We start from the raw sequence: 113,640 nt of genomic DNA on the forward strand, positions 1-113,640 counted from the left end.
CGAAACCCGCGCCGACTACAACCGCTTCAACGACAGCGTCTACGTCCCGAGCGGCTACACCGGCAAGATGCCCAACGGCGACGCCATCGACTCCACCTCCACCTTCGCCTCCCTGCGCTCCTTCTACAAGAACGACCCGGCCTGGTCGAAGATCCAGGCCTACCTCGCAGGCGGCGCCGCCCCCGTGTTCACCTACCACCGCTTCTGGGCCCAGGCGGACATCGCCCTGGCCATGGGCTCGTACGCGGAACTCCTCGAATAAACCCCCGCTGAGGCTCCGTGTGCGCGACCCCGTCGCAGGGAGACGGGGTCACCCCACCGGGCGGCTCCCCCCGCGGGAGTCGCCCGGTGAACACCCTTCTTCCCGTCGCTCGAGACACCGACGTCCATCATCTTGTCAGGGGCATGATCCTCTCCTGCAGTCCCAGCGGAGAACGGAATGGGAGCGCTCCCAAGGCTTGCCGGCGCGCCCCCGCCCCCCACACCCACCGCGGAGGATGCGCATGCAACCGTCACCTCTCCAAGCCCGCAGGGTGCGTGCCCTGATCGGTGCGCTGCTCACCTCACTCGTCGCGCTGGCCGCGCTCCTCACCGGCGCTGCGGCGTCCCATGCCGACACGACGATCTGCGAGGAGTTCGGCTCCACCACGATCCAGGGCCGATACGTCGTCCAGAACAACCGCTGGGGCACGAGCGCGCCCCAGTGCATCACCGTCACGAATTCGGGCTTCAGGATCGCCCAGGCCGACGGCTCCGTCCCCACGAACGGCGCCCCGAAGTCCTACCCCTCCGTGTTCAACGGCTGCCACTACACCAACTGTTCGCCCGGCACGAACCTTCCGGCCCGCCTCAACACCATCTCCACCGCCCCCACGAGCATCTCCTACAGCTACGTGGGCGGTGCGGTCTATGACGCCGCCTACGACATCTGGCTGGATCCGACGCCCCGCACCGACGGCGTGAACCGCACCGAGATCATGATCTGGTTCAACCGCGTGGGGTCGGTGCAGCCGGTGGGCTCGCCGGTCGGTTCCGCCACCGTCGCCGGACGCCAGTGGCAGGTGTGGTCCGGCAACAACGGCACCAACGACGTCCTGTCCTTCGTCGCGCCGTCGACGATCGACAGCTGGAGCTTCGACGTGATGGACTTCGCCCGGAACGCCGTCTCCCGCGGACTCGCCCAGAACGACTGGTACCTGACGAGCATTCAGGCAGGCTTCGAGCCGTGGCAGAACGGCGCGGGGCTGGCGGTGAACTCGTTCTCCTCGACCGTGAACCTCGGCGGCAGCACCCCCGGCGGCCCTGGCGGTCCCGCGGCGTGCAGGGTGTCCTACGGCACGAGTGTGTGGCAGGGCGGCTTCACCGCCGACGTCACCGTGGCCAATACGGGTTCCTCGCCGATCAACGGCTGGAACCTCGCTTTCACGCTGCCCGGCGGGCAACGGGTCACCAACGCGTGGAACGCCGGCATCTCGCCGTCGTCGGGCGCGGTGACGGCCGCCAACGCGCCGCACAACGCGTACATCGCGCCCGGCGCGCAGGCCTCCTTTGGGTTCCAGGCCTCCTATGACGGCAGTTTCGCGAAGCCGAGCGCCTTCAGTCTGAACGGCACTCCCTGCACCACCGGCTGACGGTCCGGAACGGCCCGCCCGAGTCCGGTCACCGGCCGGGCGGCCGCTGAACCGCCGGACACGGGCCGGACTCCGGTCGCGTCATGTCCGCCCACCCGGGACCCGCCCCGACGGCCTCCGCGCCGACAGGGCGGGTCCCGCCCTCTTCCCTCCTGGACGACGGACGCCGACCGTTGGACGGTGGCGGTGGAGGGTGGACGTGGACGAGTCGGCGCGGAGGTCGCGGTGGACCTGGGCGCCGCAAGGCCCGAACCGGGCGATGAACGTGCAACGCAATCACTCATGAACCACGCGAACCAGACGCCCCCCTTGGCCGACGATGCTCGGGGCACATGCGGAAGCCGTGTGCCCCGTTCCGTCGGCCCGTAAGATCGGTGATCTCTTGGGGGAGGTGGTCATGGGCAGGCGACGCCCCGGCACTCCGACGCTGGAAGAGGTGGCCGCGCACGCCGGGGTGGGGCGGGGCACGGTCTCCCGCGTCATCAACAACGCGGCCGGTGTGAAGGACTCGACGCGCCGATCCGTGCAGCGGGCCATCGAGGAACTCGGCTACGTCCCCAACCTCGCGGCCCGCTCCCTGGCCGGGCGGCGCACCGACGCCGTCGCTCTCGTGCTGACGGAGCCCGACTGGCGGCTCTTCGCGGAGCCGTTCTTCTCGGAGATCGTCGGATCGCTGGGCGACGCGCTGGCGGACACCGGGATGCAGTTGATGCTGACCCTGGTCCGCTCGGACGACGAGCGCCAGCGCTTCCTGGAGTACGCGCGCGGCGGCCGGGTCGACGGAGTGCTGCTGATGTCCGTGCACGCGGGGGACCTGCTGCCGGACATGCTCGCCGAGGCGCGGGTGCCGACCGTGATGCTGGGGCGCCGATCGGGCGACGAGTACGTCAGTTACGTGGACGCGGACAACGTGGGCGGTGCGCGCAGTGCCGTCTCCCACCTGCTGTCACGAGGTCGCACGGTGATCGCCACCGTCACGGGGCCGCTGGACATGTACGCCGCCCGGTGCCGGCTGCGCGGCTATCAGGACGCGCTGGCGACGGCCGGTCTGAACGGCGAGCCGTCCCTGGTCGCCGAAAGCGACTTCACGCAGGACGGCGGGCGTCGTGCCATGGCCCGACTGCTGGAACGGCACCCGGAGATCGACGGTGTCCTCGCCGCGTCGGACACCACGGCGGCCGGGGCACTGGAAGCCCTGCGGGCCGCGGGCCGACGGGTGCCGGAGGACGTGGCCGTGATCGGTTTCGACGACTTTCCGCTGGCTCAGCGGACCGAGCCGCGCCTGACGACGGTGCGTCAGCCGCTGGAGGAGATGGGCCGGGCCATGATCCGACTCCTGCTGGAGGACATGGAGGAGCCGTCGGTGGCCTACCGCCACGTCATCCTGCGGACGGAGCTGGCGGTTCGTGAATCAGCCTGACGCCGGAGGAGCAGGAGCGTGTCGGGAGCGCTCCCAGTCACTGGTGACCGAGCGGCCGCGGACGGCGGTGGGTCGACGCAGGATGCGCCGCCCCACCGCCGTCCGCTCGCGGCTCCTCCCGGTCTCGTCGGGTTCCGCGCCGGCCGTGAACCGCCTGCCGGACCGGTCGTCGCCGCCGGGCTACCGGGGCGCGGTCACGGCGGCGCCGCGCGCGAACTGCCACCAGTTGACGTTGAACAGGTAGCCGCTGCCGCCGGTGAACCGCAGATAGAGATCCTGGGTTCCGGTCGCGCCGCTGACCGGGCAGGTCACCGTCGTCCAGGCCTGCCAGCCGCCGGTGTTCGGCACCCCGCACCGGCCCACGACCGTCCCGCTCGGTGAGCCCAGGCGCAGTTCGACGGTGCCGCCGCTGTTGGCCGAGGACACCCGCACGGCGAACGAGGCCGCGCCCGTCCCGAAGGCGACGCCCTTGACCTTGACGTAGTCACCGTTGTCGATCCAGCCGACGTCCATGCCGCCTTCGCCGGACGGTTCCGTCTCGATCCCGGACTCCCAGGCGACCGTCTCGGCCTCCTGGCGTACGTACGGGTCGAGAGGGCCGGCCTGGGGCGCGCCCGTGCTCGTCATGTTGATCGTCGGGATCGTGCCGTCGGCGTTGTAGGAGAACTTCTCCACCGCGACCGAGCGGGTGTAGCCGCCGCCGCCCGGCAGTGCGCCGTTGTGGTAGAAGAAGTACGAGTTTCCCTTGAAGTCCACGATCCCCGGGTGGTTGGTGAAGCTGCCGCCCTGGGTGGGCATGACCGTCCCCCGGTAGGTCCAGGGCCCGGTGGGGCCGGGCGCCGTGGAGTAGGCGATGAACTCCGAGCAGCACTTGGCCGCGAACACCATGTAGTACAGGCCGTTGCGCTTGTAGAACCAGGGGCCTTCCTCGAACAGCGTGGGACGGTTGGCGTCGCCGGTGCGGGCGCCGAACCCGGCGGTGGTGAGCGGGATCTTGGTGGGGCTGCCCGAGTAGGACGTCATGTCGGCGTTCAGCCGGACGTACCAGAGGTTCGGGTTTCCCCAGTACAGGTAGGCCTGGCCGTCGTCGTCGACGAAGACCGTCGGGTCGAACTCGCCGTTCTCCACCAGCGGGTGGCCGAGGGCGTCGCGGAACGGCCCGGTGGGACTGTCCGCCACCGCGACGCCGATGGCCATGCGGCCGGTCGCCCGGTCCGTCACCGGCACGTACCAGTAGAAGTGGCCGTTGCGCTGCACGGCCTGTCCCGCCCAGGCGTCCTTGGACGCCCAGCTGAAGGTGGTCAGGCTGAGGGGTGAGCCGTGGTCGGTCCAGTTGACCATGTCGGACGAGGACCAGACCCGCCAGTCCTTCATGGTGAAGTAGGTGGAGCCGTCTTCGTCGTGTCCGGTGTAGAGGTAGACCCGGCCGTTGTAGACCAGCGGGGCCGGGTCGGCGGTGTAGACGTGCTGCACGATCGGGTTGTCGGCCCTGGCCGCGGTGGGGTGCAGCGCGGCGGGGACCACGGCGAACGCCAGCAGGAGGCCCATGACCCAGGCGGCTGCCCGGGTGAGCCTCGTGCCGGTGGTGGCCGACGGCCTGGGGGGCGTCATCGTGACCTCCGGGGACGGTGGGCGGCGGGCGGGCTGACGGCCTGGGCTACGTCGCTCATGTGCGGCTCCACTTCTGGCCGGCCCGGCCGTCGCAGCCCCACAGAACGAGCGGGGTGCCGTTGGCGGTGCCGGCCCGGTCGACGTCGAGGCACAGGCCCGCGTGGACGTTGCGGATCGAGCCGTCGGAGCCGACGGTCCACTTCTGGTTGTCCTGGCCGTTGCAGGGCCACGTGATGACCCGGGTGCCGTTGACGGTTCCCCGGTCGTAGGCGTCGAGGCACTTGTCGCCGAAGACGCGGATCTCGCCGCCCGCCCATGTGGTCCACAGCTGGTTGGCAGCCGTGTGGCAGTCCCAGAGCAGTGCCGTGGCTCCGGCGGCGGTGGAGGCGTTGTCCACGTCCACGCAGCGGCCGGAGCCGTTGCCGCGCAGCCGCGAGGTGGTGGCGGCCAGCGGGCTGCCGCCGCTCACCCTGAACACGGCCACGCCGTGCGCGGGAACGCCGGCCGAGATCTGCCCGGACGTGCTCGACGTGCCGCCGGTCCACAGGTCGGTGAGCGTGAACTGTCCGCCGGACAAGCCGACTTGAGCCGCCGTGGCGGTGATCGTCGCGGTGCCCGTTCCCCGGTTGAACAGGCCCACCGCGACCGAGCCGTCGGACAGCGGCTTGGCGAACACCTCGGCGCTTCCGTCGTCACGCACTCTGCGTCCGCCCGCGCCCAGCGGATCCTGGTCCACCGCCAGCAGCCGCGGGTTGCGCAGGATCGCGCTCACGTCGGCGGACATGGTGCGGATGTCGTTGCCGGCCATGAGCGGTGCGCCCATGAGGGCCCAGAGGGCGAAGTGGGAGCGGGACTCGGCCAGGGACAGGCCTGGGCGCCCGACGACCAGCATGTCGGGGTCGTTCCAGTGGCCCGGGCCCGACTGCGCCGCCAGCGGAGCGGTGACGTCGAGGACGTTGCCGACGCCCATCGGGTAGCTGTTGGTGTTGCCGTTCTGCCAGATGTCGAGCAGGTCCTCGGTGGTCCGCCACAGGTCGGCGACCTCGCCCCAGTTGTACGTGGCGCCGGTGATGGCGTGGAAGCTGTTGGGGTTGATGCTGTAGACGATCGGTCGGCCCGTGGCGCGCAGGGCGTCACGCATGAGCGTGAACCGGGTGACCTGCTCGTCACGGGTACCGCTGGAGGAGCACCAGTCGTACTTGAGGTAGTCGACGCCCCACGAGGCGAACGTGGTGGCGTCCTGGGCCTCGTGGCCCCTGCTGCCCGTCGAGCCGGGGTAGGCGCCGCTGGTCTGTGCGCAGGTGCGTTCGCCAGGCACCTGGTAGATGCCGAACTTCAGGCCCTTGCCGTGGATGTAGTCCCCGAGGGCCTTCATCCCGCTCGGGAACTTGGCCGAATTCGCCCGCAGGTTGCCCGCCGCGTCTCGCTGCGGGTCGAACCAGCAGTCGTCGACCACGACGTACCGGTAGCCGGAGTCCCGCATGCCCGAGGACGCCATCGCGTCGGCGGCCTGGCGGACCTGCGCCTCGGTGACTCCGCACCCGAAGCTGTTCCAGCTGTTCCAGCCGAGCGGCGGGGTGAGCGCCGGGCTGCCGGGCGCAGCGGCGGCGGTGGCCGTGGAGTGGGCGACGGCCGTGAGGGACGCGGTGAGCGTCAGCGCGGCGGCCGCCAGGAGCTGGAGCAGTCGTCTGCCTGATCTGGGCACTCGGCTTCCCTTCCGGGGATGAGGGCGCCGAGGGTGGTCACCGACGACGCCGGGAGGAACAGTGAGAGACGGTGGAAGTCAGGGAGAGACAGGGGATGACTGGCGCGCCTGGACTGCCCTGTCATGCATATGACATCCGATGGATCGTTCGAAATTTCGATTGGATTTCGGAATGCTGACATCACGGATGGTAGAGAGACTGCCGAGCGTGTCAACACGGTCGCCGCGCCAATCGCCCCGACGGCCCCCAGCTGGCCACCGCCGGACGCGCGAGACAACGAAACATTTCGATGTCGTATACGAATCATGCGCAACGCATTGACGGGATCTGTCGACGCCCACTCGGGATCAAGCCGACCGGAGCTGACGCCTCCGCGCCGCCGCCCCGCATACCCGACCACTGCCCGAGCGGGGGGTCGGAACCCGCGCAGTCACACCCCGCGAGCACGCGTTCCCGGCGTTTGCGTGCGGAACGACGGCGACACCCGTGGGCGCCGTGGACGGGGCGGCCCGCCGTCGGTGGACATGTCCTGGACCGGATGCGGTACCGGATGCGTGTCGGCTGCTTGCTCGTTCGCTCTTCGGGTAGTGCGTTTGAATGAGCATTGCATGTGAATTGCCTCGGGCTTACTGAAAGAGACTCGTTCGTGACGCACCTCGACGGCGCCGACAACGATCAGGCGGAGGGGCCGGGCCATGGTCCTCGGACCGTCGCCCGGGAGATCGCCGACGCCGTGGAGAGCCTGACGGACCTGTGGACGGTGGCCGCCCAGGAGGCGACGCTGCGGTTGTCCCTGCACCAGCTCAAGGCGTTGCGGGCGGTCGCGGAGGCGCCGGGGCTGAATCTCACGGCGTTGGCGGAGCGGCTGGACATCGGGATGCCGACGGCCAGCCGGCTCTGTGACCGCCTCGAAGCGGCCGGCCTGCTGGAACGCGGGACCCATCCGTTCAGCCGCCGCGAGGTGCAGCTGCGTCTGACGCTGTCCGGCCGGCAGGTGCTCAACGATGTGGCCGGACGTCGCACGCAGGCGCTGTCCGCCGTGATGGCGGCGATGGAACCGGCCGACCGGGTCGCGTTGCGTCGCGGTTTGCAGGCCCTGCACACGGCGCGCGCGGCGACGCAGTCGCGCCCCTCGGATCCCGGCGGGCGGTGACGGAAGCCGCCGGGGCATGTCTCCTCGGCGGCTACGCCCCGGCGTTCCGGCCGTTCCAGTCCAGGCAGACGACCGCGGCGTCGGCGGCGAGCTCTTTGCTGCCGAAGTGTTCGATCAGACCGGCCACGATGGCGCGAGCGGCTTCGTGCGGGGACTCCCCGCGGGTGGCGCTCAGCGTCTGACGCAGGGCTCGTTCCCCGAAGGATCCACCGTCGGGTGCACGTGCGCTGTGCACGCCGCTGCTGACCACGATCAGCCGGTCGCCCGGTTCCACGTGGAAGGTCTGCTCTTCGTAGAGGGTCTCCTCGAACATGCCCAGCGGGAGCTGTGCTTCGAGTTCGATCTGCTCGACGGTGTCGTCGCGCTGGCGGTAGAGCTGCGGCGAGCCGGCGTCGACGGCGCGGACGACGCCGGTGTCCAGGTCGAACCGCAACAGCAGGGTGGAGGCGTACGACTTGCCGCCGTACTGGGCGAAGAGGGCCTGGTCCGCGAGGCAGGCCTGGTCCGCGAGCCCTATGCCGGCGCGGCGGGCGTTGCGCAGGGCGCCGACGGCGAGGCTGGTGAGCAGGGAGGCGTCGATGCCCTGGCCCAGGCCGTCGGTGACGGTGAGGGTGAGGTGGTCGGCGCTGGTCGACCAGTCGAAGTTGTCACCGCCGACGGTGTAGGCGGGCTCCAGGTGGGCGCCGATCACGTACTCCTGGCGGGCGCTGCCCCGGCCGGGCAGAAGCTGCCACTGCATCTCGGCGGCCAGGGTCAGGCGTCGGGTGCGGCGGGCCTGCAGGTACAGGTCGGTGTCGCGGCCGGCGGCGGCGACCTCATGGGCGAGGGCGTTGGCGAAGTCGGTGAGCCGGAGCACGGCGGCCGGGTCGGTGGCGCTGCTGGGCAGGCGGACGGACAGGACGCCGAGCCGGTCGCCGCGGACGGTGAGCGGCAGATGGACGACGTGCGTCGGCGTCGGGCCGTCGGGGACGGCGACGACCGGCGTCTGGCTGATGAATGCGCGCCCGGCGGGCCCGTCGTGGGCGGCGACCGGCTCCTCGGTGTGCGGCAGGTGGGTGACCGCTTGCAGGACGCTCAGCCCGTAGTCGGCCATGAGCAGGGTCACCTCCTCGGCCCCGACACGGTCGGTCAGGAGGCGGCGGGCGGTGGCGACCAGTTCATGGGGCGCGGCGGCGCGAAGTCGGCTTTCCGCGGACGGCACCGGTTCAGGCATGTTCACGGCATCCACTTTCTCCCCCTGCTGTTCCCACACTATCGCTCTGCCCTTTCTCCCCGGCTGCGTGGAACGCACGACGGCCGGGCCCGCCGGACGGGTGGTCCCGCCCTCCCGCACGGGTCGGCCCGAGCCGGCCGGCCCGCGCGGTGCGGCCTGCCCGGCGGGGGCGGCCCGGCGCGGCATGCACGGAGCAACCTGGCCTGGTCGGTGTGCCTCCGGCGTCGTGCGGGGAGCCCGCCGCCCCTCGTGCCGTACGACGGGGGATCACCGGCGTCCGGGCGGAGGCTCGCGTGCGAGCCGTCACTGCCGTCCACGCCAGTCGAGGCAGACCACCAGGGCGTCGTCGTTCGGCGCGGTCCGGCCTCGGTGGCCCGTCAGCTCACGCAGGACGGCCCGCGGGACCTCGGCGGCCGAGAGCAGTCGCGTCGACAGGATCGCGCGGGCCAGCGCGGCGTCCCCGTACGTCTCCCCTCCGGGGGAAGCGACCTCGTAGACGCCGTCGCTGACGAAGATGAGGCGGTCGCCCGGCTCCACCCGGAAGTCCTGCGCCAGGTAGTCGGTCTCCTCGAACATGCCCAGCGGCAGCTGCGCCTCGAAGGCGACGCGTTCGACGGCGCCGTTGCGCAGCCGCAGGAGCTGCGGCGAGCCGGCGTCCACCACCCGCGCGTGTCCGCTGGCGAGGTCGAAGTCGAACATCAGGACCGACAGATAGCAGCGGCCCCGGTAGTGGGCGTAGATCGCCTGATCGGCGAGGGCCGCCTGGTCGGGGAGGGAGATGCCGGCCCGCCGGGCGTTGCGCAGGGCGTTGACCGCCAGGTTCGTCAGCAGGGAGGCCTCGATCCCCTCGCCCATGCCGTTGGACACGTACAGCGTCAGCCGGTCGGCGGTGGCCGACCAGTCGAAGTTGTCGCCGAAGATGGCGTACGCGGGCTCCAGCTGGGCTCCCAGCTCGTACTCCGGCCGCGCGCAGGAACGGCCGGGAAGCAGCTGCCACTGCATCTCGGCGGCCAGGGTCAGCCGGTCCTTGCGCCGTGCCTGCAGGTAGAGGTCGGTGTCCCGTTCCGCGACGACGACCTCGTGCGCCAGCACATCGGCGATCTCCGTCAGCTCGGACAGGCCCTCTTGGGCGTGCTCCTCGCCCGGCACGGTCACCGACAGGACGCCCAGCCGGTCCCCTCGCACGGTCACGGGCAGGTGCACGCGCACCCGGCCCTGCGCAAGGCCTTCGAGATACGGCTCCTGGGCGCCGAAGGCGCGGCCTGCCGGGCTGTTGTGCACCGGCACCGGCTCGAGGGTGTGCGGCAGCACGGACACCGGCTGCAACACGGTCAGACCGTAGTCGGCCATGAAGAGCTCGACCGAGGCCGCCGCGTACTCCTCGCAGAGCACGCGGCGGACCGCGTCGAGCAACTCGTGGGGCGCCGCCGTACGCAGAGCACGCTCGGCGGTCACGAATCTGTTCACGGTTGTCAATACACCCATCTTTCGTCGGACGTTCGCAGGTCCTGTGCACGGGGCGAGGCCGTTCCGTACGGCAGCGCCCCGATCCGGTCGCCGGGATCCGGTCACCCGGATCAGGTCCGTCTTCGGCCGGTCACCGGCCGCCCGGTACGCCGGCGGTCATCCCGGGGCCTGCGAGAATGAGACTGTGACTTCCTTCCGCCCCCGCCCTGAGCCAGACGAGGTCGCCCGCGTCGCCTCCACGGCAGCGGAGTTGCTGGAGGTGTTGTGGGGCCGGGCCTCGACGGCTCCGGTGTCGGCCTCGCAGCTGCGCGTGCTGCTCGTCCTCGAACATCGCGAAGGCGTCAGTCTGCGCACCCTCACCGAAGCGCTCGCTTCCACGCCGCCGTCGGTCAGTCGGCTGTGCGACCGTCTGCAGGCGGCCGGTTTCGTCGAGCGTGTGGTCAGCCCGGCGGACCGACGCGAAGTGCGCCTCCACCTCAGCGGCCAGGGCCATGCGTTCCTGGCCGATCTGCGCACGCGCCGCGAGAGCGCGCTGCAGGAGGTGCTGGACCAGATGCCCGCCGTCCAGCGGACCGCGCTCCTGCAGGGACTCGAAGCGTTCTGCGGCGCCGCGGCGGCGCAGATGCACGACGACGCCCAGGGTTCCGGAACGCGCACGGCCTGAGCGGCCAGCCGCCGACTTCTCACCTGCCGCCCGCCGTTCGACGCCGGTGTTCAGCGAACGGAGCGGACTCCGCCCACTGGAACATCCACATCCTTCCCCCTGCACGTCCGGCCTCCACTTTCTTGCCTCACGGCTATAGTTGTCAAACGGCAACTGTCCCACCGTGAGCTGTTCTGCCTCCGGAAACCGGTTACCCCCTGATGCGGCGACTTTTGCGCCGGTGGGCAAAATCTCGGCGGATGAGCTCAGGTGGCCGTGCGGGTCCGTCCGGGGGCGGGGAGGCCGTCGGGGCTGATCGCCTCCGCGACTTCGCTCAGATCGTCGTTCAGCTGATGGTCGCGTCCGGGCAGCCGGTGCACCTGTGCCTGCGGAATCGCTCGGGCGTAGAGGTCGGCGTGCGACGGCGGGGCCGTCTCGTCCGCGAGTCCGTGGAACACGTGCACCCGCGCGCCCTGGGGCAGCCGTGCGCCGAGGTCGCCGGGGAGCGCGAACTCGTCGCCCGGCCAGCCGCCCCGGCCGACGAACGGAGCGGCGATCAACACGATCGCGGCGAGCCGGGCTCCGGGCGGTCGCTCCGCGAGCGCGTGGACGAGGATCGTCGCGCCCACCGAATGCCCGACCACGATCGCGCCGTCCGCCAGGTCCGCCAGCTCGCGGTGGACGGCCGGGGCCCAGCGCGCGGGGCTCGGGTCGTCCTCGTCGGGCATGCGCGGGTAGCGGACCTCGTACCCGTCCCCGAGTTCTCGCCTCAGACTGTCGACGAGTTTGTCGTCCCATGCGTCGTGCGCGCCCTCGCCGCCGCCCTGAACGAACAAGATCTGCCGAGTCCCTGTCATGTGGTCGACCCTCGCATCCTGGGAGTGATCCCGCGGGTCGAGATCGCCCGGCCGGCGACGTCGTCGGCGCCCTCCCTGACGGTCCGGGCCCGCCGCGCCGCGCCGACCGTACCGTCACGCGTGCCGCCAAAGCCCTTGTGACAGCGTGCAGTTGACTGCAAGTCAGCGCGAGGGGCTCGGCTATGCTCGGGCCCGTTCGAACGCATGACGACCTGCCGAACGCACGGCGGACGAGCGACGCCGACGGGCAGCGCCGAGCCCTCCGAAAGGGAAACGTGAGAGAGCACGTCATATCCGGACATGGCGACGATCAGTCGGCGACACGTGCGGGGAGCGGCCCGGAGCGACTGATCGCCGGCCGGTATCTGCTCCACGACGTTCTCGGCCGGGGCGGGATGGGCACCGTATGGCGCGCCCACGACCGGTTGCTGGATCGCCCGGTCGCCGCCAAGGAACTGCACATCCTCACCCATGGCGACGAGGAGCACCGCATACGGATGCGACGCGCCGTACGTGAGGCGCGCGCGGTGGCCCGGGTGCCGCATCCGCACGTGGTCGGCGTCCACGACCTCGTCGAGTCCGAGGACCGGCTGTGGATCGTCATGGAACTCGTCGAGGGGCCCTCACTGGCCGACCAGGTGGCCCGTTCCGGCCCGCTCACCCCGCAGCGCGCGGCCGTTCTCGGCCTCCAGCTGCTGGACGCGCTCGAGGCCGTGCACGCGGTCGGCACCCTGCACCGCGACGTCAAACCCGCCAACGTTCTGCTGCGCCGCGACGGCAACGCCGTCCTCACCGACTTCGGCATCGCGGCCCTGGACGACGGGGAGTTCCTGACCAGCACCGGCCAGTTGGTGGGCTCCCTGGAGTTCATGGCGCCCGAGCGGGTGACGGGCTCGCAGACCGGCCCGCCCTCCGACCTGTGGTCCCTCGGCGCGACGCTCGCCACCGTGTGCGGCGGCGAGTCCCCGTTCCGCAGGCCGGGCGGTCCCGCGACGCTGCACGCGGTGGCCTACGACGAACCCGCCCTGCCGGAACGGCTCGGCGCACTGCTGCCGGTCGTCGAGGCGCTGCTGCGCAAGTCCCCGCACGAGCGTCCCTCGGCCGCCGGCGCGCGTGCCGCGCTGCGGCGCGTCGCGGCCGGAGAGGCCGACGCCGGGCCGTTGCCGTCGGCGACCGCGCGCGTGCCGCGGCCTTCCTCGGCGTCGGCCGACGCGGACACCGTGACCGGCGGTCACGGGCGGCTCGTCCCCGCCGGGGATGCCGTGCCGGCGGCGCCGCACACCACATCGCTCGGGACCCCGCCCGCCCGGTCGTCCGGCCCGGCGGGGCGCAAGCGGCTGTGGTGGGTGCTCGCCGGTACGACGGTGCTGGTCACGGGCGTCGGAGGAGGCCTGTTCCTCACCGGGGCGCTGCCGCTCAAGAAGGGGCCGAGGACGACGACCGTCAGTCAGGTCGTGCAGTCGGCGACCGGCTGGCAGCCGGTCGCCGGAGCGGTCGTGCGCCGGGGAGACCAGGTCACCGTGCGGTTCGTCTCGGGACAGTGGACGGCCGACCACCGGAACATGCCCATGACCGGGCCGGCCGGCTACGACGCGGACACCGACAGGCTGCTGGACGGCGCGAAGGACTGCAAGGTCAAGCCCACGGCGCCGTTCGGCGCTCTGCTCGCCGTCCTCGCCGGGGACAGGGACTTCCCCGTGCACGCCGTCGGCAGGGAGCTCACCTTCAAGGCCACCGGGAACGGCACCCTGCAACTGGGCATGAACGACACCGCCGGGTCCTGCTCCGACGACAACCGGGGCACGCTGAACGTGGAGGTGAGCATCACGCACCGGGGCTGACGCCCTGGCCCGGGGCTATCCCGGGATAGTAGCCAAGTAATGTGTTTCGTATGAGCGAGAGCAGGGATTCCGAACGGGCCACGCCCGGGTTTCTGGTGTGGCGCCTCTCCACGAAGTGGCGTGTGGCCGTCGACCGGGCGGTGGCGCCCCTGGGGCTCACCCACGCCCAGTACTCGCTGGTCGCGTCGCTGTACGGCATGCAGCGCGACGGCGAACGCCCGAGCCAGCGCCGGCTCGCCGACCACACCGGTCTGGAGCCGCTCTACGTCTCCAAGCTCGCACGCGCCCTGGAGGCCGCGGAGCTGATCGAGCGCACCCGGGATCCCCGCGATCCCCGGGCGGTCCAACTCGCCCTCACCGAGCGGGGACAGGACGTCACCCGGCGGGCCGTGAAGGTCGTCCAGGGGCTGCTGCAGCAGTTGCTGGAGCCTTTGGGAGGACTGGACAGCGCCCGCACCCGGACGCTCACCGGCGAGCTGACGGCACTGCTCGACGTACCGCTCGACCTTACCCACGCTGTTTCGCCCGCGCTCTCGGCCGGGACGACGGAGAAGACCGGCTGATCCGGCCCCCCGCCGTGGCGCTCCACCGCCCCTTCGGCGCTTCTCCGCACAGGAGACCGGCGCCCACCAGGTGCTGGAATATTCAACCAACCGATCCGGTTGTCGGCGGCGAAGGAGGTCACCAGTGGACACGACCTACGAGACGACGACCGACTCCACCGCTTACTACGCCCACGGAACACCGGCCGAGCGGTGGGAGCGGGCTCAGCTGTTCTTCGGCGCGAAGGAGTACACCGCCGCCGCGCGGGTGCTCGCCGGGCTGGTCGAGGAGGAGCCGGAGCAGACCGGGCCGCGGCTGCTGCTGGCTCGCGCCTACTACCACTCCGCCCAACTGCGCCGCGCCGAGACCGAGTTGCGGGTGATCGTCGAACGTGACCCGGTGGAGCACTACGCGCGGCTGATGCTGGGGCGCACCCTTGAGCGACAGGGGCGGCACGAGGAGGCGGGCCCGCAACTGCGGCTGGCCGCCGCCATGTCCGGGGAGTTCCCGCAGGACTGACCCCCTGCGGCCCCGGTCTCCCGACCGCCCGGACCGGCATGCTGCGCACGGGTCCCGACGGACCGGACGCCGCGGTCCCGCTGCACCGTCGCCCACGGCATGCCGGTGGTCGCCGCCTTCATGGCCCCCGGCCGGTACCACTGCGTCCACGGCCGCCGTCGCGCCCCGACGGGTGGGCAGCGCGGTGCACACGGCTCGGGCGGCGCGCCCGGCCCAGGCGGGCCGGGCGCGCGGGCGACACGGGCGGTGGCGGTCCAGGGGAGCCGGTGAGGCGGCCCCCCTGGACCGCGGGAGTTCAGACCGCCCGCCGGCGGCGGTGCGCGATCTCTCCGAGGACGACGTCCACGGCGACGAAGCCCGCGAGCGGGATGCCCAGCAGCGGGACGAAGTAGCCGACCACGGCGACCGCCGCCATCAGCGGGACGAGGACGTACGGCGGCACCTGGGCCCAGGCGCCGCGCGGAACGGGCCGACCGAAGGAGGAACCGCGACCGCGCCGCCACCACATGAGGTAGCCCAGCACGATCAGCACGATCAGACCGAGCGCGAGGATCATCAGCGCTATCTGGTTGACCAGCCCGAACAGGATGCCGGTGTGCAGGTCGATGCCCCACCGGGTCAGCTTGGCGAGGAGCGGGTGGTCGGCGAAGCGCGAGACGTCGGTGACCTCGCCGGTGGCGGGATCGATCGCCACGGCGTCCTGCTTCTCGGGCCAGCTGCGCTGCACCTGCTTGACCACGTACGCGGAGGACGCGTCCGCGGGCGGGACGATCTCGACCGGGTCGCCCAGACCCTCGGCCCGCGCGGCCGCCAGGATCCTGTCGAGCCCGACGCCGTGCCCGGCGTCGCCGCCGCTGCCCGACGCACTGGCGTGACCGGCGTGGTCGCCACCGCTCGCGGCCGCCGAGACCGACGGGGTGGACTGGCCGAGAGCGGTGCGCAGTTCGTCGATGTTGGCGCCCGCGTAGGTCGACCAGGTCAGGCCGGTCGCGGACAGGAAGAGGAAGCCGACCGCCGCCCACGCGCCGATCGTGCCGTGCAGGCCGAGCGTGCGGCGCCGTCCGCTCGTGCCGCGCACCTTGCGCAGGGCGCGACGGCGGGAGAACCACAGCACGAGGCCCCCGGCCGCGATCACCCACAGCCAGCTCGCGGCGAACTCGCTGTACAGGCGGCCGTTCTCGCCCAGGTGCAGATCGCGGTGGAACTCGTCGATCCAGGTGCGCAGGGGCAGTGCGCCGGTCGAGCCGTACTGCTCCAGCGCGCCGCGCACCTGGCCCGTGTACGGGTCCACGAACACGGCGAGGGTGTGGGTCGCGCCGACTCCCGTGACGCCCGAGAGCATCACCCGGGTCGTGGCGTCGCTCTCCGGCGACGGGCGGACGGCCGAGACCGTGCCCTCGGGGTGGGCCTTGCGGGCCGCGTCCACCTGCGCGGAGATCGGCAGCCTGGTGTCGCCGACCGGCACGGTCATCTCATGGGCGTAGACGAGCTTCTCGGCCTGGAACGCCCCGGCGTACAGGAACCCGGTGACCGCGGCGACCAGCAGGAAGGGGGCGACGAACACGCCGGCGTAGAAGTGCAGGCGCAGCACCAGCGGACGCAACGGGGTCCACGGGCCGCGGGACCTGGGCGCGGGGGCCGTCGGCTGCGGGGCCTCGTCCTCGTCCGATGCGGGTCCATCGGCTCGGGGAGAGCCGAGAGTGGAGGAGGTCGGGGAAGGGGTGGACATCGGCGGGCTTCTCCGGGGTCGAGGGGAGCGTGGGGAACGAAGAGCGCAGGGGGCCGTCGGGCACGGGTCCCGGGGGCGCGCTTCGGCCGTGACGTCCCAGTAGTCGGGGCGGGTCCGACCCGGGTTCCCGCCGCTCCACGTGACCCGCGTCACATGGCGTCGCTCATGGGATGCTGACGGAATGGCAACTCCCCGTCCCCGCGCTCCCCTCGCCGAACGGATCGAGGAACTCCTCGCCCCCGGCGGCCCCTTGCCCATCGTCGCGGCCGGCGACCCGGTCCTGCGGGCCGGCGTCGCACGCTACGACGGCGAGCTCGAACCGGCCCTTCTGGCCCGGTTCGTCGAGGCCCTGCGCATCACCATGCTGGCGGCGCCGGGCGTCGGCCTCGCCGCGCCGCAGGTCGGAGTGGAGCTGCGGATCGCGGTGATCGAGGACCCCGCGCCGGTGCCGGACGAGGTGCGGCTGGCCCGCGGCCGGGTGCCCCAGCCGTTCCGAGTTCTGGTCAACCCGTCGTACACACAGGTCGGTTCGGACCGTGCGGCCTTCTTCGAAGGCTGCCTGAGCGTGCCGGGCTACCAGGCGGTGGTGGCCCGGCACGCGGAGGTCCGGCTGACCGGCGAGGACGAGCGGGGACGGCCGCTGGACGAGGTGTTCACGGGCTGGCCGGCCCGCATCATCCAGCACGAGACGGACCACCTCGACGGCCTGCTCTACCTCGACCGGGCCGAACTCCGCTCACTGTCGTCCAACCAGACGGCGCTGGAACGCTGGGCGCAGCCGACCCCCACCGAGGCGGCGAGCGCCCTGGACTTCCCCCTGCCGTAGGCGGCTTCGGCGTGCGCGGCCGACGCGGGCCGGCCCACCGCGAGCTGTCGCCGCGGAAGGACGGCCCGCCGTGCGTCAGCTGTCCCGGAACGCCTCCAGCAGGCGGAGCCAGACCTCGCTGATCGTCGGGTAGGACGGGACCGCGTGCCAGAGGCGGGCGATCGGGACCTGGCCGACGACGGCGACGGTCGCGGAGTGGACGAGCTCGCCGACGCCGGGACCGACGAAGGTGACGCCGCGCAGGATCTCTCGCTCCAGGTCGACGACCATCCGGGCACGGCCCTTGTAGCCCTCGGCGTACAGGCCCGCGCCGGCCACCGACGACATGTCCACGTCGACGGCGCGCACCCGGTGTCCGGCCGCTTCCGCCTCGGCCAGCGAGAGACCGACGGAGGCCGCCTCCGGGTCGGTGAAGACGACCTGCGGGACGGACTCGTGGTCGGCCGTGGCGGCGTGGGCGCTCCACGGGTCGGCCTGGGCCAGGGAGGTTCCGGCGGCGCGGGCGGCGATGGCGGCGCCCGCGATCCGCGCCTGGTACTTGCCCTGGTGGGTGAGGAGGGCGCGGTGGTTGACGTCGCCGACCGCGTAGAGCCAGTCGGTGCCGTCGACGCGCAGGCTGTCGTCGACGGCGAGCCAGGAGCCGGGCTCCAGGCCGACCGTCTCCAGGCCGATGTCGTCGGTGCGCGGGGCGCGGCCGACGGCGAAGAGGATCTCGTCGGCCTCGATGCGCTCGCCGGAGTCGGTGACCACCACGACGACGCCGTCCGTGCGCGTCACGGACGCCACCGAGGTTCCGGTGCGCACGTCAGCGCCGGCCTCGGTGAGCGCCTCGGCGACCAGTTCGCCCGCGAACGGCTCCATCCGGTCGAGCAGGCCCTTGCCGCGCACGAGGAGGGTGACCTGCGAGCCGAGGGCCTGCCAGGCCGTGGCCATCTCGGTGGCGACGACTCCCCCGCCCACCACGACGAGCCGGCCGGGCGCGGACTGGGCGCTGGTGGCCTCGCGGCTCGTCCAGGGCCGGACCTCGGCGAGGCCGGGCAGGGCGGGCAGGGCGGCGCGGGTGCCGGTGGCGACGACGACCGCGTGCCGGGCCGTGAGCACCCGGTCTCCGACGCTGACCGTGCGCGGACCGGTCAGTCTGCCCTGGCCGCGGTAGAGGTCGGCGCCGATGCTCTTGAGCCAGTCGACCTGACCGTCGTCGGTCCAGTCGCCGGTGTACCAGTTGCGGCGGGCGAGGACCGCCGCGGTGTCCAGGGGGCCCTGCACGGCCTGGCGCAGGCCGGGCAGGCGGCGGGCGTCGGCGCGGGCGATGACCGGGCGCAGCAGGGCCTTGCTGGGCATGCAGGCCCAGTACGAGCACTCGCCGCCGACCAGTTCGCTCTCCACGACCGCGGTGGTGAGACCGGCCGCGCGGGTGCGGTCGGCGACGTTCTCCCCCACGGGTCCGGCCCCGAGCACAACCACGTCGTACAGGTTGGTTTCCGTTTCCGTCATGGGGTCAGTCTGGTGGGTGGTGTGCGGGGTGGCCACACGGGTAGGGGCGCGGAATACACGAGCGGTCGGCCGCGTTGGCGCGGACGGCTTCACCCCATGCCAGGGAGCGCCTGGCAGGAAGCACCGGGAAGAAGGATTCAGGTCATGAGCAGCACCGTGGAGCTCACCAAGGAGAACTTCGACCAGACGGTCACCGAGAACGAGTTCGTCCTGATCGACTTCTGGGCGTCCTGGTGCGGGCCGTGCCGTCAGTTCGCCCCGGTCTACGACAAGGCCGCCGAGGAGAACCCGGACCTGGTGTTCGGCAAGGTGGACACCGAGGCGCAGCCGGAGCTGGCCGCCGCCTTCGGCATCCAGTCGATCCCGACGCTGATGATCGTGCGGGACCGGGTCGCCGTGTTCGCCCAGCCCGGCGCGCTGCCCGAGTCCGCCCTCACGGACGTCATCGGGCAGGCGCGCGAGCTCGACATGGACGAGGTCCGCCGGTCGATCGAGGAGCAGCAGGCCAAGGGCGGGGCCGACGGCTCCCCCGCCGCCCAGGGCGAGTGAGCCCCGGAGCGGCTTCAGAAGGGGTACGGCGCCACGTCGCTGCGCACCGTCGTCCAGCGCACGTCGGTGAAGGCGTCCAGGTTGGAGTCGCCGCCGAAGCGGGCGCCGGTGCCGGAGGCGGCCACCCCGCCGAAGGGTGCGACGGCCTCGTCGTTCACGGTCTGGTCGTTGATGTGAACGATGCCGGTCGGGACGCGCTCGGCCAGGTCGAGGCCGCGGGCGGCGTCGCGGGTGACGATGCCGAGCGCGAGGCCGTAGGAGCTGCGCGCGGCCAGCGCCGCCGCCTCGTCCACGGTGGTGAAGGGGCGCACCGGGGCCACCGGTCCGAAGACCTCCTCCGCGTAGGCGGGGGTGTCGTCGTCGACGCCGGCTAGGACGGTCGGGCGGTAGAAGAGGCTGTCGTGCGTGCCGCCCGCGGCGAGCTTCGCGCCGGCGCCCGTGCTGGCCTCCACCAGGGCGTGCACCTTGGCGAGTTGTCCGTCGTCGATGAGCGGGCCGAGATGCACCTGCGCACGGTGCGGGTCGCCGACGGCGAGGGCGTCGGCCTTGGCCGCGAGCCGCTCGACGTACTCCTCGTAGAGGGAGGCGTGCACCAGGTGGCGGCCGGTGGTCATACAGATCTGGCCCTGGTGGAAGAACGAGCCCCAGGCGGCCGTGGAGATCACGGCGTCGAGATCGGCGTCCTCCAGGACGATCAGGGCGGAGTTGCCGCCGAGTTCCAGGTGGGCGCGCTTGAGGTGGCGTCCGGCGGATTCGCCGACCGCGCGGCCGGCCGCGGTGGAGCCGGTGAAGGAGATCACCGGCACGCGCGGGTCGGCGACCAGGGCCGCGCCGGTCTCGGCGCCGCCCGGCAGGACGTGCAGCAGCCCGTCGGGCAGGCCCGCCTCGGCGAAGATCGCGGCCAGGGACAGTCCGCCGCACACCGCCGTGCGCGGGTCGGGCTTGAGGACGACCGCGTTGCCGAGCGCGAGGGCGGGCGCGACGGAGCGGATCGACAGGATCAGCGGGGCGTTGAACGGGGAGATCACGCCCACCACGCCGACGGGCACGCGCCGGGTGTAGGACAGCCGGGGCGCCTCGCTGGGCAGGACCTGCCCGGCCGGGCGGGAGGCGAGGGCGGCGGCCTCGTAGCACTCCTGGGCGGCGACGTGCAGCTCGAAGTCGGCCTTGCCGGGGATGGAGCCCGACTCGCGGACGATCCACTCGCGCAGTTCCTCGGCGTGCGCGGCGAACAGGTCGCCGGCCTTGCGCAGCACGCCGGCGCGCACGAAGTGCGGGAGGCGGGCCCACTCGGACTGGGCGGCGCGGGCGGCTTCGGCGGCCGGACCGACGTCCGCGCCGCCCGCGAGGACGACCGTGCCCAGCGGGTCGCCGGTGGCGGGCTCGGTGACGGTGTACCGGGGTCCCGACAGGGTGCGGGGCTGCCAGTTCTGGGGGTCGAGCAACGGCATGGGGGCTCTCCGATCGGTGACCCGCGGGACTTGCCGCTCTCACGGGGAGGAGGGGAAGTCCCGTGCAGGTGGCCGCCAGTTCGGCGGCGGCATGGCGGGATGCGGTGATCCGGCGCAGCCGTGTGAGCTGCACCCGATGAGCGAACGCATCCCATCTGGTTGAGCACGCAACATCTTAGTCATGTCATAGGAAAATCGGGTCCCTTGACGCTCGCGTCTTCGGTTCCCACGGTACGCCGCGGCGCCGACCGGCGCTCTCCCCGCCAGGACGGCACCTCCGGCCGCGGCCCGGCCAACTCACCCGACCGGGAGGGGACTTGGCGGACACCGCCGGCCGCAGCCGCGGGGCGGGCCGGGGGCGGGGTTCAGCTGGAGTCGCGGTGGACGACCGTGGCCCCGAACGGCTCGTGCGACTCGGGGGCGGCCGCGGGGTTGCGGACCGCCCGGTCCACCAGCGAGGCGAGGTAACGCCCCGAGGGAAGCGCGATCCGCACGGTGCTGAGCCGCGGCCGCAGCAGCCGTCCCAGCACGAGGTCGTCCGCGCCGATGACGGCGACGTCCTCGGGAACGCGCACGCCCGCCTCCTGCAGGGCGCGCATCAGCAGCATGGCGTACTCGTCGTTGTAGGCGAAGACGGCATCGAGGCCGAGGCCCGTCCAGCGGGCGGCGAGGGCTGCCGCGGACTCCTCGCCGTAGGCGAGGGGCAGTTCGGCCACGGTGGCCTCCGTGCCGGCCAGCGCCTCGCGGGCGCCGTGGAGGCGGGGTGCGGAGAACACCTCCATGCCGCGCTCCTCGGGGACGACCACGCCGATCCGGCGACGGCCGCGCGCGTAGAGGTGGGCGGCGGCGCTGCGGCCGACGTCGGCGTGGTCCAGGCGCAGCGCGTGGGCGCCCTCGACGGGCGCGGGACTGAGGGTCACCACGGCGCGCGCGCCGGAGCGCTTGAGGACGGCGACCCCCTCGGGCCCGATGCCGGGCGTGGGCACCAGCACGGCGACGGGGCGCAGTTCGGCCCAGGCCCGGGCGGCGTCGTCGCCGTGCAGCCCGGTGGCGCCGTACTGGACGACCGTGTAGTCGAGGCGGGTGAGCGCCCCCTGGAAGTCGTGCACGAACCGGCTGTAGAGCGGGCCGGCCGGGATGGGCAGTGTGGGCATCAGGACCACGCGGCTGTGGCCGGCGCGCAGGGTGCGGGCGGCCGCATGGGGCACGTACCCGATGTCCTCGGCCGCCTGACGGACCCGGCGGCGGGTGGGCTCGCTGATGCGTACGGCGTCGGCGTTGTTCAGGACGTAGGAGACGGTCGCGCGCGAGACGCCGGCCAGCCGGGCCACGTCGGCGCTCGTGGGCACGGGGCGCGGGGCCGGCGGCTTCGTCGGCGCGGGCGTGTTCGGTATCTGCACCATGACGTACGGCATCTTGGCAGAAGCCGTGCCGGGGGTTCGGGGCGGGGGACGCCGAAATCCGATGAACCGTCAACGAACATGTTCGTGACGTACTTGTTCGCAACGAACATGTTCGCTACGATGAAGACATGACAGCACGTCCCGACACCCCGCGCAGTCGCCGTGAGCGCCCGGCCAAGCCCGCCCTGACCAGGGAGGGCATCGTGGCCGCCGCCGTCGCGGTGCTGCGCGCCGAAGGTCTGCGCAAGGTCACCATGCGACGTCTGGCCGAGGAGCTGGACACCGGCCCGGCCTCCCTCTACGTGTACGTCCGCAACACCGCGGAGCTGCACGCGGCCGTACTCGACGAGCTCCTGGGCACGGTCGTCCCGGCCCGCGACGAGGGCCCCTGGCGCGAGCGGCTGGAGCAGGCGCTCACCGCGTACACCGCGATGCTGCTGGAGTACCCGGACCTCGCCCGCTCGGCGCTCACCGCCCGGCCCAGCGGCCCGCACTACCTGAACCTGATCGAGACCCTGCTCGCGCTGCTCGAAGAGGGCGGGACGCCCGCCGCGCAGGCCGCGTGGGGCGTGGACCTGCTGCTCCAGCACGCCACCGCGACGGCCGCCGAGCACGCCGACGAGGCCTCCGAGGAGGACTGGGACGCCCTGCGGCACGCGGTGCACGAGGCGTCGGAGCGGACCCACCCGCGCATCGCCGCCCTCGCCGGCCCCCTGCTGTCGGGGCCGCCCGAGGCCCGCCTGTCCTGGGGGATCAGGGCCCTGATCAGCGGCATCGAGCGCACCGCCGTACCCGACCGACCGACGAAGGAGACCTCTCCATGAGCACCGTGACGACCATGAGGCACCACCCCGTAGCGATCGTCGGCGCCGGACTCGGCGGCCTCACCCTCGCCCGGGTGCTGAGCGCACACGGCGTCGAGGCGGCCGTCTTCGACCTGGACGCCTCCCCCGCCGCCCGGACCCAGGGCGGAATGCTGGACATCCACGAGGACACCGGCCAGCGGGCCCTGCGGGCCGCCGGACTGCACGAGGAGTTCCGGGCGCTGGTCCTGCCCGGCGGCGAGGCCGTGCGGGTCCTCGACAAGGACGCCGTGGTCCGTCACGCGGAGGCCGACGACGGAACCGGCGGGCGGCCCGAGGTCGACCGGGGCGCCCTGCGCGACCTGCTGCTCGGCTCGCTGCCCGGGGGAACGGTCCGCTGGGGCGCCAAGGTCACCGGCGCACGCGCCCTGGGCGGCGGACGCCACGAGGTCGCCCTCGCCGACGGCACCGCCTTCACCACCGACCTGCTGGTCGGCGCCGACGGCGCATGGTCGCGGATCCGGCCGCTGCTGTCCGCGGCCCGGCCCGCGTACACGGGCGTGTCGTTCGTCGAGGCGGATCTGCCGGAGGCGGACGCACGTCACCCGGTGAGCGCCGAGGTCGTCGGCGGCGGGCTCCTCTTCGCGCTCGGCCCCGGCAGGGGCTTCCTCGCCCACCGGGAACCCGACGGCAGCCTGCACGTCTACGCCGCGCTCCGGGTCGCCGAGGACTGGGTCGACGGCGTGGACTTCACCGACGTCGAGGCGGCGAAGGCGTACGTGCTGGAGCACTTCACGGGCTGGGACAAGAGCCTGCGGGCGCTGGTCGCCGACGCTCCCGGGCCGCTGACGCCCCGCCTGATCCACGCCCTGCCGGTCGGCCACCGCTGGGAGCGCGTGCCCGGGGTCACCCTGCTCGGCGACGCCGCCCATCTGATGTCACCGTTCGCGGGCGAGGGCGCCAACCTCGCGATGCTGGACGGCGCGGAGCTCGGCCGGGCTCTCGTGGCGCATCCGGGCGAGCGCGAGACCGCGCTGGCCGCCTACGAGGAGGGGCTGTTCCCGCGCAGCGCGGCCGCCGCGGACGCGTCCGCCGCCAACGGCACGGCCCTGTTCGCCGAGGACGCGCCGCAGGCCGTCGTCGACCTGTTCACGGCTCATCCCTGATCCGGCGACGCCGTTGCCGACCCGGCGTCCGCACCGCCCGTCACCCGCTCGACCAGCTCGTTCCAGCCGGCCTCCAGCCGGGCCGGCGGCATCGCGGACTGCCGGGTGAGGTGGTGGACGAGGACGGGGCTGAGGTATCCCATCAGCGCGTGGGCGAGCAGCTCGGCGTCCGCGCCGGGCACGGCCTGGCGCAGCAGCATCATCAGGTGAGCGAGATGGACGCGGCGCGGCGGCACGGAGTACCGGCGCTCGGCTCCGGGCTCGGCCGCCAGTTGCAGGTCGAGCTCGTCGACGGAGCGGCGGAGCATGGCGATGCCGAAGGCCCGCAGTCGCTCCACCGGCGGCGCGCCCGGCCCCAGCGGCGGGGGGCCGCTGAGGAAGGCCGCCTGGAAGTTGCGCTCGGAGTGGTCCAGGAGCGCGTTGAGCAGTCCGGTGCGGTCGCCGAAACGGCGGAAGACCGTGCCCTTGCCGACATTGGCCGCGCTCGCCACCGCGTCCATCGTGACCCCGGCCGCGCCGTGCTCGGCGATCAGCCGGGCGGCGGCGTCCAGAAGCCGGGCCCGGTTGCGGGCCGCGTCGGCGCGCAGGCACGGCTCGTCGTCGAACGGCCCGAGGTGCAGCAGCTCGGACTCGGCGACGGTCTCCTCGGACTCCGGACAGGGGGGCAGAACGGCGGACATGAACTCAGCGTAAAGCACGGGAATGAAAACTGGACCGCGGTCCGTTTGGGATGCTAGAACAATAAGCGGACTTCGGTCCGTATTCATGACGACCATGTTTCAGCCTCTGGGAGTACCCATGTCTGTCCGCATCCTTGCGCTCGTCGGCAGCCTCCGCGCCGGTTCGACCAACCGCCAGCTCGCCGAGGCGGCCGTCAAGGTCGCTCCCGAGGGCGCCGAGGTCGACCTCTTCGAGGGCCTGGCCGAGATTCCGTTCTACAACGAGGACCTCGACGTCGAGGGCAGCGTGCCGGCCGCCGCCGCCAAGCTGCGTGCGTCCGCCCAGGCCGCCGACGCCTTCCTGCTCTTCTCCCCCGAGTACAACGGCACCATCCCGGCCGTGCTGAAGAACGCCATCGACTGGCTGTCCCGCCCCTACGGCGCCGGCGCCTTCGGCGGCAAGCCCGTCGCCGTGGTCGGCACCGCGTTCGGCCAGTTCGGCGGCGTGTGGGCGCAGGACGAGGCCCGCAAGGCCGTGGGCATCGCCGGCGGCAAGGTGATCGAGGACCTCAAGCTCTCCATCCCGGGCTCCCTGACCCGCTTCGCCGAGACCCACCCGGTGGACGACGCCGAGGTCGCCGCGCAGCTGACCGAGGTCGTCGCCCGTCTGCACGGCCACGCGGGCGAGACCGAAGCCGCCTGAGCCCGGTCCCGCACCGCAGGTGACGGACGCCGAACGGGGCCCGGAGATCTCTCCGGGCCCCGTTCGGGCGTTCACACGCGTCCGCCCGCGCGCCGCCGCGGGCCCCGGCCCGGTTCGGCACCCGGCGTCCCGGCGCCGCGGCGCCGCGGCGCCGGGACGCCGGGTGCACGCGGCGGACGCGTCGCACCGGGTGGCGAAACGCCCTCGCCCGACGGCCGGAGGCCGCGCCCGCGGACACTCGGACACCGAGCCGTCGGACGGACGGTCGAAAGTGGTCCAAGCCGCAGACCGCCCGCCGTCCCGTCTGATAGGGCTGGGAGGATGCAGACCCTTTATCGACGACTGCTGGCTCTGATGCCCCGCATCGGCGTCCAGGTGACCGACCTCGGGCCGGGAACGGCGGTGGTCGCCCGCCGTGGCCGTCCGTACCGGGCCACCGGCGCGGGCAGGGACACCTGGGTGCTGCGGCGGACCCGGGACGGCGAACGCCCCGTGGTGGACGACGGCGAGGCCGTGCGACTGGGCGACACCGAAGCCCTCCTCCTCATGCCCGCCCCGGACCGGCGCGACGAGCGCAAACTGCAGCTGGCCGCCGCCGAGTACCTGTGCACCCAGCACGTCACCGCGATGCTGGAGCTGTACGGGGTGAACTGCGTCTTCGACGTCGGAGCCAACACCGGCCAGTACGCCAAGCGGCTGCGCAGGCTCGGCTACACCGGCCGGATCGTGTCCTTCGAACCCACCTCGGAGACGTTCGCCCGGCTGGAGAAGGCCGCCGCGGACGACCCCGCCTGGCAGGTGTTCCAGTGCGGTCTGGGCCGCGAGGAGACGACGGCGCAGATCCACACCGGCTGGAAGACGATGAACTCCCTGCTGTCGGCGAGCGACTACGGCAAGGACCGCTACAGCCGCTTCACCCAGGCCGACACCGAGGAGATCCGCGTCCGCCGGCTGGCGGACGTCATGGACGAGGCACTGGAGGGCCTCGCCGAACCGCGTCCGTTCCTCAAGATGGACACCCAGGGCTACGACCTGGAGGTGTTCGCCGGAGGCGGGGAGCGGACGGCGGAGTTCGTGGGCATGCAGTCCGAGGTCGCGGTGCTCAAACTGTACGAGGGCAGCCCCGGCATGGGCGAGGCCGTCGCGACGTACGAGGCGGCGGGCTTCGGCATCACGGGGATGTACCCGGTGACGCGCGAGGCGACCACGGGACGCGTGATCGAGTTCGACTGCGTGCTGATGCGCGCGGACGCGGCGCCCACGCCGTAGAGCCGGAGGGCGGACGGGCGGCGCCTCGGCCTGCGGCCGTGTCACCCGCCGAATGGCGGGCAGGTTCCGCCGTACGGCGGTGCTCGGGAAGGCGGCCGGCAGACCGAACATGAGCGGCACGAGCCGCCGCGCATCCGCGTTCCGCACGAGGAGTAGCCCATGACGTCCCAGCCGCCGCCCTTCGACCCCGAGCTCGCCGCCGCCCTGGAACTCATCAAAGACATGATCCAGCCGGGGCTGTCCCTGGAGGACGTCGAAGCCGTCCGCCAGGGGCCGGGCATCGAACTGCTCGCCCAGCTCGACCTGACCGTGGGCGGGGCCTTCGAGGTCGAGGACCGCACGATCCCGGGATCAGAGGGCGCCCCCGAGATCTCCCTGCTGATCTGCCGTCCGACCTCGCCGGCCCCGAACCGGCCCCGCCCGGTCGTCTACCACACGCATGGCGGCGGGATGGTCCTCGGCGACAGACGGGTCGGCGTGGACGCGGTCCTCGACTGGGCCCGCGAACTCGACATGGTCGTGGTGTCCGTGGAGTACCGGCTGGCGCCCGAGCACCCGCATCCGGCGCCGGTCGAGGACGTGTACACCGGTCTGCTGTGGACGGCGGAGCACGCCGGGGAACTGGGCGCGGACCCGGAACGGATCGTCATCGCCGGAGCCAGCGCGGGCGGCGGCCTCACCGCCGCGCTTGCCCTGATGCTGCGCGACCGCCGGGGACCGCGGCCGCTCGGCCAGCTGCTGATGTGCCCGATGCTGGACGACCGCAACGACACCTGTTCCAGCCACCAGATGGCAGGAGTCGGCGTCTGGGACCGCACGGCCAACGAGACCGGGTGGACGGCTCTGCTCGGCGAACGCCGCGGCGGCCCGGACGTCTCCCCGTACGCGGCGCCGGCCCGCGCCGAGGACCTGTCCGGGCTGCCCCCGGCCTTCCTCGACGTGGGCTCCGCGGAGACCTTCCGGGACGAGGTCGTCGCGTACGCCTCCCGGATCTGGCAGGCCGGCGGAATCGCCGAACTGCATGTCTGGCCGGGCGGCTTCCACGGGTTCGACGGCTTCGCACCGCAGGTCGCGCTGTCCAGGTCGGCGCGGGCGGCCCACCTGGACTGGCTGCGACGACTGCTCGCCGAGTAGCCCGCCACCCACGGCGCTCCACAGCCCGTCCGGCCGTCCCGCCCCCGACTCCGGCGCACACCGGGGGCACGGGTCACGGGGGGAGACGGACCGACCGCCGGCCCGTCGTACGCCCGCCCGCCCCTGCCCCCGACGGACGGCGGCCGGGCCGAAACGGACCGGGCCGAACGGACGGGTGCGACGGGCCCAGGCGGCGGATCCCGTGCGGCGGGCCTGAGGTGGCGAACCTGGTGCGGCGGCTGCGGCCGCCGGGTGCCCGAGCCGACGCCACCGGGTGATCGCCCTCCGGCACCGGCCGGCCCACGCCCCCGCCCGGCCCGCCGGGCGCAGCCACGACAGGGCCGAATCGGCGGGACGAGCCCGACGAGACGGATCCGGCAGCGCGCCGCCGCCGGATCGGCCGGATCGGCCGGATCGGCGGGGTCAAGGTCTACCGGCGTGATCGCGCTCCGGACCACGGGCGAGCGGGTTCCTCGCCCGCGGGCGTGGGTCGCGAACCTCCGCAGGACGGTTCCGGTGGCGCATCATGGCCGTATGAAAGAGCTGGCCGGACGGCTGACCGCACTGGATCCCGACGCCGGGGCGGCCGTACAGGTCATCGCCTACTTCGACCGGCTGGCCGAGTCGCGGGCCGGGGTGGAGGCGCTGGTGCGCGGGGCCGCGGTGCTGTCCGGGGTGCCCGCGCGACTCGTCGATCCCGACCGGCTGGTGCGCGTCCGGGTGGAGGCGGACGGCACGCGCCGGGACACCGGCCTCCCGCCGGACCCGACGTGGCCGTCCGCGGCCCTGACGCCGGGTGGCGCGCCCGCCCTGTGGCTGGAACGCGCCGACGCACAGCCGAGCGTCGTCGACGCCGTGATCCTGGAGCGGGCGGCCGGCGCGGCACGCCTCGTGCTCGACCGCACCCGTGGACGGGCGCCGCTGGACGATCCCGCGCTGGTCGAGACCCTCGTCGACGCCACCGCGGCCGATCCGGCCCGGCTGCACGCGGCCCGCCGGCTCGGCCTCGACCCCGCCGCCTCCTTCCGCGCCGTGGCCGTGCCCGACGGCCCGCCCCGGGTGCTGCCCGCCGGCCTCCGGCACCCCGTCGCCGTCGGCCGGGCCGGAGTCGGGCCCGCGGCGCCCGTGACGGGCCTGCCCCGCTCCTGGGCCGCCGCCCGCACCGCGCTCAGGTTCGCCGCGGAGGGCACCGCGCAGGACCCCGGTCCGCGGGTCGTGCACGCCGACGAGCTCGGAGGCATCGCCCTGCTGGCCGACCTCGTCGTACCGGGGGCCGAAGCACCGGCGGACGTCCAGGCGGTCGAGGCCGCCGCCGCGGACGCCCCCTGGTCGCTCGCCACCCTCCATGCCGTCGCCGCGACGGCGAGTCTGCGGGCGGCGGCGGCCGAGGCGAACGTCCACCACAGCACGCTCCAGGACCGGCTGGCCCACGCCGAGCATCTGCTGGGATGGCCGGTGCGCACCCCCCAGGGCCGGCTGCGGCTGCACCTCGCGCTGACCATGCGCCGGCTGACGCGCTCGTAGCCGCGCCCCCGGAGCACTCGCGGACCGCAGACTGCCGCCGCGTGTGCGGCGGAGTGGGGGCGATCCGGCGCCGGGCTCCCGCGGGCGCCGGGTGACCGCCCGGCAGGATTCACACCGTCCCTACGGTCGCCGGATAGACTCGGGCCCCCTGTTCGAACGGATCATCGTCCAAGGGGTATCCCGTGACCGATCGCGCTTCCGTCCGCACCCTTGCGAGGGCCGTTCGCGGGAGCCGGCCGACGCCCGATCTCCTCGCCCACGCCACCTTCTTCGTCGTGGTCGGCGCCGGACTGGTGCGGCTGGTGCAGTCCGGGATCGGGCTGTGCTGGGAGATCGTCGGCGTCAGCGCGATGCTGGCGCTGGTGTACACGGGCGGGCTCGCCGCCGGGCAGCGGCTGGGGCGGGTCGGCGGACGACTGTGGGTCGCGGCGTTGTGGGGGCTGTGGACCGGGCTGGTCCTCCTCGCTCCCTTCTCCCTCACCAAGGCCTACGCGTGGGGCGCCCTGCCGCTGGCGTGTGCGGCACTGCGGGTGCTCGGTCGGCGGGCGGCCGTGGTGGCGGTGGCCGCCCTCACGGTCGTCCTCGCCGGCCAACTCGCCCGCAGCGCCGGCGGGTTCGATCCGGAGATCGTCCTGATCCCGGTGGCCGCCGTGTGGGGCACGGTCGCCCTCTACCGCTCCCAGCAGCGCTCCGCCGCCGAACGGCTGCGTCTGGTCGAGGAGTTGCGCGGCGCCCGCGACGTCCTGGCCCGGCAGCAGCGGCAGGCCGGGGTGCTGGCCGAGCGGGCCCGGATCGCCCGGGACCTGCACGACACGCTGGCCCAGGAGCTCTCCGGCGGCGTCATGCTGCTGCAGGCCGCGCAGCGCGACTGGGACGCGCGGCCGGAGGTGGCGCGCACCCGGGTGCGGGCGGTCGCCGACGGGCTGCACGCCAATCTCCTCGAGACCCGCAGGATCATCCGCGACCTGACGCCGTCCGCCGTCGACGAGGCCGGGCTGGAGGACGCGCTGCGACTGCTGTGCGCCCGCGCCGAGGCGGAGGGCGCCGCGGCCCGTGTGCGGTTCCGCTCCGTCGGCGCCCGCCGGCCGGTCCTCGACGGGCGGACGGCGGCGACCCTGTTCCGGGTCGCGCAGAGCACGCTGGCCAATGTGCGCGAGCACGCCCGCGCGGTGAACGTGCAGGTCACCCTGGAGGCCCGGGTGGACCGCGTGGAGCTCGAAGTGCGGGACGACGGCGCCGGGTTCGTGACCGGCCGACCCGATGTCCCGTCCCGGGCCGCGCGAGGTCTTGGACTCCCCGCGGCCCGGGCACGGCTGCGCGAGTGCGGCGGCGATCTCGAGGTGGGCAGCGCGCCGGGGCGGGGCACTTCCGTGCGGGCGACGGTCCCCGCGGCGCCGGTGCTCCGGCCGGCCGGGACGCCACGTGCCGCGGCCGTCCGGTGAGCGGCGCTCCGTTGCGGCTGCTGGTCGCGGACGACCATGCCGTCGTACGGGCCGGGTTGCGTGCGCTGTTGGAGGGCGAGCCGGATCTGCGGGTGACCGCTGAGGCGGCGTCCGGGGAGGAGGCCGTCCGGCTCGCGGAGCGGCTGGCGCCGGACGTGGTCCTGATGGATCTGCGGTTCGGCGGCGGGGGCCGGTCCGGGATCGACGGGGTCGAGGCGGTGCGCAGACTGGCGGCCGGGGCGCCGGCGACCGCGGTGGTGATGCTGACGAGTTACTCGGGCCGGGCGGACGTGGTGCGCGCGCTGGAGGCGGGGGCCCGGGGGTATGTACTGAAGGCGGGGCCGCCGGAGGAGCTGTTCCGGGCGGTGCGCGGCGCGGCCGCCGGTGCGCTCGGGCTCGCGCCGGAGGTCGTGGGCGAGCTGGTGTCTCACGTCCCGTCCGGTGAGCGGGAGTTGAGCGGGCGGGAGGTCGAGGTGGTGCGGCTGCTGGCCGACGGGCTGAGCAACCGTTCCATCGCCGAGGCGTTGTTCCTGAGCGAGGCCACCGTCAAGACGCATCTGGTGCGCGTCTACCGGAAGCTGGGCGCGGACAACCGGGCGGCGGCGGTGTCGGAGGCCGTGCGCAGGGGACTGCTGGACCTCGCGTAGCGGCCGGGGGCGACCCGTGCGTCCCGGCCGCCCCCGACGGTGGTCTCAGACCGTGGCCTGCTCGGGTGCGGCGGCCCGGTCGGGTCCGTCGCCGTCGGCCGTGGCGGCGCGCGCGCCGGGGATGACGGCGGCGACGGCCGCGGAGACCAGGGCGAGTCCGCCTCCGACGAGGAGCGCGGTGCGGAAGCCTGCCTCCGAGGCGAGGGTGTGGCCGCCCAGGGTGGTGGTCATCTGGGAGAGGATCACGCCGATGACGGCGGAGCCGATCGAGGTGCCCAGTGAGCGCATGAGGGTGTTGAAGCCGTTGGCGGCGGCGGTCTCCGTGATCGGGACCGAACTCATGATCAGCGCGGGCATCGCGCCGTAGGCGAGGCCCACCCCGCTGCTGGTGATGATCGTGACCAGCATGACGCCCCAGGCCGAGCCGATCAGCGCCATGGAGGCGAAGTAGCCCGCGGCGAGCACCAGAGCGCCGCAGACCAGGGTGAACTTGGGACCGCGGGCGTTGGTGAGCTTTCCGCCGAGCGGGGAGACGAGCATCATCATCAGGCCGCCGGGCGCGATCCACAGGCCGGCCGCGAGCATCGACTGTCCGAGGCCGTAGCCGGTGGCCTCGGGGAACTGCAGCAGCTGCGGCATCACCAGCATGCTCGCGTACATGCCGAAGCCGATGAAGACCGACGCCACGTTGGTCAGCAGCACCCGGGGGCGGGCCGTGGTGCGCAGGTCGACCAGGGGGTCGGTGGTGCGCACCTCCCACATACCCCAGGCGAGCAGCGCCACGAGGGCGAGGGCGAACAGGCCGAGAGTGGTGGCCGAGGCCCAGCCCCAGTCGCCGCCCTTGGAGACGGCGAGCAGCAGGGAGACCAGGCCGACGCCGAGGCCGACCGCGCCGGGCAGGTCGAAGCGCTGGCCCTTGGCGCCGGCGGGGACGTCCGGGACGAGCAGGAAGATCAGGACGGCGACGACGGTCGCCAGCGCGGCGGAGCCCCAGAACAGGACCCGCCAGTTCGCGTACTGGGCGACCGCGGCGGCCAGCGGGAGGCCGATGGCGCCGCCGATGCCCATGGAGGCGCTGACCAGGGCGATGGAGCCGCTCAGCTTCTCCGCCGGTACGACGTCCCGGAGCAGGGCGATGCCGAGCGGCACCATGCCCATGCCCATGCCCTGGAGTCCGCGTCCCACGATCATCGTGACGACGTCGGAGGCGAAGGCGCACACCACCGAGCCGATGATCAGCGGCACCGAGCAGGCGAGCAGCATGCGGCGTTTGCCCACCAGGTCGCCGAGGCGGCCGACGACCGGCACGCACACGGCGGCGACCAGCAGGGTGACCGTGATCACCCAGGCCGCGTTCGAGGACGAGGTGTCCAGGATCTGCGGCAGTTCGGCTATCAGGGGCGTGACCAGCGTCTGCATGATGGCCGCCGTGGTGCCGGCGAAGGCCAGTGTGGCGATCACGGCGCCCGGGCGGGCCGTGATGTGGGGAGCGGGGGCGCCCATGGGACTCCTCGACTGGGATGTTCGGGTGAGGGGTGCGCGGTGAGGGGTGCGGGCCGCGCTGCCGGAGAAGGCGTGAGGATGTGCATCGTACATGTCGTATGTATCGACCACATCGCATGGGGCATGCACACGATGTGCCAGGATGGTCGGGCCGCACGGAAACCGGAGGCCGGGCCCATGGAGTCGCCGACCCACGAGGTCGAGTACGAGCAGATGCTGCTCAGCCGCTACTCGTTCCTGAACCAGCGCGGCGGCCGCCGCAAGAACAGCCTGATGGAGCGCAGTGCGTACATCATGCTGAGCCGTATCCGGATCCAGGGGCCCATGTCGATCGGGGAGCTCAGCGACGCGTTCGGCCTGGACGCGTCCACACTGAACCGGCAGACCGCGGCGGCGATGCGGGCCGGGCTCATCGAGCGGATCCCCGATCCCGAGGGCGGCATGGCGCGCAAGTTCCGGCTCACCGACGAGGGCATGCGCCTGCTGGAAGAGGAGCGCGAGGGGATCGTCGACGCCCTGGGTCAGGTGATGGCCGACTGGCCGGACGAGGACGTCGCCGCGTTCGCGGCCTATCTGCGGCGCTTCAACAACGGCATCGAGGCCATCGGCGGCCGCCCCTGGCCGCGCCCCTAGCGCCGGGCTCGCTCGCGCTCGTCAGCGCGCCGTGCGCGCGACGCGGAACCCCACGTCGTCGACCCGGAACGTGGGATGGCTGCGGCGGCGCACCGAGGCCCGGCAGCTCCAGTGCTCGTCGAACCAGCCGCCGCCGCGCAGGACGCGGTAGGCGCCGTAGACCTCCGCGTCGTAGACGTCCCAGCACCATTCCCACACGTTGCCGAGCATGTCGTACAGGCCCCACGGGTTGGGAAGCCTGCCGCCCACCTCGTGGAGGCGCTCCCCGGAGTTGCCCCGGTGCCAGGCGATGTCGTCGAGCGGCCCGTAGCGCGGTCCCGGGGTGCCGGCGCGGCAGGCGTGCTCCCACTCCGCCTCGGTGGGCAGCCGGTACCCGTCGGCGGACGCGTCCCGGTCGACGGACTCGCCGTCGGTCCCCACCCGGTAGGCGGGCGTGAGGCCCTCCTGCCCGGACAGGGTGTTGCAGAAGTGGACCGCGTCCCACCAGGACACGCTCTCGACGGGCAGCCGGTCCGTACCCGCGCCGGACACGGGCCGGCCGGTGACGCGCGCGTACTGCTCGCGCGTGACCGGATGCGCCGCCAGCCGGTGGCCCGCCACGTCGACCGCCCAACTGCGACGCGTCCGCCGGTCCGAGAGGGTGACCGTGCCCGGCGGCACGGCGATCATCGTCAGGCCCTGCTCCCCCGCGTCCATGAGCGGATGATCTCATCAGCGGGAACGGGCGGGCGAGCCCCGGGAGGCTACGGCGCCTTCGGCGCGGCGGTCGGACCCGTACCGCGCAGCCGGCGGATGGTTCCGCCGAGCTGGGGCCGGAAGCGTGCCAGCGCCTCCGGCTGCGCGCTGACGACCCAGCGGGAGCCCACCAGGTACTGCCCTCCGTACGCGGAGGCGGCCTCCAGCCACGCCTCCTTGTGCCGCTCCTCGGGGAAGGTGGTGATGACGTAGTCGGACCCCTCCGTGTGGCAGACGCCCTCACGCAGTTCGTCCGCCTCTATGCGGATCCTGGCCGTACAGCCGGTCAGCCCGGCGATCACCTCGACCTTCGCCGGCGCCACGACCCCTGCCTCGGGGGCGGCGGTCACCGTGGGCGGCATCGGCGCGTTCTTGTCGTCGGTGTCGCCCTCGCCGCCGCACGCGGCGGTGAAGGGGAACAGGGCCAGGCTGCCGGCCAGTGCGGCGCCGCGCACCAGGCGGGCCGTGGGCTGCTGAAACACGTACCACTCCGTACTCGCGTGCCGGCGCGCTTCTGTCCGCGCCGGTGGACGGGCGTTCGGCAGAAAGTACGGCGGCCGTCCCGCGGCCGTTCACCGCCCGCGCCGCCGCGGCGGGCCGCCGGGCCGTCGGCCTGTCTAAGGTACAGAGAGATCACCGTCTGCCCGGGAGTCCCCATGACCGGTATCCGTCGGAAGAGACCTGCCGACGCCCTCGACGCGCTGGACGCCATCGAGCCTCCGGGCAACGTCGAGACGGTCGTCGGCGTGCTGTCGGTGACGGTCCTGGTGGAGGTCCTCGGGGTGCTGTCCGGTTCCGAGGTGTGGCTCCTCGGGCTCCTGGTCTTCCTGCCCGGTACGGCGTCGGCGCTGTGCACCGTCCAGCAGACGAAGTTCGTCGCCGCCTGGACCACCCTGTTCGTCACCTTCACCGTGGTGGTGCGGGCCGCTGACGGGGGCCGCTGGCTCGACCGTGCGCTGCTGGTGCTGCTCACCCTGGCCCTGGGGGCCGCCTCCGTCTACGCCTGCCACCGGCGCATCGGACGCGAGCACGAGATGCTGCGGCTGCGCTCCACCGCCGCCGCCATGCAGCGGCACATCCTGCACCCGCTGCCCCTGCTCACCGACGACGTCCTGGTCAACGGCGTCTACGAGCCGGTGCAGGAGGACCGGCTGGTCGGCGGCGACATCTACGACGTCGTCGCGTCGCCCTGGGGCACGCGGGTGCTGATCGGCGACGTGCAGGGCAAGGGACTGGCCGCCGTGGGCGCGGCGTTCGCCGTCATCGGCGCCTTCCGGGAGGCGGCCCACCGCGAAGCCACGCTCACCGCGCTCGTCGACGCCCTGGACGCGGCGGTCGTCCGGCACAACTCCTACGCCGAGCAGACCGGCGACGACGAGCGGTTCGTCACCGCTCTCGTCATCGGCGTCGACGCGGACGCGGAGGCGCAGGTCGTCAACTGCGGGCATGTGCCGCCCCGGTTGGTGCACGAAGGCGTGGTCACCACCCCGGTCCTGGACACGGGCGTCCCGCTCGGGCTCGCCGAACTGGCCGTCGAGCCGACGACCGTGGACTGGTTCGCGTTCCCGGCCGGCTCGACCCTGGTGCTGACCACCGACGGGCTCACCGAGACCCGAGCCGACGACGGCACGTTCTACCCGGTCGACGAGCGCCTGACGAAGTACCTGGACCTCTCGCCCACCGAGCTGCCACAGGCGCTGCACGAGGACTCCCGGGCGTTCGCGAGCGAGGGCCGCCGCCACGACGACGTCGCCGTCCTGACCGTCCGCCGGTCCCCGGCCCGCTGACGCCGACCCGCCGGGAGGGAACCCGCCGAGAGGGAACGAGGAGACCGTCGAGCGCGCCCTGCGGGCCGTCCGGGCGGACGAGGCCGCGCCGCGCTGAGCTCGGTCACGTCCCGGCTCGGGGCACCACCGGTCAGGCCCAGGCGGTCGCCGCCACGAACGAGCTGTCCTGACGGAACAGGTCGGTGCCGTCGGACTGTTCGACGCGCAGCTGGTAGTTGTAGTGGCGCAGGTAGTAGCCGGGGTAGTTGTACGACTCGAAGCGGACCGAACCGCTCGTCGGCCCCGTCCGGGCGATGAAGGTGGCGTCCCTCGCGAAGGTGGACGTGCCGTCGTTCGGGTCGAAGCGTCCGCGGAAGGAATAATGGCGCAGGTATTTGCCGGCCGCGTCGCGGAAGGAGCAGGCGTTCGCGTCGGCGAGGCCGGCCACGACCGTGAAGGTGGACGCCTGCTTCTCGGCGGTGGTGCTGGAGCCCGTCACCACGGGCAGATTGAGCAGGGCCGACTGCTCCTGCCAGTAGCGGGTGGTGTAGTTGGCCGAGCGCAGCGAGCGCGTGACGTTCTTCGTCAGGGCCGGGCCGCCCGTCACGGTCTCCTTGATGACGGTGAAGTGGCGCGCCGTGCCGGAGATGCCGGGCAGCGCCTTGGGCGCGCTCCAGGTGGCGAAGGCGTCGTAGCTGTCGCTGTAGTAGTAGTTGCCGTCGCCGTAGCCGTCGAAGAAGATGCGCCAGCCGCCGTTGTCGAGCTGGATGACGGACGGGCCCTCGCGGTAGCTGCCCCAGCCCGCCCAGTCCCCGGTCCGGGTGATCGTGTAGGGGCCGGCGAGGTTCGACGCCGTGCCGTACTCGATGTACTTGGCCGTCTCGTTCTTGGTGAACGCGTGGTAGGTCGACCCGGTCTTCACGATGTACGTGTCGATGTGGTTCGGTCCGATGCCGGACAGCGCGACCGGTGAGGTCCAGGCGGTGAGCGCGGAGTCGGTGGCCTTCAGCAGATAGGGGGTGAAGATCCACTCGTCGCTGGTCACCGAGCAGGACACGATGACGTTGACGCTGCCGTCGCTGTCGACGAACCACTCGGGGGCCCAGGCGCGGGACAGGTTGGCGATCGGCACCGTGTAGTCGTACAGGAACGTCCAGTTGACCCGGTCGGAGCTGCGGGCGAAGCCGATGGTGGTGCTGGCGTCCTGCCAGGTGTGGGTGGTGTAGGTGAGGTAGTAGTAGCCGTTGGTGTGCCTGAAGACGCTCGCGTCCCGGATGCGGTTGCCGGGCGGGGTGTAGGCGGAGGACTGCACCAGCCGGAAGTCCGTCGCGTCGTCGGACTGGTAGACGTTCACCGTTCCGTCGTTGCTGTCGAGGAACGGGACGATGGTGTACCGGGTGGCCGATCCGGCGGCCGGCGCGGCCGCGAGGGCCGTGCCGAGCAGGCCGGGCGCCTCGCCGAGCACCAGTCCGGCGACGGGCAGGGCGGCCATCGCCCGCAACAGGGAACGACGGGACGGGGTGTGGGGGCGTGTCGTCATGGTGCGGCTCTCCTACGGCTCAAGGTCCGAAATCCCGAACAAAGTTCGGAAAGTCGATCAGAAAGTAAGGGTGCGGCAGGGGCCCGTCAATCCTTTACGCAGGAACGGAGGATGCCTGTGGGACGCCTGTGACGCCCCCGGCGCTCCGCGACCGGGCGGCCGACGGACGGCCGCAGGAAGCGGTCGTGGACCGCCCGGCCGGACGAGCGGGTTCCGCCCGTACTCTGTGACCATGGACGATGCGTCGATGGTCGGGCTCATGGGGCGGGTCACCGGGACGATCGGGCCGGGGCTCGTCGGCGAGGTGATCGTGAGGGTGCGCGGCGGAGCCGAGCACTTCCTCGCGCACGCGGCGGACGGCGCCGCCCGCATCGAGTGCGGCACGGTGGTGATGGTGGTGGAGCACCTGCCGCCCAGAACGGTCTACGTCACGCGCGCGTACGACAGTTGAGCCCACTGCGGCCCAGGTGAGAGCCGCTTCGTACGCCTTCTGAAACGTAAGCGTCAAGATTGCAACAAGGATTTGCCGCCACCTTCACCGTGCGGCCGGACAGGCGCACACTCCCTTCGTTCGGTGCCGAAAGGGCACCATCACAAGGGGGCGTATGCCGATGATCGTCGGCGTCGTTGCGGGGGTGGCGGTTGTCGCCGTCCTCGCTCTGATCGGTCTGTTCAAGATGATGTGGCGGGTCGCGGAGCCCAACGAGGCACTCGTCATCTCGGGCTCCAACCACCGCACCGAGGGCCTCGAGGCGGGCATGGGATTCCGCATCGTCACCGGGCGCGGGACGATGGTCATGCCCGGTGTGCAGGTGGTGCGCAAACTGTCGCTCGACCTGAACGAGACCGAACTGCATGTGGACTGCGTGACGCACCAGGGCATTCCGCTCAAGGTGCGGGGCGTGGTCATCTTCAAGGTGGGCGACGACTTCGTGTCGATCGCCAACGCCGCCCGGCGCTTCCTCGACCAGCAGAAGCTGATGTCGGAGCGGGTGCACAACGTCTTCGCCGGTCATCTGCGGTCCATCGTGGGCGGGTTGACGGTCGAGGACATGATCCGCGACCGGGAGAAGCTCACGGGGCAGACCCGTGCCGCCTGCGGTACGGAGATGGAGAAGCTGGGCCTGATCGTGGACTCGCTCCAGATCCACGAGATCGAGGACCCGACCGGTTACATCAAGAACATGGCGATGCCGCACGCGGCGGCCGTGCAGCGGGACGCGCGGATCGCGCAGGCGGAGGCGAACCGGCTCGCCACGGAGGCGGAGCAGGCCTCGTTCGCCCGGATGGCGGAGGCCACCCGGGACAGCGAGATCCTCCAGGCCGGCTACCAGGCCGAGCGGGACAAGGCGGGCGCCAAGGCCCGCCAGGCGGGACCCCTCGCCGACGCGGCCTCGCGGCAGGAGGTCGTCGTCCAGGAGACACGGGTCGCCGAACTCGAGGCACAGCGACGCGAACAGCAGCTCCAGGCGGACGTGCGCAAGCCCGCGGACGCCAAGGCGTACGAGAAGCGCACGCTGGCCGAGGCGGAGCGCGACGCCCGGATCTCGGCGGCGCAGGCCAAGGCGAAGGAGACGGAGCTCGCGGCCGCCGCCGAGGCGACCCGGGTCAAGGCCGCCGCGGGCGCCGAGGCCGAGGCGACCAGGAGCCGGGGTGAGGCCTCCGCGGCCGCCACCCGGGCCACCGGTGAGGCCGAAGCGGCGTCCGCACAGGCCAGGGGCCTGGCGGCGGCCGAGGCGGCGAAGGCACAGGGTCTCGCGGAGGCGGAGGCCATCAAGGCCCGCGCCGCCGCCCTCGCCGAGAACCAGGAGGCGGTCGTCGCCCAGCAACTCGCCGAGAACTGGCCGGAGATCGTGAAGGCGGGCGCCTCCGCCTTCGGCAACGTCGACAACATGGTGCTGCTCAACGGCGCGGACGGGATGGCGGACGTGTTCGCCAAGGCGCTCACCATGGGCGGGACGGGGCTCGGTCTGGCCCGTCAGCTGCTCGCCTCGATGAACCAGAACGGGCAGGCGCCGAGCGGGACTTCGCCTCTCAACGGGATCGCGAAACCGCCCTCGCAGAAGGTGCCGGTCGAGGAGAGCTGACACGCCGGCCGCACCGCGGGTGAGGAAGGAGTGAGACCACACCGGTGAAACGCGGTCACGGGGACAGCCCTTAAGGTGCCCCCGTGACCGCGTTTACCGATGCAGATGTTCCGGGCCGTTCCGGCCCCACCGCCACCGTCGAGGCCGACCCCCGCGAGGTCGGCCGGGTGCGCACCGAGTACTCCCCCGCCCACGACGGCGACCCGGATCCCGGCGAGATCGTCTGGACCTGGGTGCCCTTCGAGGAGAACGACGGCCGCGGCAAGGACCGTCCGGTCCTCGTCGTCGCCCGGGAGGCGGGCGGCACCTTCCTCGCCGTACAGCTCTCCAGCAAGCGGCACGACGGCGACCGCGAGTGGGTGCCGATCGGCAGCGGGCCGTGGGACCGGACGGGGCGCGACTCCTGGGTGGACGTCGACCGCGTCCTGCGACTGCACGAGGACGGCATGCGCCGGGAGGCGTGCGCGCTGGACCGGATGCGGTTCAACCTCGTGCGGCAGCGGCTGCACGAGCGCTACGGCTGGACCTGAGCGCCCTCCGGGCCGCGCGGCCCGGAGGACCGCGGGAGACCGGAGGACCGCGGGAAACGGGAGAGCCGCGGGATACCGGAGAGCTTCGCGAAAGCCGTTTCGAAGGCTCCCTGGACCGTACGCCCAGGCGTCCGGTCCAGTACCCCGAACACCACGTGCTCGAAGGTCTCGCCGAAGCGTCCGCTCCGGTCGAGCAGGGCGCGGAACGCTCCCGCCACCTGCGCGGGATCGTTGCGGAACACCCCGCAGCCCCAGGCGCCCAGCACCAGGCGCCGGTAGCCGTGTGCTGCGGCCGTCTCCAGGACCCGCTCCGCTCGGACGGCCAGCGCGCGTGGCAGTTCGGGCGCGCGCTCCGGCGCCGTGCGCAGCACCACGCCCGCGTTCGGCGCGGCCGCCGCCAGGAATCCGACGCGGAACGGGTCGTCCAGCAGACGCCCGCGGTCGTCCCGGAAGACGGGCACGGCCGGTGCGTGGATGACGCGGTCGGTGTAGAACGGGTCGCGGTGGGCGCGGTGGTGGTCGTAGAACCGCCGGGCCGTGGTCAGGCAGGTGTACAGCGCGGAAGCCCGGCACAGGGCCTCCTCCTGCGCCTGGGCCCCGTTGAGGTATCCGCCTCCGGGATTGCGCGCGGAGGCGAAGTCGAGGACGGCGACCGGGGCGCCGACGAGACGCCGGGCGGCCTCCAGGCTGCTCTCGCCGGTGACCTCGACGACCGTGTCGGCGGGCGCCGCCGGGGGCAGGCCGACGGGATCCGGTCCCAGCAGGCGGGTGCCCGCGCGGGCCGCCTCGATCGCCGCGGCGAGAGCTACCTCGCGCCCGTCGGGCGCGCGGTAGCGGCCTGCCGCGACGATCTCCTCCGTCTCCCGTGCGATGCCGCGCAACCGCGCGCTCATGGCGCCACCCCCGTGGACGCCATGACCGTGCGGTGCGCGGCGGCTCGTGCCCCGCCCGCCTCCCCCGTCGTGCTCATACACGCATCGTGAGTGATCCTGGACATCGCGTGCAACACAGTTTCCCGGTGTCCGGAGCGCGTCGGGCATGAGCCGGGAAAAGCAGGGAAGCAGGTCGAAACCGGCGGCGAGCGGTCGGGAAACCGGCGGTGAAACGGCAGGGAATCGACAAGGAAACGACCCGAAATCCGAGATCAACGGTCGCGAAAGTCCCGTTCTGTACCCTTGTGCGGATCGGATCGAGGGTCTTGGGTGGTACGAGCTATGCCGGTCCGACCCGCACCGGGGTCGGACCGGTGGCATGGTGGAATCTCAGGAGGATCCCGACATGTCCGACTCGGTCAGCGACTGTACCGACGAAGCGGAGCCCCGCACCGCCCTCACCGAAGCCGAGGTGGAGGCGCTGGTCAGGGGCATCTGTTTCAAGACCGGCCCGCCCCGCGCCGTCGGGGTGGAACTGGAATGGCTCGTCCACGAGCTGCGCTCGCCGCGGCTCCCCGTCACACCCGAACGACTCGAAACCGCTTACGCAGCACTGCGCACCGTGCCGCTGAGCTCTCCGCTCACCGTCGAACCCGGCGGCCAGCTGGAGCTGAGCTCGCCGCCGGCCGCCTCCCTCACCGAGTGCGTGCGCACCGTCTCCGCCGATCTCACCGCCGTCCGCGCGGTCCTGCACGAGCACGACCTCGCTCTCGTCGGCAGCGGCACGGATCCCTGGCGCACACCGCGCCGCTTCCTGCGCGAACCCCGCTACGACGCCATGGAGGCCTGCCTCGACCGCACGGGCCCGGCCGGCCGGGCCATGATGTGCGCCTCGGCCTCCGTGCAGGTCTGCCTCGACGCCGGTTACGAGGAGCCCGGCCCGCTGGGGCTCGGGCGGCGCTGGTGGCTGTCGCACACGCTGGGCGCGGTGCTGGTGGCGGCCTTCGCCAACTCCCCGCTGCTCGACGGCGCTCCCACCGGCTGGCGTTCCACCCGGCAGCTGCTGTGGATGGAGATCGGCGCCGGCCGCGCGGGCGGGCCCGTCCTGGACGGCGATCCCCGGGCCGACTGGGCCCGGCACGTGCTGGACTCCCCGGTGATGTGCGTACGGCGCGAGGGCGGCCCGTGGGACGTGCCGGAGCGGCTCACGTTCCGGGAGTGGACCCGGACGGGAGCCCCGACCCGGGAGGACCTCGACTACCACATCAGCACCCTGTTCCCGCCGGTCAGACCGCGCGGCCACCTGGAGCTGCGCATGATCGACGCCCAGCCCGGCGACGACGGCTGGATCGTCCCGCTCGCGGTGACGACGGCGCTGTTCGAGGATCCGGAGGCCGCCGAGAGCGCCTACCGGGCGGTGAAGCCGCTCGCCGAGCGGGCGCGGCCGCTGCCCGCCCCGCACAATCCGCTGTGGACCGACGCCGCCCGCCACGGGCTGGCCGACCCCGAGCTGCACGAGACCGCCGTCGCCTGTTTCGAGACCGCCCTGCGGGCGCTGCCCCGCCTCGGCGCGGACGACGCCGTCATGGCGGCCGTGGCGGACTACCTCGACCGCTACGTCCGCCGGGGCCGCACCCCGGCCGACGACCAGCTCGACCGCCTGCGCGGCGACGCCCGCGCGAACGGGAAGGATCCTCGCTCATGACCGAGCCCGCACGGGAAACCGAGCCCGCGCCGAGCGCCGAGCCCGCTCCGGACGCGGACACCCTCCGCACCCGGGTGCTCACCTCGCTCACCACGGCCCGCGAGCGCACCACGCTGCTGACGAGCTGCGTCGAGGAGCCCGACCTCACCGCCCAGCACTCCCCGCTGATGTCGCCGCTGGTATGGGACCTCGCGCACATAGGCAACCAGGAAGAACTGTGGCTGCTGCGCGCGGTGGCCGGCCGGGAGGCGCTGCGCCCCGAGATCGACGGCCTCTACGACGCCTTCGAGCACTCGCGCGCCGAACGGCCCACGCTGCCGCTGCTGCCGCCCGCCGAGGCCCGCCGGTACGCGGCCGAGGTACGCGGCCGGGTGCTGGACATGCTGGAGTCGGCCGACTTCCACGGCACCCGCCTGACGGAGGCGGGCTTCGCCTTCGGGATGATCGCGCAGCACGAACAGCAGCACGACGAGACCATGCTGATCACCCATCAGCTCCGCTCGGGCCCACCGGCGCTGACCGCGCCGGACCCGGACCCGGCGCCCCTGTCCACCGGCCCGGCCGAAGTCCTGGTGCCGGGCGGTCCGTTCACGATGGGCGCCTCCGGCGAGCCCTGGGCGCTGGACAACGAACTGCCCGCGCACCGGCGCGAGGTCGCGCCCTTCCGTATCGACACCACCCCGGTGACCAACGGCGCCTACCGGGCGTTCATCGAGGACGGCGGGTACGACCAGGAACGCTGGTGGACGAAGGAGGGCTGGGCGCACATCCGCGCGCACGGCATCCACGCCCCGCTGTTCTGGCGGCGTGACGGCGGCCAGTGGCTGCGCAGCCGCTTCGGGACGACCGAGGTCGTGCCGCCCGAGGAGCCGGTGCTGCACGTGTGCTGGTACGAGGCCGACGCCTACGCCCGCTGGGCCGGACGCCGGCTGCCCACCGAGGCGGAGTGGGAGAAGGCGGCCCGCTTCGACCCCGCCACCGGCGGCTCGACGCGCTATCCGTGGGGCGACGCCGATCCCGGGCCCGAGCACGCCAACCTCGGCCAGCGCCACCTGCGACCGGCCCCCGCCGGCAGCTACCCGGCCGGTGAGTCCCCGCTCGGCGTACGGCAGTTGATCGGGGACGTCTGGGAGTGGACGTCCAGCGACTTCCTTCCGTACCCCGGCTTCCGGGCCTTCCCGTACAAGGAGTACTCGGAGGTGTTCTTCGGCCCCGAGTACAAGGTGCTGCGCGGCGGTTCGTTCGCGGTCGACCAGGTCGCCTGCCGGGGTACCTTCCGCAACTGGGACTATCCGATCCGGCGGCAGATCTTCTCCGGCTTCCGCACGGCCCGCTCGGAGACCGTCTGATGTGCCGTCACCTGGCCTATCTGGGGCCCGAGGAGCCGCTGGGACGGCTCCTCGTGGAGCCTCCGCACGCCCTGTACCGCCAGTCGTGGGCGCCCCGGCGGCAGCGGTACGGGACGGTCAACGCCGACGGCTTCGGGGTCGGCTGGTACGCCGACGGCGACCCGGCGCCGGCGCGCTACCGCAGGGCCGGACCGATCTGGGCGGACCTGTCCTTCGCCGACCTGGCGCGGGTGGTGCGCAGCCGGGCGCTGCTGGCCGCCGTACGCGACGCCACGCTGGCCGGCGCCGACGCCGAGGCCGCCGCGGCGCCGTACGCGGCCGAGGGCAGGCTGTTCAGCCACAACGGGGCCGTGACCGGCTGGCCGGGCTCGCTGGAACCGCTCGCCGGGACGCTGCCCGCCTCCGCGCTGCTGTCGATGGAGGCCCGCAACGACTCGGCGTTCGTCTGGGCGCTGGTGCTGGCCCGGCTGCGCGGCGGTGACACCGAGGGCCAGGCACTGGCGGACACGGTCCTGGAGGTCGCCGAAGCGGCCCCCGGGTCCCGCCTGAACCTGCTGCTCACCGACGGCGCCACCATCGCCGCGACGGCCTGGGGCGACACCCTGTGGTACCTGACGGAGCCCGGCCTGAGCACGGTCGTGGCCTCCGAACCGTACGACGACGATCCGCGCTGGCAGGAGGTCCCGGACCGCACCCTGCTCGTGGCGAGCCGCGCCGACGTCCTGCTCACCCCGCTCAAGGACCAGAGCCCGGACGCGGCATCCGCACCACTCGAGGAGACCGGCACGTGAGCCCGTTCCAGATCACCCGCACCCTCCCCGTGGACGCCACGGACGCCGCCCTGCGCGACGACGTCCTGCGCGGCCTCACCGCGACCCCGAAGACGCTGCCGCCGAAGTGGTTCTACGACGCGCACGGCAGCGACCTGTTCGAGCGGATCACCGAACTGCCCGAGTACTACCCGACGCGCGCCGAGCGCGAGATCCTCGTGGACCGCTCCGGCGAGATCGCCGCGGCGGCCCGCGCCCGCACGCTCGTCGAACTCGGCTCGGGCTCCTCGGAGAAGACCCGCCACCTCATCGACGCCATGACCGACCTGGACACCTACGTGCCCGTCGACGTCAGCGAGAGCGCGCTCACCCGAGCCGGGCAGGCACTGATCACCGAACGGCCCGGGCTGAACGTGCACGCCCTGATCGCCGACTTCACGGCCGCCCTCACGCTGCCCGACACCCCGGGGCCCCGGCTGCTCGCCTTCCTCGGGGGCACGATCGGCAATCTGCTCCCGGCCGAGCGAGCGGAGTTCCTGACCTCGGTGCGCGCGATGCTCGCGCCGGGCGACACGCTGCTGCTCGGCACCGACCTCGTCAAGGACGAGGGGGTGCTGGTGCCCGCGTACGACGACGCGGCCGGGGTGACCGCCGCGTTCAACAAGAACGTCCTGACCGTGGTCAACCGGGAGTTGGGCGCCGACTTCGACGCCGGCGCCTTCGACCACGTCGCGCTGTGGAATGCGCACGACGAATGGATCGAGATGCGGCTGCGCTCCCGCACGGCGCAGACGGTGAAGGTGCCCGCGCTCGACCTGGCCGTCGACTTCGCGGCCGGCGAGGAGCTGCGCACCGAGGTGTCGGCGAAGTTCCGGGAGGAGGGGGTGCGCGCGGAACTGGCCTCCGCCGGAATGGAGTTGACGCACTGGTGGACCGACCGCGCGGGACGATTCGCGCTGTCGTCGTCCACCGCCCGGTAGCGGCCCCCGCCCGGCGATCGTCGAGCGACGGCCGGACGGACGCCAGGCGGCTGCCGGGCGGGACGGGCGGCTGTCAGTAGGTGACCGTCAGCGCCTCGGTGATGCGGTGTGAGGCACGGCGGGCCTCGGTCGCCGGGTCGGAGCCGGTGAGGACCTTCGTCATGTAGCCCTTGATGGGGTTGTCCGCCTCGACGGCGGCCCACTCGGGCGTGCTGGGGGTCGCGCGACCCTGCGCGGCCCCCGCCGCCATGGCGGCGACCCCCTCCTCGCCGGCGACGGCCTTCGCCAGCTTCGCCTTGTTCGGCACGTAGTTCATGGTGCGGGCCAGCTCGGTGTCCCACCGGGCGCCGGTCAGCGCGGAGACCACCGCGACGGCGCCTTCCCGCACATCGGTGTTGCGGGGGACGACGAGGTCGGAGCCTCCCGTGAAGACGGCGCCGGGCCGCCCCGCGCTCTTGCCGGGCACGGGGAAGAAGCCCAACCGGTCCCGCAGGGCCGGGTTCTGTTGCAGCACGGCGCGGGCGAGTCCGGGCACGGCCACGATCTGCGCCACCTTGCCCCCGGCGAACACCCCGGCCTGGGGCGGGTGTTCCTCGTCCGCCGCCACGGGGCCGCCGCCGAGCGACTGGAGCCGCCGGTAGAAGTCCATCCCCCGCAGGGCGGCCGACGTGTCGAGCGCGCCCTGCCAGCGGCCGCCGTCCTCCGTGGCGAGGTCGCCGCCCTCGTCCCAGACGAACCCGGCGAGGGTGTACCAGTCCTGCCCGGCCAGGTAGATGCCCTGGTCGCCGTCCGCGTTCAGCTTCCTGGTCGCGGCGAGCCACTCGGCGCGGGTGCGGGGCGGGGCGACGACGCCGGCCCGCTCGAAGAGGTCCTTGCGGTAGATCACCACCCGGTTGGCCGCGTACCAGGGGATGCCGTACTGATGGAACCGCTGCCGGCCCGGTTCGGCGAGGCCGGGCAGCCAGTCGTCGCGTCCCCACCTCGTCGCGGACTCCAGTGTCAGGTCGAGCAGTCCGCGTCCCTCGACGTACTGCGGGACCTGGGTGTTGCCGACCTCGATGACGTCCGGCCCGTTCCCGTCGTCCGCCTTCAGCGCGGCCTGCACCTTGTCGCCGATGCCCGTCCACTCCTGGATGCGGACGTCGAGGTCGAGGTCGGGGTGGTCGTGTTCGAAGTCCTCGGTGAACCGGGCCAGGAACTCCTGTGAGGCGCTGTCCTTCATCAGCCACACCGTGACCGTGCTTCGCTCGGCGCCGCCGGTCCCGGGCAGCGCCCCACAGGCGGTCAGAAGGAAGGCGGACACGCAGACAAGGGCGAGGAGGCGACGTCTCACGGGGGTCCTGTTCTGCCTGGCGGACAGGTCGAGGGGCCCGACGTGGGGGACGAGCGCGGTGCTCGTGCGGGTGTCCAGGATTTTGGTATGGACCAATGCGAGGGGTCAAGAGGGACCGGAAGGATCGGGCCGGACGGTCCGACGCCTCGCGCTCCGCCGCAGCTTGGGGCACGGTGGAGTGACGCGTGACACACGTGGCGACGCCGACGTGACGCCGTCACGGTCGAGAGGAGCACCCTGATGTCGAACCACACCTACCGGGTCACGGAGATCGTCGGCACCTCGCCGGACGGCGTCGACGCGGCCGTCCGCAACGGACTGGCCCGCGCCTCGCGGACCTTGCGCAACCTGGACTGGTTCGAGGTGACCCAGGTGCGCGGCCAGATCGAGAACGGCGACATCGCGCACTGGCAGGTGGGCCTGAAGGTCGGCTTCCGTCTCGACGAGTCGGACTGACGTCCCGTCCTCGTACGGACGCGGGGCTCCCCCGGGCGCGGGAACCCCGCGCCCGGCCGGCCTCAGGTGCGGCCCTCCCCCTCCTGGGCCTGCCGCAGCGCGCCCGAAGGGGCGGTCCAGCGGGCCCTGACGACGGTGAAGCCGGCGCGTTCGGCGTCGTCGCACACGAGTTCGTCGTCGTCCACCAGGACGCGCACGTCCCGGCCGCGGGCGAGTCGGCGCAGGGTCTCCAGCTTGGTGCGGCGCGCCGGCCTGCGGTCGTCGTTGCGCCGCATGTGCAAGCCGCCCTCGGGCAGCCCCTGCTCGGCGAGCCAGGCCAGCGTGTCCCGCCGGCAGCGCTCGGGCCGGCCGGTGAGGTAGACGACCTCGCACTCCTCGGCGCTCGCCACCGCCAGCGCGACGCCCTCCGGGATCGGCGGGTCCTGCGGCGCGGCCGCGAAGAACGCGTCCCAGTCGCGCGGCTTGCGCTCCAGGAACCGCTGTCGGTGGGCCGTGTCGGCCAGGGTGTTGTCCAGATCGAACACGGCGAGAGGCCGTCTGCTGCTGTCGGTCACGGGCCCACCCTAAGCAGACGACGGCCCCCGCCACCCCCTCCCGAAGGCGGGCTGCACGCGCACGAGCCGCGGTGTCCAGGAATCCTCACGGCCTCCAGGCGTTGAACCCGGTATGAGTTCCGCGATCGCCGCCGCCCGTTTCTCCGTCCTCGACCGCTCCCGCATCCGCGAGGGGCACACCGGCGCGGAGGCGCTGCGGGACACCGTGGCGCTGGCGAGGGAGGCCGAGCGCCTCGGCTATCACCGGTTCTGGGTGTCCGAGCACCACGGTGTGCCGGGGGTGGCGGGCTCGGCGCCCACCGTGCTGGCCGCCGCCGTGGCCGGGGCGACGCGCGCGATCCGCGTGGGGACCGGCGGGGTGATGCTGCCCAACCACCGGCCGCTGGTCGTCGCCGAACAGTTCGGCGTGCTGGAGTCGCTGTTCCCCGGCCGGATCGACATGGGTCTCGGCCGCTCCGTGGGCTTCACCGACGGGGTGCGCCGGGCGCTCGGCCGGGACAAGGGTGACGCCGACGACTTCGCCGCCCAGCTGGAGGAACTCCTCGGCTGGTTCCGGGGCCCCTCCCCCGACGGGGTGCATGCGTACCCGGCGCGGGGGCTGAGCGTGCCGCCGTTCGTGCTCGCCATGGGCGGCGGGGCGGAGATCGCCGCCCGCGCGGGCCTGCCGATGGTCATCGGCGACCTCCGCGACCGTGAGCGGATGCGGCGCGGCGTCGACCGCTACCGCGCGGGCTTCCGGCCCTCCGTCTGGGCGGCGCAGCCGTACGTGGTCGTCTCCGGGACGATCGCCGTGGCGCCGACGCCGGAAGCGGCGCGCCGGCTTCTGGTTCCGGAGGCCTGGTCGATGGCGTACTCGCGCACCCACGGCGTCTTCCCGCCGCTCCCGCCGGCCGAGCAGGCCGAGAACCGGACCATGACCGCGAAGGAACGCGGCTTCTACGAGTCCGGCCTCGCCGGGCAGATCGCGGGCTCCGAGGAGCAGGTCGCCCACGAACTGGAGACGCTGCTGGAGGAGACGGGGGCGCAGGAGGTCCTCGTCACGACGAGCACCCACGACCGTGCGGCGCTGCTGGACTCCTACCGGCGGCTGGCCGCGATCGTGCACGCGGCACGCGGTGACGCCCACGCCGACGCGGACGTGTACGCCTGAGCGTCCGCCCGGGCGGCTCCGCCGGTCGCCGAGCGTCGCACCACCGGCGAACGTAGGATTGCGGGGTTTGTCCCGCCCCTCCCGGCCGCCTCGGCCGCACCCACCGCCCCGCACATCCCGTGACGACGACCCGACCCGTACGGAGTTCTCCATGCCGAGCCCCTCCGAGCCGCCCGGCTCCGTCCCGTCCGTGCGGGCGGGGCACGTCTGCGTCCGGGGAGCGCGTGAGCACAACCTGCGGAGCGTCGACGTCGACGTCCCGCGCGACGTGGTGGCCGTGTTCACCGGGGTGTCCGGCTCGGGGAAGTCCTCGCTCGCGTTCGGCACGATCTACGCGGAGGCCCAGCGCCGGTACTTCGAGTCCGTCGCGCCGTACGCGCGCCGCCTGATCCACCAGGTCGGTGCGCCCGAGGTCGACGAGATCACGGGGCTGCCCCCGGCGGTCTCCCTCCAGCAGCGCCGGTCGGCGCCCACCTCGCGTTCGTCGGTGGGCACGGTCACGAACCTGTCGAACTCGCTGCGGATGCTCTTCTCCCGGGCCGGCGACTACCCGCCGGGCGCCGAGCGCCTCGACTCCGACTCCTTCTCGCCCAACACGGCGGTGGGGGCCTGCCCCGAGTGCCACGGGCTCGGCGAGGTCCACCGCGCCACGGAGGAGTCCCTGGTCCCGGACCCGTCGTTGTCCATCCGCGAGGGCGCGATCGCCGCCTGGCCCGGAGCATGGCAGGGCAAGAACCTGCGGGACATCCTCGACGCCCTCGGCCACGACGTCGACGTCCCGTGGCGCGAGCTCCCGGCCGGGCAGCGCGAGTGGATCCTGTTCACGGACGAGCAGCCGGTGGTGACGGTCCACCCGGTGCGGGACGCCGACCGGATCCAACGCCCCTACCAGGGCACGTACATGAGCGCCCACCGCTATGTGATGAAGACCTTCGCGGACTCCCGGAGCGCGACCCTGCGGGCCAGGGCGGAGCGGTTCCTGACGTCCGCTCCCTGTCCGGTGTGCGGCGGCGGCAGACTGCGGCCGGAGGCGCTCGCCGTGACCTTCGCGGGCCGGACGATCGCGGACATGGCCGCGCTGCCGCTGGCGGACCTCGCCCGGCTTCTCGACGGCAGGTCGGAGGCGGCACGCGTCCTCACCGAGGATCTCAAGTCCCGTATCGCACCGCTCGTCGAACTCGGCCTGGGCTACCTCTCCCTGGACCGGGCCGCCCCCACGCTCTCCGCGGGCGAACTGCAGCGGCTGCGGCTCGCCACCCAGCTGCGCGCCGGACTGTTCGGGGTGGTGTACGTGCTCGACGAGCCGTCGGCCGGACTGCACCCGGCGGACACCCGGGCGCTGCTCACGGTGTTGCGGCGGCTGAAGGCCGCGGGCAACTCGGTGTTCGTGGTGGAGCACCAGCTGGACGTGATGCGCGCCGCCGACTGGCTGGTGGACGTGGGCCCACTGGCGGGCGAGCACGGCGGGCAGGTGCTGCACAGCGGTCCGGTGGCGGGACTGGAAGCGGTGGCGGAGTCGGCGACGGCCCGTCACCTCTTCGGCCGGTTCCCGGCGTCGCCCCGCGAAGTCCGCGCGGCGCGGGGGTGGTTGGAGGTGGGGCCGGTGACCCGGCACAACCTTCGCGGGGTGACGGCCCGCTTCCCGCTGGGCGTGTTCACCGCGGTGACGGGCGTCTCGGGCTCGGGAAAGTCGACGCTTGTCGGGGAGATCACCGACGAACTGCCCGGAGTGGGCCGACTGGTCTCGGTCGACCAGAAGCCGATCGGGCGCACCCCACGGTCGAACCTGGCCACCTACACGGGACTGTTCGACGTCGTCCGCAAGGTGTTCGCGGCGACGGACGCGGCGCGGGCCAGGGGCTACGGCGCGGGCCGCTTCTCCTTCAACGTGTCGGGAGGACGCTGTGAGACCTGTCAGGGCGAGGGCTTCGTGAGCGTCGAACTGCTCTTCCTGCCGAGCACGTACGCGCCGTGCCCGGACTGCGGCGGGGCCCGCTACAACCCGGCGACCCTCGAAGTGGCGTACCGGGACCGGAACATCGCGCAGGTGCTGGACCTGACCGTGGAGGCGGCGGCCGGCTTCTTCGCCGACACCCCGGCCGTCTCCCGCAGCCTGGCCGCGCTCCTCGACGTCGGTCTGGGCTATCTGCGCCTCGGCCAGCCGGCGACGGAGCTCTCCGGTGGCGAGGCGCAGCGCATCAAGTTGGCGACCGAGTTGCAGCGGGGCCGGCGCGGCCACACGCTCTACCTCCTCGACGAACCGACGACCGGGCTGCATCCGGCCGACGTCGAGGTCCTGATGCGCGAGCTGCACGCCCTGGTGGACGCGGGGCACACCGTGATCGCCGTCGAGCACGACATGACGGTGGTGGCGGGCGCGGACTGGGTGATCGACCTCGGGCCCGGCGGGGGCGACGCGGGCGGGCGCGTCGTGGCGACGGGGACGCCTGCCGCGACGGCCGGGGCGCGGGGCAGCGCGACGGCTCCCTATCTGGCCCGGGCGCTGGCCCCCGCGCGCGAGTGACCGCGCTGCTCCCGCCAGGCCCGGTAGTGGTCTGCCAGGGTCTCCTCGATCGGACGGTAGGCCAGGCCCAGTTCCTCGACGCTTCTGCGGTTGTCGACCGGGAAGCGGATGCCCAGGTGGTTGCGGATGTAGCTCTGGGAGAGGCCGAAGGCCGGGCCGAGGACGCGCACCGGCCAGTGCGGGAGGGCGGTGCGGGGAAGGCGCAGATCTCGCGGGTGGCGTCCGCGCAGGATCGCCGACATCTGGTGGAAGGAAGTCATCTCCCGTGCGGCGACGATGTAGCGGCCGTGCGCTTCGGGGCGTTCCGCCGCCGCGATGTGGGCCGCCGCCACGTCCCGCACGTCGGCGGTCGTGAAGCTGAAGTCCGGGGCGCCGTAGAAGAAGTAGCCCTTGAACAGCTCGTCCAGCAGGAACAGGCTGCCCGAGTCCGAGGCGGGGGTGAGGGAGGGGCCCAGGATCAGGCCGGGGTTGACGGCGACCATGCGCCAGCGGTCCTGGGCGGCCTCGGCCTCCCAGGCCGCCTTCTCGGCGACCGTCTTGGCGTAGTGGTACGGGTTGTTCTCCACCGTGCTGGTCGTGTTGAAGTACTTCTCCGACAGGGTCTGTCCGTCCATCTCGCGTACGTCGACGTAGTCGCCGAAGATCGCCCCGACCGTGGACGTGAAGACGAGGCGTTCGACCGTCTCGGTGCGGTTCACCGCCGCCACGACGTGGTGCGTCCCGCGCAGGGCGGGCTCCACGACGTCGCGTCGGCCGTCCTTGATCTTCTCCGGCATCAGGAACGGCGACGCCACGTGGAAGACCACCGCGCAGCCCTTCATCGCCTCGTCGAAGGAACCGTCGGCCAGCAGATCCGCCTGGAACAGGTCGAGTCGGCCGGGATGGGCGTCCTGGAGGGCGCGCAGCGGCCGGAGCTTCACCGTGTTCGCCATGGAGCGCACGGTGGTGTGCACGCGGTAGCCGCGTTCCAGGAGCTGCCGTACGAGATGGGCGGCCACGAAGCCGCTGCCCCCCGTCACGAGGACCGTTCGGCCGGCCGGGCTTGCGTTCACGCGTGCTCCCCTCGGAGGTCGGGAAGCGTCATGATCCCACCGTGCCGGACGGACACCCCCTCGCCTACGGGGAATTCGCCGAGCCGGCGTCCGTCGAACCGGCGTCCGTCAGGTCGGTCCGGGACGGCCGGAACGGCGAGTCACCGGCCTCCCGCCCGGACGCGGCCGACGGACCCGGCTTCCTGCCGGGGTTCCCGTTCGCGCTCGACCGCGGGCTCCGCCCCTGCGACGCACGCCTGCGCCGGGAACGGCACCGGCGCCCGTTGCCGGGCCGGGACGCCGGTTCGCTGCTCGACTCCCTGGAGCACATCGCGGCCACCGGCGGACCGGGGGCGCGGCGTGCGTTGTCCGCCGGTGTCGAGGAGGTGGCCCGCGGGGCCGGACACGGCTCCGTGCCCGCCGACCGGGGCGAGGGCCTGCTGTCCGTGCGGCCCTCCCCGCACTCCGGCCCCGGCGGCGGCCGCCAGCGCCTTGCGGTCGAGGTGGTCGCCGGGCGCGAGGACGGGCAGCACCTCGACCTCGGCCACCAGGCCACGGGCGCGCACCACCCGCCACACCGAGGCGAGGAGCGGGTCGTCGCCGACGAACGCGGGCGTGGTGCTCGCCGCTCCCCCGTGGTCCCGGTAGACGATGCGCACGGGCTGGACCGGCGCCCCGGCGTCCAGCGCCGCCTGGAACACCGCCCGCCGGAAGCGCCCCTGGGAGCGGCCGCACCAGGTGCTGCCCTCGGGGAACACCGCGACCGCCCGGCCGGCGCGCAGCAGGTCGGCGATCCGGGCGACCGTGGCGGGCAGGGTGCGCAGCCGGTCGCGGTCGATGAACAGGACGCCGCCGCGCGTGGCCAGCGCGCCCGCCACCGGCCAGCGCCGGATCTCGGCCTTGGCGAGCATCCGGGCCGGGCGGACGGCGGCCAGCAGCGGGATGTCCAGCCAGGAGACGTGGTTCGCGACCAGGAGGAGTCCGGTGGCAGTCGGCGCGGTGGCGCCGGTCATCCGGACCCGGACCCCGGCCCCCCGCACGACGGCCCGGCTCCAGCACCGCACCGCGCGGGCGGGAAGCCGCTGTCCCAGGGGCGCCAGCACGACGCCGACGAGGACCAGCACGACCACCGTCGTGAGCCGGAGCACGGCCCGCGGCAGGCCCGCGATCGACGTCGTGGCCCGCACGCACGCCCGCGGGGTGCACGGCGCGCTGGGCAGCCAGACGCTCATCAGGCCGGGACGAGGGAGAGGAAGTGCTTCAGGTAGCGCGCGTTCACCCGCCGCATCGGGAGCAGCACGTACAGGTCGGCGACGCCGAAGTCGGGGTCGTGGGCGGGCTCCCCGCACACCCATGCGCCGAGCCGGAGGTAGCCGCGCAGCAGGGCGGGGAGCTCGGTGCGGCCGAGGGGGCCCGTCCCCTGCGGGGTCCAGGGCCGCAGGGGCCGTACCCGGTACTCCGGCGGCGCCAGGTGCTTCTCCCGCACCCGGTCCCAGGTCGCCGTCGCGAGGGCGCCGCCGTCGGCGAGGGGAACCGAGCAGCAGCCGGCCAGCCACTCGTGGCCGCGGTCCACCATGTAGCGGGCGATCCCGGCCCAGATGAGGCCTATGACGGCGCCGTCGCGGTGGGCGGGGTGCACACAGGAGCGGCCGACCTCGACCAGGCCGGACCGGATCGCGTCGAGCGGGCTCAGGTCGAACTCGCCCTCGGAGTACAGCCGTCCGGCGACCGCGGCCCGCTCGGGGGGCAGCAGCCGGTAGGTGCCGACCACCTCGCCGGTGGCGGCGTCCCGGATGAGCAGGTGGTCGCAGTGGGCGTCGAAGGCGTCCGTGTCCAGGCCCGGTTCCGGGCCGTCGAGACGCGCGCCCAGTTCCCCGGCGAAGACCTGGTGGCGCAGCCGCTGCGCGGCCCGGACGTCGTCCCGGTCGCGGGCGAGCGACACGAGGTAGCCGGAGCCGCCGGGCGGGGCGGCGAGGGCGGGGGGCGAGAGGGGCATGGCGGTCATGGAGGTCTCCTGCGCCGGGCGGAAGAAGCATGGGGACGGTGCACGGGGGACTGCACCTGCTTTCTTCCGCGGCCGGCTGGCGTGGGCGTGACCGCCGCGGGGCCCGTGGATGTGCGGCTGCTGAATGCCAGGCGCTCCGCCCCGCGCCGCAAGCCAGACGGGACCGGGGATGAGCACCACTCCCGGTCCCGCCCGTCCGCGCTGTTCGGCGAACGTTCTTCTCGACTGCCCCGGCGCTCCTACCGCTTGGCCGCCTTGCGGGTGGCGCGCAGCCACTCGCGGTTCATGCCGGTGATGGACACCAGCGGGATGCCCTTCGGGCAGGCCGTCGCGCACTCCCCCGCCAGGGTGCAGCCGCCGAACCCCTCCTCGTCCATCTGCGCGACCATGTCCAGCACCCGGGTCTCCCGCTCGGGCGCGCCCTGCGGCAGCACGTTGAGGTGGTTGATCTTGGCGGACGTGAACAGCATCGCCGCGCCGTTGGGACAGGCGGCCACGCAGGCCCCGCATCCGATGCACTCGGCGTGCTCGAAGGCGAAGTCGGCGTCCGGTTTGGGCACGGGGGTGGCGTGCGCCTCGGGGGCGGCGCCGGTGGGGACGGTGATGTAGCCGCCGGCCTGGATGATGCGGTCGAACGCCGACCGGTCGACCACCAGGTCCTTGATCACCGGGAAGGCGGCGGCCCGCCAGGGCTCGACGTCGATGGTGTCGCCGTCCTGGAAGGACCGCATGTGCAGTTGGCAGGTGGTGGTGCGTTCGGGGCCGTGCGCGTCGCCGTTGACGACGAGCGAGCACGCGCCGCAGATGCCCTCACGGCAGTCGTGGTCGAAGGCGACCGGGTCCTCACCGCGCAGGATGAGGTCCTCGTTGAGGGTGTCGAGCATCTCCAGGAAGGACATGTCGGGCGAGATGCCGTCGACCTCGTAGGTGGACATGGCGCCGTCGGCGTCGGCGGCGCGCTGCCGCCACACGCGCAGGGTGAGCTTCATGCGTAGCTCCGCTGGGTGGGATGGACGTACTCGAAGACCAGGTCTTCCCTGTGCAGGGTGGGGGCCGCGCCGACGCCGGTGAACTCCCAGGCGGCGGCGTAGGCGAACGCGTCGTCCCGGCGGGCCGCCTCGCCGTCCGGGGTCTGGGACTCCTCGCGGAAGTGGCCACCGCAGGACTCGGCGCGGTGCAGCGCGTCGAGGCACATCAGCTCGGCGAGCTCCAGGTAGTCGACGATCCGGTTGGCCTTCTCCAGGGACTGGTTGAACTCCTCTCCGACGCCCGGCACCTTGATGCGCCGCCAGAACTCCTCGCGGATCTGCGGGATGCGCTCCAGGGCCTTGCGCAGTCCGGAGTCCGTGCGGGCCATGCCGCAGAACTCCCACATCAGCTCGCCCAGTTCGCGGTGGAAGGAGTCGGGGGTGCGGTCGCCGTCGACGGACAGGAGCAGGTTGAGCCGGTCCTGGGTCTCGGCCAGCACCTCCTGGACGACGGGATGCCCGTCGTCCACCGCGCTCTGGTGCGGGTTACGGGCGAGGTAGTCGTTCACGGTCGCCGGGAGGACGAAGTAGCCGTCGGCCAGGCCCTGCATGAGGGCGCTCGCGCCGAGGCGGTTGGCGCCGTGGTCGGAGAAGTTGGCCTCGCCGATCGCGAACAGCCCCGGGACGGTGGTCTGGAGGTCGTAGTCGACCCACAGGCCGCCCATCGTGTAATGCACGGCCGGGTAGATCCGCATCGGGACTTCGTACGGATCCTCGTCGGTGATCCGCTGGTACATGTCGAAGAGGTTGCCGTACTTCGCCTCGACGGCCTCGCGGCCCATGCGCCGGATCGCGTCGGCGAAGTCCAGGTAGACGCCCTGTCCGCCGGGTCCGACGCCCCTGCCCTCGTCGCAGACGTTCTTCGCGGCGCGGGAGGCGATGTCCCGGGGGACGAGATTGCCGAAGGAGGGGTAGATGCGCTCCAGGTAGTAGTCGCGCTCGGCCTCGGGGATCCTGTTCGGCGGACGGTCGTCGCCCTTGGCCTTCGGCACCCAGATCCGGCCGTCGTTGCGCAGCGACTCGCTCATCAGCGTCAGCTTCGACTGGTGGTCGCCGGTGCGGGGGATGCAGGTGGGGTGGATCTGTGTGAAGCAGGGATTGGCGAAGTAGGCGCCGCGCCGGTGCGCCCGCCAGATCGCGGTGGCGTTGGAGTTCATCGCGTTGGTCGACAGGTAGAAGACGTTTCCGTAACCCCCGGTGGCCAGGACGACGGCGTCCGCGAAGTAGGCGTCGATCTTCCCGGTGATCAGATCCCGGGCCACGATGCCGCGCGCCCGCCCGTCGACGACGATCAGGTCGAGCATCTCGGTGCGCGGGTGCATCTCGACGTTCCCGGCGGCGATCTGCCGGCTGAGGGCCTGGTAGGCGCCGAGCAGCAGTTGCTGGCCCGTCTGGCCGCGGGCGTAGAAGGTCCGCGAGACCTGCACGCCGCCGAAGGAGCGGGTGTCGAGCAGACCGCCGTACTCGCGGGCGAAGGGCACGCCCTGCGCCACGCACTGGTCGATGATCTCGACCGAGATCTGCGCGAGCCGGTGGACGTTGGACTCGCGGGCGCGGAAGTCGCCGCCCTTGACGGTGTCGTAGAACAGCCGGTGGACGGAGTCGCCGTCGTTGCGGTAGTTCTTCGCCGCGTTGATGCCGCCCTGCGCGGCGATGGAGTGGGCGCGGCGCGGGGAGTCCTGGTAACAGAACTGGACGACGCGGTAGCCCTGTTCGGCGAGCGTGGCGCCCGCGGAGCCGCCCGCGAGACCGGTGCCCACCACGATCACCGTGTGCTTGCGCCGGTTGGCCGGGTTGACCAGCCCGGCCTCGAAACGGCGCGTGTCCCAGCGCTCGTCGACGGGCCCGGCGGGCGCCTTTGTGTCGGCGAGGGGTTCGCCGGTGATGTAGTCGGTGTAGGTCATGTCAGCTCACCACTCCGGTCATGACGCCCACGGGTACGGCGACGAAGCCGGCCGTGAGCAGCAGCGCGAGGACGTTGCCGATGGTCTTCAGGGCACGGTCGCGGGTGCGGCTGCCGACGCCGAGGGTCTGGGCGGCGCTCCAGAAGCCGTGCCGGACGTGCAGGCCGAGGGCGAGCATCGCGACGATGTAGACGACGTTTCCGTACCAGGTGGAGAAGGTGTCCACGACGTTCTGGTACGGGTGGCCCGGCTGGAAGCCGCCGCTGTGCACGGTGCCGGTCGTCAGGTCGAGCAGGTGCCAGACGATGAACAGGCCGAGGATGATCCCGCCCCAGCGCATGGTGCGGGTGGCGTAGCTCGTCCGGGGCTTGCGGTGGACGTACTTGCCGGGGCGCGCCCTGATGTCGCGGCGGCTGAGCTGGTAGGCGCAGACGGCGTGCGCGACGACCGCGGCGACCAGCACGACCCGGATCAGCCAGAGCGTCCACTCGTAGTGCATGAACGGTTCGCCCACCGTGCGCAGCCAGTGCGCGTAGTGGTTGAACTCGCCCGGCCCGAAGAAGATCTTCAGGTTGCCGATCATATGGACGACCAGGTACAGCAGCATGATCAGGCCGCTGACGGCCATCACCGTCTTCTTGCCGAGCGAGGAGTCCCACACGGTGCGCGCCATGGACGACCGTCGGTCCGTCCGCGTTGCCAGTGCCATGCCGACGACGCTAGGGCCGCCACCCCTGATCGGTCCAAGACATGGTCCGGCTCGTTTCCATAGCGTGCGCCTATCATGGCGGGATGCAGTTCCAGCAGCTCCAGTACTTCGTGGCGGTGGCCGAGACCCGCCACTTCACCCGGGCCGCCGAGCTCGTGCACGTCGCGCAGCCGTCGCTGTCGCAGCAGATCAAGGCGCTGGAGCGGGAGTTGGGCGCGGACCTGTTCCAGCGCGCGCGGGGCAACATCACGCTCACCGACGCCGGCGAGGCGCTGCTGCCGCTGGCCCGGCGGATCCTGGCCGACACCGAGACCGCGCGGTACGAGGTGCAGGAGCTGGCGCAGCTGCGCGGCGGCCGGGTGCGGCTGGGGGCCACGCCGAGCCTGTGCACGGGTCTGCTCCCGGACGTGCTGCGGGCCTTCCACGACCGCTACCCGGGCATCCGGCTGCTGATCGAGGAGGGCGGCTCGCACGACCTCGTCCGTGAGCTGGCCCGCGGCGCCCTCGATCTCGCCCTGGTCGTGCTGCCCCTGCCGACGCCGTCCCCCGCGCTGACCACGGTGGAGCTGCTGCGCGAGGACCTGGTCGTGGTGTCCTCGCCGGAGGCCTCCAAGCCGGGGGACGGGCGGCGGACCGTCCGGATCGCCGACCTGGAGCGCGAGCGTCTGGTGATGTTCCGACACGGCTACGACCTGCGGGAGCTCACCGTGGCCGCCTGCCGGAGCGAGGGCTTCGAGCCCGACTTCGCGGTCGAGGGCGGCGAGATGGACGCGGTGCTCGGCTTCGTGCGGGCCGGCCTCGGGGTGGCCGTCGTCCCCCGCATGGTGGCCGCCCGCTCGGGCCGGGGACTGCGCGTCACCCCGCTCGCCAGGCCCGGCCTGCACCGCACGATCGCCCTCGCCCACCGCAGCGACGTGGCGCCGCCCCGTGCCGCCCGGGAACTGCAGCGGATGCTGCTGGAGCGGTGAAGGCCGCCCGGACCGCGTCAGTCCCGCAGAGCCGGCGCTAGCACCTCCTCGCACCACCGGCGAAAGCCCGTGGGCGTGGTGTCCGGCGTGCTGGGCTGAGCCGCACCGTAGAAACCCTGGGTGTTCTGGGCGTCCGTCATGTCGGCCACCGACTGCGCCCAGGCCTCGCTCGCGCCCTGGCGGGTCATCATCGCCTTCTGCTCGGCCGAGGTGATCTGGCGTACGCGCACGGGGCGGTCCAGCACCTCGGCGAGGACGCGGGCCATGCCCTCGGGGGTCAGGTCGTCGGGGCCCGCCAGCGGCACGTCACGGTATCCGGTCCAGGAGGCGTCGAGGAGCAGCCGGGCCGCCTCCGCGGCGATGTCGCGGACCGCGCAGACGCGCAGCACCCGATCCTGCGCGAGCGCCACGGTCCAGACGCCCTCGTCGCGGATCGGGGCCGTCTGGCGGAGCAGGTTCTCCATCAGCGCCGGCGGACACAGCGCCCGGTAGTGCACGCCCGTCGCGGCGATGGCCTCGTCCATGGCCAGCGAGGCCGAGATCGGCCCGGCGTTGCGGGCCACGCCCCGGCCCAGGGTCGAGACGGCCACGACGCGTTCGACTCCCTGGGTGCCGATCACCTCGCGGAGCGGCTCCGTGAAGGCCCGGAAGTGGCCTTCGACGTCATCGGTTCCGGGCGTCGGGGGCACCAGCCAGAAGATCCGGTCGGCCCCCTCGCACGCCTCCTTGAGCACGGCCGGGTCGGCGTGCGAACCCGGGACGACCTCGATGCGTTCCCGGTGCCGCGGGGAGAGCCGGGCGGGGTCGCGGGCGATCACCCGGACCGGGGTCGCGCCGTGGTCGGCGTCCAGCAGACGGGACAGGACCTCGCGGCCGATCTGGCCGGTCGGGGTGGTGACGACGATCATGAACTGCTCCAGAGTTGACGGCTGTCGCTACGCGGACGAGCCTGCTGCCACGGTCACCCGAACGGAAGGATCGATCGGCTCGCGCTTGTTACCCTCAGAGCAATACCGAACGAAGGGCCGCACATGGAGTCCCGTCCGCTGCGCTACTTCGTCGCCGTCGCCGAGGAACTCAACTTCGCCCGTGCCGCGCAACGGCTGGGCATCTCCCCGCCGCCGCTGTCCCGGTCGATCCGCGCGCTGGAGAGCGAGCTGGGGGCCGTCCTCTTCGAGCGGACGACCCACAGCGTGTCCCTGACGCCGGCCGGTGCGGTCCTGCTCGCCGAGGCGAGGTTCGCCCTGGACGCCCTGGACGCCGCAGGCCGGCGGGCCCGCCGCGCGGCCGCCGCCCGGCCGAAGCTGGTGCTGGCCGTGAAGGCGGACGGGGACGCGGGTCTGCTGGAGACGATCCTCGCGCGTTACGCGGCCGACCCCGCGGCACTGCCGGTCACCGTGCGACTGGCCGCGTGGCAGGAGCAGTCCCGGATGCTGCGGCAGGGCGAGGCCGACGCCGCCCTGATGTACGAGCCGTACGAGCGCGCGGGCCTCGACACGGAGGACCTCGTCTCCGAGCCGCGGGTCGCCGCCCTCGCGGTGAGCCATCCCCTCGCCGGCCGGACCGGGCTGCGCCTCGCCGACCTGGGCCTGCGCCAGGACGAGACGCTCCGGTTCATCGAGGAGGTCCGGGGCAGGGGCCAGGACCTCGCCCAACTCCTCACGCTCGTCGGCCTGGGCGAGCTGGTCGCGCTGCTGCCCGCCTCCGTCGCGGACCGCTACCCCCGGCCCGGGGTGGTCTACCGGCCCGTCCTGGACGCGGCCGCCGCCGTCATGGCCATCGCCTGGCCCCAGCAGTCGCGCTCGACGGCCACGGCCGCGCTGGTGCGGGCCGCCGTGTCGGTGGCCGACGACGTCCGCGCGCGGGAGGCGGGCTGACCTACTCCGCCCCGGACGGCACGGGGGTCCCCTGGTGGTAGTACATCCGCCAGCCCGTCTCCTCGCCGCGCTTGCGCCACAGCGAGCTGCGGCGGGTGCGCCCGCCCTCGAGGTCCGTCTCGTAGGTGAGGTGGACCAGGCCGGGGGCCAGCACGACCGCCTCGATCGACGACGGCTCGTAGCGGGGTCCGCCGTCGGGCGAGCCGCCCTGCCGGTCGGGCAGCCAGGCCAGCATCTCCTCGTAGGTGTAGCGGCGGCCCGAGGAGCCCACCTCCACGAACTCGGGGTCGAGCAGGCGCTCGAGGCGGGCGCGGGAGGCGCGCACGGCGGGGTCCAACAGGGCCAGCTCGCCGGCGATCGCCTCGTTCACGTCATCGTCCGTGTAGGTCACCCGCCCATCTTCGCGGATGACCTCCGCGGCCCCGCGACCGAGGCGTCCGCTCAGCCCGTCGCGTCCACCAGGGCCAGTTCGTGGAGCCGGTCCGGCGGGCCCGGGCGGGCGTAGTACCAGCCCTGGGCGGTGTCGCAGCCCAGTATCCGCAGCTGCTCCGCCTGCGCGCCGGTCTCCACGCCCTCCACCGTGACCGCGAGGTCCAGACTGTGGGCGAGCGAGACGATCCCCTCGACGATCTTGAGGTCGACCGGGTCCGCGGGGAACTGCTGCATGCCCTGCGTGAAGGAGCGGTCCAGCTTGAGGACGCTCACCGGGAGCCGGCGCAGGTTGGCCAGGTTGGAGTAGCCGGTCCCGAAGTCGTCCAGGGCGATGTCGACGCCCATCTCGGCGAGCCGGCGCAGTGGCTTGAGCAGGTCGTCGTCGGCGCCGATCAACGCCGACTCCGTCACCTCCAGGCACAGGGCCTCCGGCCGCACGCCCGCGCGTTCGAGGATGTCGACGGTGTCCTGCACCAGGCCGGGATGGGTGAGCTAGCACGGGGAGAGGTTGACGTTGATGCGCAGCGGGTCGGTGTCGCCGGTGCGCTCACGCCACTCGCCGGCCTGACGGACGGACTCCTCCATGACCCAGCGGCCCAGCGGCACGATCAGCCCGGTGTGCTCGGCGAGCGGGATGAAGCGGTCGGGGCCGAGCACCCCGTGCTGGGGGTGCAGCCAGCGGACCAGGGCCTCGGCGCCGCGCACACTGCCGTCGCCGAGGTGCACCAGCGGCTGGTACTCGATGAAGAACTCACCGCGTTCGAGGGCCGCCGGAAGCGCCGTGGTCAGTCCGTGCCGGGTGATCGCCCGGGCGTCCGCCTCCGGGTCGGCGAGCTCGAAGCGGTTGCCGCCCGCCGACTTGGCCCGGTACATGGTGATGTCGGCGCTGCGCAGCACCTCGGCCGCGCTGCGCTCCCCCGCCGGGCCCTCGACGATGCCGATGCTGCCGCGCACGGTCAGCTCCCGGCCGTCGATGCTCACCGGGGCGACCAGGACGTTCATGATGCGCGCGGCGAGTTCGTCGACCTCGTGGCGGGTGTCGGGGCCGGTGGTCAGCGCGACGAACTCGTCGCCGCCGAGCCGGGCGACCATCTCACCGGGTGCGGTCGCGCACGACTGCAGCCGGTCCGCGACCTCGACGAGCAGCCGGTCCCCGGCAGCGTGACCGAGGCTGTCATTGATGGTCTTGAAGCCGTCCAGGTCGAGGTAGCACAGCCCGAAGCGCTTGCCCTCGCCGGCGCCGAGCACCTTCTCCAGGCGCTCGAAGAACAGCGTGCGGTTGGGCAGGCCGGTGAGCGCGTCATGGGTGGCCTCGTACCGCAGCCTCAGGTTGAGCAGCCGGCGCTCGGTGGTGTCCTCCATCAGGGCCAGCGTGTACTGCGGTTCGCCGTCGGCGTCCCGCAGCAGGGAGACCGTCAGGTTGGTCCACAGGACCGTTCCGTCGGGCCGGCTGAACGCCTTCTCCGTGTGGTAGTGCTCGCGTTCGCCGCGGACGAGTTCGTCGTAGAGCTTCCAGGTCTGGGGCGCGTCCTCGGGATGGGTGAGGTCCTGGACCCTGCGGCCCCGCAGGGTCTGCTCGGAGCCGCCGAACATGCGCAGCAACGCCCCGTTGATCTGCAGGACGTTGCCGTCGAGGTCGGCGATGCCGATCCCTATCGCCGCGCCCTCGAAGACCGCCCGGAAGCGCGCCTCGCTCGCGTGCAGCGCCTGGGCGACGACGCCCTGGGCGCGCAACGCGGCCTGGGAGATGGCCTCCTGTTCGGCGAGCGTGCGCTCGCGCAGGGCCCGCGCGAAGCCCGCCGCCATGGCGTGCTGGAGTCGCGAGGCGCGGACGCGCAGCCCCTCCTGGGGACCGTCCTCGCCGCAGTACAGCACCAGGTAGGCGTCGACGCAGTCGAGGGAGTGGCTGAGCGCGTCGGGGTCCGTGCAGTGCGCGTCGACCAGGGCCGCGCCGACTTCCTTGCCGGTCTCGGCGTCGAAGCCCCGCGCCAGCAGCGCCCCGCGCAGCCGCCGCGCCAACGGCAGCAGCCGTTCCTCCAGTTCGGGCCGGGTCAACGACGTCGAGGTCACCGGGTACACGGCCCGGCTCCAGATCGTCGCGAACCGCCGCAGTCTGTCCTCCGGCCCGTCCGGCTCCGCGGTCACGACGTACGCCCCACTCCGGCGAAACCCGAGAGGGCCCACGGGTCCTCGTCCTCCGGCGCCGTGTCCGGCCGCCAGCGCGGCATGGGCACCAGTCCCGGTTCCACCATGTCGTACCCCTCGAAGAACCGCCCGATCTCGTCCCGAGAGCGCATGATCAGCGGATTGCGGATTTCCTTGTACACGTCGACCGCGCCTTCGGCCCGCTCCGTCGGAATCGGGATTCCCTCGTACGAGGCATGCGTGAGCACGAGGAGACTGCCCGGCGCGAGCGCCGCGCCCAGCTCGGCCACCGCCGCGTACGGGTCATCCGCGTCCTCCACGAAGTGGAGGACGGCGACCAGCAGCAACGCCACCGGCCGGTCCAGGTCGATGAGCCGCGCGACCTGGGGGCTGTGCAGGATCTCCTGCGGCTTGCGCAGATCGGCGGCCACGACGTCGGCGTCGTCGTTGTCCGCCAGCACCGCCTCGCTGTGCGCCACGGCCACCGGGTCGTGGTCGACGTAGACCACGCGCGCTCCGGGGATCGCCGCCTGGGCGACCTCGTGCGCGCTGCCGAAGGTGGGGATGCCGGAGCCGATGTCGAGGAACTGGGTGACGCCCTCGGCCACCGCGTAGCGCACGGCACGGCGCATGAACGCCCGGTTCGCCTGGCTGATCTTCGGGAGTCCCGGCAGGAACTCCATCGCCTTGCGGGCCGCTTCCCGGTCCACCTCGAAGTTGTGCGAGCCGCCCAGGTAGTAGTCGTAGATCCGCGAGACGCTCGGCACCGAGATGTCGATGCTCCGAGGGGCCCAGGCGGGACGCTCCATCTATCTCTCCAAGGCGTAGGCGATCCGGTGTTCGAGCTGAGGCTACTGATCGCCCGCCAAACGGGCGAGTGGAAACGGAAATTGACCGTCCGTTCCCGGTCACTGCCTGCGGCACGTGCCGAATCGACGACCCCTCGCGGGGCTACGAAAAGTGCCCGAGGCGCTCCGGAGAGTCTCCGCAGCGGCCCCCAGGGCGGCGAAAGTCTACGCACACGACACGGCGCCGGGACAAACACAGCGGTCCGCCCCCTCCGTGCGGCGCGGAGGGGGCGGACCTGTGGTCGTGCGCGAGGGGCAGTCGCGGGATCGGCCCTGGGGAGGCGATCTCTACTGCGCCGGCGCTCCGACCAGCTTGCCGTCGGGTGCGACGGCGTACCACGTGCCGCCCACGCCCTGGCCGTTGATGTCACCGGGGGCCTTGTCGCCGGCGAAGGTGTAGATCGGCGAGCAGTTGACGGTCTGCTGCCTGACGCCGTCACCGCGGGTGAAGCTCATCAGGCCCTTCTTCTGCACGCCCTTGGTGTCGTTGGCCTCGACCGGCGCGACGACCGGCCACTTCTGCAGGCAGGCGCCGTTGCAGTTGGACACCGGCTTGGGCCACGCCTTGTCCTTGAGGAAGCGGTAGACCGTCATGCCGTTCTTGTCGACGACGATCTCGCCGAGGTTGGGGTCCTTGCGCACGGACAGGCCCGCAAGGGCGGCGTCGGATCCGCCACCCGACTTGGCCTTCTTGCCCTCGGGCGTCAGCGCGAACCACTTGTTGCCCACGCCCTGGCCGCTGGTGTCGCCCGCGTTGGCGTCCTTGGCGTAGTAGTAGGCGGGCCAGCCGCCCACGGTGAGCTGCTTGGTGCCGTCGGAACGGGTGATCTCGCCGAGCAGCGACTTGTCGATGCCGTCACCGGCGCTGACGTCGTCCGCGGACACCGGCGGCCAGGCGGTCGCGCAGTCGCCGTCGCAGTTCGACTTCGGCGGTTCGGCCGTGTCCGCGTCGAATCGGTAGAGGGTCTTTCCGGCGCCGTCGGTGAGGATCTTGCCGAGTTCGCCGTTCGCGGAGACGGCCAGCTCGCCGGCGCCCGTCGCCTGCGCTCCGGTTCCGGTGCCCGCGCCGACACCGCCGGGGGCGCTGGGGCTCGCAGAGGCGCCCGCAGCGCCGTATCCGCTGCCGACGCCCGCGATGCCACCCGCCGGAGCCGTGGCTCCCACGTTCTGGCTGGACGCCGACGTGCCGCTTTCCGATCCGCACGCCGCCGTCAGCGCCAGCACGGCCACCGTGCCCGCCGCGAGTGAGGCGCTCCGCCAGGTGGTCTTCATCGTCAACAACTCCCCGATCGTCACAAGGGTGTTGCAGCGCCCTGCTGCGCCGCCGCACGGACCTGAGTACGCACCGGGGCGGTGGTTGTGTTCAAACACGGCGCGAAATTCTTTTCCGTGACCTGCGCCGGGGGCGCAACGGACCGCCCCGAAGGCGTCCGCGAGGGCCCCGAGAGCCGCGCGTGAAGGTCCTGCCCGGTCGCACACGCGCACGGTCGGCCGGATGCGCGAACGCACCGACCGGCAAACCCGCGAACCAGAACTTCCCCCGTTCGGGGCAATCCCCGCCGGGCATGGGCACACAGCCGTGCGCGAAGCCGCATGATCTCCGTCGTGCATGGACCCGAACCGATCCGATCCGCTCTCCTCACCAGGGCGTTGGCCCTGGTGACCGTGGCCTGGATCCTCGCGGCCGCGCCGGCCGGGGTGGCCACGGCCGACGCGTGCGCATACGCCTCGACGGGGCCGGACGGCACCGAGGCGGTGGCGGTGGCGGGCGGCCACGGGTGGCCGACGTCCCCGGTGTGCCCGCAGCCGACGCCCACCCCTACGCCCGAGCCGCCGAAGCCGAAGCCACCGCCCGAGCCGACTCCCACCCCCACGCCGTCGCCGCCCCCGAAGCCGACGCCCTCCCCCAGCCCGACCCCGAAGCCGCCCCCCGAGCCCAGGCCGCCGGCGCCGAAGCCGCGCCCCGCGCCGCGCCCGGCGCCCGCACCGCCCCGGCCCGCGCCTCCTCCTGCGCGACCGGTCGTCGTCCCCGCCCCGGCACCGCCGCCTCCCGCGCCGAAACCCCGGCCGGCCCCCCGCCCCTCCGCGCGCCCGGTGAGCTATCCGGCGTATCACTCCTCGCCGCATCAGCGGTCGGTCGGCGGTGGCCAGTCGCCGGTCACCTACGTCCTGCTCATCACCGTGCCCGCGGTGATCGCCGTCGCCGCGCTGCGGCCGCGCTAACGCCGATCCAGGAGGCATCTCTTGCCGGAATGGCTTGTTCTCACCCTCGCGATGCTCGCCGCCTGCGCGGTGGTGGTCGTCGTCACCCTCGTACGGCACCGCAGGGCGCCCGAGGACGAGGACCCCTCCGAGACCCCTGACGTCATCGAGTACATGACGATGTGGATCGGCGTGGTCTATGCCATCGTCCTGGGTCTGGCCATCGCGGGCGTATGGGAGGCGCGCAGCGTCGCCCAGGACCACGTCCAGGCGGAGGCCCAGGCGCTGCACGAGATCTCGGAGCGGGTGCGGGTCTATCCGCCCGACGTCCGTGACCGCATCCGGGCGGATGTCAACGCCTACGTCGGCCACGTCGTCGACGTCGAGTGGAAGAAGATGGCCGACGACGGCGAGGTCACCCCGCGCGGTGACGCGCTGCTCCAGAAGGTCCGGGTGGACGTCACCGACTACCAGCCGGCGTCCGACTTCCAGGCGCAGGCCTACCAGCCGCTGCTCGACCAGATGGCGGCGGCCGACCAGGCGCGTCACGCCCGCGCCGACTCCACCGGGGCGACCATGCCGGGCGTGGTGTGGTTCGGGCTGCTGGCGGGAGCCGTCATCACCATCGGCATGGTCTTCGCGCTGCAGATCCGGCGCACGCCCCGCGAACTGGTCCTGGCCGGCCTGTTCTCCGCCCTGATCGCGTTTCTGCTCTTCCTGATCTGGGACTTCGACGCCCCCTACAGCCGGGGCGTCACCGCGTCGGCGGAGCCGTTCCTCAACCTGTTCCCCGGCATCAGGGGCTGAGCCCCTCGGGCCGGGGTCCGTTCGCTCTCGTTTCCGCACCGAGGGGACGGCCGCCACGCCGCCGCCGTCCCCCGGCCGCAGCAACCGTTTCCCCTGAGCGGCCGACAGGCGTGCCCCATTCGCGCTACAGCGATCGCGGACGCGCACACATGTTCCTAGCGTTTCGGACATCGAGGTGCATCGATGACGTAAGCGGAAAAGGTCCGCAAGTTGCTCCTCGGGGACCGGAGGATCCACCATGCGCGCGATACGCGTCGCTTCGGCCGCACTCCTGGGCGCCACCGCCCTGGCCTTCTCCGCATCGGCCGCCGTCGCGAGCGACGACGACGGCCACTACGTCATGTCCAACGGCTACAGCCTGCTGCCCTCGACCGTCGCCGCGGGCGGTGAGGTCGCCGTCCACGTGGACCGCAACGTCAGCGGCTGCAGGAACTCCGTGACGGTGTCCTCGGGAGTGTTCGACACGGTCGTCATCCCCAGGGGGTCGACGTCGGCGGTGACCATGGTCGACCGGGACGCCAGACCGGGCGCGTCGTACCGGGTGACGTTCACCTGCGGCGGCGTCAGCGCGATCAAGGAGCTGACGATCGCCGGCGGTCGCCCGGCCGACGTCACCCCGGCGCCCTACCCCGTCCCGCGGGGCGTGCACGCCGGCGAGGGCGGCAGCGTCGCGGGGTTCGACCTCCGGGAGATCGGGCTGGGCGCCGCGCTCATCGCGGGTTCCATGGCCGTCGCGTACCGCTTCGCGCGGCGTCGCGGCGCGGAGGACGGCGGCTGACGGCCCGTGCCGCGTCGTGCGCAGGGCTTCGCCCCGGATCCCGGCAGGGACCGGGGCGAAGCCCTGTCTCACGTGCGGACTTCGAAGGGGACGGACGTCAGATGCGGCGCTCGGCGCGGCGCCGCATCCAGAACAGACCGCCGCCCACCACGGCAGCGGCGACGAGCCCGCCGCCGATGGCCATGTCGGTCGGGGTCGCGCCGGTGCCGACGCTGCCGCCGAGGCCGCCGCGGACACCGCCGATGACGGTGAAGGCGGCCGGACGGGTCAGGGTCCTTCCGGAGCAGTTGACGGTGACGTCGTAGGCGCCGGGCCGGGCGTTGGCGTTGACGGTCGCCGTGCCCTTGGCGGTCTGGTTGGCGCCGTTGATCGGCGTCAGGGGGGCCTGCGCGAACGCGGGCGAGGTCATGAATCCGCCGCCGGGGCAGCCGTCGACGGTGACGGTGAGCTGGCCGCCGCGCGCGATGACGCTGGGCAGGACGACGATGTTGCTCGGGTGGGCGCCCATGCCGTCGCGTGCGACGGCGACGGGGGCGGCGAGTCCGAGGGCGGCGACCGCGGCGGCGGAGACCGCCGAGGCGGCCAGGACGCGAGTGGTGGACATGTGTTCCTCCGCGGAAGGCGCCCCGGGGCCCGTCCCCGGCATGTCGGCGAGAAAGCACCTCCCGAACAGACCCTCAGATGCCGTGCGCGCGCCCGCATTTCGGGAATGGTCCGTCCTGGTGAGAGGACACGCCGGGCGGAATGCACGCAATCGGATATAGCCGCAGGTCACGGACCGTCAGAAAATTCCTCGCGTCGTCAACTCGGATGGCGCACCGCACGGTACCCGGGCCACCCGTTCGCCGCCGCCCCGTCGCCGGTTCGCGCCCTGGGACTTAGCGTTCTCGTATGCGCGAAAGGACGTGGCGACGGCCGCGTCGAAAGGGGATGGCGAATGTCTGCGTACGAGCTGTCCGAGGCGGCGGAAGAAGAGGAGAGGCAGAAGAAGCGCGCCCCTTGGGGCGTGATAGCGCTTGTTCTGCTGACGGGACTCGCGCTGATCCGCAACGGGTCCGGCGAGTTCGACGTCGGCCCGCCGCAGCCGGCCGCCGCGGCGGCCGCGGACGGCCGCACCGCCGCCGGCGTCCTCGGCCGGGCCCCGACCCCGCTGCCCTACGCCGAGCCGGACCGGGTGCGGATCCCGGCCATCCGGGTGGACGCGCCGGTCATGGCGGTCGGCCTGGACGCGGACGGCTGGGTCGGCGCGCCGCCGCCGGAGGACCCGAACCTGGCCGGCTGGTTCACCGGCGGCGTCTCGCCGGGCGAGAAGGGCACGGCGGTCGTCGTCGGCCATGTCGACAACAAACTCGGCCCCGCCGTGTTCTACGGGCTCGGGGCGCTGAAGAAGGGAAACCGCGTCGAGGTTTCCCGGAAAGACGGGAAGACCGCCGTGTTCGAGATCTACGGCATCGAGGTCTTCGAGAAAAGCAATTTCCCCGGCGACCGCGTGTACGCCTCCAAGGGATCTCCCGAACTGCGGGTCATCACCTGCGGCGGCGGTTTCTCCAAGGCGAACGGATACGACGGGAACGTCGTCGCCTTCGCCCGCCTGGTCGAGGTCCGCTGAACGGCGCCGGGACCGGGCGGGCGGGGCGCGGGGTCAGGTGTACTGCCGCCGGGGCACGGTGATGTGGTAGCCGGAGTCCAGGAGATGCGGCAGATAGCCGCGCAACGCCCGCACACTCTGCGAGCGGTCGCCCCCGGCGTCGTGCGAGAGCACCACGACGCCGGGGGCGGCCCCCTTCTCCACCCGGTCGACGATGACGCCGGCGCCCGGGGTGGTCCAGTCGAGGGTGTCGACCGTCCAGGCGAGCGGCTCCATGCCCATCTCGGAGCCGAACTGGAAGGCGGCGCGGTTCCAGGCGCCGTAGGGGGCCCGGAACCACCGGGGCCGCTCCCCGTACCCCTCCTCGATGACGTCGCTGGTGCGGGACATCTCGGAGTGGATCTGACGGCGGGTGAGACGCGTCAGCAGGGGGTGCGACCAGGTGTGGTTGCCGACGATGTGGCCCTCGTCCGCCATCCGCGCCAGCAGATCCTGGTTGTCGACGGCCATCTCCCCGCACACGAAGAACATCGCGTGCACGTCGTACTCGGCCAGCGTGTCGAGGATGCGGGGGGTGTAGCGGGGGTCGGGGCCGTCGTCGAAGGTGAGCACCATGGTGCGGCCGCGGCCCGTCATGCTCATCAGCGGCTCGTGCCGCACCGGGGTGCGGCCGGGGGCGGTGGGCGGGGGACCGTAGCCCGTCAGGGGGCGGAGGCGGTAGGCGGAGGGTTTCAGCGGGAGGCTGCGCGCCGGGGCGCCCGCGGCGGGGGCGGCGGCCCTGACCGGCTCGCCGTCCTCGCCCCACTCGAACACTCCGGCCGTGCCGGCCGCTGCGACTGCGGCGGCGCCGGCGAGCAACGCCCGGCGGCGCGTGAACAACTGCTCCTTCTTCATGCAGTCATCAGTCGCCCGGCGGGCCTTCGACCCACCCCATCGACACCGCTCCGGCGGCACGATTCCACCCGCCCGGCGCAGTCGCGATCACGCCGGGAAGGCTCCGACGGGCGTCAGCGGTGGCGGACCAGCGGGAACGGCAGCGTCTCGCGGATCGTGAGGCCGGTGAGGAACATGACCAGGCGGTCGACGCCGATGCCGAGGCCGCCGGTCGGGGGCATCGCGTACTCGAGGGCGTCGAGGAAGTCCTCGTCGAGCTCCATCGCCTCGGGGTCGCCGCCCGCGGCCAGCAGGGACTGCTCGGTCAGCCTGCGGCGCTGCTCGACAGGGTCGGTCAACTCGGAGTAGGCGGTGCCGAGTTCGGTGCCGAAGGCGACGAGGTCCCAGCGTTCGGCGAGGCGCGGGTCGACGCGGTGCTGCCGGGTGAGCGGGGAGACGTCCGTGGGGAAGTCCTTGTAGAAGGTGGGCAGCCGGGTCTTCTCCTCGACGAGCCGTTCGTACATCTCCAGGACGACGTCGCCGCGGCCGTCGTCGGGGGTGTAAGGGACGCCGGCGCGGTCGCAGTGCCGGTGCAGGACCGTCAGGTGGGAGTCGGCGTCGATCTCCTCGCCGAGCGCCTCGGAGATCGCGCCGTAGACGGTCTTGACCGGCCAGTGTCCCGAGATGTCGTACTCCCGGCCGTCCTTGCGGGCGACCGGTGAGCCGAAGGCGGCCGTGGCCGCGCCCTGGATCAGTTCGCGGGCCAGGTGGAGCATCTCGTCGTAGTCGGCGTAGGCCTGGTACGCCTCCAGCATCGTGAACTCGGGGTTGTGCTTGTAGGAGACGCCCTCGTTGCGGAAGGTGCGGCCCATCTCGAAGACCTTCTCCAGGCCGCCGACGCACAGCCGCTTCAGGTAGAGCTCGGGCGCGATGCGCAGATAGAGGTCGAGGTCGTAGGCGTTGATGTGGGTGGTGAAGGGCCGGGCGTTGGCCCCGCCGTGGATCTGCTGGAGCATCGGCGTCTCGACCTCCAGGTAGCCCCGCTCCAGCAGTCCCCGGCGCAGGGCCTGCACGGCGCTGGAGCGGGCCCTGATCACTTCGCGGGCGGCGGGGCTGGAGACCAGGTCGAGGTAGCGCATGCGGACCTTGGCCTCGGGGTCGGTGAGGCCGCGGCGCTTGTCGGGCAGGGGGCGCAGGCATTTGGCGGTGAGCTGCCAGGAGGCGACGAAGACGGTGGGCTCGCCCTGGTCGCTGGCGCCGGCCGTGCCGGTCGCGCAGAGGTGGTCGCCGAGGTCGGTGTCGGCCCGGAAGGAGTCGAGGGCGTCCCGGCCGAGGGGGTCGCGGGTCAGGGCGAGCTGGTGGTCGCCGGACCAGTCGCGCAGCGTCACGAAGACGATGCCGCCGAAGTCGCGGACGCGCATGACGCGGCCCGCGACGGTGACCGTGTCGCCGGCGCGCACGTCGGCGAGGGCGTGGGTGCGCGGCGGGACGCCGACCGGGTACGGGTCGGCGCCGGCGGCGCGCAGCCGGTCGAGGGTGCGGTACCGGACGCGGACCTGCTCGGGCAGGTCCGCGTCCGGCCCGGCGGGTCCGGCCTCGTCCCCTCCGTCGAGGCCGAGTGCCGCGGTCGGCGGCAGGCCCTCGGTGGTGGCGGGGCGGGGCCCGCCCGTGGGTCGCCGTCTGCCCCACAGCTTGCGCAGGGAGGGCACCGAGACGAAGCCCTCGGCGATGCCGGAGGCGAGGCCCACCCGGGCCAGGGAGCCGGCGTCGGCGTAGCAGAGGAAGCGGGGGTACCACTGCGGCCGGTACTTGGCGTTGGACCGGTAGAGGGCCTCCAGCTGCCACCATTTGGAGAAGAACAGCAGCAGGCGCCGCCACAGGCGCAGGACCGGTCCGGCGCCGATGCGGGCGCCCTCCTCGAAGGCCGAGCGGAAGACGGCGAAGTTCAGCGAGATCCGGCGCACGCCGAGCTTGGGGGCGGCGGCGCACAGGTCGGCGACCATGAACTCCATGACGCCGTTGGGGGCGGAGCGGTCACGGCGCATCAGGTCCAGGGAGATGCCGTCGGCGCCCCACGGGACGAAGGAGAGCAGGGCGAGCAGCCGGCCGTCCTCGTCGAGGGCCTCCACGAGGAGGCAGTCGCCGTCGGCGGGGTCGCCGAGCCGGTCCAGGGCCATGGAGAAGCCGCGTTCGGTCTCGGTGTCGCGCCAGGCGTCGGCGCGGTCGACGACCTCCTCCATCTCCTGTTCGGTGAGGGCGGAGTGGCGGCGGACCCGGCAGGTGGCGCCGGTGCGGCGCACCCGGTTCACGGCCTGCCGGGTGACCCGCATCTCGCGGCCGCCGAGGTCGAAGGAGGCGATGTGCACGATGGCCTCGTCGCCGAGTTGCAGGGCCCCCAGGCCGGCCCGGGCGAAGGCCTTGGCGCCGTCCTCGGAGGCGCCCATGACGGCGGGCGCCCAGGCGTAGCGGCGGGCCGCGTCCAGCCAGGCGGCGATGGCGTGCGGCCAGGCCTCGCGGTCGCCGACGGGGTCGCCGCTGGCCAGGCAGACGCCGGCCTCGACGCGGTAGGTGACGGCGGCCTTGCCACTGGGCGAGAAGACGACGGCCTTGTCGCGCCGGGTGGCGAAGTAGCCCAGGGAGTCCTGGCCGCCGTAGGCCTTCAACAGGGCGCGGATACGGGGCTCCTCGTCGCCGTGCAGGGCCGCCTCCAAGCGCTGGGAGCGGAAGAGGACGGCGGCCGCGTTGAGGAGGGCGAGGGCGCCGAAGAGGCCGAGCAGGAAGTACAGGGCGTGCGGCGGACGGCCGTCGAAGGAGGCCGCGGAGACCAGGCCGCCCAGGACCCGGTTGGCGGCCCAGGCGAGATGCTGCCCGGCCGGGAGGGTGCCCGGGAAGAGCTCGACCAGGCCCCAGCCGGCGAGCATCGCCAGGACGAGCCCGACGAGCAGGACGGCGAGTGCCCGCCGCAGGGCCGCGCGGCGGGAGGCGGCGTAGAACTCCCCCCGGGCGACGACCAGGACCCCCAGCGCCAGCCCGCAGACGACCAGTGAGGGGACGGACTGTGCGTAGAGGCCGACGGCGACGCCGAGGACGTCGGTGAGGACGAGCAGCCCGAGGTAGACGACGACCAGCCACCAGGCGACCTTCTTGCGGGCGGCGGTGGCCGCGGCCAGCAGCAGCAGGAAGACCGCGTAGGCGAGGTTGGCGCTGACCGGGACGATGAGCAGGTCGAGGAAGCGGACGACGGGACGCAGCAGACGGCGCAGCGGCGGAACCAGGGCCAGCAGGACGCAGAGGAGGGCGAGGGCGCCGAAGAACGTCGCGAAGCCTTCGGGCACCCGGCTGAGGAAGCGGCTCGCGGGCCGCCGTGGCGGGTCCGCGGCGCCCTCGGCCGCGGCGGTCTCCACGGGGGCACTCATGTCTCGACTGTAGGAACACCTGGGGCCGGCCGCCCGTCGAGCGGCCCGCGCACGGACCGGACCCGGGGCCTCCGATAGCCTCTGGCCGTGACGGAACAGCACTCGCAGCAGCCGGCCCACCAGTTCGAGCGGGGCACGGACGGTCCCAAGGTCGTCCTCGTCGGCGTGGACGGCTCCGAATCCTCGCTGCGCGCCGCGGCCTACGCCGGCGGCCTGGCCCGCCGCCAGCACGCTCTGCTCGCGGTGGTGTACGTGCAGCCGGTGCTGGCGGCGGGCGCGGCGCTCGGGGCTCCGGTCGCGGAGACGACCGACGCGATCGCGGAGGATCTGGTCGCGCAGATCCGGGAGGCCACCGAGCGGACCCGGGGGATATTCGATGTGCGCTGGGAGTTCCACACGTTCCGCGGCGATCCCTACGGCGGTCTGGTGAAGGCCGCGGACCAGCTGAAGGCGGACGCGGTGGTGGTGGGCGCCTCCGAACAGGCCGGGCACCGGATCGTGGGCTCGGTCGCGGTGCGGCTGGTGAAGGCGGGGCGATGGCCGGTGACCGTGGTGCCGTAGCGCCCGCCCGGGTCTCGCGCCTGCGGGCGCCCGCGGGGGTCACCGCTCCCCCGTCACCAGCCCGGACCCGGCCGCTCCCCGGCTCAGGGTGACGTTCCTGATCCGGTCGCGCACTCCCGCGACTTCGGCGCCCTGGGCGAGGGCCCGGTCGACGTCGACCACCCGGCCGGCGTCGATGTCGAACATCTGGGGCAGGAACTCGGCCCTGCGCACCTCCCAGCGGCCGCCGGGCCGGGCGGGCCGGGCGAAGGTGAAGCGGGCGACGGTGGACTGGGCTCCGCGGGCGTCCTGCAGGCCCTGGCTGTTGAACATCTCGCCCGCGATCTGGTCGCCGAGGCCGTAGACCACCCAGGTGCCGTCGACCTTCTCGTAGGCCTGGGGGACGTGGGTGCGGGTGCCGATGATCAGGTCGACGTCGGGGCGGCCGTCCGTGCGGGAGGCGGTGAGGGCGCGGGCGAGGGCGAGCTGGCGGTCGTCGGGGGCCTCCTGCCATTCGGTGCCCCAGTGCAGGGAGACCACGACCACGTCGGCGCCCGCCTTCCGGGCGGCCTTGGCGTCGGCGAGGATCCGGTTCTGGTCGACGAGGCCGATGGTCCAGGGCTGCCCCTGCGGCAGCGGGTGGCCGCCGGTGTCGTAGGTGTAGGCGAGGTGGGCGACGTGCGCGGGGCCCGCCCGCAGGAGGGTGATCGAGTTGCCCTCGGCCTCGGTGCGGGCGGTGCCCGCGTGGCGCACGCCGGCGGCGTCCAGCGCGTCGAGGGTGCGCTGGACGCCGGCGGCGCCGTCGTCCAGGCTGTGGCCGGAGGCGGTGGAGCAGCCGTCGTAGCCGGTGGCCGCGAGCGCCGCGGCGATCTCGGGCGGGGACGTGGAGGCGGGGGATCCGGGGTGGTCGCCGTTCGCGCCGAAGACCGTGTCCAGGTGGCACAGGGCCAGGTCCGCGGCGGAGACGACGGGCTTGGCGCCCTCGAACATGGGGCGGAAGTCGTAGCCCGTGCCGCCGGCGTCGAAGCGGGCGCGGTCGATGACCGTGGCGTGCGGGAGGATGTCGCCGGAGGCCACGAGGCTGAAGCCGCGGGCGGCGGGCGGCGCGGGGCGTCCGGGCCGGTCGGCCGACCGATGGTCGTGGGCCTGGCAGGCGGCGGCCGACGTCAGCAGAGCCGTCAGGGCCAGGGCCACCTGGTGTCTGCGGGCGAGCACCGGATCACCCCGATTCACATGGGTTGTCATATTTACGCACGTATCAGTACTAATCCATCGACGGCGCCGGACCACTCCGGCACTCCCTTCGTCCAGGGCCGATGCCCGCGATCGGCGTAGCCCGGACCGTTCGTCGGACCGTTCGTCGACGCGATCGACCGTCCGCCGCAGAGCCGTGTGCGCACCCTGTCCCGATCCCGCCCCTTGCGGTGCCATACGCCCATGAACGCCGGAACCGCCCTCAACGCCAGGACGACGACCGCCGAGCACGAACTGGCCGCCCTGCAGCGCGAACACGGCCGACCGCTGTTCGCACTGCTGCTGCGCCTGTGCGACGGCGACCGCCAGCGCGCCGAGGACCTGGTCCAGGAGACGCTGGTGCGCGCCTGGCAGCATCCCGAGGCCCTGCGCGCCGACGCCTTCGACTCCGTACGGCCCTGGCTGCTCACCGTGGGCCGCCGGCTGGCGATCGACGCGCGACGGGCCCGGCAGGCGCGGCCGCCCGAGGTCGGGGACGCCGTCCTGGAGAACGCGCCCGTCTGCGCCGACCACGCCGAGCGGGCGGCCGCAGCCCTCGACGTCCGCGAGGCTGTGAAGACACTCACTCCGGAACACCGTGAAGTCCTGGTGCTGGTGTATTTCCGAGGGGCGAGTGTGGCGGAGGCCGCCGACGCCCTCGGAATTCCGCCCGGTACCGTGAAGTCGCGCGCGTTCTACGCGCTGCGCGCCCTGCGCCGGGTGCTTCCGGGATACGCGGCCGACCTGCACTGAAACCGACGATCGGGTCAAGCCTCCGTAAAGCGCCTTGCCGTGGACCCCCTTTGGGTAATCGGGTGTCCTTATCCGTGTTGCGGACTGGGGTCCCGGCAACGGGCGACGCGCAAGCACCGGAGGAAGGCAGGAAGGGATGCTGCACCGAGGACACCAGAGCACGGACGGCACCGGCGGTGGTGAACTCACCGTCCCCATGGCCTGGTTGTACGCCGAGTACATCGCCGACGAACTGCTGCGGACGGGCGATCTGATGCCGCCGACGTCCTTCGAGTTCCGCGCCGGGCGCGACGCCCTGGCGCTGACGATCTTCCTGTCCGACACCGACGGGGAGCTGTCCGGGATCCGGGTCGTCACCCAGTTGGAGACCTGGCTTTCGCTCACGGCGTACGACCAGCCGTGGCAGGACTGGGTCGACGAACGTATGTCTCAACTGAGAGCCGAGGCCGCCCAGTTGGAAGGCCCTTCACCCGATCTCGAACTGGCGGCCGCGGCCTGGCGCTGGCTGGAGGAGACCGAGCTGCTCGCGCCCGATCTCAACGCGGTGCCGGGCGGTTCCCCGCTCGGCGAGGACGAGGGACCGAAGGTCTGGACGCCCGCCTGGCAGCTCGGACTGCCCCTCGGGCATCTGGCGATTCATCTTTTTTAGATTCGCACCAATCCGCGAGGCCGACCGCTCCGAATATCCGGGTCACGATTCGGTACGCGGCTTGAGTGATTCGGCGGCCGGGTGCGTACCGGTGGGAGCAAGGAGTAACCCCACTGGCACTCAACGGCACGAGGTTTCGGCATGAGGTCCCTGGAAAGGCATCGCGACGTCGGCGCGTACGCGCTCGGCGTGCTGGACGAAGCGGAAGCCTTCCGCTTCGAGGACCACCTCATGGAGTGTCCTCAGTGTGCGGCGCAGGTCACCGAGTTCGGCCCCACCGCACGTCAGATGATGCTCTACCGGCGCGCCACCCCGCGCACCGTGCACCCCTTCGCCGGCCCCGGCCCGCGGCTGCTGGACCGGCTGCTCGCCGAGGTGGCGGTCCGGCACCGGGCCGTCCGCCGGCGAGTGCTGTACGCGGTGGCCGCCTCGGTCGTCGTCGCCCTCGCCGCTCCCGTGCTCGCCATGGCGGCGGGCGGCGGCAGCGGCGGCGGTACGGACGCCGTGCGGGTCACCGCCACGGACGAGAAGTCCGGCGTGTGGGCGCAGGTCACCACCGAGGACGAGACGTGGGGCAGCCATGTGGAGCTGCAGGTCAAGGACGGGGCCGGTCCTCGCTCCTGCCGCCTGATCGCCATCGGCGCCGACGGCTCCGAGCAGACCGTCACCAGCTGGACCGTGCCCCGGCACGACGCCCGCCCCAACACCGTGCAGGGCGCGGCCGCCTGGCATCCCGACGAGATCGTCGCCTACGAGCTGCGCACGGCGGCCGGCGAGCACCTGGTGACGCTCGAAGCCCACTGACGTCGCACCGCGGCGGGCACGCGCACTCCCCCGTCGGGTGCGGTTCGACGCGGTCGGCTTCGGGCGTCCGCCCGCCCACCTCTGTGGCGGTGCACGTGATTTGCGACCGTGCGGCGGGCGGCGGAAAATTGTCGTAGACGCGGACGCGGAGCCACCGACCGTCCGACTCCGCGCCGCCCCTGCGGTACGACCGAAAGGGGCCGCCCGGTGGAGAAGACCCTGCAGATCCTCGTGGCCGAGGACGGCGCGGACGCCGAGGACATCGCGGAACTGACCGGCTATCTGCGCGAGGAACTGCTGCGACTCGACGTGGACGACGTGACGTCCGTGCCCGGCGAGGAGCCCCCGCCCGGCGCACGGGTCGTGGACGTCGCCGCCGTCGGGGCACTGCTGGTGACGCTGGGCAGCACGGTCACGGGGCTGAGGCAGGTCCTGGACGCGATCCGCGAGTGGCGCGGCCGCTGCCGGGAATCCCGGCCCTCGCTGCACCTGTCCCTGGACGACGACGTACTGGAGATCTCCGAGGCGACCGAGGAGCAGGTGACCCAGGCCTTCGACATGTTCCTCCAGCGTCACACCGCGGCCGGAGCCCAGTCATGACGAACGACAGACACGCGCTGATCATCGCCAACGACCGCTACGCCGACCAGGGCCTCAAACAGCTCAAGGCGCCCGCCCAGGACGCCGCCGCCCTCGCCGGGGTGCTGCACGATCCGCAGATCGGCGACTTCGACGTGGACGTCCTGCGCAACGCGCCGGCCGACGCCATGCGCAGGCGCGTCCAGGGCTTCTTCAGCGACCGGCGCCGTGACGACACCCTGCTGCTGCACTTCTCCTGCCACGGCCTCAAGAGCGAGTCCGGCGAGCTGTACTTCGCCGCCAGCGACACCGAGCCCCGGCTGCTGGACGCCACGGCGATCCCCGCCCAGTTCGTCCGCGGGTGCATGTCCCGTACCCGGGCCGGCCGGACCGTCCTGTTCCTCGACTGCTGCTACGGAGGCGCCTTCTCCCGGGGATCGCCGTCGGTGCGCGCCACCGGAGACGTCAACGTCCTGGAGTCCTTCACGAGGGACAGGCCGCCCGGCGGACGGGGTTGGGCCGTCATCACGGCGTCGAACTCCATGGAGTTCGCCTTCGAGGGCGACGCGCTCGCCGAGAACTCCGCCCCCCGGCCCTCGGTATTCACCCACGCCGTCGTCGAGGGCCTGGCGACCGGCGAGGCCGACCTCGACGCGGACGGCGAGGTGTCCCTGGACGACCTGTACGACTACGTCTACGAGCACGTGCAGGAGCAGAACCCCAACCAGACACCGAGCAAGACGGTGGAGATGCAGGGAGAGCTGCAGCTGGCGCACAGCAGGCGCGGCCGCATCAAGATCGCCGCCATTCCATCGCCGCCCTCCCTGCTCGCCGCCGTCAACAGCGACAACGCCTTCACCCGCCAGGGCGCGGTGCTGGAGTTGCGCTCCCGCCTGCAGAACGAGTCCTTGCCCCTGGCGGAGGGGGCGCGCCAGGCTCTGGAGGACGTCGCGCGCAACGACATCCGGCAGATAGCCGACGAGGCGTGCCGCGCCCTGCGCGACATCCGGCTGGCGCCCTCGCCGGATCTTCTGGACTTCGGTCTGGTGCCCAAGGGCTCGCCTCTCCAGGAGAGGTCCGTGTGCATGAACGGCCCGCCGCTGGCCCGGCACTGCGTGGCCCAGCCCGCACAGTCGTGGCTGCGGGTCGAGCCGACCGCGAACGGCTTCACGGTCCGCGTCGACACGACCGCCGAGGGACACCTGTCCGGTGACATCGCCCTGAAGGGCGTGGCCGACGAGGCGGTGGTCCACGTCGAGGCGGTGGTGGGTCCCTCGCTCGACACCCAGCCACCGGACACCAGCGCCGGACCCGCGAACGGGTCCGTGCACGACCCGGACACCGTGGTCGTCGCCCCCTCGGATCCCCATGAGGACGACACGTCTGCGTCGACGAGCGGAGTCCGCCCGCCCGATGACAGGGCGGACCCGGACCGCACGGGCCCGCACGCGAAGAGCACGGAGCACGGGAGCGGGGGGCAGGACAGGACGGAGGAGACGCAGGAGTCGGACCCGGCGCAGACCACGGGCCGTACTCCGCTCGCGGCCCGCCGCCCAGCCGCACTCGCCGGCGCCGCTCTCGCCCTCGCCGCCACCGCCGTCGTCACGGTGATCCTCGGCATCCGGGCGGTCGTGGTGGCCGCCCTGGACCGGGGCGGCGACGGACCGACGGGCAACGTCGAGGACAACATCCACGAGCAGGGAGCGCTGCCGCTGCTGACCGTGGCCGTGATCACCGCCGCGGTGGCCCTGGCGGCCGGTGCGCTCGCACGGCATGACCTGGAGAGACGACGGGAACGCCACGCGAGCGCGGCGGCCAACGGCACGCGGAGCATGACCTCGGTCGCGAAAGGCCTGGCGGTCCCGGCCCTCGTCCTGGCCGTGCTCACGCTGGTGGCCTACATGATCACCGCCCCGCACTGGTGACTACTTCAGCAGCCGCGACATCCTCCGGTCCGCCAGCGGCTTGCCACCCGTCTGGCAGGTGGGGCAGTACTGGAGCGAGGAATCGCTGAACGACACCTCCCTGATGGTGTCGCCGCAGACCGGACAGGGCTCGCCGGTGCGGCCGTGGACACGCAGACCGCTCTTCTTCTCGGCCTTCAGACGACCCGCCGCCAGTCCCCGCGAGCGTTCGACGGCCTCGGTGAGCGTGGTGCGCAGGGCCTCGTACAGGGTGTGGGTCTCCTCCGGGGTCAGGGAGGACGCCAGTTTGAACGGGGACATCCTCGCCACGTGCAGGATCTCGTCGCTGTAGGCGTTGCCCACGCCCGCGATCAGGCTCTGGTCGCGCAGGGCGCCCTTGAGCCGGCGCCGCTCGCCGGCGAGGAGCGCGGCGAAGCGCCCCTCGTCGAAGTCGTCGGCGAGGGGATCGGGTCCGAGACGGGCGATGCCCGGGACCTGCTGGGGGTCGCGCACCACGTACACCGCGAGCCGCTTCTGGGTGCCGGCCTCGGTCAGGTCGAAGCCCTCCCCCGTCTCCAGGGCGACCCGCAGGGCCAGCGGACCCTTGCCGGGGCGGGGCGGGCCGTCGGGGAGGCGGTCCTTCCAGTGCAGCCAGCCGGCGCGGGCGAGGTGGGCGACCAGATGCGGGCCGTCGCCGGTCGCCAGGTCGAGGAACTTGCCGTGCCGGCGCACGGCGGTGATCGGTCGGCCCTCCAGGGCGGTGACGGGCGGGTCGTACGTCTTCAGCACGCTGATCGCGACGGGCAGCACCCGCACGATCTCGTGGCCCACGGCCTGCTCGGCCAGGAAGTCCTTGAGCGCTTCGACCTCGGGAAGTTCCGGCATACGTCAAGAGTGCCACCCGGTACGGACATCGCCTCGCGGTGCGTGCGTGGCGTGGCGGTGGTCAGAAGCGCCCCGGAGGCGGCACCGCGAACTCGCACCACACGCACTTGCCGCCGCCACGCGCCTCCACACCCCAGCCGTCGGCGAGCAGGTCCACCAGCATCAGGCCCCGCCCGGAGACGCCCGACTCGCCCGCCTCACGGCGGCGCGGCAGGGCGCTGGAGGAGTCCTCCACCTCGACGCGCAGCCGGCGTTCGCCGCCGGTGAGCGCCCGCAGCGTGACGATCGCCGCGCCCTCGGTGTGCATGAGCGCGTTGGTGATCAGCTCGTCCGCGACCAGCTCGATCTCGTCGGAGCGGTCGCGGGCGCCCCATGCGCGCACGGCGGCGCGGATCATGTGCCGGGCCTCGGCGAGCGCCTCCGGATCGCCGGGCGCCACATGCTGCTGGAGCCGGTTGCCGGCCTGGGCGCCGTCCGGGCCGCGCCGGCGCAGCAGGAGCAGGGCCACGTCGTCGTCCCCGCCCCGCTCCTCGGCGACGTCGATGAGCTGGTCGGCGAGTTTGCGCACGTCACCGGGGCCGGCCGAGATGAACGCGGCGAGGGCGAGCATGCCGTCGTCGAGGTCGGCGCCCGGTTGCTCGACGAGCCCGTCGGTGCACAGCAGAAGCGTGTGGCCGGGGTCGAGCTCGATGGTGCCGACCGGGTACTCCAGACTGCCGAACTCGGCGGACAGCCCCAGCGGCAGCCCGCCGGGCACCGCGACGCGTCGGCAGGCGCCGTCGGGGTCGCGCAGCAGGGGGTCGATGTGCCCGGCGCGCACCACCTGGACGACCCCGGTGGCCAGGTCGACCTCCGCGTACAGACAGGTGGCGAAGCGGTCGGTGTCGAGTTCGTGCAGGAAGACCGATGCGCGGGCCATCACGGTGGCCGGGGTGTGCCCTTCGGCCGCGTAGGCCCTGAGCACGATGCGCAGCTGGCCCATGACCGCGGCCGCGTGCGTGTCGTGGCCCTGGACGTCGCCGATGACGGCGCCGACGCGGCCGCCCCCGGAGGGGCTGCCGCCGGGCAGCGGGATCAGGTCGTACCAGTCGCCGCCGATGTCGCGGCCGAGGGAGCCGCCGATGGTGGCGGCCCGGTAGCGGACGGCGACGTCGGCGCCGGGCACGCTGGGGATGGTGCGCGGCAGCATGGCCTGCTGGAGGCCCTGGGCGATGTCCTTCTCCTGCTCGTAGAACATGGCCCGTTGCAGGCTCTGCGCGATGCTGCTGCCCAGGGCGACGAGGATGTTGCGCTCCTCGGGCGTGAAGCCGCGCCGGTCGCTGTAGAGCAGGCCCATGGCGCCGATCGGGCGGGCCTGCACGATGAGCGGCAGATAGGCCGCCGAGGTGATCCTGAGGTCGGTCAGATGCGGCCACAGCACGGGGTAGCCGCGGGCGAACTCGTCCGGCGACTCGATGAAGCGGGGGGTGAGCGTGCGCACGACCTCGCTCATCGGATAGGGCTCGTCGATCCGGGTGACGAGGGTGCCGGGCACGAAGCTGCCTTCGGGCCCCTCGGCGATCAGCCGAATGCGGCCGGCCTCGACGAGCCCCATGACCAGGCTGGTGGCGCCGAGGTGGGTGAGGCCCTGGGTGTCCTTGAGGACGTCGATGACGTCCTGCACGGTACGGGCGTGCGCCAGGGCCGCGGTGGTGAGCTGGACGACGTTGGTCTGCTCGCGGCGCGCGTCGTCCAGGGTGTTCTCGTCCCGGCGCGCGGCGAGGTCGCCGATTTCGTCGGTCGCGTCGCGCACGATGCCGACGATGCGGCGCGGACGGCCGGTCCGGTCGCGTCGGATGTAACCCTGGGTGTGGGTCCAGCGCAGGTCCCCGCTGCGCAGCCGCAGGCGGAAGTAGGCGCCGTAGTTCTCGCTGCCGTCCTTGATCGCCTGGGCGACCAGTGCGTCCAGCCGGATGGCCTCGTTCGGCGGGACCCGCACGCCGAGCGAGGCCGGATCGCCGTCGTATTCGTCGGGACGAACGTCGAAGATCTCGTGGGCTCGGGCGTCCATGTGGAACAGCCCCGAGTCCAGGTCCCAGTCGAAACTGCCCATGCGGTTGAGCGCCAGGATCGGATCCGGGTGGGCGGGCCAGTCGTCCGGGAGTGGCAGGGCACTCGCTCCCCGATCAGCCATGGGGCCACCTTGCCAGGGTTTGCCCGATTCTTCGACCGGGGGGCGGGGGGCCTGCGGCCACGGTCAGCCCAGGACGGTGTCGGCAGGGCTGCCGAAGATGGGGTCGGACGGGTCGAGCGCGTCGGACTCGTCCGGTCCGTCCGGGATCAGTCCGCCGCCGTCGGGCAGGTCGGGGACCTCCGGGACGGTCTCCGGGCCGACGGCGTCGGGGGCGATGCCGCGGTCGAGGTCGGAGCCGGGGTCCGAGGCGGAGGGGTCCGGGTCGGAGCCCGGGTCCGAGAGGTCCGTGAGGGGGTCGGCGAACACGACGCGGCCCTGCGCCGCCGGGAGGACGGCCTTCGGGCCCGGCATCGTGTACTTCGCTGCCTCACCACCGCGGCCGGCGGCGAGGAGCGCCGCCGAGAGCGCGCAGGCGGTGAGGACAGTGGCAGTGGGTATGCGCACCACGTTCTCCCGCATCGACTCGGTCCGCCCCTCTGAGGGGATTCGCCCACTATTGTCTGCTGCACCCGCCCCCGTCACGCAAGCGGAGGGATCGATCACGCACCGTGACCTGGCGCCGGAGAGGAGGAGCGCACTGCCGTGGACTGGTTCACCGCACCCGAGTACGGGCTGAGCCGGCTGGTCTTCCAGCGCGGCCTGGCAGGTGTGTACCTGGTCGCGTTCCTGACGGCGGCCCTGCAGTTCCGCCCGCTGCTCGGCGAGCGCGGGATGCTGCCTGTCTCCCGGTTCCTACGGCGGACGCCTTTCCGGCGGGCGCCGAGCCTGTTCCAACTGCACTACTCCGACCGCTTGTTCGCGGTCTGCGCCGGAACGGGCTGCGCGGTGTCGGCGGCCCTGCTGGCGGGAGCGGACAATGTCGTGCCGCTGTGGGCGGCGATGGCTCTGTGGCTGCTGCCGTGGGCGCTGTATCTGTCGATCGTCAACGTGGGCCAGACCTGGTACGGGTTCGGCTGGGAGTCCCTGCTGCTGGAGACCGGCTTCCTCGCCGTGTTCCTCGGCAACGACGAGGTGGCCCCGCCGGTCCTCGTGCTCTTCCTGCTGCGCTGGATCCTGTTCCGGGTCGAGTTCGGCGCGGGCCTGATCAAGATGCGCGGCGACGCCTGCTGGCGGAAGCTGACGTGCCTCTACTACCACCACGAGACCCAGCCCATGCCGGGCCCGCTGAGCCGGTACTTCCATCATCTGCCGAAGCCGTTGCACCGCGTCGAGGCGGCCGCCAACCACCTCACCCAACTCGTCGTGCCGTTTCTGCTGTTCGCCCCACAGCCGGTCGCGACGGCGGCCGCCTCCCTGATGATCGCCACCCAGCTGTGGCTGGTGCTGTCGGGCAACTTCGCCTGGCTCAACTGGATCACCGTCGTCCTGGCCGTGCCCGCGCTGGCGCTGCCGGGCGGCCGCCGGACGGCCCCCGCCGCACCGCTGTGGTTCGAGGTCGTGGTCCTCGCCACGGCCGCGCTGCTGCTCTTCCTGAGCTACCGCCCGGTGGTCAACATGCTCTCCCGCCGCCAGGTGATGAACCGCTCCTTCGATCCGCTGCACCTGGTCAACACCTATGGCGCGTTCGGCAGCGTCAGCCGGATCCGCTACGAGGTGGTGGTCGAGGGCACGCTCGACGACGTGCCCCGTGCGGACTCCGACTGGCGGGAGTACGACTTCCGCGGCAAGCCCGGCAATCCCCGCCGCAGGCCGCGCCAGTTCGCCCCCTACCATCTGCGCCTGGACTGGATGATGTGGTTCGCGGCGCTCTCCCCCGCGTACGCCGGGGCCTGGTTCTCCGCCCTGGTGGAACGACTGCTGGAGAACGACCGCGACACGCTGAGGCTGTTGCGGCGCTGCCCGTTCCCGCCCGACCGGCCCCCGCGGCACATCCGCGCCCGCCTCTTCCGCTACCGGTACACGACCCGGCGGGAACAGCGGGAGACGGGCGCGTGGTGGCATCGGACGTATGTGCGCGAGTACCTTCCGCCGACCCGGCTGACGGGGGCGACTCAGAGGCCGTAGCCCGGCACGGCGGTCGCCTCGGAGGTCTGCCGGTGCAGGCGCGGGCCCCGGTCGCCGGTTCCTGCACGGCGAAGTCCCGCCGCTGCGGGCCGCCCTCGGCGATCCGTTCCTTCGCCGCCTCGTGGTCGGCGACCATGTCCGCGCGGACCTTGGTGTGTGGGGGGTCGACGCTCATCACGGTGCTCGGAGGGTCCGTCCGGCGGATTCCCGACGCCTTCTCGGACGCGTTTTACGGCGTTTCCTCCGCGGGCAGCAGTCCGTTCTCCCGCAGCTCCTCCCAGAGTGCGGCGGGGACGGGGACGGCGAACTGCTCGGCGCAGTCCTCGGCCTCGGCGGCGGAGCGGGCGCCGACCAGGACGCTCGCGACCGCCGGATGGGCGGCGCAGAAGGCCAGGGCGGCGGCGCGCAGCGGGACGCCGTGCCGGTCGGCGATCGCCTTCATGCGCAGGGCCCTCTCCAGCAGCCCGGCGGGCGCCCGGGCGTAGTCGTACGTCGCACCCGGCCTCGGGTCCGCCAGCAGACCGGAGTTGAAGGCGCCGCCGACCACCACCGACACGCCCCGTTCGAGGGCCGCGGGCAGCAGGTCGGCGCGGGCACGCTGGTCGAGCAGCGTGTAGCGGCCGGCGCACAGCACCACGTCGACGTCGGTGTCCCGGACGAACCGGGTGAGCATCTCCGCCTGGTTCATGCCGGCGCCGATCGCGCCCACCATCCCTTCCGCACGCAGTCTCTCCAGGGCCGGATAGCCCTCACGGAAGGCCTGTTCGGCATGGTCGTCGGGGTCGTGGAGGTACACCACGTCGACGCGGTCGAGGCCCAGCCGTTCCAGCGAGGACTCCAGGGAGCGGCGCACGCCGTCGGCGCTGAAGTCCCACACCCGGCGATGGGTGGCGGCCACCGCGAAGCCGTCGGCCAGATCGTCGCCGTGCGGCGGGTCCAGGGGCTCCAGCCGGCGGCCCACCTTCGTCGAGACCGTGTACCGCGCTCGTGGGAAGTCCCTCAGGGAGGCGCCGAGACGCCGTTCGGACAGGCCGAGCCCGTAGTGCGGCGCGGTGTCGAAGTAGCGCACGCCCCGCCGCCAGGCGGCGGTCACGGTGTCGTGGGCCTGCTCGTCGGTGACCTCGGAGTAGAGGTTGGCGAGGGGGGCGGCCCCGAGGCCCAGGGTGCTGACCTGGACGCCGCTGCGGCCGAGGCCTGTCATCGAGGGCCCTCCGGACGCAACCGCAGCCCCTGCATGCCGCCGTCGACGGCGAGCGAGGTGCCGGTGGTGGCGCCGGACAGGGGGCTCGCCAAGTAGGCGATGGCGCCCGCGACTTCGGCCGCGCTGACCAGGCGGCCGGTGGGCTGGCGGGCCTCCAGTGCGGCGCGTTCGGCGGCCGGGTCGTCGGACGCGCCGAGCAGCCGGCCGACCCAGGGCGTGTCGGCGGTACCGGGGTTGACGCAGTTGACGCGGATGCCCTCACGGACGTGGTCCGCGGCCATGGCGAGGGTCAACGAGTACACCGCGCCCTTGGTCGCACTGTAGAGGGCGCGTTGCGGAAGGCCCGCGGTGGCCGCGATGGAGCAGGTGTTGACGACGGCCGCGTGCGAGGAGCGCCTGAGGTGCGGCAGAGCGGCACGGGACGTACGGACCATCCCGACGACGTTGACGTCGAGGACGCGGTGCCATTCGGCGTCGTCGTTGTCCTCGACGGTGCCGAGGGCGCCGATGCCCGCGTTGTTGACCAGCACGTCGAGCCCGCCGAGTTCGGCTACGGCGGCCGCGACCGCCTCACGCACGCAGGCGTCGTCGCCGACGTCCGCCCGGTAGCCGAGGAGAGGCTTCTCGACGCCCGACGGGTCGAGGTCGAGGACGGCGACCCGGGCGCCGCGCTCGGCCAGCAACCGGGCGGTCACCCGACCGATGCCGGAGGCGCCCCCCGTCACCAGGGCCTTCAGCCCTTCGAAGTCGCTCACGCCGTCTTCCCCTTCCGGCTTCCGATACGATTGCTGCCGCATATTTATCAGACCACTTCCCTGTGGCAACACCCCCCGATAGCGTTTTCGCCAGGTTCACGGCTCAAGTGGTCCGACCACTTCGAGCCTGGGCCGCTGCGCACCGGCGACAGGAGAGGCCCGTGGAAGACACCCCACCCAGCGCGACCGCCGTCCCGAGGGGCACCGTGACGCAGCGCGCCATCGAGCGGATCAAGGCGATGATCGGCGACGGGTTGCTGGAGCCGGGCCAGCGGCTGCCGACCGAGCGCGATCTCGCGGCCCAGCTGGGCATCTCCCGCAGTTCGATGCGCGAGGCGATCCGGGCGCTCACGGTCCTGGGCGTGCTGGAGGCCCGGCACGGCTCCGGCATCTACGTCACCCAGCTCAGGGCCGGGGACCTCCTGGAGACCTTCGGGGTGGTCGCCGACCTGTCGCGCGGAACGCGGCTGGTGGAGCTGCTCGAGGTCCGGCGGATCCTGGAGTCGACGGCCGCCGCACTGGCCGCGGCCCGTATCACGCCGGAGCAGCTGGCCCTCGTCGAAGGGCATCTGGCGGCGATGAACGCCACGGACGATCCGGAGGAGATCCTCGCGCACGACCTCGCCTTCCACCGCGCGATCGCCTCGGCCGCCGGCAACGAGACGTTGGCGGCGATCCTGGAGGGCGTCTCCTCACGCACCTTCCGCGCCCGCGTGTGGCGCGGTTACCAGGAGGAGGGCGCCTTCGCCCGCACGCGCCGCGAGCACGCCGCGATCCACCGCGCTCTGCTGGCCCGCGACCCGGAGGCCGCCCGCGCGGCGGCGGCCGCCCACGTGGGCGAGGTGGAGGAGTGGCTGAGGGCTCAGGTGAACACCTGAGCCTCGTCGCCCCGACCGCCGCACGGCGGGTCCAGGGCTGCGGGATCCGGCCGTGACGGCCCCCTCCCGGGAACCTCGAGGTCGACGGGCGGAGCCCGGCGAGGCAGAGTTCTCCCACGTACTCACGAGTAGTACGCGATCAGTAGTGGACACCCCGAGGAGCAGCCGTGACCAACTGGGTCGGCCGGACCGCCGTCGAGATCGCCGCCGCCGTACGCGCGAAGGAGGTCACGCCCCGTGAAGTAGTGGCCGAGCATCTGGCGCGGATCGAGCGGCTGGACGGGCGGATCGGGGCGTTCCGCGTGGTCCGCGCAGCGGCCGCGCTCGCCGAGGCGGACGAGCTGGCCGCCCACGCCGATCTGGCCGAACTTCCGCTGGCCGGGGTGCCGTTGGCGGTCAAGGACAACCTCGCGGTACGGGGCGAGTCGACCCGTGTCGGCTCGGCCGCGACGCCTGACGTGCCGGCCGAGGCCGACCATGTCACCGTGGCCCGGCTGCGGGCGGCCGGCGCGGTGGTCGTCGGCCTGACCAATGTGCCCGAACTGTGCGTGTTCGGCACCACGGAGGGCGTCCACGGCACCGCCCGCAATCCATGGGACACCTCCCGCACGGCAGGCGGCTCCTCCGGCGGCAGCGCGGCCGCGGTCGCCGCCGGGATGACGCCGATCGCCCTCGGCAACGACGGCATGGGCTCCCTGCGCATCCCGGCCGCCAACTGCGGGCTGGTGACGATCAAGCCGGGCCACGGGGTGGTGCCGGCCGGGATCGGGGAGGGCGACTGGTTCGGGATGTCGGAGAACGGCCCGCTGACGACGACCGTCGAGGACGCGCGGCTGATGCTGTCGGTCCTGGCCGGCGCCGAGATCGCGGGACCCGCGGAACCCGGCGCGCTCAAGGTCGCCGTCTCGGTGCGCAGTCCGCTGGCCGGGGTCGCCGTGAGCAAGCCGTACACGGAGGCGGCCCGGGAGGCGGCCGGGGTGCTCGTCCGGGCGGGACACCACGTGGAGCGGGCGGAGCCGCCGTATCCGCTGTCGCTGGGCGTCACGTCGCTCGCGCACTGGACGGCGGGCACGGCGGTGGACGCCGAGAGCCTCGACGCCCGGCTGCTGACCCGCCGCACCCGGGTGCACGCGGCCGTCGGCCGGCGGTTCCTGAGCGGGGTGCGCGGAGGTTCCGCGCGGGAGGAACTGCGCCGGCGCCTGGAGCCGTTCTTCGCGCAGTACGACGTGCTGCTCACTCCGGCACTGGCGCGAAGGCCGCCGAAGTCGGCGCCCTGGCACGAGCGGGGCTGGCTGCGCAACATCGCGGCGAACACGAACTACTCGCCGCTGACCCCGCCGTGGAATCTGACGGGCTGGCCGGCGATGACCGTCCCCTTCGGGACGCTGCCGTCCGACGCTCCCACCGCGGTGCAACTGGTGGGCCGACCGGGGACGGAGGCCGAACTGCTGCGCCTGGCCGCGCAGATGGAGACCCTGCGGCCGTGGCGACGGACAGCGCCGCTGGACTGAGCGCAAGCGCCGGAGAGCCCGGAAGGGCCGGAAGAGCCGAGAGCCGGACGGACCGAGGGGCCGGTGTGGTGCGGGGTCGGTGGGGTGCGGGGCGGGCGGAGGTTCGCATGGGCGTGGGCTGCGTGGGCGCACGCCCATGCGGTCGGCGATCGCGAGGGATCCCGCGGGCGGGTTCAGTCCACGCTGGGCAGGATGTGGGGCTCGGCGAGGTCGTCCTCGTAGCCCGCCAGGCGGATCGGGGCGGAGCGCGCCCACACGTCGAGGCTTCCGAGCTCGCCGGGTCGGCGGCCGGCGCGCTCCGTGCGTTCCTTGGGGCGCTGTTCGCGATTCGTCTTCTCCGGTGTCACCGCGCACTCCTTATGTGTCGGATCACCCTCGGGGCGTGCCGGGCACTCTGCAGTCCGGCGCTGGACGCTCCCTCGGGTCTGGCTGGAGTCGGTGGCGACACGGTTGCGCCGGTGACTCCCAGGAGAGCTGGCCGTTGTGAACCGGCTTGTCCCAGACGGACGATGGGTGTGGGTGGCACTCCGTCCTGCTGTCCGTCGGCTACAGCGTAACCAGATGAGCGGGGTGCCGCTCGATAGCGCCCGAAAATTTGGGGTAACCGTGGCGAGTCACCCACATGTCTCCGCAGGTGAATTGAACCCTTTTACCCACTGATGCACCCATCGGGTTCACTCGACCGGCGTACAGCGGTGAACATCCCTGCCGATCCGGGCGCGTCGTTCAGGCGCCGTTCGCCGGATCGCAAGCACGCCATGATCTGCTGATGTGCAGAACGGCTGACTCCCGGGAGGACTGACGCATGGAGCTGCGCAGTGTCGAGGAGCTGATGGACCTGCTGTACGCGTGCCGGGGCGTCCGGGACACCGCGCACGGCCCGGGTCCCGGAGTCGACCTTCACGACCACGCCCTGCGGACGGCCGCACTGCTGCGCCGCAGCCGGCCCGCGGACAAGGAGCTCCAGCTCGCCGGGCTGGTCCACCCCGTGGGTCAGCTGCTGCGCCCCGCCGACCCGGCCGGCCGGGCGGAGCTCGCCGCCGACGCGGTGGGCCTGCTGCTCGGACCTCGGGTCGCCCGTCTCGTACGACTGCATCCCCGGCGGGGCTTCTCCGTCGACGACGACGACCTGCTCAGCCTGCGCCAAGCCGACGAGGACGGTCTGACGACCGTCTTCGACGCGGGCGTCCTGGAGGACTGGCGCACTGTGCTGGAACTGGTCGCGGCACGCAACTCCCGCCTCGGGGCTGTCGATTGACGGTCCGTCGTGAGACGGTACGCCGATGACGTCGTCGCAGGGACCGTACGGTCTGCGCGGGAGGGCCGCGGTCGTCACCGGAGCCACCCGGGGCATCGGCCGGGCCGTGGCACGGGCGCTCGCCGACGCCGGGGCGCAGGTGTGCGTGAGCGCACGCGACGCGGACGACGTGCGGCGCACCGCCAGGGAACTGAACGGGGTGGGCCTGGCCGGAGGCGTCACCGATCCCGGTCATCCCGAGGAACTCACCGCCCTGTGCCTGCGCGAGTTCGGCCGGCTGGACGTCCTGGTCAACAACGCGGCGACGAATCAGCCGTACGGACCCCTCATGGCCGCCGACCCGGCGCTCTGGCGGGAGGCGTTCGCCGTCAACGTCGAGGCGCCGCTGCGGCTGGTGCAGTGCGCGTGGCGCGGCTGGATGCGCGAACACGGCGGGACGGTGGTCAACATCGGCACCGAGGGCGCCGCGCACACCGGCCCCGGCGTGGGCGCTTACGGCACCAGCAAGGCGGCGCTGCTCCACCTCACCCAGCAGCTCGCCGGAGAGCTGGGGCCGGGCGTCCGGGTCAACTCGGTCTCCCCCGGTCTCGTGCGCACCGAGATGGCGCGGTTCGTGTGGGAGCCGGGCGAGCAGGAGACCGCGGCCGGTCTGCCGCTGGCCCGCATCGGGGAGCCCGAGGACGTGGCGAGGGCGGTGCTGTGGCTGGCTTCGGACGCGGCGGAGTGGATCACGGGCGCGGATCTGCTGGTGGACGGCGGTACCCGGGTGCGAAGAGCCCGCGTCGCGACCTGACGGGCGGGCCGTGGGCTGTGCGGCGACGCGCGGCAGGGTGCGGCCGGTCTGCCGCACCTTCCCGCGCGCCCGGCCCCGCTACCACTTGCCGGGCGCGTAGTCCTTGAGGAAGACCCCGTACACGTCCTCGCCCGCCTCGCCCCGCACGACCGGGTCGTAGACCCGGGCCGCGCCGTCGACGAGGTCGAGCGGGGCGTGGAACCCCTCCTCGGCGAGCCGCAGCTTGTCGAAGTGCGGGCGTTCGTCGGTGATCCAGCCGGTGTCGACCGAGGTCATCAGGATGCCGTCGGCCTGGAACATCTCCTGGGCGCTGGTCCGCGTCACCATGTTCATCGCGGCCTTGGCGGCGTTCGTGTTCGGGTGGCCCGCGCCCTTGTAGCCACGGCCGAAGACGCCCTCCATCGCCGAGACGTTGACGACGTAGGCGCGCCCGCTCGTCGCCTTCTTCGCGGCGTCGGCCATGGCCGGACGGAGCTTGCTGATCAGGATGAACGGGGCCGTGTAGTTGCACAGCTGGGTCTCCAGCAGCTCCACCGGGGAGATCTGCTCGATGGTCTGCACCCAGGTGTTGGTGTCCACGACGTCGGGAACCAGGCCGCCCGCGTCGATCGCGGTGCCGTCGAGGTGCCGGGCCACGCTGGCGTTGCCCGCGACCAGCGCGAGGTCGGCGACCTGCTGGGCGTCCATGCCGCTGATGCCGACGGGCAGCGCGGCCAGGCCGTCCACCGCGCCGGAGCCGAAGGCACCGATGACATGGTGGGCGGGGAGCTCACCGGCGGGCAGCGGGGCACTCTCGCCGTCGACCAGGGCGGCGTAGGCGGCGGGCAGACGACGCACGGTCTGCGTCGCGTTGTTGACGAGGATGTCGAGCGGGCCCGCCTCGGCGACCCGGTCGGCGAGGGCCACGGCCTGCGCCGGGTCGCGCAGGTCGATGCCGACGACCTCCAGCCGGTGGATCCAGTCGGCTGAGTCGTCCATGGCCTTGAAACGGCGGATGGCGTCCTTGGGGAAGCGCGTGGTGATCGTGGTGTGCGCGCCGTCCCGCAGCAGCCGCAGCGCGATGTACATGCCGATCTTGGCGCGGCCGCCGGTGAGCAGCGCGCGCTTGCCGGCGAGGTCCGCGCGGGCGTCGCGGCGGGAACGGTTCAGCTCGGCGCAGGCCGGACAGAGCTGGTGGTAGAAGTAGTCGACCTCGACGTACCTGGTCTTGCAGGTGTAGCAGGAGCGCGGCCGCTGGAGTATCCCCGCGATCCTGCCCTCCTCCGTGACCGACGACGGGAGGATGCCCTCGGTCTCGTCGTCGATGCGCTGGGCGGAACCGGTGGCGGTGGCCTCGGTGACCGCCTTGTCGTGGGCGGTCTTGGCGGCCCGGCGTTCCTGCCTGCGGCGCTGCTTCACCGTGCGGTAGACGCCGGCGGTGGCCCGGCGCACGGCGATCGCGTCGGGGTGGTCGACGTCCAGCTTCTCGAGCTCCTCCAGCACGGAGAGGCACACCGCGAGCCGCTCCGGATCGACGCCGGGCCCGTACACGACCTCGTCCATGACGTCGTCCGCGATCGCCGCCGAGCCGTCCTCTGTCACCGTCATCGCGCTGCCGCTTCCCTGCTCACGTGTGCGGCGCTCCGACCGCGCCCGCCCTACGAAGGGGGAATTTTACGGAGCGCCGGGCCGCTCCTCCAAACCCGTTCCCGTCAAGAGCCGCAGGCCGTGATGAGCGTCTCCACCTCGGCGGTCAGCGCGCACGCGAACCGGTCGAGGTCGGGGACGGCCTCGGCGTCGGCGACCAGCCCGTAGTGGACCTGGCCGCGATACGTCGAGACGGCGACCGCCAGGGCCTGTCCGCGGGCCAGGGGGGCGTACGGGAAGACCTCGGCGAGCGGGTTCCCGCCGAGCTTGAGGCCGAAGCCGGGCAGCGGAACGCTGGTGACCAGGATGTCGAACCAGAGCCGGGCGGCCTGACCGACCACGGGGCCGCCCAGACGGTGGCCCAGTGCCGGCACGTGGTCGGCGAGCAGGGCGACGGCGCCCGCGCCGCGGCCGGGTCCCGCGTCCTTGTTGCGGTCCATGGCGGTGCGGCAGTGGGCGAGCCGACGGAGCGGGTCCGGGTCGTCGACCGGGAGCCGCAGCACGTATCCGGAGAGCCGGTTGCCCTGGGGGTGTGCGGTGCGCGGGCGCCGCTGGGAGACGGGGATCAGCGCGCGGGGCCGCACGCCCGCGCTGCCGTCGCCGCGCTCGTCGAGCCAGCGGCGCAGGGCCCCCGCCACGACCGCGATCAGCACGTCGTTGACGGTGCCGCCGGCGACTTTGCGGACCCGGTGCACGTCGTCGAGGTCGATGACGACGCCGGCGGTGCGTCGGGTGCCGGTGGACTCGGCGGTGAGCGCCGTGCTGGAGCGCACGCCCAGGCCCGACACGGCGACCGACGCGCCGATGTCGAGGGCGCGGCCCACCTCGGAGACCGCTCCGCGCAGCAGGCCCGGGAGCCTGCGCACGTCGGGGATCAGCGGTGCGGCGGGCGAAGCGGGCCGGGGCCGCGGCGCGGGCATGTCCATGGGGTCCAGGACGGCGGCGGCCAGGGTCAGCGCACGCAGTCCGTCGGCGAGGGCGTGGTGGAACTTGAACAGGACGGCGAAGGACACTCCGTCCTCGCCGGGCAGCACGTGCGCCTCCCACGGCGGGCGACCGCGCTCCAGGGGCCGTTCCATGAGCCGGCCGGCCTCCGTCTGGAAGTCGGCGGCGCGGTCGTGCAGGCGGACGTGGTGCAGGGGGTCGAAGTCCGGGTCGGACTCGCGCACCGCGCCGCCGAAGGCGAAGGGCTGCCACACGTCCCGGATCCGCATGCGCAGTCCGGGGACGGCGGCCGCCCGGGCGGCGAGCAGGTCGGCCGCATGGGCGGCCGCGGCGGGCGACCCGGCCGAGAAGACCCCGAGCGCGCCGAGGTGCATGGGGTGGTCGGCGGACTCGATGTTCCAGAACGCCAGGTCCAGCGGTGCCAGCAGATCATCAGCAGTCAAGGGCTCGCCTCGCGTCACGATGGGGTGAGTAGGCAGTCAACCTCTCACCACTGATTACGGTCAAGTACGATCGCGCTACGCACAGTTAACATCGGATTAAGTCCGCGTCACACGGCGTCTCACGAAACGCACTGCCGTTCACCGACCGCCTACCGCCGCGGCTGCCGACCGCCTGCCGCAGACCGCCGCCTGCCGACCGCCCGCTGCCCGCCGCCCCTACGTGACCAGCTGGCCCTTCCCCAGGGCGATCACGCCGCCCTTCGAGACGGTGTACAGCTCCGCGTCGCGCTCCGGGTTCACCCCGATGGTCGCCCCCGGAGGGACCTCGACGTTCTTGTCGAGGACGGCCCCGCGGACCACCGCGCCCCGCCCGATGTGCACGTTGTCGTGCAGGATCGAGCCCTGCACCACCGCGCCGGGATCGACCACCACGCCCGGGGACAGCACCGACCGGGTGACCTGTCCGCGGATCAGACATCCCGAACTGATGATCGACTCGCCGGCGATGCCGCCCGCGTTGAAACGCGCCGGGGACAGCTGGCCCGAGTGGGTGTAGATCGGCCAGGTGCGGTTGTACAGGTTGAAGGCCGGCCGCTCGGCGATCAGGTCCATATGGGCGTCGTAGTAGGCGTCGAGGGTGCCGACGTCGCGCCAGTAGCCCTGGTCGCGGCTGGTCTCCCCCGGCACGTGGTTGTCGTGGAAGTCGTACAGGTGGGCCTCGCCGCGCTCCGTGAGCTGGGGGAGGATCGAGCCGCCCATGTCGTGCACGGACCGTTCGTCCTCGGAGTCGCGCTGGAGGGCCTCGATGAGCGCCTTCGTCGTGAAGATGTAGTTGCCCATCGACGCGAACACCGACTCCGGGTCGTCCACCAGCCCGGGCGGATCGGAGGGCTTCTCCAGGAACCGCTCGACCGTCTGGCCGTCCGAGCCCGGAGTGATCACCCCGAAGGCGGAGGACTCGCCACGCGGCACCCGGATGCCGGCGACGGTCACGCCCGCACCGCTGTCGATGTGCTGCTCCAGCATCTGGCGCGGGTCCATGCGGTAGACGTGGTCCGCGCCGAAGACCGCCACGTACTCGGGCCGTTCGTCGTAGATGAGGTTCAGCGACTGCAGGATGGCGTCGGCGCTGCCGAGGTACCAGCGCGGGCCGAGCCGCTGCTGCGCCGGGACCGGAGTGACGTAGTTGCCGAGCAGGCTCGACATCCGCCAGGTGGTGGTGATGTGCCGGTCCAGCGAGTGCGACTTGTACTGCGTCAGCACACAGATGCGCAGAATGTCCGCGTTGACGAGGTTGGACAGCACGAAGTCCACGAGGCGGTACGTGCCGCCGAAGGTGACCGCCGGTTTGGCACGGTCCGCCGTCAGCGGCATCAGCCGCTTGCCCTCACCGCCCGCCAGCACGATTCCGAGCACCGAAGGCCCACCACGACGCATGGCCGCTCCCCTCACCCTGGTTGATACCCATGGCTGCCCCGGCGTGGGGCTCTCTACGCCTGTTTGAGGATCTCCTCGTACAGTCCGACCGTACGCCGGGCCACCGCGTCCCAGCCGAACTCGCCGACCGCGCGCGCCCGGCCCGCCTCGCCCATGCGACGCGCTTTCGCCGGATCGCCGAGAATCTCGTCGAGCGCGCGGCCGAGACCGGCCTCGAAGGCGTCTCCCTCGTCGTCCAGGGCGACGAGCGTGCCCGTCACCCCGTCCTCGACGACCTCGGGGATACCACCGACCCGGGAGGCCACCACGGGCGTGCCGCACGCCATCGCCTCCAGGTTGACGATGCCCAGGGGTTCGTACACCGACGGGCAGACGAACACGGCCGCGTGCGTGAGGAGCTGGATCACCTCGGGGCGCGGCAGCATTTTCGGGATCCAGTGGACGCCGTCCCGGGCGCTGCTCAGCCTGCCGAAGAGGTCCCGGAACTCCTGATCGATCTCGGGCGTGTCGGGTGCGCCCGCGCACAGCACGACCTGCGCCGCAGGATCGATGCCCTGCACGGCGCGCAGCAGATGCGGAACGCCCTTCTGGCGGGTGATCCGGCCGACGAACAGCACGAACGGGCGGTCCGGGTCGAGACCGATCCGGGCGAGGGCGTCGGTGCCGTGGTCGGGACGGTAGAGGGCGGTGTCGATGCCGTTGTGCACGACGTGCACCCGGTCCGCGGCGAGCGAGGGATAGCAGGCGAGGATGTCGTCGCGCATCGCGCCCGAGACGGCGATCACGGCGTCGGCGGCCTCCAGTGCGCCGCGCTCGGCCCAGCTCGACAGCGCGTAGCCGCCGCCGAGCTGCTCGGCCTTCCACGGCCGCAGCGGCTCCAGCGAGTGCGCGGTCACGACGTGCGGAACGCCGTACAGCTGCTGGGCGAGACGCCCGGCGAGATTGGCGTACCAGGTGTGCGAGTGGACCAGCTCACAGCCTTCGAGGGCGGCCGCCATGGCGAGGTCCACCGAGAACGTGCGCAGCGCGTCGTTGGCTCCGTCGAGCGCGGACCAGGGACGGTGGCGCGTGACACCGTCCGCGCGGCCCTCGCCCCAGCAGTGCACGTCGACGTCGACCAGCCGCCGCAGCTCGCGCGCCAGGAACTCGACGTGGACGCCGGCGCCGCCGTACACGTCCGGGGGAAACTCCCGGGTCAGCAGTCCCACTCGCACCCGTAACCCCCATCTCAGCGACCGGTTCCCTTTCATGGTCACTCAGACGGGGCGCGTGGGGAAGAGCGCGGGGGTCGTATGAAGCAACAGTCGCCGCACAGACCCCCGCCGGGCGCCCGGTAATACAGGCAGCAGCTGCGGCGGCGGAAGGCGCCGCCCGTCAGGGCGCCGGTGTCCGCGAGGTAGGGATGGGCGAAGAGCTCCGCGGTGAGGGCACGCACGTGTGCGACGACGTCCGGGCGACCGTGCGCACCGGCCCACTGCTCCAGCAGCCGGGCGGTCGCCGCCAGGGCCGAACCGGCGTTGCCCCGCAGCAGGCCCGCCGCGACCGGGTGGCGGACCCGCAGAGCCGCGCCGAGGGGTTCCAGATGGCCGTCGACGACCAGCCGGGCGACGGTCGCCGCGTCCCCGGGCCGGGCCCGCACCCGTGTCAGCCACAGGTCGTCCGGAGCAGCCCCGTCAGGGTCCCAGCGCAGCAGCTCCGGGGCGAGGTCGGGGACGGACCCGTACAGCACCGCGCAGCCCAGCGTGACGGACCACAGCCGGGCCGCGAGCCCCTGCTGGGCGACGGACGCGCCGATCCGGTCCTCCGGGGCTCGCAGGGCCAGGACCACTTTGCGCACACGGAACGTCAGCGGATCCCCGTGGACCTGCGGCGGCGCGCTGTCGGAGGGGCTGTCGGCGGGGCTGCCGGAGGGGTCCCCGTAGACCCGCGCGAGGGTCGGCAGCTCGCAGAGCGGGCCTGCCGAGCCGTCCGCGGGAGTGTGCAGGGCGAAGAAGGCGCCGAGCGGACGGAGCGCGGCGAGACCGGGGTCGAGATTCACGAAGTCCAGTAGTACCAAGGGTGGTCGGGGTCGGTGATCAGGGGGATCCCTGGGCCGTCACCCGCCTGAGGGAGGACGGCGGGCCTGTCGTACTCCATCGGCAGTAGGACCCATTGGGTGCTCAGGGACGACGACGGGAACAGATCGACAGGGCATCGTGTTGGTCATGGATGACGACCGTTCGCCGCGCCGGGCCCGGTGCCCCCGCCTCACGCAGAGGAGCAGCTCATGAGCGCCCTCGCGTTCTCCGTGGTCCTGTCGCTCGTCTCCGCTGTCGCGTACGCGGCCGGGGCGATCGTGCAGGAGCAGGTCGCGGTGTCCTCGCCCGACGAGGAGTACGCCCCGCTGCGCCGTCCGGGCTGGTGGGCCGCGGTGGCGCTGAACGGTCTCGGCGGACTTCTGCACGTGGTGGCGCTGGCCTACGGTCCGCTCAGCCTGGTCCAGCCGCTGGGTGCGCTGACCATCGTGTTCGCCCTGCCCATGGCGGCGCTGTTCGTCGGCCGCAGGGCCGGGGCGACGGCCTGGCGGGGCGCGATCATGGCGACGGTCGGTCTCGCGGGTCTGCTCTCCCTGGTGGGGGCCTCCGACGCGCAGTCGCTGAGCACCGCGCAGCGCGTGGCCGTGGCCGTGTTCACCGCGGGCGCGGTCGTGACCCTGATGATCGCCGGCCGGGCCGCGCACCGGCATCCCGCGGTCCGCAGCATGCTCCTGGCGACCGCGTCCGGCATAGCGTTCGGCATGTCGTCGGTGTTCACCAAGACCGTCGCCGTCGACTGGACCGACGGCGTCTCGGCCGCCGACATCCCCTCTCTGGCCGTGATCGGCGTGCTGGCCACGGCCGGCATGCTGCTGTCGCAGGCCTCCTACCGGGGTGCCGGCCTCGCGGCTCCGCTGGCGACGCTGACCGTGGTCAACCCGGTGGTGGCGGCCGCCGTCGGCATCACGATGTTCGGCGAGACGTTCCGCTACGGCACCACGGGCACCGCGCTCGCCCTGGGCTGCGGTGTGGTGGCGGCGGGCGGACTGATCCTGCTCACGACGGAGCGTCTGCAGTCGAGCCACCCGCGGACGGCGGAGACCGAGGCCGCCCCCGCGGACCCGGCCGCCCTCGCGGACCCGGCCGTCCGGACCGTCGGCGGCGCGCGCGTCGAGACGACGGCCGACAGCGGGAGCGCGGGCGTGAGTGGCGCGATCGTCCTCCGGTTCCCGGAACAGTCGGCCGCCTCGCCGCTGGAGGGCGTGCTCCTGAACGGCGTACGCGACCTGCCCGACGTACCGCACGACGCACGACAGCACGACGTACTGCTGGACGGCGCTCTGCTGGACGGCATGAGCCTGGACGGCCTGCGACTGGACGTCGTACGGCCTGAGAGCGTGCGGCCCGGGGACCTGCCGGCGGAGGGCGGCGACCGACGGTCGGCGCCCGTGCCGGTGTCGACCCCGGCCGACGCCGAGGGCGACCCCTATGAGGAGGACCCGTCCGTCCCGGACGTGCCCGCATCGTTCTACACCCCGCTGTACGGAGGTCTGTTCGTCCCGGTGCCGGTCGTCGACCGGCACCGGGAGCGGGTCAAATCCTGACGCCACCGGCCCGCAGATAGGACAGCGGGTCGATGTCCGTTCCGAAGCCGGGCCCCGTCCGCACCTCGAAGTGCAGATGCGGGCCCGTGCTGTTGCCCGTGGAGCCGGACCGGCCTATGCGCTGGCCGCCGCTCACCGACTGCCCGTCCCGGACGGAGATCGCGGACAGATGGGCGTACTGGGTGTAGCGGCCGTCGGCGTGCCGGATGACGACCTGATAGCCGAACGAGCCGCCCCAGCCCGCGCTCACCACCTCGCCCGACGTCACCGCCTTCACGGATGTTCCGGTGGGCACGGGGAAGTCGACACCCGTGTGGTAGCCCTTCGACCAGGAGGATCCGGTCGCGTGGTAGGGCGTTCCGGTGGCCGCGCCGACGGGCGCGACGAAGGAGTGGCCGGCACTCGCCTTGTGCGCGCCCTTGTGCTTGGCGCTCTTGGCCGGTTTTCCCTGCCCGGCGCCCGGGGACGCCTTCGGTTTCTCCGTGTGGTGGTCGGCGCCGCCGGGGGCCCGCGCGGCGGCCGCCCGCCCGTTCAGGCTGAGCCGCTGCCCCGGCAGGATGAGGTCCGGGTCGGCGCCCACGGTCGTCCGGTTGGCGGCGTAGAGCCCGCGCCAGCCGCCCCTGACCTCCTCGGCGTCCGCGATGCCGGAGAGCGTGTCGCCGCGGACGACCGTGTACATCCGCGCGGTGCCCGCCCGGGACTGGGGCGTGCTGTGCGCCCGCACGTCCTCGAGAGACGTCTTCGACGCCTTCGGCGCCTCGGCCGTCGACCCGCCGGACGTCCTGGACGAAGACCCGGCCGGCTTCGCCGACGTGCCGTTCGGGTGGACGTCAGGGGTGTCGCCGCCCCGGCTCAGTCCGGCCCGGCCCGAGCACACCGGCCATGCGCCGGGGCCTTGTCCGTCCAGCACCTTCTCGGCGACGGCGATCTGCTGGGCCCGGGTGGCCAGATCCGCTCGCGGCGCGTACCGGGCGCCGCCGTACGCCTCCCAGGTGGACTGGGTGAACTGCAGTCCGCCGTAGTAGCCGTTGCCGCTGTTGATGCTCCAGTCGCCGGTCGACTCGCAGGCGGCGACCTTGTTCCAGGTGTCCACGTCGGCCGCCTGGGCGGCTCCCGCGCCGATGAGCGGTATCGCCATGCCGGCGCCGCCCGCCGTGACGGTGAGCGAGGCTCGGTTGATCCTGTTCGGCTGATACCGGCGGTGCCGGCCGCGTACGGCCATGGAGATCCCCCTCGACATGCGTCAGGAGCGGCAAAAGTAAGTGCCCCCAACAGGCCATGACAAGGCGACAACCGGCCGCTCCGACTCGCCCGGGGGGCACGAGGGGGACCCGCCGGGAAACCGGCCCCGGAACCCGTCAGGATGGTCCCGAGCACGATACTGACGGGCACACCTCTCCAAGGAGCCAACCGTATGAGCACTTCAGCCCAGATCGGCGTCACGGGCCTCGCGGTGATGGGGCGCAACCTCGCCCGCAACTTCGCGCGCAACGGCTACACGGTCGCGCTGCACAACCGGACGGCGGCCCGTACCCGCGCCCTGGTCGAGGAGTTCGGCGGCGAGGGCGAGTTCATCGCGGCCGAGACCGCCAAGGAGTTCGTCGCGGCGCTGGAGCGGCCCCGCCGGCTGGTCGTCATGGTGAAGGCCGGTGAGCCCACCGACGCGGTGATCCGCGAGTTCGCCCCGCTGCTCGAGCCCGGCGACATGATCATCGACGGCGGCAACGCGCACTTCGCCGACACCCGCCGCCGTGAGCGCGAGCTGCGCGAGCAGGGGCTGCACTTCGTCGGCGCGGGAATCTCCGGCGGCGAGGAGGGCGCGCTGCACGGCCCCAGCATCATGCCGGGCGGCTCGCCCGAGTCGTACGAGTCGCTGGGCCCGATGCTGGAGAAGATCTCCGCGAAGGCGGCGGACGGTTCGCCCTGCGTCACCCACGTCGGCCCGGACGGCGCCGGCCACTTCGTGAAGATGGTCCACAACGGCATCGAGTACGCCGACATGCAACTCATCGGCGAGGCCTACCAGTTGCTGCGGGAAGTCGCCGGGTACGAGCCGGCGCAGATCGCGGACATCTTCCGCACCTGGAACACCGGCCGCCTCGACTCCTACCTGATCGAGATCACGGCCGAGGTGCTCTCCCATGTGGACGCGGCGACGGACAGGCCCTTCGTGGACGTCGTGGTGGACCAGGCGGAGCAGAAGGGCACCGGCCGCTGGACCGTCCAGATCGCGCTGGACCTCGGGGTTCCGGTGTCGGGCATCGCGGAGGCCGTCTTCGCCCGCTCGCTGTCGGGTCACGCGGCGCTGCGCGAGGCCTCCCGCGACCTGGCGGGCCCGAAGGCGTCCGCACTGGGCGAGGCGGAGGCGCAGGCCTTCGCCGACCGGGTGGAGCAGGCGCTGTACGCCTCGAAGATCGTGTCGTACACCCAGGGCTTCCACGAGCTCGCCGCGGGCAGCGAGGAGTACGACTGGGACATCGACCTCGGGGCCGTCTCCTCGATCTGGCGCGGCGGCTGCATCATCCGCGCGGCCTTCCTCGACCGGATCCGCGCCGCGTACGACGCCCGCGCGGACCTGCCGAGCCTGCTCTCCGACGCGACGTTCGCCTCGGAGATCGCGGCCGCCCAGGACGCCTGGCGGGAGGTGCTGGTGTCCGCGACGCTCCAGGGGGTGCCCACGCCGGGCTTCGCCGCCGCGCTCGCGTACTACGACGCCCTGCGCGCGGAGCGCCTGCCCGCCGCGCTCACCCAGGGCCAGCGGGACTTCTTCGGCGCGCACACGTACCGGCGGGTCGACCGTGAGGGCGCGTTCCACACGCTGTGGGGCGGGGACCGCTCGGAGGTGGACGCGTAGCCCGGTCCGACAGGCGGCCGCGGGAGCGGCGGCTGCGCGGCGGACGGCCGCGCCAGACGCACGAGACGCGGCGGCGGGCGGCGTCGAGCCGCCCGCCGCCGCGGCGGGTCGAGCAGGTCAGGCGAGGGGCGGGCCGGGTTCCGGGCTGGGCACCGGCTCCGGCCCCGGCGGGATCGGGGACGGCGACGGGTCCGGGGCCGGTACGGGCTGCGGAGGCGTCGGTCCCGGTCCGGGCGGCTGGGGGCCGGGCGGTTGCGGCTCGGGCGTGGGCGGACTCGGGAACGGATCCGGTGGGACCGGGTCCGGGCCGGGCGTCGGTCCGGGCGGGACGGGGGCGGGGTACGGGTCGGTCATCGTGTCCTCCGGCCGCTTGCGGGGCTTGGCTCTGAACTACTCCCCCGCGTACCCGGGGTCGCCGCACACACTCACCCGGACGGCTCGCCCGGCCCCTCGCCCCCTCGGACGGACGTCAGAACCGGCCCGGGTGCGCCCGCAGCCAGGCCTTGGCGGCGCTCAGCAGCGCGGGGTCCGCGGCGGGTGCCTCGTCCGGGTGGCGCTCGGCCCACTTCACGACGTAGGGGCACAGCGGCGCCACCGGCACGCCCTCGCGTGCGGACTGGGCGTACAGCTCGCGCGCCAGCGACCCCGCGATGCCCTTGCCCTCGTGGGCGGGCTCGACGATCGTGTGCACCGGGACCAGCGCGGGCGCGGGCGACTCCAGGACGAAGTACTCGATGCGGCCCACGACTTCGCCGCCGTCACCGAGGGCTTCGAGGCGGCCGGCCGCCCGGTCGTCGCGGATCTCGATGTCGCTCATGGGCTCTCCCGGTGCGATGGGTGCGGACGGTACGCGGGCTGCGCCGCTCAGACCGACACCGCGTGCGGACTGCGTTCCTGGTCGGAGCCCGGAACCGGCGCCGAGGGGTCTGCTCCCAGGGCCACGATCCGGTTGTCGCGGTCCACGTGCACGACCTGCGGCTCCAGCGCCCGCGCCTCGGCGTCGGTCACCTGAGCGTAACTGATGATGATCACCAGATCGCCGGGATGCACGAGATGGGCGGCGGCCCCGTTGATGCCGACGACGCCCGAGCCGCGCTCGCCCTCGATGACGTACGTCTCCAGACGGGCCCCGTTGGTGATGTCGACGATGTGCACGAGCTCACCCGGCAGCAGATCGGCGGCGTCCAAGAGGTCGGCGTCGATGGTCACCGATCCCACGTAGTGCAGGTCGGCCTGGGTGACGGTGGCACGGTGGATCTTGGACTTGAACATGGTGCGCAGCACTTTGGACTCCTAGAGGACGGCTCCCCGCCGGCTTTCTGCAGGTCAGGGGCGTCGTCCACTGTACATCGAGAGGTCTTCCACTCGAAGGCTTTCCCGAACATCGTGCGCTGGGCACCGACTCGCGGACGACGGCGACGCCTCCCTCAGGGACGGTGGGGACGTGGGCGAGGTTGAAGCCGTCGAACCTCGGCGCCTCCGTGGGAGCGGGGCACGACGCTGCCAAGGAGCCCGGAGTCGAACACCTGGGCCCGTTCTGTGCGCGGCAGGACGGGCTCAGCGTCGCGCGAGGCAGCCCTCACCGACGAACTCGGCGGTCGGCTCAGCGGCCACGGCGACCGCCTCGGCATCGCCGGCGATCGCATGGGTCATCGCGCGCTCCCGGCACCCGCGAAGGGGACCTGGGCGGCGGGGGTCGCCTGCTGCCCGTACGGGTGTCGCCACAGGCCCTGCGCCTGAAGCTTCGGCAGCACGCCCTCGCCGAACCAGTACGCCTCCTCCAGATGCGGATACCCGGAGAAGATGAACTCCTCGACGCCCAGGGCCGCGTACTCCTTGATCCGTTCGGCGACCTCCTCGTGGCTGCCGACCAGAGCTGTGCCCGCTCCGCCGCGTACCAGCCCGATACCGGCCCACAGGTTGGGATGGATCTCCAGCCCGTCGCGAGTTCCGCCGCTGTGCAGGGCGAGCATGCGCTGCTGCCCTTCGGACTCGCTGCGGGCGAGCCCGGCCTGCACCGACTTGACCGTCTCCGGATCGAAACCGTCCAGGAGCCGGTTCGCCTCGGCCCAGGCCTGCTCGGAGGTGTCGCGGGTGATGACGTGCAACCGGATCCCGAAGCGGACGCTGCGCCCCTCCTGCGCGGCCAGCTTCCTGATCCAGGCGATCTTCCCGGCGACGGCGGTGGGCGGCTCGCCCCAGGTGAGGTAGACGTCGACATGCCTGGCGGCGACTTCCCCGGCGATCGGCGAGGAGCCCCCGAAGTACACCTGGGGCACCGGGTCGGGCAGCCGGGCGAGCCTGGCGTCCTCGACCTGGAGGTACTCGCCGGACAGGCCGACGGTCTTGCCCTCCCACAACCCCCGGACGATCTCCAGGAACTCGCCGGTACGGCGATACCGCGCCTCCTTGTCCAGGAAATCCCCGTAGGCCCGCTGCTCGTGGCTCTCGCCGCCGGTGACGACGTTGAGCAGAAGTCGTCCGCCGGTCTGTCGCTGGAAGGTGGCGGCCATCTGCGCCGCGAGGGTCGGCGAGACGAATCCGGGGCGGAAGGCGACGAGGAACTTCAGACGCTCGGTGTTCTGGCTGACCATGGCGGTGGTCAGCCACGCGTCCTCGCACCACGCGCCGGTCGGGGTGAGCGCGCCGACGAAGCCGAGGTCCTCGGCCGCGCGGGCGATCTGGCTCAGGTAGGCGACCGTCGGCGGCCGGTCGCGGCCGGACTCCGTGGCGGGCGTGCCGTGGCCGCCGCCGACGACGTGCCGGCTGTCGCCGTTCGTGGGCAGGAACCAGTGGAAGGTGAGGGACACGAGGGGGCTCCGTTCGGTGTTCGTCGGCGTCGTCAGTGTTCTTCGGCGTTGTCGGCGTTGTCGGCGTTCGTCAGAGGAGGGGCCTGGCGGGGCGGTTCGGTGCCGTTGAGTAGACGCAGAGCCGCTTGCGGGCGACGTCCGCTCGGCGATCTGCATCACGGCTGCCTGTCAGAACGGTGCGGAAGCCGCGGTCGGTGGGGGCTCTCGAGCGTCAGCCCGACTGGAAGGAGTGACCCCGTCGGCGCCATTCCTCCGCGAGCAGTTCGTACGAACGGACCCGGTCCGTGTGGTCGTGGGTGATCGTCGTGATGAGCAGCTCGTCCGCGCCCGTGGCCTCCTGCAGCTGTTCCAACCGGTCGGCCACCAGGCCCGGTGAGCCGACGAACCGGGTGTCGAGGCGGTCCCGGACGAGGGCCCGGTCCTCGTCGGTCCATGGGTGGGCGCGCGCTTCCTCCGGCGTCGGGTACTCGATGGCGCCCTCGGCGGTGCGGATGCTGCGGACCCACGGCCCGTAGCCCGCGGCGAGTGCGCGGGCGGTGGCGTCGTCCTCGGCGACGACGACGTCCGCCGAGACACCGACGTACGGCTTGTCGAGGAACTCGGAAGGCTGGAAGAAGGACCGGTAACCCTCCACCGCATCCAGGACCGTGGCCGGGCTGACGTGGTAGTTCGCCGCGAACCGCAGACCGTTGCGGCCCGCGACGGCGGCGCTCTGACCGCCACTGCTGCCCAGGATCCACACCTGCACGTCGGCGCCCTCCCCCGGCACCACGTGCGCCTCGACGCCCTCCGGGGAGCGGTAGGTGCCGGCGAACAGGGCGAGGATGTCGTCGATCTGCTCCGCGTAGTCCTGTGACTCGGCGCCCGGCAGGAGAAGCAGCCTCCGCTGCAGCGCGATGCGGGGTGACCCGAGCAGATGCTCGAAGGAGAAGCGGGGCGGGATCAACAGGCCGTTCGGGGTGCGGCCGTCGACGACCGGGGTCGCCGTCGGCAACGGTGCGGCCGGCCGTCCCGGCGGGCGGCCGCCCGAGCGTCCCAGGCCCAGATCGAAGCGCCCCGGGTGCAGCGCGTCGAGCAGACCGAACTCCTCCACCGTGGACAGCGCGGTGCGGTGCCCGAGCTGCACGGCCCCGGAACCGAGCCTGATGGTGGAGGTGGCGGATGCGGTCAGGGCCAGGACGACGGCGGGTGACGTGCCGGCCACGCCGGGATTGAGGTGGTGCTCGGCGAACCAGTAGCGGGCATATCCGAAGCGCTCGGCCTGCTGGGCGAGGTCGATGGAGTTGCGCAGGGCATCGGCTGCCGTCGAGCCGGAGGGGATCGGGACCAGGTCGAGGACGCCGAGGGCAATATCAGACATGGACGGACTCCTGGGTGAGCGGTGGGGCCGCAAGCACAGGTCCCCATACGAACGGCGGGTCCGGGATCTCGCGGCGCAGCACGGGGGCGTAGGCGCGGACCGGGTCGAGCAGGCCGAGGGTCGTCACGGCGGTGAAGAGCCTGATCCGCCTGGTCAGGGCGGCCACATGGCCGAGTACGACGGTCGGTGAGGAGGAGATGAACGGCCGCTCGTGGCGCTCCCCCACGCCGAAGCCGTCGAAGCCCGGCTCCTCCGCGAGCAGCGCGAGGGTGACGGCGAGGAATGTCACGACGCCATCGGCGGCTCGGCCCGTACGTCGTCGGGGTGGGCGAGGCCGAGGTGGTGGCGGAGGGTGGGGCCCTCGTAGTCGGTGCGGAAGACGCCCTGTTCCTGGAGGAGCGGGACGACCTTGTCGGCGAATTCGTCCAAGCCGGTGGGGGTGAGGTGCGGGACGAGGATGAAGCCGTCACTCGCGTCCGCCTGGACGTACTCGTTGATGGTGCGGGCGACGGTCGACGGGGACCCGATGAAGTTCTGCCGGTTGCCGGTGTTGATGACCAGGTCGCGGATCGACCAGTTGTTGGCCGCGGCCAGCTCGCGCCACTCGCGGGCGGTGGCCAGCGGATCGCGGTACATGCGGACCTGGGCGCGGCCCTTGGAGATGTGGTCGTCGCTGACGTCCGGGTCGATGTCGGGGAGCGGACCGTCGGGATCGTAGGAGGACAGGTCCCGGTTCCAGACGAACTCCAGGTGTTTGAGGGCGGTGGCCCCGCTGACCTGTTGGCGTCGGACGATCCGCGCCAGTTCCTCTGCCTCGGCGTCGGTGTCCGCGAGGGCGAAGGAGGCGGCGGGCAGAATCAGCAACTGGTCATGCCTGCGGCCGTACTTGGCGAGGCGGCCCTTGACATCCGTGTAGAAGGCCTGGCCGCCCTCCAGGGTGGCGTACCGGCTGAAGATGGCGTCGGCGGAGGAGGCTGCGAACTCGCGGCCCTCCTCGGAGTCGCCGGCCTGGAAGACGACCGGGCGGCCCTGCGGAGAGCGCGGGACGTTGAACTGGCCGTGGATGTCGAAGTGTCGACCGGTATGGACGAAGGAGCCGGCCTTCGCGTCCCGCAGGAACACACCCGAGGCCTGGTCGGCAAGGATCTCGTCGCCGTGCCAGGAGTCGAACAGCTCGTTCGTGGTGGCCAGGAACTCCTTGGCGCGGGAGTAGCGCTCCGACTGGGGCAGGAAGCCGCCGCGGCGGAAGTTCTCGCCGGTGAAGGCGTCCCAGGAGGTGACCACGTTCCAGGCGGAACGGCCCCCGGAGAGGTGGTCGAGACTGGCGAACTGGCGGGCCACCTCGTACGGCTCGTTGAACGTGGAGTTGATGGTGCCGGTCAGGCCGAGACGCTCGGTGACGGCGGCGAGCGCGGCGAGGACGGTGAAGGTGTCGGGGCGGCCGACGACGTCCAAGTCGTAGATCCTCCCGCCCTGTTCGCGGAGCCTGAGTCCCTCGGCGAGGAAGAGGAAGTCGAACTTGGCGCGTTCGGCGGTCCGCGCGAAGTGCGCGAAGGAGTCGAACTCGATGTGGCTGCCGGCCTTCGGGTCGCTCCACACGGTGGTGTTGTTGACGCCCGGGAAGTGCGCGGCCAGATGGATCTGCTTCAGCGGCTTGCTGGTCATGTCGGTGCGGGTCCTTCCGGCTCAGACGGTCGCGGCGGCGTAGCGGTTGGCGGGGCGGGCGAGGCCCAGCAGGCCGCGCAGGGTGCCGGCCTCGTAGGCGGTGCGGAAGACGCCCCGGCGCTGGAGCTCGGGGACCAGGCCCCGGGTGATCGCCGGGAGGTCGTGCCCGGCGACGGCAGGACGCAGCCGGAAGCCGCTCAGTCCTGCCTCCCCCAACTCCTGCAGAAGGTCCGCGAGTTGGGCAGACGTACCGGCGAAGACGCGCGCATCACTCGTGTACGGCTCCCCCGCCAGCGCGTCGAGACGTGCGCGCCGGTCCTCGGCGGCGGCCTGCCCGTCGTCCAGGAAGACCACCAAGTCACCGAAGACATGCAGGAGTTCACCGGCACGCCCGGCCGCCTCCTGCTCGGCCCGGATCTCGGTGACGATCGCCCGGGCGTGGTCGGTGTCGTGCGGGGTGACATAGCCGACATCGGCCTGGCGGGCCACCAGCCGGTAGGGGACGGTCTGGTGGGCGAGAGCGGTGACCAGGGGCTGTCCCTGCGGCGGGCGCGGAGTGATGGAGGGGCCCTTGACGCTGAAGTGCCGTCCCTCGAAGTCGATGTAGTGGAGCTTGTCCCGGTCGATGAAGCGGCCGGTGGCGGCGTCGCGGATCTCGGCGTCGTCCTCCCAGCTGTCCCAGAGGCGACGGACGACCTCGACGTAGTCGGCGGCCTCGTCGAAGTGCTCGGTGAGCCGCTCCTGTCCGGCCGGGCTCCGGAGCTCCGCCAGGCTGATCGGCGGGAAGGTACGGCGGCCGAAGTGGTCGGCCTCGTCCGGGCGGGCGCTGATCTGCACGCGCAGGCCGGCCCGGCCGGTGCTGACGTAGTCGAGGGTGGCGATCGCCTTGGAGATGTGGAACGGCTCCGTGTGGGTGGCGATCACGGTCGGCACCAGTCCGATGTGCCGGGTGAGGGGCGCGACGCGGGACGCGATCAGTACGGCGTCCAGGCGGCCACGGACCTGGTCCGTACGGCCGTCCGGCTCGCCGTGGTGGGCGGACTGCAGGCCGAGTCCGTCCTCGAAGGTGACGAAGTCGAGGAGGCCGCGCTCGGCCTCGGCGACCAGGTCGGCCCAGTAGGCGGCGGTGAACAGGTCCCGGGGGCGGGCGACCGGCTCACGCCAGGAGGCGGGGTGCCAGCCGGTGCCCTCAAGGGCGACGGCAAGGTGCAGGTGGGAAGAGGGAGTTGACGACACGAGGGTGCCTTCCTGGAGGTCCGTACGAGATCGCCGGCCCGCGGGAATCGGGGCGCACGGCGGCTGGGGAGACGGGTCAGGAGCTACAGAGGGAGCCGGCCACGCGCTGGAGGTCGATGTGGGGCCGGGAGTGAAGGCGGACGGCACGCAGTACCCGCGTCACGTGTCGCACCTCCGTCCGGGTGGTCCAGGCACTCGCCTTCGACAAGGACAACGGCACGGCCATGCCGTTTCTTCCAGTACGGCGGCACCGGTGTGCCGGACGAGCGAGAAGGCGGTACGACGGCGCAGGGTGAAGCCGATCGACTCGTACAGCCGGATCGCGTTCTCGTTGGCGGCCGCGGCATGCAGGAAGGGGCGTTCGCCGCGCTCCTCGATGCCGGCGGCGACAGCGCGGACCAGACGGGTGGCCAGACCCCGGCCGCGGTGGGCGGGGTCGGTGCACACGGCGCTGATCTCCGTCCAGCCCGGCGGATGCAGCCGCTCTCCGGCCAGCGCGATCAGCCGGCCCTGATGGCGGATGCCGAGATAGGCGCCCAGCTCGACGGTGCGGGGCAGGTAGGGGCCCGGCTCGGTGCGGGCGACCAGGTCCAGGATCTCGGGCACGTCGTCAGGGCCGAGCCGTACGGCCTCGGGGTCGGGCTCCGCGCGCAGGGCGGTGCCCACGAGCTGGACGCCGTGCCCAGTGCGAACGACCTCCCAGCCCGCCGCCGCCTCGGTCACGCCCCGCACCGCGGCGGTCCCGCCGGGGCCGACGAGTTCGGCGAGGTCGGCCCAGGCGCGCGGGTCGTCCTCGTCGGAGACGGCGTGGAAGGGGGCCACGTCCTGCTGGTATCGGACGGCGCGGCCGACGCCTTCGGCGAACCGGGCGTGCGGGCCGGTGAGTGCGGCCCAGGCGGGGTTGTCCAGGATGTACGACGAACTGGCGTCGAGGGCGATGACGGACATGATGTGGCGGTCTCCGGGGTGCGGCTCGGGATGTCCGGGGCACGGGGACTCCACCGCGGGGCGGCGGTGGAGCGCCCGGCAGTCGGTGGTCAGGAGTTGTCGAGCGACAGTCCGGGCGGGTTGACCTCGGACTTGGCGACGGCCTCGTCGGAGAGGCCGTAGGCCTTGAGCCACTCGGCGTACTGACCGTTCTTGATCAGGTAGTTGACGGCGTCGGCGAGCGGCTTGGCCAGGCCGCTGTCCTTCTTCGCGGTGGCCGCGATCAGGCCCTGCAGACTCGCGCCGGCGCCTGAGTAGGTCCCGGCGATGCGGGTGGCGTCGGGCGTGTTCGCGACCTGGCGGTTGTGGTACGCGAAGCCGGGGTTGGGGCCGAAGGAGGCGTCGATCTTTCCGCTGTTCAGCGCCAGGAACGTGCTGGTGCTGTCCTGGAAGTACTTGACGGTGAGCTTCTTGCCCTCCTTGGCGAGCTTCGCCTTCCACTCCAGGAGGATCTTCTCCTGGTTGGTGCCGGAGCCGACGGCGATCGTCTTGCCGACGAGGTTCTCGTAGTCGCCGTCGAAGTTCCAGGTGCTCTTCTTCGGCACGAGGAAGGCGAGGTTGTCCTGCCGGTAGGAGGCGAACTCGTACTTCTTCTTGCGTTCCTCGGTGTCGGTGATGTTGGAGAGGGCCACATCGACCTTGCCGCTGTCGATGCCGACGAACATGTTCTCCCAGGTGAAGTTCTTGATCTCCGGCGTGAGTCCGAAGACCGCGGCGATCAGACGGCCGAGATCGGGTTCGGAGCCGGTGAGGGTCTTCTGGTCGCTGCCGACGTACGCCAGCGGCGGGAATCCGGCGGGCAGCGCACCCTCGCCGATGACGAGCTTGCCGCTCTTACGGACGGCCGCCGGCAGTTCGGCGCTGATGGACTCGACCTCGGAGACCTTGATGGTGGTCTCGGTGCCGGCGCCGTTGGAGACCCGTCCGACGACGACCTCTCCGGACTTGGCAGTGTCGGTGGTGGCCGCGTCGCTGTCGCCCCCGCAGGCGGCGAGCCCGGTGGCGAGGGTGGCGACGGCAGTGGCCGCGATGACGCCTCTGCTCAGGCTGCGTCGGGTGAAGTGGCTGGGCATGGCCGTTCCTTGTCGCTGGAGGAGGGTGCGGAGGTTTTGCGTGGGGGAGTTCCGGGCGTACGGCGGTTCAGAGGACCTTGCTGAGGAAATCCCTGGTCCGCTCGTGCCGCGGCCTGTCGAGGACCTCGGAGGGCGGGCCCTGCTCGACGATCCGGCCCTCGTCGATGAAGACGACCCGGTCGGCGATCTCGCGGGCGAAGCCGATCTCGTGGGTGACGATGACGAGCGTGGTGCCGCTGGTGGCCAGGTCCTTGATGACGGCGAGGACCTCACCGACGAGTTCCGGGTCCAGGGCGGAGGTGGGTTCGTCGAAGAGGATCACGCCGGGGCGCAGCGCGAGGGCGCGGGCGATGGCGACGCGCTGCTGCTGGCCGCCGGAGAGCTGCCGGGGGTAGGCGCCGGTGCGCTCGCCGAGGCCGACCCGTTCCAGGAGTTCCTTCGCCAGTGCCTGCGCCTCGGGCTTGGTCAGCTTTCCGGTGGCGACGGGGGCCGCGGCCACGTTGTCGAGGACGGTCAGGTGCGGGAAGAGGTTGAAGTTCTGGAAGACGAAGCCGATCCGGCCGCGCTGGGCCAGGATGGCGCGCTCGCTCAGCTCCTTGAGCCGGTCGCCCTGCCGCTTCACCCCGATCGGCTCGCCGTTGATGCTGACGTGGCCGATCTCGGGCTTCTCCAGGTGGTTGACGACCCGCAGGAGCGTGGACTTCCCCGAGCCGGACGGGCCGAGGACGACGGTGACCTCGCCGGGGCGGATGGTCAGGTCGATGCCGTCGAGGACGCGATGGGTGCCGTACCACTTGTGGACGTCGTGTATCTCCAGGGCGGCGGGGACCGTCTCCAGGATGTCGGTGCTGCTCATACCGCGGCCTCCCGGCGGACACGGGCACGCAGGTCGGTGAGGCCGGCCCGGAGCTTCTGCAGGGGCGTCGGCGGCAGCGCGCGGGTGGCGCCGCGGGCGTAGTACCGCTCGACGTAGAACTGGATCACGGAGACGACGCTGGTCAGGATCAGGTACCAGACGGTCACCACCAGGAGCAGCGGCACGATGTCGCCGGGGTAGGTGGAGCCCATGCTCTGCGCGGTGCCGAAGAGGTCGAGCAGCGAGACGTAGAAGACCAGCGAGGTGCTCTTGATCAGGCCGATCAGCTGGTTGACGTAGTTCGGGGT

The 113,640-nt window shown here is 72.7% G+C and carries 103 protein-coding genes and 2 pseudogenes (1 of these 105 only partly in view); 49 read left to right on the forward strand and 56 right to left on the reverse strand.

Annotated features, from left to right (window positions below):
• The 3 genes from BG482_RS11220 to BG482_RS11230 form a co-directional block, all read left to right on the forward strand.
• The coding region (locus tag BG482_RS11220) for a glycoside hydrolase family 48 protein (RefSeq protein ID WP_141746566.1) at positions 1-262 on the forward strand (262 nt) is incomplete at its 5' end.
• Positions 263-503: 241 nt separating this feature from the next.
• On the forward strand, positions 504-1,631 hold the full coding sequence (locus BG482_RS11225) for a cellulose binding domain-containing protein (protein WP_069768815.1): 1,128 nt from the start codon (positions 504-506) through the stop codon (positions 1,629-1,631).
• Positions 1,632-2,028: 397 nt separating this feature from the next.
• Positions 2,029-3,051, forward strand: a complete 1,023-nt coding sequence (locus BG482_RS11230) for a LacI family DNA-binding transcriptional regulator (RefSeq protein WP_069768816.1) — start codon at positions 2,029-2,031, stop codon at positions 3,049-3,051.
• 180 nt (positions 3,052-3,231) lie between these two features.
• Here the strand turns inward: BG482_RS11230 and BG482_RS11235 are convergent, their stop codons facing one another.
• Positions 3,232-4,662 (reverse strand): glycoside hydrolase family 43 protein, encoded by a 1,431-nt coding sequence (locus tag BG482_RS11235; RefSeq protein WP_079141743.1) that lies wholly within the window; start codon positions 4,660-4,662, stop codon positions 3,232-3,234.
• A gap of 55 nt (positions 4,663-4,717) precedes the next feature.
• Positions 4,718-6,367 (reverse strand): RICIN domain-containing protein, encoded by a 1,650-nt coding sequence (locus BG482_RS11240; RefSeq protein WP_069768818.1) that lies wholly within the window; start codon positions 6,365-6,367, stop codon positions 4,718-4,720.
• A gap of 647 nt (positions 6,368-7,014) precedes the next feature.
• On the opposite strand from BG482_RS11240, the gene BG482_RS11245 reads away from it, so the two are divergent.
• A complete protein-coding gene (locus BG482_RS11245) occupies positions 7,015-7,521 on the forward strand; it encodes a MarR family winged helix-turn-helix transcriptional regulator (protein ID WP_069768819.1) in 507 nt (168 codons plus the stop codon).
• A gap of 31 nt (positions 7,522-7,552) precedes the next feature.
• Here BG482_RS11245 and BG482_RS11250 read toward each other — a convergent pair whose 3' ends face one another.
• Positions 7,553-8,734, reverse strand: coding sequence for a PP2C family protein-serine/threonine phosphatase (locus tag BG482_RS11250; RefSeq protein ID WP_069768937.1), 1,182 nt, complete (start codon positions 8,732-8,734; stop codon positions 7,553-7,555).
• Positions 8,735-9,037: 303 nt separating this feature from the next.
• A complete protein-coding gene (locus tag BG482_RS11255; protein WP_069768820.1) occupies positions 9,038-10,201 on the reverse strand; it encodes a PP2C family protein-serine/threonine phosphatase in 1,164 nt (387 codons plus the stop codon).
• Between the two features lie 184 nt (positions 10,202-10,385).
• On the opposite strand from BG482_RS11255, the gene BG482_RS11260 reads away from it, so the two are divergent.
• Positions 10,386-10,865, forward strand: coding sequence for a MarR family winged helix-turn-helix transcriptional regulator (locus BG482_RS11260; protein ID WP_069768821.1), 480 nt, complete (start codon positions 10,386-10,388; stop codon positions 10,863-10,865).
• A 245-nt stretch (positions 10,866-11,110) separates the two neighbouring features.
• On the opposite strand, the gene BG482_RS11265 is transcribed toward BG482_RS11260, so the two are convergent.
• Positions 11,111-11,701 (reverse strand): alpha/beta fold hydrolase, encoded by a 591-nt coding sequence (locus tag BG482_RS11265; protein ID WP_069768822.1) that lies wholly within the window; start codon positions 11,699-11,701, stop codon positions 11,111-11,113.
• 275 nt (positions 11,702-11,976) lie between these two features.
• Here BG482_RS11265 and BG482_RS11270 point away from each other — a divergent pair, with 275 nt between their 5' ends.
• The 3 genes from BG482_RS11270 to BG482_RS11280 all read left to right on the forward strand — a co-directional run bounded on the left by BG482_RS11270 (position 11,977) and on the right by BG482_RS11280 (position 14,604).
• Positions 11,977-13,542 carry a serine/threonine-protein kinase gene (locus BG482_RS11270; protein WP_176741351.1) on the forward strand — a complete coding sequence of 522 codons (1,566 nt, stop codon included), beginning with the start codon at positions 11,977-11,979 and terminating at the stop codon, positions 13,540-13,542.
• A gap of 50 nt (positions 13,543-13,592) precedes the next feature.
• A complete protein-coding gene (locus BG482_RS11275; RefSeq protein ID WP_069768824.1) occupies positions 13,593-14,105 on the forward strand; it encodes a MarR family winged helix-turn-helix transcriptional regulator in 513 nt (170 codons plus the stop codon).
• Between the two features lie 124 nt (positions 14,106-14,229).
• Positions 14,230-14,604: a tetratricopeptide repeat protein gene (locus BG482_RS11280; protein WP_069768825.1), complete on the forward strand. Its 375-nt coding sequence runs from the start codon at positions 14,230-14,232 to the stop codon at positions 14,602-14,604.
• 295 nt (positions 14,605-14,899) lie between these two features.
• Here BG482_RS11280 and BG482_RS11285 read toward each other — a convergent pair whose 3' ends face one another.
• Positions 14,900-16,333 (reverse strand): PepSY domain-containing protein, encoded by a 1,434-nt coding sequence (locus BG482_RS11285; protein ID WP_069768826.1) that lies wholly within the window; start codon positions 16,331-16,333, stop codon positions 14,900-14,902.
• A 181-nt stretch (positions 16,334-16,514) separates the two neighbouring features.
• On the opposite strand from BG482_RS11285, the gene BG482_RS11290 reads away from it, so the two are divergent.
• Positions 16,515-17,159 (forward strand): peptide deformylase, encoded by a 645-nt coding sequence (locus tag BG482_RS11290; RefSeq protein ID WP_069768827.1) that lies wholly within the window; start codon positions 16,515-16,517, stop codon positions 17,157-17,159.
• Positions 17,160-17,234: 75 nt separating this feature from the next.
• Here BG482_RS11290 and BG482_RS11295 read toward each other — a convergent pair whose 3' ends face one another.
• Positions 17,235-18,653 carry an NAD(P)/FAD-dependent oxidoreductase gene (locus tag BG482_RS11295; protein WP_069768828.1) on the reverse strand — a complete coding sequence of 473 codons (1,419 nt, stop codon included), beginning with the start codon at positions 18,651-18,653 and terminating at the stop codon, positions 17,235-17,237.
• A gap of 144 nt (positions 18,654-18,797) precedes the next feature.
• On the opposite strand from BG482_RS11295, the gene trxA reads away from it, so the two are divergent.
• Positions 18,798-19,202 (forward strand): thioredoxin, encoded by a 405-nt coding sequence (gene trxA, locus BG482_RS11300; RefSeq protein ID WP_069768829.1) that lies wholly within the window; start codon positions 18,798-18,800, stop codon positions 19,200-19,202.
• Between the two features lie 14 nt (positions 19,203-19,216).
• On the opposite strand, the gene BG482_RS11305 is transcribed toward trxA, so the two are convergent.
• Positions 19,217-20,653: an aldehyde dehydrogenase family protein gene (locus BG482_RS11305; protein ID WP_069768830.1), complete on the reverse strand. Its 1,437-nt coding sequence runs from the start codon at positions 20,651-20,653 to the stop codon at positions 19,217-19,219.
• Positions 20,654-21,018: 365 nt separating this feature from the next.
• Positions 21,019-22,068, reverse strand: coding sequence for a LacI family DNA-binding transcriptional regulator (locus tag BG482_RS11310; RefSeq protein WP_069768831.1), 1,050 nt, complete (start codon positions 22,066-22,068; stop codon positions 21,019-21,021).
• Positions 22,069-22,184: 116 nt separating this feature from the next.
• On the opposite strand from BG482_RS11310, the gene BG482_RS11315 reads away from it, so the two are divergent.
• Both BG482_RS11315 and BG482_RS11320 read left to right on the forward strand, forming a co-directional pair.
• On the forward strand, positions 22,185-22,880 hold the full coding sequence (locus BG482_RS11315) for a TetR/AcrR family transcriptional regulator (protein ID WP_069768832.1): 696 nt from the start codon (positions 22,185-22,187) through the stop codon (positions 22,878-22,880).
• The gene (locus BG482_RS11320) at positions 22,877-24,025 is read left to right on the forward strand and encodes an NAD(P)/FAD-dependent oxidoreductase (protein ID WP_176741352.1); all 1,149 of its coding nucleotides are present in this window, start codon (positions 22,877-22,879) and stop codon (positions 24,023-24,025) included. The genes BG482_RS11315 and BG482_RS11320 overlap by 4 nt, the downstream gene beginning before the upstream one ends.
• Here BG482_RS11320 and BG482_RS11325 read toward each other — a convergent pair.
• On the reverse strand, positions 24,016-24,705 hold the full coding sequence (locus tag BG482_RS11325; protein WP_069768833.1) for a TetR/AcrR family transcriptional regulator: 690 nt from the start codon (positions 24,703-24,705) through the stop codon (positions 24,016-24,018). The genes BG482_RS11320 and BG482_RS11325 overlap by 10 nt on opposite strands.
• 118 nt (positions 24,706-24,823) lie before the next feature.
• On the opposite strand from BG482_RS11325, the gene BG482_RS11330 reads away from it, so the two are divergent.
• The 6 genes from BG482_RS11330 (at position 24,824) to BG482_RS11355 (ending at position 31,403) form a co-directional block, all read left to right on the forward strand.
• A complete protein-coding gene (locus BG482_RS11330) occupies positions 24,824-25,387 on the forward strand; it encodes an NAD(P)H-dependent oxidoreductase (RefSeq protein ID WP_069768834.1) in 564 nt (187 codons plus the stop codon).
• 321 nt (positions 25,388-25,708) lie between these two features.
• Positions 25,709-26,656, forward strand: a complete 948-nt coding sequence (locus tag BG482_RS11335; protein ID WP_069768835.1) for an FkbM family methyltransferase — start codon at positions 25,709-25,711, stop codon at positions 26,654-26,656.
• Positions 26,657-26,815: 159 nt separating this feature from the next.
• On the forward strand, positions 26,816-27,790 hold the full coding sequence (locus BG482_RS11340) for an alpha/beta hydrolase (protein WP_069768836.1): 975 nt from the start codon (positions 26,816-26,818) through the stop codon (positions 27,788-27,790).
• Positions 27,791-28,324: 534 nt separating this feature from the next.
• Positions 28,325-29,314 (forward strand): helix-turn-helix domain-containing protein, encoded by a 990-nt coding sequence (locus BG482_RS11345; protein WP_069768837.1) that lies wholly within the window; start codon positions 28,325-28,327, stop codon positions 29,312-29,314.
• Positions 29,315-29,496: 182 nt separating this feature from the next.
• Positions 29,497-30,756, forward strand: a complete 1,260-nt coding sequence (locus BG482_RS11350; protein WP_069768838.1) for a sensor histidine kinase — start codon at positions 29,497-29,499, stop codon at positions 30,754-30,756.
• Positions 30,753-31,403 (forward strand): response regulator transcription factor, encoded by a 651-nt coding sequence (locus tag BG482_RS11355; RefSeq protein WP_069768839.1) that lies wholly within the window; start codon positions 30,753-30,755, stop codon positions 31,401-31,403. Before BG482_RS11350 ends, BG482_RS11355 begins: the two co-directional genes overlap by 4 nt.
• Positions 31,404-31,448: 45 nt before the next feature.
• Here the strand turns inward: BG482_RS11355 and BG482_RS11360 are convergent, their stop codons facing one another.
• Positions 31,449-32,906, reverse strand: a complete 1,458-nt coding sequence (locus BG482_RS11360; RefSeq protein ID WP_069768840.1) for an MFS transporter — start codon at positions 32,904-32,906, stop codon at positions 31,449-31,451.
• A gap of 177 nt (positions 32,907-33,083) precedes the next feature.
• Here BG482_RS11360 and BG482_RS11365 point away from each other — a divergent pair, with 177 nt between their 5' ends.
• Positions 33,084-33,539 (forward strand): MarR family winged helix-turn-helix transcriptional regulator, encoded by a 456-nt coding sequence (locus BG482_RS11365; RefSeq protein ID WP_069768841.1) that lies wholly within the window; start codon positions 33,084-33,086, stop codon positions 33,537-33,539.
• Positions 33,540-33,560: 21 nt separating this feature from the next.
• Here BG482_RS11365 and BG482_RS11370 read toward each other — a convergent pair whose 3' ends face one another.
• Complete coding sequence (locus BG482_RS11370; protein ID WP_069768842.1) at positions 33,561-34,235, reverse strand: formylglycine-generating enzyme family protein; 675 nt, start codon at positions 34,233-34,235, stop codon at positions 33,561-33,563.
• A gap of 47 nt (positions 34,236-34,282) precedes the next feature.
• Entirely contained in the window at positions 34,283-34,756 is a 474-nt protein-coding gene (locus BG482_RS11375) for a hypothetical protein (RefSeq protein ID WP_256096330.1), read from the reverse strand.
• A 174-nt stretch (positions 34,757-34,930) separates the two neighbouring features.
• Here BG482_RS11375 and BG482_RS11380 point away from each other — a divergent pair, with 174 nt between their 5' ends.
• On the forward strand, positions 34,931-36,061 hold the full coding sequence (locus BG482_RS11380) for a PP2C family protein-serine/threonine phosphatase (protein ID WP_069768843.1): 1,131 nt from the start codon (positions 34,931-34,933) through the stop codon (positions 36,059-36,061).
• 130 nt (positions 36,062-36,191) lie between these two features.
• Here the strand turns inward: BG482_RS11380 and BG482_RS11385 are convergent, their stop codons facing one another.
• The gene (locus tag BG482_RS11385; RefSeq protein ID WP_069768844.1) at positions 36,192-37,580 is read right to left on the reverse strand and encodes a glycoside hydrolase family 43 protein; all 1,389 of its coding nucleotides are present in this window, start codon (positions 37,578-37,580) and stop codon (positions 36,192-36,194) included.
• 232 nt (positions 37,581-37,812) lie between these two features.
• Between BG482_RS11385 and BG482_RS11390 the strand changes: the two genes are divergently transcribed.
• The 3 genes from BG482_RS11390 to BG482_RS11400 all read left to right on the forward strand — a co-directional run bounded on the left by BG482_RS11390 (position 37,813) and on the right by BG482_RS11400 (position 40,197).
• Positions 37,813-38,031, forward strand: a complete 219-nt coding sequence (locus BG482_RS11390; protein WP_176741353.1) for a hypothetical protein — start codon at positions 37,813-37,815, stop codon at positions 38,029-38,031.
• Positions 38,032-38,185: 154 nt separating this feature from the next.
• Positions 38,186-39,667 (forward strand): flotillin family protein, encoded by a 1,482-nt coding sequence (locus BG482_RS11395; RefSeq protein ID WP_069768845.1) that lies wholly within the window; start codon positions 38,186-38,188, stop codon positions 39,665-39,667.
• A gap of 83 nt (positions 39,668-39,750) precedes the next feature.
• On the forward strand, positions 39,751-40,197 hold the full coding sequence (locus tag BG482_RS11400; protein ID WP_069768846.1) for a type II toxin-antitoxin system PemK/MazF family toxin: 447 nt from the start codon (positions 39,751-39,753) through the stop codon (positions 40,195-40,197).
• Here the strand turns inward: BG482_RS11400 and BG482_RS11405 are convergent.
• A complete protein-coding gene (locus tag BG482_RS11405) occupies positions 40,182-41,090 on the reverse strand; it encodes a TIGR02452 family protein (RefSeq protein ID WP_079141745.1) in 909 nt (302 codons plus the stop codon). The genes BG482_RS11400 and BG482_RS11405 overlap by 16 nt on opposite strands.
• A 385-nt stretch (positions 41,091-41,475) precedes the next feature.
• Between BG482_RS11405 and egtA the strand changes: the two genes are divergently transcribed.
• From egtA to egtD, 4 genes are read left to right on the forward strand one after another with little or no spacing between them, the layout of a single operon-like run.
• Positions 41,476-42,774 carry an ergothioneine biosynthesis glutamate--cysteine ligase EgtA gene (gene egtA, locus BG482_RS11410; protein ID WP_069768847.1) on the forward strand — a complete coding sequence of 433 codons (1,299 nt, stop codon included), beginning with the start codon at positions 41,476-41,478 and terminating at the stop codon, positions 42,772-42,774.
• Entirely contained in the window at positions 42,771-44,123 is a 1,353-nt protein-coding gene (egtB, locus tag BG482_RS11415) for an ergothioneine biosynthesis protein EgtB (protein ID WP_069768848.1), read from the forward strand. Before egtA ends, egtB begins: the two co-directional genes overlap by 4 nt.
• On the forward strand, positions 44,123-44,914 hold the full coding sequence (egtC, locus tag BG482_RS11420; protein WP_069768849.1) for an ergothioneine biosynthesis protein EgtC: 792 nt from the start codon (positions 44,123-44,125) through the stop codon (positions 44,912-44,914). Before egtB ends, egtC begins: the two co-directional genes overlap by 1 nt.
• Positions 44,911-45,873, forward strand: coding sequence for an L-histidine N(alpha)-methyltransferase (gene egtD, locus BG482_RS11425; RefSeq protein WP_069768850.1), 963 nt, complete (start codon positions 44,911-44,913; stop codon positions 45,871-45,873). Before egtC ends, egtD begins: the two co-directional genes overlap by 4 nt.
• Before the next feature lie 73 nt (positions 45,874-45,946).
• Here the strand turns inward: egtD and BG482_RS11430 are convergent, their stop codons facing one another.
• On the reverse strand, positions 45,947-47,206 hold the full coding sequence (locus BG482_RS11430; RefSeq protein ID WP_069768941.1) for an extracellular solute-binding protein: 1,260 nt from the start codon (positions 47,204-47,206) through the stop codon (positions 45,947-45,949).
• Between the two features lie 240 nt (positions 47,207-47,446).
• Between BG482_RS11430 and BG482_RS11435 the strand changes: the two genes are divergently transcribed.
• Entirely contained in the window at positions 47,447-47,662 is a 216-nt protein-coding gene (locus BG482_RS11435) for a dodecin (RefSeq protein ID WP_069768851.1), read from the forward strand.
• 62 nt (positions 47,663-47,724) lie between these two features.
• On the opposite strand, the gene BG482_RS11440 is transcribed toward BG482_RS11435, so the two are convergent.
• Complete coding sequence (locus BG482_RS11440; protein WP_069768852.1) at positions 47,725-48,216, reverse strand: hypothetical protein; 492 nt, start codon at positions 48,214-48,216, stop codon at positions 47,725-47,727.
• A gap of 112 nt (positions 48,217-48,328) precedes the next feature.
• On the opposite strand from BG482_RS11440, the gene BG482_RS11445 reads away from it, so the two are divergent.
• Both BG482_RS11445 and BG482_RS11450 read left to right on the forward strand, forming a co-directional pair.
• Positions 48,329-49,366, forward strand: coding sequence for an LLM class flavin-dependent oxidoreductase (locus BG482_RS11445; RefSeq protein WP_069768853.1), 1,038 nt, complete (start codon positions 48,329-48,331; stop codon positions 49,364-49,366).
• 151 nt (positions 49,367-49,517) lie between these two features.
• Positions 49,518-51,890, forward strand: a complete 2,373-nt coding sequence (locus tag BG482_RS11450; protein ID WP_069768854.1) for an excinuclease ABC subunit UvrA — start codon at positions 49,518-49,520, stop codon at positions 51,888-51,890.
• On the opposite strand, the gene BG482_RS11455 is transcribed toward BG482_RS11450, so the two are convergent.
• From BG482_RS11455 to BG482_RS11480, 6 genes are all read right to left on the reverse strand, one after another.
• Complete coding sequence (locus tag BG482_RS11455) at positions 51,854-52,942, reverse strand: NAD-dependent epimerase/dehydratase family protein (protein WP_069768855.1); 1,089 nt, start codon at positions 52,940-52,942, stop codon at positions 51,854-51,856. The genes BG482_RS11450 and BG482_RS11455 overlap by 37 nt on opposite strands.
• A gap of 140 nt (positions 52,943-53,082) precedes the next feature.
• Positions 53,083-54,153 carry a lysophospholipid acyltransferase family protein gene (locus BG482_RS11460; protein ID WP_079141746.1) on the reverse strand — a complete coding sequence of 357 codons (1,071 nt, stop codon included), beginning with the start codon at positions 54,151-54,153 and terminating at the stop codon, positions 53,083-53,085.
• Positions 54,153-54,926 carry a GNAT family N-acetyltransferase gene (locus tag BG482_RS11465; protein WP_069768856.1) on the reverse strand — a complete coding sequence of 258 codons (774 nt, stop codon included), beginning with the start codon at positions 54,924-54,926 and terminating at the stop codon, positions 54,153-54,155. The genes BG482_RS11460 and BG482_RS11465 overlap by 1 nt, the downstream gene beginning before the upstream one ends.
• A 239-nt stretch (positions 54,927-55,165) precedes the next feature.
• Positions 55,166-55,915: a succinate dehydrogenase/fumarate reductase iron-sulfur subunit gene (locus BG482_RS11470; RefSeq protein WP_069768857.1), complete on the reverse strand. Its 750-nt coding sequence runs from the start codon at positions 55,913-55,915 to the stop codon at positions 55,166-55,168.
• The gene (locus BG482_RS11475; protein WP_069768858.1) at positions 55,912-57,858 is read right to left on the reverse strand and encodes a fumarate reductase/succinate dehydrogenase flavoprotein subunit; all 1,947 of its coding nucleotides are present in this window, start codon (positions 57,856-57,858) and stop codon (positions 55,912-55,914) included. Before BG482_RS11475 ends, BG482_RS11470 begins: the two co-directional genes overlap by 4 nt.
• 1 nt (position 57,859) lies before the next feature.
• Complete coding sequence (locus tag BG482_RS11480; RefSeq protein ID WP_069768859.1) at positions 57,860-58,531, reverse strand: succinate dehydrogenase; 672 nt, start codon at positions 58,529-58,531, stop codon at positions 57,860-57,862.
• A 119-nt stretch (positions 58,532-58,650) separates the two neighbouring features.
• Between BG482_RS11480 and BG482_RS11485 the strand changes: the two genes are divergently transcribed.
• Positions 58,651-59,535, forward strand: a complete 885-nt coding sequence (locus BG482_RS11485) for a LysR family transcriptional regulator (protein WP_069768860.1) — start codon at positions 58,651-58,653, stop codon at positions 59,533-59,535.
• A 17-nt stretch (positions 59,536-59,552) separates the two neighbouring features.
• On the opposite strand, the gene BG482_RS11490 is transcribed toward BG482_RS11485, so the two are convergent.
• Positions 59,553-60,443, reverse strand: coding sequence for an NAD(P)H-binding protein (locus BG482_RS11490; protein ID WP_069768861.1), 891 nt, complete (start codon positions 60,441-60,443; stop codon positions 59,553-59,555).
• Positions 60,444-60,566: 123 nt separating this feature from the next.
• Between BG482_RS11490 and BG482_RS11495 the strand changes: the two genes are divergently transcribed.
• Positions 60,567-61,412 (forward strand): LysR family transcriptional regulator, encoded by an 846-nt coding sequence (locus BG482_RS11495; RefSeq protein WP_069768862.1) that lies wholly within the window; start codon positions 60,567-60,569, stop codon positions 61,410-61,412.
• A gap of 1 nt (position 61,413) precedes the next feature.
• Here the strand turns inward: BG482_RS11495 and BG482_RS11500 are convergent, their stop codons facing one another.
• The 4 genes and pseudogenes from BG482_RS11500 to BG482_RS11515 all read right to left on the reverse strand — a co-directional run bounded on the left by BG482_RS11500 (position 61,414) and on the right by BG482_RS11515 (position 66,109).
• Complete coding sequence (locus BG482_RS11500) at positions 61,414-61,803, reverse strand: DUF4440 domain-containing protein (RefSeq protein ID WP_069768863.1); 390 nt, start codon at positions 61,801-61,803, stop codon at positions 61,414-61,416.
• A gap of 50 nt (positions 61,804-61,853) precedes the next feature.
• Positions 61,854-63,989, reverse strand: a pseudogene (locus BG482_RS11505) (putative bifunctional diguanylate cyclase/phosphodiesterase).
• Positions 63,986-64,798, reverse strand: a complete 813-nt coding sequence (locus BG482_RS11510; protein WP_069768864.1) for an SAM-dependent methyltransferase — start codon at positions 64,796-64,798, stop codon at positions 63,986-63,988. Before BG482_RS11510 ends, BG482_RS11505 begins: the two are co-directional and overlap by 4 nt.
• 327 nt (positions 64,799-65,125) lie before the next feature.
• The gene (locus tag BG482_RS11515) at positions 65,126-66,109 is read right to left on the reverse strand and encodes an SCO0930 family lipoprotein (RefSeq protein WP_069768865.1); all 984 of its coding nucleotides are present in this window, start codon (positions 66,107-66,109) and stop codon (positions 65,126-65,128) included.
• 822 nt (positions 66,110-66,931) lie between these two features.
• Between BG482_RS11515 and BG482_RS45110 the strand changes: the two genes are divergently transcribed.
• The 3 genes from BG482_RS45110 to BG482_RS11525 all read left to right on the forward strand — a co-directional run bounded on the left by BG482_RS45110 (position 66,932) and on the right by BG482_RS11525 (position 68,624).
• Positions 66,932-67,060, forward strand: a complete 129-nt coding sequence (locus tag BG482_RS45110; protein ID WP_256096334.1) for a hypothetical protein — start codon at positions 66,932-66,934, stop codon at positions 67,058-67,060.
• A gap of 21 nt (positions 67,061-67,081) precedes the next feature.
• Positions 67,082-67,846, forward strand: a complete 765-nt coding sequence (locus BG482_RS11520; RefSeq protein WP_079141748.1) for a DUF4239 domain-containing protein — start codon at positions 67,082-67,084, stop codon at positions 67,844-67,846.
• 238 nt (positions 67,847-68,084) lie between these two features.
• Complete coding sequence (locus BG482_RS11525; RefSeq protein WP_069768867.1) at positions 68,085-68,624, forward strand: hypothetical protein; 540 nt, start codon at positions 68,085-68,087, stop codon at positions 68,622-68,624.
• A gap of 97 nt (positions 68,625-68,721) precedes the next feature.
• Here the strand turns inward: BG482_RS11525 and BG482_RS11530 are convergent, their stop codons facing one another.
• Positions 68,722-69,228: a hypothetical protein gene (locus BG482_RS11530; protein WP_069768868.1), complete on the reverse strand. Its 507-nt coding sequence runs from the start codon at positions 69,226-69,228 to the stop codon at positions 68,722-68,724.
• 333 nt (positions 69,229-69,561) lie between these two features.
• Between BG482_RS11530 and BG482_RS11535 the strand changes: the two genes are divergently transcribed.
• On the forward strand, positions 69,562-70,233 hold the full coding sequence (locus BG482_RS11535) for a class F sortase (RefSeq protein ID WP_069768869.1): 672 nt from the start codon (positions 69,562-69,564) through the stop codon (positions 70,231-70,233).
• A gap of 33 nt (positions 70,234-70,266) precedes the next feature.
• Here BG482_RS11535 and BG482_RS11540 read toward each other — a convergent pair whose 3' ends face one another.
• A complete protein-coding gene (locus BG482_RS11540; RefSeq protein ID WP_069768870.1) occupies positions 70,267-71,106 on the reverse strand; it encodes a polysaccharide deacetylase family protein in 840 nt (279 codons plus the stop codon).
• Positions 71,107-71,219: 113 nt separating this feature from the next.
• A complete protein-coding gene (gene lysX / locus BG482_RS11545) occupies positions 71,220-74,501 on the reverse strand; it encodes a bifunctional lysylphosphatidylglycerol synthetase/lysine--tRNA ligase LysX (protein ID WP_176741354.1) in 3,282 nt (1,093 codons plus the stop codon).
• A gap of 87 nt (positions 74,502-74,588) precedes the next feature.
• Between lysX and BG482_RS11550 the strand changes: the two genes are divergently transcribed.
• Positions 74,589-75,062 carry a universal stress protein gene (locus BG482_RS11550; protein WP_069768871.1) on the forward strand — a complete coding sequence of 158 codons (474 nt, stop codon included), beginning with the start codon at positions 74,589-74,591 and terminating at the stop codon, positions 75,060-75,062.
• A 39-nt stretch (positions 75,063-75,101) separates the two neighbouring features.
• Here BG482_RS11550 and BG482_RS11555 read toward each other — a convergent pair whose 3' ends face one another.
• Positions 75,102-76,256 carry a CapA family protein gene (locus BG482_RS11555; protein ID WP_069768872.1) on the reverse strand — a complete coding sequence of 385 codons (1,155 nt, stop codon included), beginning with the start codon at positions 76,254-76,256 and terminating at the stop codon, positions 75,102-75,104.
• A 222-nt stretch (positions 76,257-76,478) separates the two neighbouring features.
• Here BG482_RS11555 and BG482_RS11560 point away from each other — a divergent pair, with 222 nt between their 5' ends.
• The 5 genes from BG482_RS11560 to BG482_RS11580 all read left to right on the forward strand — a co-directional run bounded on the left by BG482_RS11560 (position 76,479) and on the right by BG482_RS11580 (position 80,984).
• Positions 76,479-77,027 carry a sigma-70 family RNA polymerase sigma factor gene (locus BG482_RS11560; RefSeq protein WP_069768873.1) on the forward strand — a complete coding sequence of 183 codons (549 nt, stop codon included), beginning with the start codon at positions 76,479-76,481 and terminating at the stop codon, positions 77,025-77,027.
• A gap of 136 nt (positions 77,028-77,163) precedes the next feature.
• Positions 77,164-77,676, forward strand: coding sequence for a hypothetical protein (locus BG482_RS11565; RefSeq protein ID WP_069768874.1), 513 nt, complete (start codon positions 77,164-77,166; stop codon positions 77,674-77,676).
• Positions 77,677-77,817: 141 nt separating this feature from the next.
• Entirely contained in the window at positions 77,818-78,480 is a 663-nt protein-coding gene (locus tag BG482_RS11570) for a zf-HC2 domain-containing protein (RefSeq protein ID WP_069768875.1), read from the forward strand.
• A gap of 207 nt (positions 78,481-78,687) precedes the next feature.
• Positions 78,688-79,080 carry a hypothetical protein gene (locus BG482_RS11575; RefSeq protein ID WP_079141749.1) on the forward strand — a complete coding sequence of 131 codons (393 nt, stop codon included), beginning with the start codon at positions 78,688-78,690 and terminating at the stop codon, positions 79,078-79,080.
• Positions 79,077-80,984, forward strand: coding sequence for a caspase family protein (locus tag BG482_RS11580; RefSeq protein WP_069768876.1), 1,908 nt, complete (start codon positions 79,077-79,079; stop codon positions 80,982-80,984). Before BG482_RS11575 ends, BG482_RS11580 begins: the two co-directional genes overlap by 4 nt.
• Here BG482_RS11580 and BG482_RS11585 read toward each other — a convergent pair whose 3' ends face one another.
• From BG482_RS11585 to BG482_RS11595, 3 genes are all read right to left on the reverse strand, one after another.
• A complete protein-coding gene (locus tag BG482_RS11585; RefSeq protein WP_069768877.1) occupies positions 80,985-81,848 on the reverse strand; it encodes an Fpg/Nei family DNA glycosylase in 864 nt (287 codons plus the stop codon).
• Between the two features lie 61 nt (positions 81,849-81,909).
• On the reverse strand, positions 81,910-84,021 hold the full coding sequence (locus tag BG482_RS11590) for a SpoIIE family protein phosphatase (RefSeq protein WP_069768878.1): 2,112 nt from the start codon (positions 84,019-84,021) through the stop codon (positions 81,910-81,912).
• A 63-nt stretch (positions 84,022-84,084) separates the two neighbouring features.
• On the reverse strand, positions 84,085-84,465 hold the full coding sequence (locus BG482_RS11595; protein WP_141746567.1) for a hypothetical protein: 381 nt from the start codon (positions 84,463-84,465) through the stop codon (positions 84,085-84,087).
• Positions 84,466-84,603: 138 nt separating this feature from the next.
• Here BG482_RS11595 and BG482_RS11600 point away from each other — a divergent pair, with 138 nt between their 5' ends.
• Positions 84,604-86,025 carry a lipase maturation factor family protein gene (locus BG482_RS11600; RefSeq protein WP_069768880.1) on the forward strand — a complete coding sequence of 474 codons (1,422 nt, stop codon included), beginning with the start codon at positions 84,604-84,606 and terminating at the stop codon, positions 86,023-86,025.
• Positions 86,026-86,254: 229 nt separating this feature from the next.
• Here BG482_RS11600 and BG482_RS11605 read toward each other — a convergent pair whose 3' ends face one another.
• On the reverse strand, positions 86,255-87,226 hold the full coding sequence (locus BG482_RS11605; protein ID WP_069768881.1) for an aldo/keto reductase: 972 nt from the start codon (positions 87,224-87,226) through the stop codon (positions 86,255-86,257).
• Complete coding sequence (locus tag BG482_RS11610) at positions 87,223-87,981, reverse strand: SDR family NAD(P)-dependent oxidoreductase (RefSeq protein ID WP_069768882.1); 759 nt, start codon at positions 87,979-87,981, stop codon at positions 87,223-87,225. The genes BG482_RS11605 and BG482_RS11610 overlap by 4 nt, the downstream gene beginning before the upstream one ends.
• Positions 87,982-88,142: 161 nt before the next feature.
• Between BG482_RS11610 and BG482_RS11615 the strand changes: the two genes are divergently transcribed.
• Positions 88,143-88,859 (forward strand): FadR/GntR family transcriptional regulator, encoded by a 717-nt coding sequence (locus BG482_RS11615; RefSeq protein WP_069768883.1) that lies wholly within the window; start codon positions 88,143-88,145, stop codon positions 88,857-88,859.
• 167 nt (positions 88,860-89,026) lie between these two features.
• On the forward strand, positions 89,027-90,370 hold the full coding sequence (locus tag BG482_RS11620) for an amidase (RefSeq protein ID WP_069768884.1): 1,344 nt from the start codon (positions 89,027-89,029) through the stop codon (positions 90,368-90,370).
• Between the two features lie 173 nt (positions 90,371-90,543).
• Here the strand turns inward: BG482_RS11620 and BG482_RS42505 are convergent, their stop codons facing one another.
• Positions 90,544-90,717, reverse strand: a complete 174-nt coding sequence (locus tag BG482_RS42505; RefSeq protein WP_106980896.1) for a hypothetical protein — start codon at positions 90,715-90,717, stop codon at positions 90,544-90,546.
• A 458-nt stretch (positions 90,718-91,175) separates the two neighbouring features.
• On the opposite strand from BG482_RS42505, the gene BG482_RS11625 reads away from it, so the two are divergent.
• Both BG482_RS11625 and BG482_RS11630 read left to right on the forward strand, forming a co-directional pair.
• Positions 91,176-91,628: a hypothetical protein gene (locus BG482_RS11625; protein WP_069768885.1), complete on the forward strand. Its 453-nt coding sequence runs from the start codon at positions 91,176-91,178 to the stop codon at positions 91,626-91,628.
• Between the two features lie 25 nt (positions 91,629-91,653).
• On the forward strand, positions 91,654-92,421 hold the full coding sequence (locus tag BG482_RS11630) for an SDR family oxidoreductase (protein ID WP_069768886.1): 768 nt from the start codon (positions 91,654-91,656) through the stop codon (positions 92,419-92,421).
• A 78-nt stretch (positions 92,422-92,499) separates the two neighbouring features.
• On the opposite strand, the gene BG482_RS11635 is transcribed toward BG482_RS11630, so the two are convergent.
• The 5 genes from BG482_RS11635 to BG482_RS11655 all read right to left on the reverse strand — a co-directional run bounded on the left by BG482_RS11635 (position 92,500) and on the right by BG482_RS11655 (position 98,910).
• On the reverse strand, positions 92,500-94,008 hold the full coding sequence (locus BG482_RS11635) for an SDR family NAD(P)-dependent oxidoreductase (RefSeq protein WP_069768887.1): 1,509 nt from the start codon (positions 94,006-94,008) through the stop codon (positions 92,500-92,502).
• A gap of 104 nt (positions 94,009-94,112) precedes the next feature.
• Positions 94,113-95,435, reverse strand: coding sequence for a wax ester/triacylglycerol synthase family O-acyltransferase (locus BG482_RS11640; RefSeq protein WP_069768888.1), 1,323 nt, complete (start codon positions 95,433-95,435; stop codon positions 94,113-94,115).
• A gap of 216 nt (positions 95,436-95,651) precedes the next feature.
• Positions 95,652-96,872, reverse strand: coding sequence for a glucose-1-phosphate adenylyltransferase (gene glgC / locus BG482_RS11645; protein WP_069768889.1), 1,221 nt, complete (start codon positions 96,870-96,872; stop codon positions 95,652-95,654).
• A gap of 53 nt (positions 96,873-96,925) precedes the next feature.
• Entirely contained in the window at positions 96,926-98,086 is a 1,161-nt protein-coding gene (gene glgA / locus BG482_RS11650; RefSeq protein ID WP_069768890.1) for a glycogen synthase, read from the reverse strand.
• A 38-nt stretch (positions 98,087-98,124) separates the two neighbouring features.
• Positions 98,125-98,910: a (2Fe-2S)-binding protein gene (locus BG482_RS11655; protein ID WP_069768891.1), complete on the reverse strand. Its 786-nt coding sequence runs from the start codon at positions 98,908-98,910 to the stop codon at positions 98,125-98,127.
• A gap of 228 nt (positions 98,911-99,138) precedes the next feature.
• On the opposite strand from BG482_RS11655, the gene BG482_RS11660 reads away from it, so the two are divergent.
• A complete protein-coding gene (locus BG482_RS11660) occupies positions 99,139-100,491 on the forward strand; it encodes a DMT family transporter (protein WP_069768892.1) in 1,353 nt (450 codons plus the stop codon).
• Here the strand turns inward: BG482_RS11660 and BG482_RS11665 are convergent.
• Complete coding sequence (locus BG482_RS11665; protein WP_069768893.1) at positions 100,481-101,713, reverse strand: transglycosylase family protein; 1,233 nt, start codon at positions 101,711-101,713, stop codon at positions 100,481-100,483. The genes BG482_RS11660 and BG482_RS11665 overlap by 11 nt on opposite strands.
• Before the next feature lie 192 nt (positions 101,714-101,905).
• Between BG482_RS11665 and gndA the strand changes: the two genes are divergently transcribed.
• Positions 101,906-103,345 (forward strand): NADP-dependent phosphogluconate dehydrogenase, encoded by a 1,440-nt coding sequence (gndA, locus tag BG482_RS11670; RefSeq protein ID WP_069768894.1) that lies wholly within the window; start codon positions 101,906-101,908, stop codon positions 103,343-103,345.
• Between the two features lie 469 nt (positions 103,346-103,814).
• Here the strand turns inward: gndA and BG482_RS11675 are convergent, their stop codons facing one another.
• The 12 genes and pseudogenes from BG482_RS11675 to BG482_RS11725 form a co-directional block, all read right to left on the reverse strand.
• A complete protein-coding gene (locus tag BG482_RS11675; protein ID WP_069768895.1) occupies positions 103,815-104,162 on the reverse strand; it encodes a GNAT family N-acetyltransferase in 348 nt (115 codons plus the stop codon).
• 47 nt (positions 104,163-104,209) lie between these two features.
• Positions 104,210-104,629: an aspartate 1-decarboxylase gene (gene panD, locus BG482_RS11680; RefSeq protein ID WP_069768896.1), complete on the reverse strand. Its 420-nt coding sequence runs from the start codon at positions 104,627-104,629 to the stop codon at positions 104,210-104,212.
• Positions 104,630-104,994: 365 nt separating this feature from the next.
• On the reverse strand, positions 104,995-106,155 hold the full coding sequence (locus BG482_RS11685; protein WP_069768897.1) for an LLM class flavin-dependent oxidoreductase: 1,161 nt from the start codon (positions 106,153-106,155) through the stop codon (positions 104,995-104,997).
• A gap of 211 nt (positions 106,156-106,366) precedes the next feature.
• A complete protein-coding gene (locus BG482_RS11690; RefSeq protein WP_069768898.1) occupies positions 106,367-107,515 on the reverse strand; it encodes an LLM class flavin-dependent oxidoreductase in 1,149 nt (382 codons plus the stop codon).
• 88 nt (positions 107,516-107,603) lie between these two features.
• Positions 107,604-107,780 (reverse strand): annotated as a pseudogene (locus BG482_RS40835) (LLM class flavin-dependent oxidoreductase); the annotation flags it as partial.
• A gap of 20 nt (positions 107,781-107,800) precedes the next feature.
• Positions 107,801-109,180 (reverse strand): NtaA/DmoA family FMN-dependent monooxygenase, encoded by a 1,380-nt coding sequence (locus BG482_RS11700; RefSeq protein WP_069768900.1) that lies wholly within the window; start codon positions 109,178-109,180, stop codon positions 107,801-107,803.
• 21 nt (positions 109,181-109,201) lie between these two features.
• Positions 109,202-110,416 carry an LLM class flavin-dependent oxidoreductase gene (locus tag BG482_RS11705; protein WP_069768901.1) on the reverse strand — a complete coding sequence of 405 codons (1,215 nt, stop codon included), beginning with the start codon at positions 110,414-110,416 and terminating at the stop codon, positions 109,202-109,204.
• A 76-nt stretch (positions 110,417-110,492) separates the two neighbouring features.
• Positions 110,493-110,642: a putative leader peptide gene (locus tag BG482_RS46100; RefSeq protein ID WP_370745775.1), complete on the reverse strand. Its 150-nt coding sequence runs from the start codon at positions 110,640-110,642 to the stop codon at positions 110,493-110,495.
• Positions 110,576-111,364, reverse strand: coding sequence for a GNAT family N-acetyltransferase (locus BG482_RS11710; protein WP_069768902.1), 789 nt, complete (start codon positions 111,362-111,364; stop codon positions 110,576-110,578). The genes BG482_RS46100 and BG482_RS11710 overlap by 67 nt, the downstream gene beginning before the upstream one ends.
• 89 nt (positions 111,365-111,453) lie before the next feature.
• Positions 111,454-112,476 carry an ABC transporter substrate-binding protein gene (locus BG482_RS11715; RefSeq protein ID WP_069768903.1) on the reverse strand — a complete coding sequence of 341 codons (1,023 nt, stop codon included), beginning with the start codon at positions 112,474-112,476 and terminating at the stop codon, positions 111,454-111,456.
• Between the two features lie 67 nt (positions 112,477-112,543).
• Positions 112,544-113,332 (reverse strand): amino acid ABC transporter ATP-binding protein, encoded by a 789-nt coding sequence (locus BG482_RS11720; protein WP_069768904.1) that lies wholly within the window; start codon positions 113,330-113,332, stop codon positions 112,544-112,546.
• On the reverse strand, positions 113,329-113,640 hold the 3' portion of the coding sequence (locus BG482_RS11725) for an amino acid ABC transporter permease (protein WP_069768905.1). The gene runs 669 nt beyond the window's last position; only the last 312 of its 981 coding nucleotides appear in the window; its start codon lies beyond the right edge, outside the window; its stop codon occupies positions 113,329-113,331. The genes BG482_RS11720 and BG482_RS11725 overlap by 4 nt, the downstream gene beginning before the upstream one ends.

Origin of the sequence: Streptomyces sp. LUP30 (assembly GCF_001746365.1) — a bacterium.
Lineage (GTDB): Bacteria > Actinomycetota > Actinomycetes > Streptomycetales > Streptomycetaceae > Streptomyces.

Coding starts and splice junctions, on each gene's coding strand:
- BG482_RS11225 (WP_069768815.1), top strand. CDS start 504: ATGCAACCGTCACCTCTCCAAGCCCGCAGGGTGCGTGCCCTGATCGGT.
- BG482_RS11230 (WP_069768816.1), top strand. CDS start 2,029: ATGGGCAGGCGACGCCCCGGCACTCCGACGCTGGAAGAGGTGGCCGCG.
- BG482_RS11235 (WP_079141743.1), bottom strand. CDS start 4,662: ATGACGCCCCCCAGGCCGTCGGCCACCACCGGCACGAGGCTCACCCGG.
- BG482_RS11250 (WP_069768937.1), bottom strand. CDS start 8,734: ATGCCTGAACCGGTGCCGTCCGCGGAAAGCCGACTTCGCGCCGCCGCG.
- BG482_RS11265 (WP_069768822.1), bottom strand. CDS start 11,701: ATGACAGGGACTCGGCAGATCTTGTTCGTTCAGGGCGGCGGCGAGGGC.
- BG482_RS11275 (WP_069768824.1), top strand. CDS start 13,593: ATGAGCGAGAGCAGGGATTCCGAACGGGCCACGCCCGGGTTTCTGGTG.
- BG482_RS11285 (WP_069768826.1), bottom strand. CDS start 16,333: ATGTCCACCCCTTCCCCGACCTCCTCCACTCTCGGCTCTCCCCGAGCC.
- BG482_RS11290 (WP_069768827.1), top strand. CDS start 16,515: ATGGCAACTCCCCGTCCCCGCGCTCCCCTCGCCGAACGGATCGAGGAA.
- BG482_RS11295 (WP_069768828.1), bottom strand. CDS start 18,653: ATGACGGAAACGGAAACCAACCTGTACGACGTGGTTGTGCTCGGGGCC.
- trxA (WP_069768829.1), top strand. CDS start 18,798: ATGAGCAGCACCGTGGAGCTCACCAAGGAGAACTTCGACCAGACGGTC.
- BG482_RS11305 (WP_069768830.1), bottom strand. CDS start 20,653: ATGCCGTTGCTCGACCCCCAGAACTGGCAGCCCCGCACCCTGTCGGGA.
- BG482_RS11310 (WP_069768831.1), bottom strand. CDS start 22,068: ATGCCGTACGTCATGGTGCAGATACCGAACACGCCCGCGCCGACGAAG.
- BG482_RS11315 (WP_069768832.1), top strand. CDS start 22,185: ATGACAGCACGTCCCGACACCCCGCGCAGTCGCCGTGAGCGCCCGGCC.
- BG482_RS11320 (WP_176741352.1), top strand. CDS start 22,877: ATGAGCACCGTGACGACCATGAGGCACCACCCCGTAGCGATCGTCGGC.
- BG482_RS11325 (WP_069768833.1), bottom strand. CDS start 24,705: ATGTCCGCCGTTCTGCCCCCCTGTCCGGAGTCCGAGGAGACCGTCGCC.
- BG482_RS11330 (WP_069768834.1), top strand. CDS start 24,824: ATGTCTGTCCGCATCCTTGCGCTCGTCGGCAGCCTCCGCGCCGGTTCG.
- BG482_RS11335 (WP_069768835.1), top strand. CDS start 25,709: ATGCAGACCCTTTATCGACGACTGCTGGCTCTGATGCCCCGCATCGGC.
- BG482_RS11340 (WP_069768836.1), top strand. CDS start 26,816: ATGACGTCCCAGCCGCCGCCCTTCGACCCCGAGCTCGCCGCCGCCCTG.
- BG482_RS11345 (WP_069768837.1), top strand. CDS start 28,325: ATGAAAGAGCTGGCCGGACGGCTGACCGCACTGGATCCCGACGCCGGG.
- BG482_RS11360 (WP_069768840.1), bottom strand. CDS start 32,906: ATGGGCGCCCCCGCTCCCCACATCACGGCCCGCCCGGGCGCCGTGATC.
- BG482_RS11365 (WP_069768841.1), top strand. CDS start 33,084: ATGGAGTCGCCGACCCACGAGGTCGAGTACGAGCAGATGCTGCTCAGC.
- BG482_RS11370 (WP_069768842.1), bottom strand. CDS start 34,235: ATGGACGCGGGGGAGCAGGGCCTGACGATGATCGCCGTGCCGCCGGGC.
- BG482_RS11380 (WP_069768843.1), top strand. CDS start 34,931: ATGACCGGTATCCGTCGGAAGAGACCTGCCGACGCCCTCGACGCGCTG.
- BG482_RS11385 (WP_069768844.1), bottom strand. CDS start 37,580: ATGACGACACGCCCCCACACCCCGTCCCGTCGTTCCCTGTTGCGGGCG.
- BG482_RS11390 (WP_176741353.1), top strand. CDS start 37,813: ATGGACGATGCGTCGATGGTCGGGCTCATGGGGCGGGTCACCGGGACG.
- BG482_RS11395 (WP_069768845.1), top strand. CDS start 38,186: ATGCCGATGATCGTCGGCGTCGTTGCGGGGGTGGCGGTTGTCGCCGTC.
- BG482_RS11405 (WP_079141745.1), bottom strand. CDS start 41,090: ATGAGCGCGCGGTTGCGCGGCATCGCACGGGAGACGGAGGAGATCGTC.
- egtA (WP_069768847.1), top strand. CDS start 41,476: ATGTCCGACTCGGTCAGCGACTGTACCGACGAAGCGGAGCCCCGCACC.
- egtB (WP_069768848.1), top strand. CDS start 42,771: ATGACCGAGCCCGCACGGGAAACCGAGCCCGCGCCGAGCGCCGAGCCC.
- egtC (WP_069768849.1), top strand. CDS start 44,123: ATGTGCCGTCACCTGGCCTATCTGGGGCCCGAGGAGCCGCTGGGACGG.
- BG482_RS11435 (WP_069768851.1), top strand. CDS start 47,447: ATGTCGAACCACACCTACCGGGTCACGGAGATCGTCGGCACCTCGCCG.
- BG482_RS11445 (WP_069768853.1), top strand. CDS start 48,329: ATGAGTTCCGCGATCGCCGCCGCCCGTTTCTCCGTCCTCGACCGCTCC.
- BG482_RS11450 (WP_069768854.1), top strand. CDS start 49,518: ATGCCGAGCCCCTCCGAGCCGCCCGGCTCCGTCCCGTCCGTGCGGGCG.
- BG482_RS11460 (WP_079141746.1), bottom strand. CDS start 54,153: ATGAGCGTCTGGCTGCCCAGCGCGCCGTGCACCCCGCGGGCGTGCGTG.
- BG482_RS11465 (WP_069768856.1), bottom strand. CDS start 54,926: ATGACCGCCATGCCCCTCTCGCCCCCCGCCCTCGCCGCCCCGCCCGGC.
- BG482_RS11470 (WP_069768857.1), bottom strand. CDS start 55,915: ATGAAGCTCACCCTGCGCGTGTGGCGGCAGCGCGCCGCCGACGCCGAC.
- BG482_RS11475 (WP_069768858.1), bottom strand. CDS start 57,858: ATGACCTACACCGACTACATCACCGGCGAACCCCTCGCCGACACAAAG.
- BG482_RS11480 (WP_069768859.1), bottom strand. CDS start 58,531: ATGGCGCGCACCGTGTGGGACTCCTCGCTCGGCAAGAAGACGGTGATG.
- BG482_RS11485 (WP_069768860.1), top strand. CDS start 58,651: ATGCAGTTCCAGCAGCTCCAGTACTTCGTGGCGGTGGCCGAGACCCGC.
- BG482_RS11490 (WP_069768861.1), bottom strand. CDS start 60,443: ATGATCGTCGTCACCACCCCGACCGGCCAGATCGGCCGCGAGGTCCTG.
- BG482_RS11495 (WP_069768862.1), top strand. CDS start 60,567: ATGGAGTCCCGTCCGCTGCGCTACTTCGTCGCCGTCGCCGAGGAACTC.
- BG482_RS11510 (WP_069768864.1), bottom strand. CDS start 64,798: ATGGAGCGTCCCGCCTGGGCCCCTCGGAGCATCGACATCTCGGTGCCG.
- BG482_RS11515 (WP_069768865.1), bottom strand. CDS start 66,109: ATGAAGACCACCTGGCGGAGCGCCTCACTCGCGGCGGGCACGGTGGCC.
- BG482_RS11525 (WP_069768867.1), top strand. CDS start 68,085: ATGCGCGCGATACGCGTCGCTTCGGCCGCACTCCTGGGCGCCACCGCC.
- BG482_RS11530 (WP_069768868.1), bottom strand. CDS start 69,228: ATGTCCACCACTCGCGTCCTGGCCGCCTCGGCGGTCTCCGCCGCCGCG.
- BG482_RS11535 (WP_069768869.1), top strand. CDS start 69,562: ATGTCTGCGTACGAGCTGTCCGAGGCGGCGGAAGAAGAGGAGAGGCAG.
- BG482_RS11540 (WP_069768870.1), bottom strand. CDS start 71,106: ATGAAGAAGGAGCAGTTGTTCACGCGCCGCCGGGCGTTGCTCGCCGGC.
- lysX (WP_176741354.1), bottom strand. CDS start 74,501: ATGAGTGCCCCCGTGGAGACCGCCGCGGCCGAGGGCGCCGCGGACCCG.
- BG482_RS11560 (WP_069768873.1), top strand. CDS start 76,479: ATGAACGCCGGAACCGCCCTCAACGCCAGGACGACGACCGCCGAGCAC.
- BG482_RS11565 (WP_069768874.1), top strand. CDS start 77,164: ATGCTGCACCGAGGACACCAGAGCACGGACGGCACCGGCGGTGGTGAA.
- BG482_RS11570 (WP_069768875.1), top strand. CDS start 77,818: ATGAGGTCCCTGGAAAGGCATCGCGACGTCGGCGCGTACGCGCTCGGC.
- BG482_RS11580 (WP_069768876.1), top strand. CDS start 79,077: ATGACGAACGACAGACACGCGCTGATCATCGCCAACGACCGCTACGCC.
- BG482_RS11585 (WP_069768877.1), bottom strand. CDS start 81,848: ATGCCGGAACTTCCCGAGGTCGAAGCGCTCAAGGACTTCCTGGCCGAG.
- BG482_RS11590 (WP_069768878.1), bottom strand. CDS start 84,021: ATGGCTGATCGGGGAGCGAGTGCCCTGCCACTCCCGGACGACTGGCCC.
- BG482_RS11605 (WP_069768881.1), bottom strand. CDS start 87,226: ATGACAGGCCTCGGCCGCAGCGGCGTCCAGGTCAGCACCCTGGGCCTC.
- BG482_RS11625 (WP_069768885.1), top strand. CDS start 91,176: ATGGAGCTGCGCAGTGTCGAGGAGCTGATGGACCTGCTGTACGCGTGC.
- BG482_RS11630 (WP_069768886.1), top strand. CDS start 91,654: ATGACGTCGTCGCAGGGACCGTACGGTCTGCGCGGGAGGGCCGCGGTC.
- BG482_RS11635 (WP_069768887.1), bottom strand. CDS start 94,008: ATGACGGTGACAGAGGACGGCTCGGCGGCGATCGCGGACGACGTCATG.
- glgC (WP_069768889.1), bottom strand. CDS start 96,872: ATGCGTCGTGGTGGGCCTTCGGTGCTCGGAATCGTGCTGGCGGGCGGT.
- BG482_RS11660 (WP_069768892.1), top strand. CDS start 99,139: ATGAGCGCCCTCGCGTTCTCCGTGGTCCTGTCGCTCGTCTCCGCTGTC.
- BG482_RS11665 (WP_069768893.1), bottom strand. CDS start 101,713: ATGGCCGTACGCGGCCGGCACCGCCGGTATCAGCCGAACAGGATCAAC.
- gndA (WP_069768894.1), top strand. CDS start 101,906: ATGAGCACTTCAGCCCAGATCGGCGTCACGGGCCTCGCGGTGATGGGG.
- BG482_RS11675 (WP_069768895.1), bottom strand. CDS start 104,162: ATGAGCGACATCGAGATCCGCGACGACCGGGCGGCCGGCCGCCTCGAA.
- BG482_RS11690 (WP_069768898.1), bottom strand. CDS start 107,515: ATGTCTGATATTGCCCTCGGCGTCCTCGACCTGGTCCCGATCCCCTCC.
- BG482_RS11700 (WP_069768900.1), bottom strand. CDS start 109,180: ATGACCAGCAAGCCGCTGAAGCAGATCCATCTGGCCGCGCACTTCCCG.
- BG482_RS46100 (WP_370745775.1), bottom strand. CDS start 110,642: ATGGCCGTGCCGTTGTCCTTGTCGAAGGCGAGTGCCTGGACCACCCGG.
- BG482_RS11710 (WP_069768902.1), bottom strand. CDS start 111,364: ATGTCCGTCATCGCCCTCGACGCCAGTTCGTCGTACATCCTGGACAAC.
- BG482_RS11715 (WP_069768903.1), bottom strand. CDS start 112,476: ATGCCCAGCCACTTCACCCGACGCAGCCTGAGCAGAGGCGTCATCGCG.
- BG482_RS11720 (WP_069768904.1), bottom strand. CDS start 113,332: ATGAGCAGCACCGACATCCTGGAGACGGTCCCCGCCGCCCTGGAGATA.